111 protein-coding genes, 2 tRNA genes, 1 pseudogene and 1 riboswitch (2 of these 115 cut by a window edge) are annotated in these 109,936 nt (G+C 66.2%); of the genes and pseudogenes, 56 read left to right on the forward strand and 58 right to left on the reverse strand.

Features of this window, described 5'->3' with window-relative positions:
- The 3 genes in view from NWF24_RS16505 to NWF24_RS16515 are tightly spaced (at most 42 nt apart) and all read left to right on the forward strand, a layout consistent with a single transcriptional unit that may run on beyond the window.
- A protein-coding gene (locus NWF24_RS16505; protein ID WP_258355113.1) for a chorismate transformation enzyme, FkbO/Hyg5 family crosses the window boundary here: on the forward strand, positions 1–524 show its 3' portion. The gene continues 514 nt to the left of window position 1, outside the view; 524 of the gene's 1,038 nt are visible here — the last part of the coding sequence; its start codon lies off the left edge, out of view; the stop codon is at positions 522–524.
- Positions 525–566: 42 nt separating this feature from the next.
- Entirely contained in the window at positions 567–1,364 is a 798-nt protein-coding gene (locus NWF24_RS16510; RefSeq protein WP_258355114.1) for a lysophospholipid acyltransferase family protein, read from the forward strand.
- Complete coding sequence (locus NWF24_RS16515; protein ID WP_258355115.1) at positions 1,331–2,107, forward strand: glycosyltransferase family 2 protein; 777 nt, start codon at positions 1,331–1,333, stop codon at positions 2,105–2,107. The genes NWF24_RS16510 and NWF24_RS16515 overlap by 34 nt, the downstream gene beginning before the upstream one ends.
- Positions 2,108–2,281: 174 nt before the next feature.
- Here the strand turns inward: NWF24_RS16515 and NWF24_RS16520 are convergent, their stop codons facing one another.
- The 3 genes from NWF24_RS16520 to macA are packed head-to-tail and all read right to left on the reverse strand — an operon-like array spanning position 2,282 to position 6,814.
- A complete protein-coding gene (locus NWF24_RS16520; protein ID WP_258355116.1) occupies positions 2,282–3,667 on the reverse strand; it encodes an efflux transporter outer membrane subunit in 1,386 nt (461 codons plus the stop codon).
- On the reverse strand, positions 3,660–5,651 hold the full coding sequence (gene macB, locus NWF24_RS16525) for a macrolide ABC transporter ATP-binding protein/permease MacB (protein WP_258355117.1): 1,992 nt from the start codon (positions 5,649–5,651) through the stop codon (positions 3,660–3,662). Before macB ends, NWF24_RS16520 begins: the two co-directional genes overlap by 8 nt.
- Positions 5,648–6,814: a macrolide transporter subunit MacA gene (gene macA, locus NWF24_RS16530; RefSeq protein ID WP_258355118.1), complete on the reverse strand. Its 1,167-nt coding sequence runs from the start codon at positions 6,812–6,814 to the stop codon at positions 5,648–5,650. The genes macB and macA overlap by 4 nt, the downstream gene beginning before the upstream one ends.
- 254 nt (positions 6,815–7,068) lie before the next feature.
- Between macA and NWF24_RS16535 the strand changes: the two genes are divergently transcribed.
- Positions 7,069–7,395, forward strand: a complete 327-nt coding sequence (locus NWF24_RS16535; protein WP_258355119.1) for a hypothetical protein — start codon at positions 7,069–7,071, stop codon at positions 7,393–7,395.
- A 60-nt stretch (positions 7,396–7,455) separates the two neighbouring features.
- Here NWF24_RS16535 and NWF24_RS16540 read toward each other — a convergent pair whose 3' ends face one another.
- From NWF24_RS16540 to NWF24_RS16575, 8 genes are all read right to left on the reverse strand, one after another.
- A complete protein-coding gene (locus tag NWF24_RS16540; RefSeq protein ID WP_258355120.1) occupies positions 7,456–7,959 on the reverse strand; it encodes a disulfide bond formation protein B in 504 nt (167 codons plus the stop codon).
- A complete protein-coding gene (locus NWF24_RS16545) occupies positions 7,956–9,053 on the reverse strand; it encodes a sulfate/molybdate ABC transporter ATP-binding protein (RefSeq protein WP_093173932.1) in 1,098 nt (365 codons plus the stop codon). Before NWF24_RS16545 ends, NWF24_RS16540 begins: the two co-directional genes overlap by 4 nt.
- Positions 9,054–9,071: 18 nt before the next feature.
- Complete coding sequence (gene cysW / locus NWF24_RS16550; RefSeq protein ID WP_093054633.1) at positions 9,072–9,974, reverse strand: sulfate ABC transporter permease subunit CysW; 903 nt, start codon at positions 9,972–9,974, stop codon at positions 9,072–9,074.
- Position 9,975: 1 nt separating this feature from the next.
- Complete coding sequence (gene cysT / locus NWF24_RS16555; RefSeq protein WP_258355121.1) at positions 9,976–10,863, reverse strand: sulfate ABC transporter permease subunit CysT; 888 nt, start codon at positions 10,861–10,863, stop codon at positions 9,976–9,978.
- Positions 10,864–11,880, reverse strand: a complete 1,017-nt coding sequence (locus NWF24_RS16560; RefSeq protein ID WP_093054629.1) for a sulfate ABC transporter substrate-binding protein — start codon at positions 11,878–11,880, stop codon at positions 10,864–10,866.
- A complete protein-coding gene (locus NWF24_RS16565; protein ID WP_258355122.1) occupies positions 11,877–12,452 on the reverse strand; it encodes an RBBP9/YdeN family alpha/beta hydrolase in 576 nt (191 codons plus the stop codon). Before NWF24_RS16565 ends, NWF24_RS16560 begins: the two co-directional genes overlap by 4 nt.
- 20 nt (positions 12,453–12,472) lie before the next feature.
- On the reverse strand, positions 12,473–13,114 hold the full coding sequence (locus NWF24_RS16570) for a peroxiredoxin (RefSeq protein WP_093173934.1): 642 nt from the start codon (positions 13,112–13,114) through the stop codon (positions 12,473–12,475).
- Between the two features lie 102 nt (positions 13,115–13,216).
- Entirely contained in the window at positions 13,217–14,131 is a 915-nt protein-coding gene (locus NWF24_RS16575; protein ID WP_258355123.1) for a LysR family transcriptional regulator, read from the reverse strand.
- Between the two features lie 136 nt (positions 14,132–14,267).
- Here NWF24_RS16575 and NWF24_RS16580 point away from each other — a divergent pair, with 136 nt between their 5' ends.
- Positions 14,268–14,915 carry an FMN-dependent NADH-azoreductase gene (locus NWF24_RS16580; RefSeq protein WP_258355124.1) on the forward strand — a complete coding sequence of 216 codons (648 nt, stop codon included), beginning with the start codon at positions 14,268–14,270 and terminating at the stop codon, positions 14,913–14,915.
- A 71-nt stretch (positions 14,916–14,986) separates the two neighbouring features.
- On the opposite strand, the gene NWF24_RS16585 is transcribed toward NWF24_RS16580, so the two are convergent.
- A complete protein-coding gene (locus tag NWF24_RS16585) occupies positions 14,987–15,541 on the reverse strand; it encodes an NADPH-dependent FMN reductase (RefSeq protein WP_258355125.1) in 555 nt (184 codons plus the stop codon).
- 150 nt (positions 15,542–15,691) lie between these two features.
- Here NWF24_RS16585 and solA point away from each other — a divergent pair, with 150 nt between their 5' ends.
- The 3 genes from solA to NWF24_RS16600 all read left to right on the forward strand — a co-directional run bounded on the left by solA (position 15,692) and on the right by NWF24_RS16600 (position 18,613).
- Positions 15,692–16,939: an N-methyl-L-tryptophan oxidase gene (solA, locus tag NWF24_RS16590; protein WP_258355126.1), complete on the forward strand. Its 1,248-nt coding sequence runs from the start codon at positions 15,692–15,694 to the stop codon at positions 16,937–16,939.
- A 73-nt stretch (positions 16,940–17,012) separates the two neighbouring features.
- Positions 17,013–17,945, forward strand: a complete 933-nt coding sequence (panE, locus tag NWF24_RS16595) for a 2-dehydropantoate 2-reductase (RefSeq protein WP_258355127.1) — start codon at positions 17,013–17,015, stop codon at positions 17,943–17,945.
- A 5-nt stretch (positions 17,946–17,950) separates the two neighbouring features.
- Positions 17,951–18,613: an Asp/Glu/hydantoin racemase gene (locus NWF24_RS16600; protein ID WP_258355128.1), complete on the forward strand. Its 663-nt coding sequence runs from the start codon at positions 17,951–17,953 to the stop codon at positions 18,611–18,613.
- On the opposite strand, the gene NWF24_RS16605 is transcribed toward NWF24_RS16600, so the two are convergent.
- A complete protein-coding gene (locus tag NWF24_RS16605; RefSeq protein ID WP_258355129.1) occupies positions 18,600–19,949 on the reverse strand; it encodes an NAD(P)/FAD-dependent oxidoreductase in 1,350 nt (449 codons plus the stop codon). The two genes, NWF24_RS16600 and NWF24_RS16605, sit on opposite strands and share 14 nt — an antisense overlap.
- 111 nt (positions 19,950–20,060) lie before the next feature.
- On the opposite strand from NWF24_RS16605, the gene NWF24_RS16610 reads away from it, so the two are divergent.
- Positions 20,061–21,056 (forward strand): alpha/beta hydrolase family protein, encoded by a 996-nt coding sequence (locus NWF24_RS16610; RefSeq protein WP_258355130.1) that lies wholly within the window; start codon positions 20,061–20,063, stop codon positions 21,054–21,056.
- On the opposite strand, the gene NWF24_RS16615 is transcribed toward NWF24_RS16610, so the two are convergent.
- The 25 genes from NWF24_RS16615 to NWF24_RS16735 form a co-directional block, all read right to left on the reverse strand.
- Positions 21,053–22,972, reverse strand: a complete 1,920-nt coding sequence (locus NWF24_RS16615; protein WP_258355303.1) for a family 2A encapsulin nanocompartment cargo protein cysteine desulfurase — start codon at positions 22,970–22,972, stop codon at positions 21,053–21,055. The two genes, NWF24_RS16610 and NWF24_RS16615, sit on opposite strands and share 4 nt — an antisense overlap.
- A 66-nt stretch (positions 22,973–23,038) precedes the next feature.
- Entirely contained in the window at positions 23,039–23,971 is a 933-nt protein-coding gene (locus tag NWF24_RS16620) for a family 2A encapsulin nanocompartment shell protein (RefSeq protein ID WP_258355131.1), read from the reverse strand.
- 63 nt (positions 23,972–24,034) lie between these two features.
- Complete coding sequence (locus tag NWF24_RS16625) at positions 24,035–24,304, reverse strand: helix-turn-helix domain-containing protein (protein ID WP_081269389.1); 270 nt, start codon at positions 24,302–24,304, stop codon at positions 24,035–24,037.
- A complete protein-coding gene (gene epsC, locus NWF24_RS16630) occupies positions 24,301–25,218 on the reverse strand; it encodes a serine O-acetyltransferase EpsC (protein WP_258355132.1) in 918 nt (305 codons plus the stop codon). The genes NWF24_RS16625 and epsC overlap by 4 nt, the downstream gene beginning before the upstream one ends.
- 37 nt (positions 25,219–25,255) lie before the next feature.
- On the reverse strand, positions 25,256–25,738 hold the full coding sequence (locus NWF24_RS16635; protein ID WP_093054605.1) for a rhodanese-like domain-containing protein: 483 nt from the start codon (positions 25,736–25,738) through the stop codon (positions 25,256–25,258).
- 128 nt (positions 25,739–25,866) lie between these two features.
- A complete protein-coding gene (locus NWF24_RS16640; protein ID WP_258355133.1) occupies positions 25,867–26,814 on the reverse strand; it encodes a TauD/TfdA dioxygenase family protein in 948 nt (315 codons plus the stop codon).
- A gap of 45 nt (positions 26,815–26,859) precedes the next feature.
- Positions 26,860–27,681, reverse strand: coding sequence for an ABC transporter ATP-binding protein (locus NWF24_RS16645; RefSeq protein WP_258355134.1), 822 nt, complete (start codon positions 27,679–27,681; stop codon positions 26,860–26,862).
- Between the two features lie 20 nt (positions 27,682–27,701).
- A complete protein-coding gene (locus NWF24_RS16650) occupies positions 27,702–28,493 on the reverse strand; it encodes an ABC transporter permease (protein ID WP_258355135.1) in 792 nt (263 codons plus the stop codon).
- Positions 28,493–29,332 (reverse strand): ABC transporter permease, encoded by an 840-nt coding sequence (locus NWF24_RS16655; protein ID WP_258355136.1) that lies wholly within the window; start codon positions 29,330–29,332, stop codon positions 28,493–28,495. The genes NWF24_RS16650 and NWF24_RS16655 overlap by 1 nt, the downstream gene beginning before the upstream one ends.
- A complete protein-coding gene (locus NWF24_RS16660) occupies positions 29,329–30,693 on the reverse strand; it encodes an LLM class flavin-dependent oxidoreductase (protein WP_093173953.1) in 1,365 nt (454 codons plus the stop codon). Before NWF24_RS16660 ends, NWF24_RS16655 begins: the two co-directional genes overlap by 4 nt.
- Complete coding sequence (locus NWF24_RS16665; RefSeq protein ID WP_093174173.1) at positions 30,690–31,784, reverse strand: ABC transporter substrate-binding protein; 1,095 nt, start codon at positions 31,782–31,784, stop codon at positions 30,690–30,692. The genes NWF24_RS16660 and NWF24_RS16665 overlap by 4 nt, the downstream gene beginning before the upstream one ends.
- 178 nt (positions 31,785–31,962) lie before the next feature.
- A complete protein-coding gene (locus tag NWF24_RS16670; protein WP_258355137.1) occupies positions 31,963–32,523 on the reverse strand; it encodes a hypothetical protein in 561 nt (186 codons plus the stop codon).
- The gene (locus NWF24_RS16675; protein ID WP_258355138.1) at positions 32,523–33,080 is read right to left on the reverse strand and encodes a hypothetical protein; all 558 of its coding nucleotides are present in this window, start codon (positions 33,078–33,080) and stop codon (positions 32,523–32,525) included. Before NWF24_RS16675 ends, NWF24_RS16670 begins: the two co-directional genes overlap by 1 nt.
- Entirely contained in the window at positions 33,077–33,742 is a 666-nt protein-coding gene (locus NWF24_RS16680) for a peptidoglycan recognition protein family protein (protein ID WP_258355139.1), read from the reverse strand. The genes NWF24_RS16675 and NWF24_RS16680 overlap by 4 nt, the downstream gene beginning before the upstream one ends.
- A gap of 269 nt (positions 33,743–34,011) precedes the next feature.
- Complete coding sequence (locus tag NWF24_RS16685; protein WP_007829250.1) at positions 34,012–34,227, reverse strand: TOBE domain-containing protein; 216 nt, start codon at positions 34,225–34,227, stop codon at positions 34,012–34,014.
- 54 nt (positions 34,228–34,281) lie between these two features.
- Positions 34,282–34,878, reverse strand: coding sequence for a malonic semialdehyde reductase (locus tag NWF24_RS16690; RefSeq protein WP_258355140.1), 597 nt, complete (start codon positions 34,876–34,878; stop codon positions 34,282–34,284).
- A gap of 16 nt (positions 34,879–34,894) precedes the next feature.
- On the reverse strand, positions 34,895–36,184 hold the full coding sequence (locus tag NWF24_RS16695) for an O-acetylhomoserine aminocarboxypropyltransferase/cysteine synthase family protein (protein WP_093054584.1): 1,290 nt from the start codon (positions 36,182–36,184) through the stop codon (positions 34,895–34,897).
- Positions 36,185–36,222: 38 nt separating this feature from the next.
- The gene (locus NWF24_RS16700) at positions 36,223–37,053 is read right to left on the reverse strand and encodes an ATP-binding cassette domain-containing protein (RefSeq protein ID WP_093074723.1); all 831 of its coding nucleotides are present in this window, start codon (positions 37,051–37,053) and stop codon (positions 36,223–36,225) included.
- 5 nt (positions 37,054–37,058) lie between these two features.
- Entirely contained in the window at positions 37,059–38,027 is a 969-nt protein-coding gene (locus NWF24_RS16705) for an aliphatic sulfonate ABC transporter substrate-binding protein (protein WP_258355141.1), read from the reverse strand.
- A 10-nt stretch (positions 38,028–38,037) separates the two neighbouring features.
- Positions 38,038–38,886 (reverse strand): aliphatic sulfonate ABC transporter permease SsuC, encoded by an 849-nt coding sequence (gene ssuC / locus NWF24_RS16710; RefSeq protein WP_258355142.1) that lies wholly within the window; start codon positions 38,884–38,886, stop codon positions 38,038–38,040.
- A gap of 9 nt (positions 38,887–38,895) precedes the next feature.
- Positions 38,896–40,065, reverse strand: coding sequence for an FMNH2-dependent alkanesulfonate monooxygenase (ssuD, locus tag NWF24_RS16715; RefSeq protein WP_258355143.1), 1,170 nt, complete (start codon positions 40,063–40,065; stop codon positions 38,896–38,898).
- Positions 40,065–41,021: a sulfonate ABC transporter substrate-binding protein gene (locus NWF24_RS16720; protein ID WP_258355144.1), complete on the reverse strand. Its 957-nt coding sequence runs from the start codon at positions 41,019–41,021 to the stop codon at positions 40,065–40,067. Before NWF24_RS16720 ends, ssuD begins: the two co-directional genes overlap by 1 nt.
- A 30-nt stretch (positions 41,022–41,051) precedes the next feature.
- Positions 41,052–41,189 (reverse strand): hypothetical protein, encoded by a 138-nt coding sequence (locus NWF24_RS16725; RefSeq protein WP_177142297.1) that lies wholly within the window; start codon positions 41,187–41,189, stop codon positions 41,052–41,054.
- 125 nt (positions 41,190–41,314) lie between these two features.
- A complete protein-coding gene (gene ssuE, locus NWF24_RS16730) occupies positions 41,315–41,899 on the reverse strand; it encodes an NADPH-dependent FMN reductase (RefSeq protein WP_093054572.1) in 585 nt (194 codons plus the stop codon).
- A 97-nt stretch (positions 41,900–41,996) separates the two neighbouring features.
- Positions 41,997–43,037 (reverse strand): sulfate ABC transporter substrate-binding protein, encoded by a 1,041-nt coding sequence (locus NWF24_RS16735; RefSeq protein WP_093173969.1) that lies wholly within the window; start codon positions 43,035–43,037, stop codon positions 41,997–41,999.
- Between the two features lie 147 nt (positions 43,038–43,184).
- On the opposite strand from NWF24_RS16735, the gene NWF24_RS16740 reads away from it, so the two are divergent.
- Complete coding sequence (locus NWF24_RS16740) at positions 43,185–43,457, forward strand: oxidative damage protection protein (RefSeq protein ID WP_012748083.1); 273 nt, start codon at positions 43,185–43,187, stop codon at positions 43,455–43,457.
- Between the two features lie 7 nt (positions 43,458–43,464).
- Positions 43,465–45,306 (forward strand): FAD-dependent 5-carboxymethylaminomethyl-2-thiouridine(34) oxidoreductase MnmC, encoded by a 1,842-nt coding sequence (gene mnmC, locus NWF24_RS16745; RefSeq protein WP_258355145.1) that lies wholly within the window; start codon positions 43,465–43,467, stop codon positions 45,304–45,306.
- A gap of 10 nt (positions 45,307–45,316) precedes the next feature.
- Here mnmC and NWF24_RS16750 read toward each other — a convergent pair whose 3' ends face one another.
- Complete coding sequence (locus NWF24_RS16750) at positions 45,317–46,120, reverse strand: sulfite exporter TauE/SafE family protein (protein WP_258355146.1); 804 nt, start codon at positions 46,118–46,120, stop codon at positions 45,317–45,319.
- 154 nt (positions 46,121–46,274) lie between these two features.
- Between NWF24_RS16750 and NWF24_RS16755 the strand changes: the two genes are divergently transcribed.
- On the forward strand, positions 46,275–47,198 hold the full coding sequence (locus NWF24_RS16755) for a transglutaminase family protein (RefSeq protein WP_258355147.1): 924 nt from the start codon (positions 46,275–46,277) through the stop codon (positions 47,196–47,198).
- A gap of 22 nt (positions 47,199–47,220) precedes the next feature.
- On the opposite strand, the gene NWF24_RS16760 is transcribed toward NWF24_RS16755, so the two are convergent.
- The 4 genes from NWF24_RS16760 to NWF24_RS16775 form a co-directional block, all read right to left on the reverse strand.
- Complete coding sequence (locus tag NWF24_RS16760; protein WP_375338462.1) at positions 47,221–48,453, reverse strand: glycerophosphodiester phosphodiesterase; 1,233 nt, start codon at positions 48,451–48,453, stop codon at positions 47,221–47,223.
- A 166-nt stretch (positions 48,454–48,619) separates the two neighbouring features.
- Positions 48,620–49,543, reverse strand: a complete 924-nt coding sequence (locus tag NWF24_RS16765) for a crotonase/enoyl-CoA hydratase family protein (RefSeq protein WP_258355149.1) — start codon at positions 49,541–49,543, stop codon at positions 48,620–48,622.
- Between the two features lie 77 nt (positions 49,544–49,620).
- Positions 49,621–51,108: a sensor histidine kinase gene (locus NWF24_RS16770; RefSeq protein ID WP_258355150.1), complete on the reverse strand. Its 1,488-nt coding sequence runs from the start codon at positions 51,106–51,108 to the stop codon at positions 49,621–49,623.
- Positions 51,108–51,833, reverse strand: coding sequence for a response regulator transcription factor (locus NWF24_RS16775; protein ID WP_258355151.1), 726 nt, complete (start codon positions 51,831–51,833; stop codon positions 51,108–51,110). Before NWF24_RS16775 ends, NWF24_RS16770 begins: the two co-directional genes overlap by 1 nt.
- Before the next feature lie 98 nt (positions 51,834–51,931).
- On the opposite strand from NWF24_RS16775, the gene NWF24_RS16780 reads away from it, so the two are divergent.
- From NWF24_RS16780 to msrA, 4 genes are all read left to right on the forward strand, one after another.
- Positions 51,932–52,573 carry a cytochrome b/b6 domain-containing protein gene (locus NWF24_RS16780; protein ID WP_258355152.1) on the forward strand — a complete coding sequence of 214 codons (642 nt, stop codon included), beginning with the start codon at positions 51,932–51,934 and terminating at the stop codon, positions 52,571–52,573.
- Positions 52,573–53,364, forward strand: a complete 792-nt coding sequence (locus tag NWF24_RS16785; protein WP_258355153.1) for a molybdopterin-dependent oxidoreductase — start codon at positions 52,573–52,575, stop codon at positions 53,362–53,364. The genes NWF24_RS16780 and NWF24_RS16785 overlap by 1 nt, the downstream gene beginning before the upstream one ends.
- Before the next feature lie 105 nt (positions 53,365–53,469).
- Positions 53,470–53,721: a pentapeptide MXKDX repeat protein gene (locus tag NWF24_RS16790; protein ID WP_097199389.1), complete on the forward strand. Its 252-nt coding sequence runs from the start codon at positions 53,470–53,472 to the stop codon at positions 53,719–53,721.
- A 102-nt stretch (positions 53,722–53,823) separates the two neighbouring features.
- Positions 53,824–54,525, forward strand: coding sequence for a peptide-methionine (S)-S-oxide reductase MsrA (gene msrA / locus NWF24_RS16795; RefSeq protein ID WP_258355154.1), 702 nt, complete (start codon positions 53,824–53,826; stop codon positions 54,523–54,525).
- A 16-nt stretch (positions 54,526–54,541) separates the two neighbouring features.
- On the opposite strand, the gene NWF24_RS16800 is transcribed toward msrA, so the two are convergent.
- A complete protein-coding gene (locus NWF24_RS16800; protein ID WP_258355155.1) occupies positions 54,542–55,840 on the reverse strand; it encodes an acetyl-CoA hydrolase/transferase family protein in 1,299 nt (432 codons plus the stop codon).
- An 8-nt stretch (positions 55,841–55,848) separates the two neighbouring features.
- A complete protein-coding gene (locus NWF24_RS16805) occupies positions 55,849–56,859 on the reverse strand; it encodes a class I fructose-bisphosphate aldolase (protein WP_258355156.1) in 1,011 nt (336 codons plus the stop codon).
- A 173-nt stretch (positions 56,860–57,032) separates the two neighbouring features.
- Here NWF24_RS16805 and NWF24_RS16810 point away from each other — a divergent pair, with 173 nt between their 5' ends.
- The gene (locus NWF24_RS16810) at positions 57,033–57,596 is read left to right on the forward strand and encodes a DUF2844 domain-containing protein (protein WP_258355157.1); all 564 of its coding nucleotides are present in this window, start codon (positions 57,033–57,035) and stop codon (positions 57,594–57,596) included.
- A 35-nt stretch (positions 57,597–57,631) separates the two neighbouring features.
- Positions 57,632–58,981, forward strand: a complete 1,350-nt coding sequence (locus NWF24_RS16815) for a DUF3443 domain-containing protein (RefSeq protein ID WP_258355158.1) — start codon at positions 57,632–57,634, stop codon at positions 58,979–58,981.
- Positions 58,982–58,993: 12 nt separating this feature from the next.
- Here the strand turns inward: NWF24_RS16815 and NWF24_RS16820 are convergent, their stop codons facing one another.
- On the reverse strand, positions 58,994–60,166 hold the full coding sequence (locus NWF24_RS16820; RefSeq protein WP_258355159.1) for an NAD(P)/FAD-dependent oxidoreductase: 1,173 nt from the start codon (positions 60,164–60,166) through the stop codon (positions 58,994–58,996).
- Between the two features lie 48 nt (positions 60,167–60,214).
- Here NWF24_RS16820 and NWF24_RS16825 point away from each other — a divergent pair.
- Positions 60,215–61,107: pseudogene (locus NWF24_RS16825) on the forward strand (LysR substrate-binding domain-containing protein).
- On the opposite strand, the gene NWF24_RS16830 reads toward NWF24_RS16825, so the two are convergent.
- Positions 61,104–62,132: an aldo/keto reductase gene (locus tag NWF24_RS16830; RefSeq protein WP_258355160.1), complete on the reverse strand. Its 1,029-nt coding sequence runs from the start codon at positions 62,130–62,132 to the stop codon at positions 61,104–61,106. The pseudogene NWF24_RS16825 and the gene NWF24_RS16830 sit on opposite strands and share 4 nt — an antisense overlap.
- Before the next feature lie 273 nt (positions 62,133–62,405).
- Between NWF24_RS16830 and NWF24_RS16835 the strand changes: the two genes are divergently transcribed.
- The 3 genes from NWF24_RS16835 to NWF24_RS16845 are packed head-to-tail and all read left to right on the forward strand — an operon-like array spanning position 62,406 to position 64,194.
- Positions 62,406–63,071, forward strand: a complete 666-nt coding sequence (locus NWF24_RS16835; RefSeq protein ID WP_258355161.1) for a peptidoglycan recognition protein family protein — start codon at positions 62,406–62,408, stop codon at positions 63,069–63,071.
- On the forward strand, positions 63,068–63,619 hold the full coding sequence (locus tag NWF24_RS16840; protein WP_258355162.1) for a hypothetical protein: 552 nt from the start codon (positions 63,068–63,070) through the stop codon (positions 63,617–63,619). Before NWF24_RS16835 ends, NWF24_RS16840 begins: the two co-directional genes overlap by 4 nt.
- Before the next feature lie 26 nt (positions 63,620–63,645).
- The gene (locus tag NWF24_RS16845) at positions 63,646–64,194 is read left to right on the forward strand and encodes a hypothetical protein (RefSeq protein WP_258355163.1); all 549 of its coding nucleotides are present in this window, start codon (positions 63,646–63,648) and stop codon (positions 64,192–64,194) included.
- A gap of 87 nt (positions 64,195–64,281) precedes the next feature.
- Here the strand turns inward: NWF24_RS16845 and NWF24_RS16850 are convergent, their stop codons facing one another.
- Entirely contained in the window at positions 64,282–65,154 is an 873-nt protein-coding gene (locus tag NWF24_RS16850) for an alpha/beta hydrolase (protein WP_258355164.1), read from the reverse strand.
- A gap of 112 nt (positions 65,155–65,266) precedes the next feature.
- Here NWF24_RS16850 and NWF24_RS16855 point away from each other — a divergent pair, with 112 nt between their 5' ends.
- Positions 65,267–65,719 carry a GNAT family N-acetyltransferase gene (locus NWF24_RS16855; protein WP_258355165.1) on the forward strand — a complete coding sequence of 151 codons (453 nt, stop codon included), beginning with the start codon at positions 65,267–65,269 and terminating at the stop codon, positions 65,717–65,719.
- Between the two features lie 168 nt (positions 65,720–65,887).
- Positions 65,888–66,211, forward strand: a complete 324-nt coding sequence (locus tag NWF24_RS16860; RefSeq protein ID WP_309148878.1) for a collagen-like protein — start codon at positions 65,888–65,890, stop codon at positions 66,209–66,211.
- Between the two features lie 27 nt (positions 66,212–66,238).
- On the opposite strand, the gene NWF24_RS16865 is transcribed toward NWF24_RS16860, so the two are convergent.
- A complete protein-coding gene (locus NWF24_RS16865) occupies positions 66,239–66,946 on the reverse strand; it encodes a Crp/Fnr family transcriptional regulator (RefSeq protein ID WP_258355166.1) in 708 nt (235 codons plus the stop codon).
- 125 nt (positions 66,947–67,071) lie between these two features.
- Complete coding sequence (locus tag NWF24_RS16870; RefSeq protein WP_375338463.1) at positions 67,072–67,803, reverse strand: Crp/Fnr family transcriptional regulator; 732 nt, start codon at positions 67,801–67,803, stop codon at positions 67,072–67,074.
- A gap of 216 nt (positions 67,804–68,019) precedes the next feature.
- On the opposite strand from NWF24_RS16870, the gene NWF24_RS16875 reads away from it, so the two are divergent.
- From NWF24_RS16875 to NWF24_RS16950, 16 genes are all read left to right on the forward strand, one after another.
- Entirely contained in the window at positions 68,020–69,144 is a 1,125-nt protein-coding gene (locus NWF24_RS16875) for a sensor histidine kinase (protein WP_258355167.1), read from the forward strand.
- 249 nt (positions 69,145–69,393) lie between these two features.
- A complete protein-coding gene (locus NWF24_RS16880) occupies positions 69,394–70,377 on the forward strand; it encodes a MurR/RpiR family transcriptional regulator (RefSeq protein WP_258355168.1) in 984 nt (327 codons plus the stop codon).
- Complete coding sequence (locus tag NWF24_RS16885) at positions 70,374–71,342, forward strand: isoaspartyl peptidase/L-asparaginase family protein (protein ID WP_258355169.1); 969 nt, start codon at positions 70,374–70,376, stop codon at positions 71,340–71,342. Before NWF24_RS16880 ends, NWF24_RS16885 begins: the two co-directional genes overlap by 4 nt.
- Positions 71,343–71,382: 40 nt before the next feature.
- A complete protein-coding gene (locus NWF24_RS16890; RefSeq protein ID WP_258355170.1) occupies positions 71,383–73,260 on the forward strand; it encodes a dipeptide ABC transporter ATP-binding protein in 1,878 nt (625 codons plus the stop codon).
- 75 nt (positions 73,261–73,335) lie between these two features.
- On the forward strand, positions 73,336–74,889 hold the full coding sequence (gene gsiB / locus NWF24_RS16895; RefSeq protein WP_258355171.1) for a glutathione ABC transporter substrate-binding protein GsiB: 1,554 nt from the start codon (positions 73,336–73,338) through the stop codon (positions 74,887–74,889).
- 47 nt (positions 74,890–74,936) lie between these two features.
- Entirely contained in the window at positions 74,937–75,857 is a 921-nt protein-coding gene (gene gsiC / locus NWF24_RS16900; RefSeq protein WP_258355172.1) for a glutathione ABC transporter permease GsiC, read from the forward strand.
- A gap of 10 nt (positions 75,858–75,867) precedes the next feature.
- A complete protein-coding gene (gene gsiD, locus NWF24_RS16905) occupies positions 75,868–76,794 on the forward strand; it encodes a glutathione ABC transporter permease GsiD (RefSeq protein ID WP_093054511.1) in 927 nt (308 codons plus the stop codon).
- Positions 76,795–76,812: 18 nt separating this feature from the next.
- On the forward strand, positions 76,813–77,895 hold the full coding sequence (locus NWF24_RS16910) for a P1 family peptidase (protein WP_258355173.1): 1,083 nt from the start codon (positions 76,813–76,815) through the stop codon (positions 77,893–77,895).
- 14 nt (positions 77,896–77,909) lie between these two features.
- Entirely contained in the window at positions 77,910–78,728 is an 819-nt protein-coding gene (locus NWF24_RS16915) for a M55 family metallopeptidase (protein WP_258355174.1), read from the forward strand.
- A gap of 303 nt (positions 78,729–79,031) precedes the next feature.
- Entirely contained in the window at positions 79,032–80,810 is a 1,779-nt protein-coding gene (locus tag NWF24_RS16920) for a nitrite/sulfite reductase (RefSeq protein ID WP_258355175.1), read from the forward strand.
- The gene (locus NWF24_RS16925) at positions 80,807–81,202 is read left to right on the forward strand and encodes a DUF934 domain-containing protein (protein ID WP_258355176.1); all 396 of its coding nucleotides are present in this window, start codon (positions 80,807–80,809) and stop codon (positions 81,200–81,202) included. Before NWF24_RS16920 ends, NWF24_RS16925 begins: the two co-directional genes overlap by 4 nt.
- A gap of 21 nt (positions 81,203–81,223) precedes the next feature.
- Complete coding sequence (locus NWF24_RS16930; protein ID WP_258355177.1) at positions 81,224–81,856, forward strand: phosphoadenosine phosphosulfate reductase domain-containing protein; 633 nt, start codon at positions 81,224–81,226, stop codon at positions 81,854–81,856.
- A gap of 55 nt (positions 81,857–81,911) precedes the next feature.
- The gene (gene cysD / locus NWF24_RS16935) at positions 81,912–82,853 is read left to right on the forward strand and encodes a sulfate adenylyltransferase subunit CysD (protein WP_093054501.1); all 942 of its coding nucleotides are present in this window, start codon (positions 81,912–81,914) and stop codon (positions 82,851–82,853) included.
- Complete coding sequence (locus NWF24_RS16940) at positions 82,853–84,202, forward strand: sulfate adenylyltransferase subunit 1 (RefSeq protein ID WP_258355178.1); 1,350 nt, start codon at positions 82,853–82,855, stop codon at positions 84,200–84,202. The genes cysD and NWF24_RS16940 overlap by 1 nt, the downstream gene beginning before the upstream one ends.
- Positions 84,203–84,245: 43 nt before the next feature.
- Positions 84,246–84,575 carry a ferredoxin FdxA gene (gene fdxA, locus NWF24_RS16945; protein ID WP_056599092.1) on the forward strand — a complete coding sequence of 110 codons (330 nt, stop codon included), beginning with the start codon at positions 84,246–84,248 and terminating at the stop codon, positions 84,573–84,575.
- Complete coding sequence (locus tag NWF24_RS16950; RefSeq protein WP_258355179.1) at positions 84,533–85,603, forward strand: NAD(P)/FAD-dependent oxidoreductase; 1,071 nt, start codon at positions 84,533–84,535, stop codon at positions 85,601–85,603. Before fdxA ends, NWF24_RS16950 begins: the two co-directional genes overlap by 43 nt.
- Here NWF24_RS16950 and NWF24_RS16955 read toward each other — a convergent pair.
- Entirely contained in the window at positions 85,600–86,904 is a 1,305-nt protein-coding gene (locus NWF24_RS16955) for an aspartate aminotransferase family protein (protein ID WP_258355180.1), read from the reverse strand. The genes NWF24_RS16950 and NWF24_RS16955 overlap by 4 nt on opposite strands.
- Positions 86,905–87,018: 114 nt before the next feature.
- Here NWF24_RS16955 and NWF24_RS16960 point away from each other — a divergent pair, with 114 nt between their 5' ends.
- Positions 87,019–87,753, forward strand: a complete 735-nt coding sequence (locus tag NWF24_RS16960) for a TetR/AcrR family transcriptional regulator (RefSeq protein WP_258355181.1) — start codon at positions 87,019–87,021, stop codon at positions 87,751–87,753.
- Here the strand turns inward: NWF24_RS16960 and NWF24_RS16965 are convergent.
- Positions 87,740–89,632, reverse strand: a complete 1,893-nt coding sequence (locus NWF24_RS16965) for an adenylate/guanylate cyclase domain-containing protein (protein ID WP_258355182.1) — start codon at positions 89,630–89,632, stop codon at positions 87,740–87,742. The genes NWF24_RS16960 and NWF24_RS16965 overlap by 14 nt on opposite strands.
- A gap of 201 nt (positions 89,633–89,833) precedes the next feature.
- Positions 89,834–89,934, forward strand: a riboswitch (TPP riboswitch).
- Between the two features lie 76 nt (positions 89,935–90,010).
- Between NWF24_RS16965 and NWF24_RS16970 the strand changes: the two genes are divergently transcribed.
- Positions 90,011–91,351 (forward strand): purine-cytosine permease family protein, encoded by a 1,341-nt coding sequence (locus NWF24_RS16970; RefSeq protein WP_258355183.1) that lies wholly within the window; start codon positions 90,011–90,013, stop codon positions 91,349–91,351.
- On the opposite strand, the gene thiD is transcribed toward NWF24_RS16970, so the two are convergent.
- Positions 91,290–92,144: a bifunctional hydroxymethylpyrimidine kinase/phosphomethylpyrimidine kinase gene (thiD, locus tag NWF24_RS16975; RefSeq protein WP_258355184.1), complete on the reverse strand. Its 855-nt coding sequence runs from the start codon at positions 92,142–92,144 to the stop codon at positions 91,290–91,292. The genes NWF24_RS16970 and thiD overlap by 62 nt on opposite strands.
- Before the next feature lie 44 nt (positions 92,145–92,188).
- Between thiD and NWF24_RS16980 the strand changes: the two genes are divergently transcribed.
- From NWF24_RS16980 to NWF24_RS17010, 7 genes are all read left to right on the forward strand, one after another.
- Positions 92,189–93,280: an FAD-dependent oxidoreductase gene (locus NWF24_RS16980; protein ID WP_258355185.1), complete on the forward strand. Its 1,092-nt coding sequence runs from the start codon at positions 92,189–92,191 to the stop codon at positions 93,278–93,280.
- Positions 93,277–93,474, forward strand: a complete 198-nt coding sequence (gene thiS, locus NWF24_RS16985; RefSeq protein ID WP_258355186.1) for a sulfur carrier protein ThiS — start codon at positions 93,277–93,279, stop codon at positions 93,472–93,474. Before NWF24_RS16980 ends, thiS begins: the two co-directional genes overlap by 4 nt.
- Before the next feature lie 18 nt (positions 93,475–93,492).
- The gene (locus NWF24_RS16990) at positions 93,493–94,305 is read left to right on the forward strand and encodes a thiazole synthase (protein ID WP_258355187.1); all 813 of its coding nucleotides are present in this window, start codon (positions 93,493–93,495) and stop codon (positions 94,303–94,305) included.
- A complete protein-coding gene (locus NWF24_RS16995) occupies positions 94,302–95,240 on the forward strand; it encodes a thiamine phosphate synthase (protein ID WP_258355188.1) in 939 nt (312 codons plus the stop codon). The genes NWF24_RS16990 and NWF24_RS16995 overlap by 4 nt, the downstream gene beginning before the upstream one ends.
- A 5-nt stretch (positions 95,241–95,245) precedes the next feature.
- Positions 95,246–97,372 carry a TonB-dependent siderophore receptor gene (locus tag NWF24_RS17000; RefSeq protein WP_258355189.1) on the forward strand — a complete coding sequence of 709 codons (2,127 nt, stop codon included), beginning with the start codon at positions 95,246–95,248 and terminating at the stop codon, positions 97,370–97,372.
- Positions 97,373–97,421: 49 nt separating this feature from the next.
- A tRNA-Asn gene (locus NWF24_RS17005) sits at positions 97,422–97,497 on the forward strand.
- Positions 97,498–97,660: 163 nt separating this feature from the next.
- Positions 97,661–97,736 (forward strand) — tRNA-Asn (locus tag NWF24_RS17010).
- Positions 97,737–97,819: 83 nt separating this feature from the next.
- Here the strand turns inward: NWF24_RS17010 and NWF24_RS17015 are convergent.
- Positions 97,820–100,720, reverse strand: a complete 2,901-nt coding sequence (locus tag NWF24_RS17015; RefSeq protein WP_258355190.1) for an autotransporter family protein — start codon at positions 100,718–100,720, stop codon at positions 97,820–97,822.
- A gap of 191 nt (positions 100,721–100,911) precedes the next feature.
- Here NWF24_RS17015 and NWF24_RS17020 point away from each other — a divergent pair, with 191 nt between their 5' ends.
- From NWF24_RS17020 to NWF24_RS17030, 3 genes are all read left to right on the forward strand, one after another.
- A complete protein-coding gene (locus NWF24_RS17020) occupies positions 100,912–101,775 on the forward strand; it encodes an AraC family transcriptional regulator (protein ID WP_258355191.1) in 864 nt (287 codons plus the stop codon).
- Positions 101,772–102,761 (forward strand): alpha/beta hydrolase family protein, encoded by a 990-nt coding sequence (locus NWF24_RS17025; protein ID WP_258355192.1) that lies wholly within the window; start codon positions 101,772–101,774, stop codon positions 102,759–102,761. Before NWF24_RS17020 ends, NWF24_RS17025 begins: the two co-directional genes overlap by 4 nt.
- A 300-nt stretch (positions 102,762–103,061) precedes the next feature.
- Positions 103,062–103,463, forward strand: coding sequence for a GreA/GreB family elongation factor (locus NWF24_RS17030; RefSeq protein ID WP_258355193.1), 402 nt, complete (start codon positions 103,062–103,064; stop codon positions 103,461–103,463).
- Between the two features lie 28 nt (positions 103,464–103,491).
- Here the strand turns inward: NWF24_RS17030 and NWF24_RS17035 are convergent, their stop codons facing one another.
- A complete protein-coding gene (locus NWF24_RS17035) occupies positions 103,492–103,710 on the reverse strand; it encodes a hypothetical protein (RefSeq protein ID WP_258355194.1) in 219 nt (72 codons plus the stop codon).
- A 227-nt stretch (positions 103,711–103,937) separates the two neighbouring features.
- On the opposite strand from NWF24_RS17035, the gene NWF24_RS17040 reads away from it, so the two are divergent.
- Positions 103,938–104,843, forward strand: coding sequence for a CsgG/HfaB family protein (locus NWF24_RS17040; protein WP_258355195.1), 906 nt, complete (start codon positions 103,938–103,940; stop codon positions 104,841–104,843).
- 27 nt (positions 104,844–104,870) lie between these two features.
- On the opposite strand, the gene NWF24_RS17045 is transcribed toward NWF24_RS17040, so the two are convergent.
- Positions 104,871–105,275 (reverse strand): GFA family protein, encoded by a 405-nt coding sequence (locus NWF24_RS17045; RefSeq protein WP_093054473.1) that lies wholly within the window; start codon positions 105,273–105,275, stop codon positions 104,871–104,873.
- 87 nt (positions 105,276–105,362) lie between these two features.
- On the opposite strand from NWF24_RS17045, the gene NWF24_RS17050 reads away from it, so the two are divergent.
- The 3 genes from NWF24_RS17050 (at position 105,363) to NWF24_RS17060 (ending at position 109,046) form a co-directional block, all read left to right on the forward strand.
- The gene (locus NWF24_RS17050; RefSeq protein WP_258355196.1) at positions 105,363–106,349 is read left to right on the forward strand and encodes a helix-turn-helix transcriptional regulator; all 987 of its coding nucleotides are present in this window, start codon (positions 105,363–105,365) and stop codon (positions 106,347–106,349) included.
- A 125-nt stretch (positions 106,350–106,474) separates the two neighbouring features.
- Positions 106,475–107,179 carry a response regulator transcription factor gene (locus tag NWF24_RS17055; protein ID WP_093074856.1) on the forward strand — a complete coding sequence of 235 codons (705 nt, stop codon included), beginning with the start codon at positions 106,475–106,477 and terminating at the stop codon, positions 107,177–107,179.
- A gap of 1 nt (position 107,180) precedes the next feature.
- Positions 107,181–109,046, forward strand: coding sequence for a sensor histidine kinase (locus NWF24_RS17060; RefSeq protein ID WP_258355197.1), 1,866 nt, complete (start codon positions 107,181–107,183; stop codon positions 109,044–109,046).
- A gap of 13 nt (positions 109,047–109,059) precedes the next feature.
- Here NWF24_RS17060 and NWF24_RS17065 read toward each other — a convergent pair whose 3' ends face one another.
- Entirely contained in the window at positions 109,060–109,401 is a 342-nt protein-coding gene (locus tag NWF24_RS17065) for a hypothetical protein (RefSeq protein ID WP_258355198.1), read from the reverse strand.
- A 19-nt stretch (positions 109,402–109,420) separates the two neighbouring features.
- On the reverse strand, positions 109,421–109,936 hold the final stretch of the coding sequence (locus NWF24_RS17070) for a DegQ family serine endoprotease (protein ID WP_258355199.1). Its footprint extends 972 nt past the window's final position; 516 of the gene's 1,488 nt are visible here — the last part of the coding sequence; its start codon lies beyond the right edge, outside the window — the gene reads right to left on this strand; its stop codon occupies positions 109,421–109,423.

The following is a 109,936-nucleotide window of genomic DNA, read 5'->3' on the forward strand; positions in this document are numbered from 1 at the left end:
CGGCCTGCGCCCTAGGCATCCACCAAGGCGCTTTGTCGATCCGCTTCCTGGCCGGCCAGCAGGCGCCGCTGCCGGTCGAAAACCCGCGGCAGGTTTCGGCCTACCGCTATCCCGAAACCTACGGCCCGCGCTCGCCGACCTTCTCGCGCGCCGCGCTGGCGGACATCGGCGACGGCAACATCGCCCTCTTCATCTCCGGCACGGCGAGCATCGTCGGCCACGAAACCGTGCACCACGGCGACGTGCTCGAGCAAACTCGTGAAACGCTGCGCAACCTGCAGGCGGTGATCGACGCAGCCAACGAACGCGGCACCGCGAAGTTCTCGCTGGCCGAACTCGATTGCGTGGTCTACGCGCGTCACCCGTCGGACACCGAAGCGGTGCGCAGCATCATCGAAGGCACGCTCGGCGCCAACGCTCCGATGGCGCGCCACGCGGTGTATCTCGAAGCCGACATCTGCCGCAGCGACCTGCTGGTCGAGATCGAGGCCCACACGGTCGCGGCCGGCCAGCTACGGGCATGACCGGTCGTTGTCCGACCGAGCCTTGCCCGATTGACTGATTCAATGACTCGCGTGCTGCGAATTCTCATGTCGATTCCGCTCGCGTTGATGCTCTACGCGCTGCTGCTGTTCCTGGGCCTGATCTCGCTGGTCTGGAACGTCGTCGCCATGCTGATCCACCCGGTGATGCCGGCGGCACCCGCGCGCGTGCTGGGCCGCACGACCATCGCCTTCGCCTACCGCATGTTCTGGTGGCTGGCGTCGGTGACCGGCATGATGCGCATCGACGCCACCTGCCTCGACCCGATGCGCAAGGAGCCCGGCGTGATCTTCGTGGCCAACCACCCGACCATGCTCGACGCGCTGCTGCTGGTGGCGCGGCTGCCGCGCAGCGCCTGCATCATGAAGGCCGACCTGATGGGCAACATCTTCCTGGGCGCGGGCGCCCGGCTGGCGCGCTACATCAGCAACAAGTCTGCCCGCACGATGGTGCGCCTTGCCGTGAACGATCTACGCAACGGCGGCCAGCTGGTGATCTTTCCCGAGGGTACGCGCACGGTGACGCCGCCGCTCAACCCGTTTCGCCCCGGTACGACGCTGATCGCCAAGCTGGCGCAGGCGCCCATACAAACGGTGTTCATCGACACCGACTCGCCCTACCTCGCCAAGGGCTGGCCGCTGTGGCGCGTGCCGCCGCTGCCCATCGTCTTCACCCTGCGGATCGGCAAGCGCTTCTCGCCCACGCAGGACAGCGACGTGCTGCAGGCCGAGCTCGAACAATACTTCCGACAAAACCTGGAGCAGCGCGCCACCGACGCGTCCCCCGAATGCCAGACGCCTCGCGCACCCACCTTGTCCTGATCCCCAGCTACAACACTGGCGAGCGCCTGTTCTCGACCGTCGCCGCTGCGCGCGCGCAGTGGAACCCGGTGTGGGTGGTTGTCGACGGCAGCGACGACGGCACGGGCGAGCGGCTGCAGCAGATGGCGGCCGGCGACCCGGGCCTGCGCGTGTGGGTGCTGCAGCAGAACCAGGGCAAGGGTTCGGCCGTGCTGCACGGCCTGCGCGCCGCCAGGGAAGCTGGTTTCACCCATGCGCTGACGATGGATTCCGACGGGCAGCATCCGGCGGACCTGATCCCCGAGTTCATGAAAGCTTCGCTGGCCCGCCCTGAGACGATGGTGCTCGGACGGCCGGTGTTCGATGCCAGCGCACCGCTGCTGCGCGTGCGCGGTCGGCGTGTATCTAACGGATGGACGCAGCTCGAAACGCTGTTCGCCGGCGTGGGCGATTCGCTCTACGGCTTTCGCGTGTATCCGGTGACGGACCTGATCGCCGTCATGGAGCGGCAGCCCTGGATGCGGCGCTTCGACTTCGACACCGAGGCTGTCGTGCGGCTGGCCTGGCGCGGCGTCAAGCCGGTGAACATCGATGCGCCAGTGAAGTACCTGACGGCCGAGGAAGGCGGGGTTTCGCACTTCCGCTATGGGCGCGACAACGTGCTGCTTACGTGGATGCACGCGCGGCTGATGGTGGAGTTCGTGTTGCGGCTGCCTGGGCTGGTGTTTCGCAAGCTGGCGAAGAAGGCGCCGTTTCAGGATTGATCTGGGCAACGATGAGATGAGCCGGTGGCATTGATGCCGCTGCCCTCACCCCAGCCCTCTCCCGCTTACGGGAGAGGGAGTAGTACCCACAGCCGCGCCCCGTCTTGTCCCCTCTCCCGCTTGCGGGAGCGGGCTAGGGTGAGGGCGCTGTGCCGCCGATGAAGCGCGGAGGCCCTACAGCGCGACAGCAGCCCCGCCCAACGCCTTGTACAGCGTCATCGTCGCATTGAGCTGATTCAACTGGTTCTGGGCCAGCGAAACCTCGGCCGTGCGGCGCCGATCCTTCGCATCCAGCACCGGCTGCAGCGCGGTCGCTCCGGCGCGGTAGCGCACCTCCGATAACCGCTCCGCGCGCCGCGCCTCCTGCAGCGCCAGCACGAGCTTCTCGCTCTCGTTACGCAGTTGCGTGCGCGACGACAACGCGTTCTCGACCTCTGACAACGCCGTGTAGAGCGACTGCCGAAAACCCAGCACCGCCTCTTCATACTGCGTCTGCGACACGGCCACGGTAAGCCGGGCGGTGTTCCATTGCAGGAACGGCAGCGCCAGCCCGGCACCGAGCGTAGCCACAGGGTTCTTCAACAGCTCTCCCAACGCGGTACTCGACGTGCCCAGCGACCCCGTCAGGCTCAGCGCCGGATAGAACCCTGTGCGCGTGGCGTCGACGTTCGCCAGTGCACCGCGCAACCGCTGCTCGGCGGCGCGCAGGTCGGGGCGTCGGCCCAGCAGACTCGCGGGCACGCCAGCATCGATGACTGGCAAGGCGATGTCGGGCAACTGCGCGGGCTCGACGGCCATCGACTCCGGCGGCTGGTCAAACAGAATCGCCAGCGCGTTGCGCGCCTCCACTCGCTGCTGAAGCAACTGCGTATGCGCCGCCTTCTGTGTCGCGAGACTCTGGCCCGCCTGCGCCACATCCAGCCCCGACACAGCGCCTGCCGCGTACTTCACGCGCACCAGCGCAAGGATGCGCCGGCCGTCTTCCATGCCCGCTTCGCTGAGTGCGATGCGCTGGTTCAGGTAGCCGGTCTGCCAGTAGAGCCCTGCCGTGGTGCCGACAAGCGTCAGCGCCGTGGCCTGGCGGTCGGATTCGGTGGCCTTCAGTTCCCAATCGGCGGCGCTGCGCTGCGCCGAGAGCCGGCCCCACAGGTCGAGCTCATAGCTCAGCGTCACCAGAGAGCTCGACGCGGAACCTGCCACGCCGCCGCGCTTCAGGTCGTAGCTGCGGCTGGTGCTGGCCTGCCCCACCACGCTGGGCGTGAGGTTGGTATTCGCCAAACCAGCCTGCAATTGCGCGCGCTGCACGCGAATGCCCGCTGCGGCCAGGTCGTTGTTGGTGCGCAGCGCGTTGTCGATCAGCCGGTCGAGCTGCGGATCGTTGAACGCCGTCCACCAGTTCGCGGACAGCATCGCAGCCGCGCTCCCCGCGCCGGACGACTGCTGCCAGCCCTGCGGCACTTCCAATGGCCGCTGCACCCGTTGCTCAGGCTGGAACAAGGTGCACCCGCCAAGCACCAGCACTGCGACAGCCACCGCGGAAAGAACACGCGCCCTACTCACGAGCCAGCGCCTCGATCGGGTCCAGCCGCGCCGCGTTGCGCGCTGGCAGATAGCCGAACAGCACGCCGATCAGCGACGCGCACAAGAACGCCGTCACCACGGCGCCCAGCGAAAAGATCATTTGCCATTGCTTGACGAAAAGCGAAAACAGAAAGCTGATGCCGTACGACAGCGTCACGCCGATCAACCCGCCCACCAGGCACACCAGCACAGCCTCGGTCAGGAACTGCTGCAGCACGTCGCTCTGGCGCGCGCCCACCGCCATGCGAATGCCGATCTCGCGGGTGCGCTCGGTCACCGACACCAGCATGATGTTCATCACGCCGATGCCGCCCACCACCAGCGAGATCACGGCAATGAGCGACAGCAGCAGCGTGAGCGACTGGCTGGTGCGCTCGGCTGTCTTCACGATGCTGTCCATGTTGAATGTGAAGAAATCCTTGCTGCCGTGGCGCAGCGTGAGCAGCTTGACCACGCTGTCTTCGGCGGCCTTGGTCGGCTGGTCGTCGCGGATCCGCACCGTGATGTTGTCGAAGTGCTGCTGCCCGAAGAGCCGGCTCGCGCCCGTGCTGTAGGGCAGCCAGATGTTGAGCGACTTGTTCTCGCCGAACATGCTCTTTTTTTCCTGCGACACGCCGATCACCGTGCACGGCAGGTTGCCCACCAGGATGATCTTGCCCACCGCCTCGGCGCCGTCTGGAAACAGCTTGCGCCGCGTGTTCTGGTCGATCACCACCACCTGCGACTGGTGGCGCACGTCGCTGGCCGTAAAGGCTGCGCCGCTGGCCATCTGGATGTCGCGCACGCGAAAGAAACTGTCGCTCACGCCGTTCACCGTGCCGTTGATGTCGACGCTGCGGTAGCGCAGGCGCAGGCTGCGCGAGGTCGAGGGCGTCACGCTGTGCACATAGGGCTGCGCCGCGAGCGCGTCGAGGTCGGACGGTATCAGCGTGCGGATGCTCGAGGCCTTGTCGTCGCCGAAGTCGCGGCCCGGGTACACGTCGAGCGTGTTGGTGCCGATGGCCCGGATGTCCGACAGCACGAAGCGCTTGGCGCCCTCCCCGATGGCCACGATCGACACCACAGAGGTGATGCCGATGACGATTCCCAGCATGGTGAGCGCCGTGCGCATGCGGTGCGCCATCATCGAGCGCCAGGCCATGCGGAAGGCTTCGGCAAAGCGGGCCCAGCCGGTGCTGAAGCGTGCGATGCCGAGCCGGGGCTTCGTCATCGCATCGGGAATTGGCGCGTCGGGCTGCACGGCTTGCGCCGGCGCCGCCACCGTGGGCACGTTGGGCCGGTCGCCCACGATCACGCCGTCGGCGATCTCGATGATGCGTTCGGTGCAGCTCGCCACCTGCATGTCGTGCGTCACGATGATGATCGTGTGCCCTTGCGCATGCAGCTCTCGCAGGATGCCGATCACCTCCTGGCCGCTGCGGCTGTCGAGCGCACCGGTCGGTTCGTCGGCCAGGATCACCTGTCCGCCGTTCATCAACGCACGCGCGATGCTCACACGCTGCTGCTGGCCGCCCGAGAGCTGGCTCGGCCGATGCTCGGTGCGGTCGCCAAGACCCAGACGCACCAGCAGCTGGCGCGCACGCGTGTCGCGCGCCTCGCCGTCGGTGCCGGCGTACACAGCGGGCACCTCGACGTTGCCGGTCGCCGTCAGGTGCGGCATCAGGTGGTAGCGCTGGAAGATGAAGCCGAAGTGCTCGCGCCGCAGTTGGGCAAGTGCGTCGCTGTCGAGCGTGCCCACGTCCTGGCCCGAGACAACGTAGGTGCCGGTACTCGGCCGGTCGAGGCAACCGAGGATGTTCATCAGCGTCGACTTGCCCGAGCCCGAGGCGCCGACGATGGCCAGCATTTCGCCGTTGCCGATGTCGAGGTTGACTTCTTTCAGCACCTGCACTTCCTGCTCGCCCGAGGGAAAGCTGCGGCCGATGCCGCGAAGAGTCAGCAGCGGCTGCTTTTCATCTGTCATGGGCGCTTGCCCCGTCCGCCGCCGCCGTCTCCGCTTTCGCCCCGCTCCAGAACAGCCGAGGCATCGCCCGTGATGACGTTGTCGCCCTCTTTCAAACCTTCGAGCACCTGTGCCTGGAAGTTGTTGGAGATGCCCACGCGCACCTGCCGTTTTTCCACGGTCTGGTCGGCCTTGAGCACGCGCACTTCCTGGCGGCCGTCCTTGTCGCGCGGACCCAGCGCGGTCAGCGGCACGGTCAGCGCCTGCTTGGCCTCGCCCAGCAGGATGGCCACCTGCGCCGTCATGTCTACGCGCAAGGTGCGATCAGGGTTGGGCACGTCGAACAGGGCGTTGAAGAACACGGCGTTGTTGATCTTCTCTGGCGAAGGCTGCACCGCGCGCAGCGTGCCGTGGTAGCGCTTGTCGGGGTCGCCGAGGATGGTGAAGTACACCGGCTGCCCCGGCTTCACGCGCACCACGTCGGCCTCGGACACCTGTGCCTTCACGGTCATGGTCGACAGGTCGGCCAGTTTCATCAGCGTGGGCACCTGGAAGGCTGCGACCACGGTCTGGCCTTCGAGCGTGCTGATGGAAACCACGTCGCCGTCGATGGGCGCAACGATGCGCGTGTACGAGAGATTCGTCTGCGCCGAGGCCACGGCCAGTTTCTGCTGGCGGATCTGCGCTTCGAGCGACACCAGGTCGGCACGCAGCGCGCGCAGTTCGGCGTCGGCGCTTTCCATGTCCTGCTTGGCGGCCGCGTCCTGCGCGAGCATTTCCTGCTGCCGGGTCCATGTGAGCTGGGCCTGCCTGACGCGCACTTCCTTCGCGAGCTTCTGCGCCTGCAGGTTGTCGAGCTTGGCCTGCTCCTGCGCGAAGGTGTTCTGCGAGATGACTGGGTCGATCTCGGCGAGCCAGTCGCCCTTCTTCACGGTCTGGCCCAGCACCACCTTCAGCGACTTGAGCTGGCCGCTGACCTGCGCGCCCACCTCGACCTGCTTGAGCGCCTGCAGCACGCCTGTGGCGAGCACCGCGTTTTCGAGATCGGTGCACTGCACCGTGGCGGTGAGGTATTCGGCCTTCTTGCCCGGGCTGAGCCAGAAAGAGGCGACGACCGCCAGCACGACGAGAACGGCAATGCCGATGACTAGTTTGCGTGATCGCCTGGGTTGTGTAGTGGGCATGCGGGGGAAATCAGGAAGGCGCTGCGCGGCGAGTCGGCTGCGCGGAAGGGGCACGGAACCGCGAGGTCCGGCGTCATCCTAGCCGCGTTTACTGAAGATTCTTTAAAGGCCCACGGGCGATCGACAAACCGATTCGCAGCGTTACGAGCGCGTGACTTTCGGCACTGGTCCGACACCTTCAGGCGCCCTACATTTTTTCGGGTGCGTGGCGTGTTGCCGCGCATAAACCGATAGTTCTAGGAAGGGAAACGACCATGAAATTCAAACAGTCGAACACTTTGCGCCACGTGGCGCTGGCCGGAGCGATCACTGCAGCGATGGCCTTCAGCGGCGCGGCCGGTGCCACCAACACGAAGGCGGAGACACCCGAGGCGCAGTCGCCGCTGACGTTCACCACGCCGGTGCGCAGCCCCGAAGCCAACGCCCCGCTGGGCCTTGCGAGCATCAGCAGCGACATCAAGCCGACGGCGGCTCAGCCGGTGAACATGGCGATGGTCAGCAGCTGCGCCGAGCGCTGGTACTGGCGCAGCCTGCTCGAAGAAATGGGATGCGGTTTTTCGGGCCAGGGCTGGTTCAACTGACGCGAACCCGCCCTCTTCGGCACGCCGCCCGCCGTGGGGCGGCGTTGCCTCTTCCGCCTCTCAGCGTGCGCGACGCGAGCGCACGAGCAGCGTGATGAGCATCAGCGAAAGAACCACGAACGCGATGAACGACCAGTTCGCCAGCGTCAGGCCGAACAGCGACCAGTCGATCTTCGAGCAGTCGCCGCCGCCGCGGAAGATCATCGGCAGCGCACGCTTCAGGGGAAAGGTCTCGATCATCCCGTAGAGGTCGCGTCCGCAGGACACGACTTCGGGCGGATACCACTGCAGCCAGCTTTGCGAGGCCGCCGTGTAGGCACCGCCCACCGCGGCCACCAGCGCCAGCAATCCGCCCACGACCCGAAGGCCTACGTTGCGGAACGCCCCGGCCAGCCCGGTGAAGATTGCCACCAGCACCAGCGCATACCGCTGCACGATGCACATGGGACAGGGTTCGAGCCCGACCACGTGCTGCAGGTAGAGCCCGAAGGCCAGCATGAGAACGCAGGCCAGGCAGATCAGCCCAAACGCGCGGCGCGGCGCGCCGAAGTACCAATCGATCAAGGAGATACCCAATCTTCTTCTACGAACACCCTGGCCTTGCGCGGGTTGGCAACGACGGTGTCGCCTTCCTTCAAGCCCAGGTCACGGAACTGTTGCGCAGGGAGTTGCGCCTCGATGATGGTTCCGGAGCCCGGATTATCTGGATTCGATTCGGTGGGCTCAAGTTCCAGCCGTGCGATGGGTCCGACCACGATTGCGCGCGACAGCGTGGCGACGATGCCCGAGGCGCCGGCCACGTAGCGTGTCACATCGATGTCATGCGGGCGCACATAGGCGCGTGCCTTGGCGTCGCGCGCGCCGCTGTGCTCGGGTGAATCAAGGCGCATGCCGTCGAGCTGCACCGCGCCGTTGTCGGCCCGGCCGTGGAACAGATTCACGTCGCCCAGGAAGCCGTAGACGAACGGGCTGGCCGGCTGGTCCCACACTTCCTGCGGCGAGCCGACCTGCTCGATCTGTCCCTTGTTGATGACCACCACGCGGTCGGCCACTTCGAGCGCTTCTTCCTGGTCGTGCGTGACGAAGATCGAGGTCACGTGCAGTTCGTCGTGCAGCCGGCGCAGCCAGCGGCGCAGTTCCTTGCGCACCTTGGCGTCGAGCGCGCCGAAAGGCTCGTCGAGCAGCAGCACCTTGGGCTCCACCGCCAGCGCACGGGCCAGCGCAATGCGCTGCCGCTGGCCACCCGAAAGCTGCGACGGATATCGGTCGGCCAGCCAGTCGAGCTGCACCAGCTTGAGCAGGTCGGTCACCTTCTGCCTGATCTGCGCGTCGCTCGGGCGCTCCTTGCGCGGCTTCACGCGCAGGCCGAAGGCCACGTTCTCGAACACGGTCATGTGACGGAACAATGCGTAGTGCTGGAACACGAAGCCCACCTGCCGCTCGCGCACGTGCACGTCGGTGGTGTCTTCGCCCGAGAAAAGAATACTGCCGGCGTCGGCCGTCTCCAGCCCCGCGATGATGCGCAGCAGCGTGGTCTTGCCGCAGCCCGAGGGCCCGAGCAGCGCGACCAGTTCGCCCGACTCCACGTCGAGGTTCACGTCGCGCAGCGCGCGGAAGTCGCCGAACTGCTTGCTGATGTTGCGGATTTCGATGCTCATGATCTTGTTCTTTCTCTCTCAGGCCGCCGCGGCTTCGGGGGGACGCTCGGGGGGCAGTTCGGCAATGGCCTTCATCTCGCGCTCGTGGCGCCATTCGATCACCGACTTGATCACCAGCGTGACCAGCGCCAGGATGGCCAGTAGCGAGGCCACGGCAAACGCGGCCACAGACTGGTATTCGTTGTAGAGCACTTCCACGTGCAGCGGCATGGTGTTGGTCTGGCCGCGGATGTGCCCCGACACCACCGACACCGCGCCGAATTCGCCCATGGCGCGCGCGTTGCACAGGATCACGCCGTACAGCAGGCCCCACTTGATGTTGGGCAGTGTCACGCGCCAGAAGGTCTGCCAGCCGGTCGCGCCGAGCACGATGGCGGCCTGCTCCTCGTCGGTGCCCTGCGCCTGCATCAGCGGCACGAGTTCGCGCGCGATGAACGGGAAAGTCACGAACACGGTTGCCAGCACGATGCCCGGCACGGCAAAGATGATCTTGATGTCGTGCTCCGCCAGCCACGGACCGAGCCAGCCCTGCGCGCCGAACACCAGCACGTAGATCAGGCCCGCCACCACCGGCGACACCGCGAACGGCAGGTCGACCAGCGTGGTGAGAAATGCCTTGCCACGGAACTCGAACTTGGCAATGGCCCAGGCCGCGGCCACGCCGAATACGAGGTTCATCGGCACCGCGATGGCGGCAGTGATCAGCGTGAGGCGAATCGCACTCCAGGCGTCGGGCTCTTTCAGCGCGTCGAGATACGCGCCCACGCCCTTGCGCAGCGCCTCGGTCGCAACAGCGGCCAGCGGCAGCACGAGAAACAGGAACATGAACGCGAGCGCAATGCCAATCAGAGTCCAGCGCACCCAGGCAGATTCAGTAGTGCCGGCCTGCGCGCGGCGAATGACTTTGGAAGGTGCACTCATGTCAGGCTCCTGCGCGGCGACGCTGCCATGCCTGCAGGCCATTGATGACCAGCAGCAGCAGGAACGAAATGACCAGCATCACCAGCGCGACCGCCGTGGCGCCCGCGTAGTCGTACTGCTCCAGCTTGCCGATGATGATCAGCGGCGTGATCTCCGAGATCATCGGCATGTTGCCGGCGATGAAGATCACCGAGCCGTACTCGCCGATGGCGCGCGCAAAGGCCATGGCAAAGCCGGTAAGCAACGCAGGCGCAATCGACGGAAAGATCACCTTGGTGAAGGTCTGAAGCCGCGTCGCGCCGAGCGAAGTGGCGGCTTCTTCCAGCTCTTTCTCGGCGTCTTCGAGCACCGGCTGCACCGTGCGCACCACGAAGGGCAGCCCGATGAAGATCAGCGCAATCACGATGCCCGCCGGCGTGAATGCCAGCTTGATGCCGTGCGGCTCCAGTAGTTGCCCGACCCAGCCGTTGCCCGCGAGCAGCGCGGTCAGCGAGATACCCGCCACCGCCGTCGGCAGCGCGAACGGCAGGTCGACCAGCGCATCGACGATGCGCTTGCCCGGAAACTTGTAGCGCACCAGCACCCAGGCCACCAGCAGGCCGAACACCGCGTTCACCACGGCCGCGATCAGCGACGCGCCGAAGGTCAGCCGGTACGAAGCCATCACGCGCGGGGCAGTCACGGCCACCCAGAACTGATCCCAGGTCAGCGTGAAGGTCCTGAAGACCAGCGCCGACAGCGGGATCAGCACGATCAGGCTGAGGTAAAGAATCGAGAAGCCCAGCGTGATGTGGAACCCCGGCAGCACGCGCTTGGCGCCCCCTGCCCGGTTGGCACGCGAAAAAGGCGCTCCCGCGGACGGGAGCGCCGAAGAAACAGCGCCGCTCATTTACTTGCCGCCGGGCGTGTAGAGCTTGTCGAACTGACCGCCGTCGTTGAAGTGCACCTTTTGCGCTTCGCCGAGGCTGCCGAACAGCTCCTGCACCGTGAACAGTTGCAGTGGCTTGAAGGTCGAGGCGTACTTCTTGAGCACGGCCGGCGAGCGCGGACGCAGCGCGTGCTTGGCCGCGATTTCCTGCGCTTCTTCGGAGTACAGCCAGTCAAGGTAGGCCTTGGCCAGTTCGCCGGTGCCCTTCTTGGCGACGGTGCGCTCGACCACGGCCACCGGGTTCTCGGCCACGATGCTGATCGACGGGTACACCGAGTCGACCTTGCCGGTGCCGAATTCGCGGTCGATCGACACCACTTCCGATTCGAAGGTGATCAGTGCATCACCGATGTTGCGCTGCAGGAAGGCGGTGGTCGCGTCGCGGCCGCCGCGTGCCAGCACCGGCACGTTCTTGAAGAGCTTGCCGACGAACTCGGCGGCCTGGGCGTCGGTGCCGCCCTTCTTCTTGATGTAGCCCCAGGCGGCCAGATAGGCATAGCGCCCGTTGCCGCCGGTCTTGGGGTTGACGATCACGACCTGCACGCCCGGCTTGACCAGGTCATCCCAGTCCTTGATGCCCTTGGGGTTGCCGTTGCGAACCAAGAACAACATGGTCGACGTGGTCGGCGATGCGTTCTCGGGGAATTTCTTGTTCCAGTCTTTGGCGACCACGCCGGCGTTGGCGAGGAAGTCGATGTCGGTCGAGGTGTTCATCGTCACCACGTCGGCATCGAGGCCATCGGCCACCGCGCGAGCCTGCGCGCTGGAGCCGCCGTGCGACTGGTCGATCTTGACGTCCTTGCCGGTGGCCTTCTTGTAGTGCGCCACGAAGGCCGCGTTGTAGTCCTTGTAGAACTCGCGCGCCACGTCGTACGAAGCGTTCAGCAGCCCCGTGCCTTGGGCGAAGGCGCTGCTGCCGGCGAGTGCGGAGGACGCCAGCGCGAGCACGGCGACGAAGGTCTTTATTCTGGAAGTCATGTGGTTGCCAAGGTTTCTGAAAATTCACGGCCCGCCGGCCAAGCGGCGGGCTCGTCGGTCAAGGACTGGAGCAGGGCAAGGCCCAGCGGCCAATCCCCATGCCCCGAGTCGACGTTGATGTGGCCCGCATTCTGCATGCGCACGAACTCGCTGCCCCAGGCGCGCGAATATGCACCAGCCAGGCGGATCGGGCAAAAGGGGTCGTTGCTGCTGGCCACCACGATGCTGCGATACGGCAGCGCGGCGTAGGGCACGGGCGCGAAGTCGGACAGCACGGCGCGACGCTCTGGGTCCGCAGGCGCCACCAGCAGCGCGCCCTGGATGCGGGCCGCGGCATCGGCGGGCAGGTGCGCCGTGGCGATGCAGCCCAGGCTGTGCGCGGCGATCACCACCGGCCCATCGCTCTCCAGCACCAGCTTCGCCAGCGTAGACACCCACGCCTCGCGCTTGGGCGAGGCCCAGTCGTCCTGCACCACCCGCGCCGCGCCCGGAATGCGCTCTTCCCACAGGCTCTGCCAGTGGCCGGGCCCGGAGTCGCGCCACCCCGGCACGATGATCACGCGAGTCTGCATGACGACGCTGCCCTGCCTGCTTACTTGTTAGGCTGCGGCGTGATGCGCAGGTAGGGGCGCACGGCCTTGAAGCCCTTGGGGAAGCGCTCCGCCAGTTCGGCCGGGTCCTGGATGGCCGGGATGATGACCACGTCGTCGCCGTCCTTCCAGTTCACGGGCGTGGCCACCTTGTGGCTGTCGGTGAGCTGCAGCGAGTCGATCACGCGCAGGATCTCGTCGAAGTTGCGGCCGGTGGACGCCGGGTAGGTGATGGTGGTGCGGATGACCTTTTTCGGGTCAATGATGAACACGCTGCGAACGGTGGCCGTGGCCGAGGCGTTCGGGTGGATCAGGTCGTACAGATCAGCCACCTTGCGATCGGCATCCGCAATGATGGGGAAGTTGACCGTGGTGTTCTGCGTGTCGTTGATGTCGCTGATCCATTCCTTGTGCTTGGTGGCCGGATCGACACTCAACGCGATGGGCTTCACGCCGCGCTTGGCGAATTCGCCCGACAGCGCCGCGGTCTTGCCCAGTTCGGTGGTGCACACGGGCGTGAAGTCGGCGGGATGCGAGAAGAACACGACCCACGAATCGCCGGCCCACTGATGGAAGTCGATGGGGCCTTCGCTGGAATCCTGGGTGAAATTGGGGGCTGTGTCGCCGAGTCGCAGAGTAGCCATGGACGCTCCTGGATGGATGGGAGCCTCGGATTGTGCGAACCCTTGCTTCAATGCCAAACGAATATCTGCTTGTTTGGATATGACGTTTTTCGCATAACGAGCCTAGAACATCCGCATATCTTCGCTCTGGAGATGCTCCATCAGGAAGTCGATGAGCTTCCGCACAGCCGGCACCAACGCCCGCCGTGCCGGAAACACCATGTGCGCAATCACCGGTGGCGGCCCCCAACCGGGTAGCAACCGCACCAGCCGGCCGGCATCGATGTCGGCGCGACACATGTAGTCAGGCAGCATGGTCGCGCCTATGCCGCCCAGCGTGCCGAACTGCAGCGTCGCGAGGTCGTCCGCCACGTAATGCGGGGTGTGGGAGTGCACGTAGCTCTCGCCCTTGGGGCCCTCCAGCCGCCAGTCGGCGCGCCCTTCTCCGTTGACCGACATGGCCGCCGTCGGCAGCTTGCCGAGGTCGGCCAGCGTTTCCACCGGCCCGTAGCGCTCCAGCAGCGCCGGGCTCGCCACCAGCACGCCCCGGCTGTGGCCGAAGGTCTTGGCCACCAGCACCGTGCTGTCCTCGATGACCGGCCGCACGCGCAGCGCGATGTCGATGCCCTCCTCGATCAGGTCGACCGGCCGGTTGATCACCCGCATGTCGATGCGTACCGCCGGGTAGCGCGCCATGAACACCGGCATCAGCTGCGCCAGGCCGCTGTGCGCGATGGTGACGGGGCAACTCAGTCGCACCAGCCCGCTGGGCTCGGTCTGCACCTGCGCCACCGCCTCGGCCGCCGCCTGCGCCGCGTCGCGCATGGCGGATGAGTGCCGCAGGTAGATCTCGCCCGCCGGTGTGAGCGACAGGCGCCGGGTGCTGCGCTGCATCAGCTGCACGCCGAGCCGCTCTTCCAGATCGGCCACGCGGCGCGACAGGCGCGATTTGGGGATGCCGAGCGCCCGGCTGGCGGCTGCGAAGCCGCCGCGCTCGGCCACTTCGGCGAAGAAAACCATGTCGTTGAGGTCTTGCATGGCGGTGATTGTCCTGCAGATAGAACGATCTAGGCAATTTTTGGATACTTATCGATCACTCGATCCAAAAATAGAATTCTTTCATCCGCCGGCCACTTTGAGCGCCGACAGCCAACACAGAAAGTGATTGATTGAAATGAAGCTGCTCCATATTGACTCCAGCATCCTCGGCGCCCACTCGACCTCGCGCCTCCTCTCGGCCGAAGTCGTGACCGCATGGCGCGCCGCCCACCCCGACACCGTCGTCGAATACCTCGACCTGGCCGTCGACACCCCTTCGCACTTCAGCGCCGACGCGCTGGGCATCAAGACCGGTGTGCAAGCCGAGCCCACCGAAGCCCAGCAGCGTGAAAACGCCGTGTCCGAAAAGCTCGTGAGCCAGTTCCTGGCCTCGGACGTGGTCGTCATCGGCACGCCTTTCTACAACTTCTCGATCCCGACGCAACTCAAGGCCTGGATCGACCGCCTGGGACAAGTCGGCCGCACCTTCAAGTACACCGAGAAGGGCCCCGTGGGCCTGGCCGGCGGCAAGACCATCATCGTGGCCTCCAGCCGCGGCGGCGTCTATTCGACCAGCGAAGGTGGCCAGGCCATGGAACACCAGGAGAGCTACCTCAAGGCGGTCTTCGGCTTCTTCGGCATCACCGACGTGCGCGTCGTGCGCGCCGAAGGTGTGGCGATGGGCGACGAAGCCCGGAACAATGCCCTGGCAACGGCCCGCGCCGACATCCTGGTGGCAACGGCCGAAGCCGCGAACCAGCGCGACGCTGCTATCGCTGCCTGAGTTCGCTCCGGCACCAGCAAAAAAGCCGCCCGGTGGGCGGCTTTTTTTCGTCCGGAGACGAAGCGGATCGATCAGGCCGAGTGGCTCTTCACCCAAGCTACGTACTTGTCCATCCAGCTCTGCAGGAATTTCTTCGAGCCTTCGTTGCCGATGTGACCCTTGTCGTCGAACAGGTCGTCCTTGGCCTGCAGGAACACTTCCGGCGTCCCCATCGTGGGCACGTCGAGATACGCCAGGATGTTGCGCAGATGCTGCTGCGCCAACGCGGTGCCGATGGCCCCCACCGAGACACCGACCACGCCAGCCGGCTTGCCTGCCCAGGCGCTCTGGCCATAGGGGCGCGAGGCCTGGTCGATGGCGTTCTTCAGCACGCCGGGAATCGAGCGGTTGTATTCGGGCGTAACGAACAGCAGGCCGTCAGCCGCCGCGATCTCGGTCTTCAGGCGCTTCACCGGCGCAGACTGGTTGCCGTCGTCGTCCTGGTTGTACAGCGGCAGGTCGTCGATTCGCAGGGTTTCGAAGGTGAAGTCCGAGGGCGCGAGGTGCGCCAACGCGAGGGCCAGCTTGTGGTTGAACGAATCCTTGCGCAGGCTGCCGACAATGACAGCGATCCGGGTCTGGGCCATGGGTGAAACTCCTTGAGTGAGGGGGTCGGAATGACGAACGCGATTATGCGAAGCGCTCAAGACCTTTTCTGGAAAAGTTCATGCAGAGCCGGACGAACGGCGGCAAGATAAACCGCATCCCCCAACCTCATCGAAGCGCAGGACGCTCCCGTGACCCAGTCTCAGTCTTCTTCCTCTCCCTCATCCTCTTCCTCTTCCCACTACGACGTCATCGTCGTCGGCCTTGGCGCTCTCGGCGCCGCGACGCTCTACCAACTCTCGCAGCGCGGCGCACGCGTGCTGGGCATCGACCAGTTCGCGCCGCCGCACGACCTGGGCTCCTCGCATGGCGATTCGCGCATCACGCGGCTGGCCGTCGGCGAAGGCGACGAGTACGTGCCCTTCGTGCAGCGCTCGCACGCCATCTGGCGCGAGCTCGAGGCGCGCACCGGCAAGCCGCTGATGACCACCACGGGCGGCCTGATCCTCGCGCCGCACGACCGCGTGGCGGAGCACCACGGCAAATCCGACTTCGTGCGCCGCACCATCGCCTGCGCCGAGCGCTTCGGCATCGCGCACGAAGTGCTCGACGCAGCCGGCATCCGCGCGCGCTTTCCGCAGTTCCACCTGCAGGGCGACGAAATCGGCTATTACGAGCACGACGCCGGCTTCGTCCGACCCGAGGATGCCATCGGCGCCCAGCTGGACGTGGCCCGCGCCTCGGGCGCTCAAATGCTCACCGGCGAACGCGCGCAGGCCGTTGAGCCCATGGGCAATGGTGACACCGTGCGTGTGCGCACAGCCACCGCAAGCTTCACGGCCGACCGCGTCGTGGTCGCAGCCGGTGCATGGCTGCCCGAATTCCTGGGCGCGCAGGCGCGAGCCGACTGGCAAGCCGACTTCTCCGTGCACCGCCAGGTGATGCACTGGTTCGACACCGGCAGCGCCACCGCCGACTTCGCGCCCGGCCGCTTTCCCATCTTCATCTGGATGTTCGGCGACGGGCCGGAAGACTACATGTACGGCTTTCCGTCTTCCGACCCGTCGCAGCCCGCACTCAAGGTCGCGACCGAGCAGTACGTGGCCGCCACCACGCCCGACACCATCGACCGCACCGTGAGCGCGGAAGAAAGCGCCGCCATGTACCGCGACCGCGTGGCCGGCCGCTTTCCGCAGATCGGCGGCCGCGCCCTCAAGGCGCGCGCCTGCATGTACACCGTGACGCCCGACCGCCGCTTCGTGATCGACGCGCTCGACAGCCTGCCCCGCGTGCTCATCGCCTCGGCCTGTTCGGGCCACGGCTTCAAGCATTCGGCCGGGCTGGGCGAAGCCATCGCCGACCACGTGCTGGACCGCCCTAGCAAGCTCGACCTGCGGCCCTTTGCCCGCCAGCGACTGCTGGAGAAAGCGCCGGCCTGAAGCAGGCCCGGGCGATCCCGGGCATCATCGTCTTCGATCTTTTTTGGTCTGTCTGACTCAGGAGCGAAGCGCGATGAGATTTCTGGTGGTGGGTGCCGGCGCACTCGGTGGTTACTTTGGCGGACGTCTGCTGGAGGCGGGACGCGACGTTACCTTCCTGCTGCGCCCACGCCGCGCGGCACAACTCGCGAAGACCGGGCTGGTGGTGCAGAGCCCCTTCGGCAACCTGCAGCTGCCTGCGCCGAAGCACGTGCTGGCCGAAGGCATCGACGGCCCGTATGACGTGGTCGTGGTCGGCAGCAAGGCCTACGACCTCGATTCGACGATGGACTCGTTCGCGCCCGCCGTCGGCCCTGACACCGTCATCCTCCCGCTGCTCAACGGCATGAAGCACATCGACCGGCTGGCCGAACGCTTCGGCGGGGAGCGCGTGCTGGGCGGCCTGTGCATGATCTCCGCCACGCTCGACGACGAAGGCCGCGTGCTGCATCTGAACGACATGCACGGCCTGAGCTATGGCGAACGCTCCGGCGGCCACTCGGCGCGCGTCGATGCCATCGCAGCGCAGTTCGCGGGCGCGAAGTTCGACGCCACGGCCAGCGAAAACATCATGCAGGACATGTGGGAAAAGTGGGTCTTCATCGCCTCGGCGGCGGGCCTCACGAGCCTGATGCGCGCGTCCATCGGCGACATCGTGGCCGCCGGCGGGCAGGACGTGGCGCTGTCGATCTTCGACGAATGCTGCGCCATCGCCACGCACAACGGCTTCACCCCGCGCCCCGCCGCCGTGCAGCGCGGCCGCGCCATCATGACGACTGCCGGCTCGCCGATGACAGCGTCGATGTACAAGGACATGGTGCGCGGCGCGGCGGTCGAGGCCGATCACATCGTCGGCGATCTGCTGGGCCGCGCGGCTCCCGGCAACCTGCCGGTGCCGTCGGTGCTGCGCACGGCGTACGTCCACCTGAAAGCCTACGAAGCGCAGCGCGCCCGTACGGCAACCTGAGCGCCATGCGCGACGCGCTGGCGTTCCTGCACACGGCACAGGTGCATGTGCCGACCTTCGAGCGGCTGGTGGACGAGATGGCGCCCGGCCTGCGTGTGCGACACCTCGTACAAGCAGACCTGCTGGCCGATGCGCGTGTCGTGGGCACCGACGACACAGGCCTGATCGCCCGCGTTCACCACGCCATGCGCGAAGCCGCCTCCAGCGGGGCGAAAGTCGTGGTGTGCACCTGCTCGACCATCGGTGCCATCGCAGAGCAAACACCCACGGGCGACGCGTTCAAGGCCCTGCGCATCGACCGCGCCATGGCAGACCGCGCAGTGCGCACCGGGCCGCGCGTGCTGGTCGTGGCAGCGGTCGAAAGCACGCTCGCTCCGACGAAGGCCCTGATTCTTTCTGCCGCGGAAAACGCCGGCATCGCGGTGCAGCCGAGCGCATTACTGGTCGAAGAAGCGTGGCCCCATTTCGAAGCCGGCGACAACGCGCGCTACGTCGAAACCCTGGCCCATTCGATCCGCGCCGTGGCAGGCGGGGCCGACGTCGTAGTGCTGGCCCAGGCCTCGATGGCCCCCGCGGCCGCCCTGCTCGCGGACCTCGGCATCGACGCGCTCAGCAGCCCTGCGCTGGGTGCCCGGCACGCCGTGGCGCTGGCTGCTAGTCTGACTTGAGAATCGTCTCCCCCTTCAACACCCCCATGTCCCGGACGTTGAAGCGGTGCCGCTTCCACCCCTCCCAGGTACGCCGCATGTGCGTGACCGAGATGAAGTAGTACAGAAACTTGAACATGCCGAGCGGCCCCCGCGTCGGCGTGCCCCGGTAGATGTCGCCGGCCAGCAGCGACATCAGCCCCTCCTTCACACGGAACGGATTGCCCGGGTGCATGAACATGTCGCGGATGGTCGGGTTGGTCACGCGGTAGATGAACCACGAGTACTCGCGCGGGCCCTTGCGCATCATGGCCTCGAAGTCCTCGCGTGCAGCCGCCAGTTCGGCCGGCCGGTCGAGCGCCTTCGCCACCAGTTCGGCGCCGTCGAAGGCGCTGTGCATTGCGAGGTACACACCCGAGGAAAACATCGGGTCGATGAAGGTGAAGGCGTCGCCCAGCAGCAGGTAGCGGTCGCCCGTGGCGTGCGTGCTCGAGTACGAGAAGTTGCCGGTGGCGTGCACCGCGTCGTCGACCAGCGTGGCGTTCTTCAGGCGCTCCACCAGCACGGGGCAGGTCGCGATCGTGTCGTAGAAGAACTCTTTCAGCGGCTTGTCGCGCGTCTTCAGGTAGTACGGCCAGCAGACTGCGCCCACGCTGGTGGTGCCGTCAGCCAGCGGAATGAACCAGAACCAGCCGTGCGGAAACCAGCAGATGCTGATGTTTCCTTCTTTCTTGCCTTCGAGGCGCTCGGCGTTCGTGAAGTGGCCGAACAGCGCGGTGCTGTTGTGGTCAGGATTCTTTTCCTTGCAGCGGAATTTGTTGGCCAGCAGCGTGTCGCGGCCGGTGGCGTCGACCACGAAGCGGGTGCGCCAGCTGCGGCGCGCGCCGTCGTCCATCTCGGCCTGCACCGTGGCGCCGTCGGCATCGAAGGCCACGTCGCGCACCTTGCAGCCTTCGATGGTCTGCGCGCCGCGCGTGGCCGCATTGCGGAACAGCAGCTCGTCGAGCTCGGAGCGGCGCACCTGCCAGGCGGAATCGAGCGACTTGTCCATGCCCTCGGCAAATTCCACATAGCTGCGGTGCTCGTGCTCGGGCGAGACGAACTCGATGCCGAACTTGGGCATGCCGATCTTGTCGACCTGGTCGCGCACGCCGAGCTTCTCGAACAGCTCGACATTCCCGGGCAACAGCGATTCGCCGATGTGAAAGCGCGGGTGGTGCGCCTTTTCGAGCAGCACCACCTTGCGGCCCTGTTGGGCTAGCAAGGCGGCGATGGTCGAGCCGGCGGGGCCACCGCCTACAACCATCACGTCGCAGGATTCGTCGGCGGTTCCGAGAGAAGCTTCTGGCAAGGACATGCGTGGACAGGCGACATTGTTAACAAAGGTCAAGCATAGCGCGCCGGCCGCCCGAAGAAAGATAGCAAAGTCGGCTAAGCGGCGCCCGCCGGGCAGCAGCACACTGCAGGCATGTCCCTCTTTCGCACCCTCTTCCTCGCCGTCTTCTGCCTTTCGGCAACGCTTGCCCAGGCCGCGGGCTTCAGCACCATCGAGATACCTGCCGACCAGAAAGGCCCGGCGCTGCACGGCGCCGTGTGGACGCCCTGCGCCGCGCCAGCTGGCGAAATCAGGCTCGGCCGCTCCACCATCTCTGGCGTACGCGACTGCCCCATCGACGGCAGCCGGCTGCCGTTGATCGTGGTGTCGCATGGGTATGGAGGCTCATTCCTCGGCCACTACGACACGGCACAGGCGCTGGCCGACGCCGGCTTCGTGGTCGCCGCCATCAGCCATTCGGACGACAACTCCCAGATCCGGGGTGGCCCGAACGACAAGATTTCGGCACTCGCAACACGCACGACCGACATCGCGCGGCTGATCGACCACATGCTTCAGCAGTGGCCCGCGCATGACAGGCTCGCCGCCGAGCAGATCGGCTTCTATGGTTTTTCAAGGGGCGGCTACACGGGCCTTGTGCTCAGCGGTGCGCGCCCGAATTTCGAGCGGCTCCCGCCCCTGCCTTCGTCCCCTTGCGCATCGGCGCCGGAAGGCCCGTTGTGTGCGCTGATGCGGCAGAGATTCCAGGAACTGCTCGCCTCGCCGCTGACCCATGACACCCGCATCAAGGCCGCCGTGATCGCCGATCCGCTCAGCATGGTCTTCGATGCCGATAGCCTGAAGAATGTGACGATCCCGATCCAGCTCTGGGCTTCCGAGTACGGCGGCGATGGCGTCTCGCCCGAGAACGTGGCCGCGGTTCGCCGCAATCTGCCTGCGGCGCCCGAATGGCATGTGGCAACCGGCGCCGCGCACTTCGCTTTCCTCGCGCCGTGCTCACCGGCCATGGCCAGCGCCCTGCCCGAGATCTGCCGCGATGGGCCGGGCTTCGACCGCGTGGCGTTCCACGCCGGGTTCAACGCCGAGGTGGCTGCCTTCTTCAAGCAGCACCTGGCGCCAAAGCCCTAGCCTGCGCGCCGCTGCGACGACAGCCGCCGCACCACAGCCACCAGCCGGTCGACCTCGTCAAAGGTGTTGTAGAACGCCAGCGAGGGCCGCACCGTCGTCTCGACACCAAAGCGCCGCAGGATCGGCTGCGCGCAATGGTGACCAGTGCGCACCGCAATGCCCTCGTCGTTCAAGGCATGCCCCACCTCTTCAGTGGTGTAGCCATCGAGCACGAAGGACATCACGCTGGCCTTGTCGGCCGCCGTGCCGATCAGCCGCACACCCGGAATCGCACCGAGCTGCTGCATTCCGTACACCAGCAGGTCGTGCTCGTAGCGCGCGATGTTCTCGATACCGACCTTGTTGACGTAGTCGATGGCGGCACCCAGCCCCACGGCGTCGGCGATGTTGCCGGTGCCGGCCTCGAACTTGTTCGGTATCGGCTGGAACACGGTCTTCTCAAAGGTCACGTCGGCAATCATGTTGCCGCCGCCCTGCCACGGGGGCATGTCTTCGAGCACTTCGCGCTTGCCCCACACCACGCCGATGCCGGTCGGGCCGAACACCTTGTGGCCGGAGAAAACGAAGAAGTCTGCACCGATGTCCTGCACGTCCACCCGCATGTGCGAGACCGACTGCGCACCGTCGACCAGCGCCTTCGCGCCCGCACGATGCGCCAGCTCGACGATCTCCTTCACCGGCACCACGGTGCCCAGCGCGTTCGAGACCTGCGTGACGGCGACGATCTTCGTGCGGTCATTGAGCAGCTTGCGGTATTCATCGAGCAGCACCTGGCCCGAATCGTCCACCGGAATCACGCGCAGCTTCGCGCCCTTGGCGGCGGCGAGCTGCTGCCACGGCACGATGTTGGCGTGGTGCTCGAGGTTCGACACGATGATCTCGTCGCCCTCGCCCACGTGCTGCCCGCCCCAGCTCTTGGCCACGAGATTGATGGCCTCGGTGGTGCCGCGCACGAAGATCACCTCTTCGACTTCCGGCGCGTTGATGAACTTGCGCACGCGTTCACGCGCGCCTTCATAGGCGTCGGTCGCGCGCGCAGCCAGCTCGTGGGCTGCACGGTGGATGTTCGAGTTCTCGTGCTCGTAGAAGTACGCGATGCGGTCGATGACCGACTGCGGCTTGTGCGTGGTGGCCGCGTTGTCGAACCACACCAGCTGCTTGCCGTTCACCCGCTCCTGCAGGATCGGGAAGTCGCGCCGCACGGCGTTGACGTCGAACGGCGGATGCTGGCCGCTGCCGGCCAATGGCACGGCATCGGGCCCGCGCGGATCGGGCTTGGCCGGCGTGACGAAGCCGTTGGGCAGACGCACCGCATCGACGAAGTAGAACTGAGGGTTGCTCCCTCGCCCCTCTGGGGAGAGGGTTGGGGTGAGGGGTGACCCCGCGCCCTGGCTCGCCCGCAGACCCTCACCCCGGCCCTCTCCCGCAAGCGGGAGAGGGGGCAAGACCTGTGGCGGCGCAGACACGGCAGAGACCGCACCGGCCAACGGATGCCCGAAGCTGTTGCTCAGGAAGTAGAACGGTGACGCGTCCGCCTGCGGTGCCGAAGGCGCATTCACCTGCTGTGGCACGCCTTGTACCGTGCCACCCGAGCGCGGCTCGAAAGCCGGCGCCACCGAGAGCACAGTGTCCGGCACGCCATTGCCCGCCACCGCATGCGGCAGCAAGGCTGGCGCGCGGTTCGCGAGCGAAGGCAGTTGCGTGGGCGATGCCGGCAGCACGTTGGCGCCGGGAATCTGCCCCTGCGGAATCGGCGTGCCCGGCACGCTCGGCCCGAAGCCGGCAGGGCTCGCCAGCGGCGAACCCGGCGGCGCGATGTTGGCGGGAAACTGCGCGCCCGGCACCAGCCCGCTCGCCACACCGGGCAGCGACGTTGGCGGCGTGCCCGGCAGTGCAGCGAACATGGCGCTCGCCATGCGCGCGAGGATGGCCGGGTCGAACGGCGCCTCACCCGGAATCGATGGTGTGCTGCTCACCGCGGCTTACTTGTAGGTGTCGGCGTAGTCGTGGTACTTGCCGATCTCGACGTCATCGAGCACGGCCAGCGCGTCGGTGGTCAACACCGCCAGCGAGCAGTACAGCGAGATCAGGTACGACGCGATCGCATGGTTGTTGATGCCCATGAAGCGCACCGACAGCCCCGGCCCCTGCTCGCCCGACAGGCCGGGCTGGAAGAGCCCCACCACGCCCTGGCGCTTGTCGCCCACGCGCAGCAGCAGGATCTTGCTCTTGCCGTCGGCCACCGGCACCTTGTTCGACGGAATCAGCGGAATGCCGCGCCAGGTGATGAACTGCGAGCCGAACAGGCTCACGGTGGGCGGCGGCGTGCCGCGGCGCGTAGCTTCGCGGCCGAAGGCGGCAATGGCCAGCGGGTGCGTGAGGAAGAACGCAGGCTCCTTCCACACCTTGGTCAGCAGCTCGTCGAGGTCGTCGGGCGTGGGCGCGCCGGTCAGCGGGAAGATGCGCTGCTCTTCCGTCACCTGGGCCAGCAGGCCGTAGTCGGGGTTGTTGATGAGCTCGCTCTCCTGGTTCTCCTTGATCGTCTCGATCGTCAGGCGCAGCTGCTCCTTGATCTGGTCGTGCGGGCTGCTGTAGAGGTCGGAGATGCGGGTGTGCACGTCGAGCACGGTGCTCACGGCATTGAGGTAGTGCTCGCGCGGGTTTTCTTCGTAGTCGACGAAGGTGCGCGGGAGCTGGTTTTCTTCTTCGCGCGAGGTGCAGGTGACCTTGATCGACTCGGGGTTCTTGACTTTGTTGACGCGGTAGATGCCCGCCTCCACCGGCACCCACTGCAGCAGGTGCGTCAGCCAGCGCGGGCTGATGGTCTCGAGCTGGGGGACTGTCTTGGTGGCATTGGCTAGCTGTCTTGCGGCGTTGTCGCCAAGGGCGGTCGTACCACCAACTGTTGCGCTCATGGATCAGGGCTCCGGTGTTAAGGAAAAAGTGGCCGCCAGTGTCCGGCGGCCACGGGTTTTCCCTCAACAGGCTATAGCCGCCAAGTTGATCCTTCTTGCGAGGCGCGATTGCTCCAGTTGCTCGCAGCGCATGAGCAGGCCGACCATGTTGATGCCCAGCGCAGTCGCAAGTTTTTGCGCGGTGACGATCGACGGAATGACGCGGCCGCGTTCGATCTCGCCCACGTACGAGCGGTTCAGATCGGAACGCTCGGCCAGCTCTTCCTGCGACCAGCCCTTGCCCTCGCGCAGCTGGCGGATGGTCACGCCGAAGTCTTCGACAAATGCTTTCATGCTGCCCCACCCGCTTTCGGTGCGTTCTGCAGGCTGGCCTGCGTGACGCTCGCGCCAGGGGGCACGTCGTCGGTAATCCACACATTGCCGCCGATGACGGCGCCCTTGCCGAGCGTCACGCGCCCGAGAATCGTCGCGCCCGCGTAGATGACCACGTCGTCTTCCACCACCGGATGCCGCGGCAGGCCCTTCTGCAGGTTGCCTTCGGTGTCGGTCGGAAAGCGCTTGGCGCCGAGCGTGACCGCCTGGTACAGCCGCACGCGCTTGCCGATGACGGCCGTCTCGCCGATCACGACGCCCGTGCCGTGGTCGATGAAGAAACCCGCATCTATCTGCGCGCCCGGATGAATGTCGATGCCCGTCTGCGCATGCGAGAGCTCGGCCACGATGCGCGCCAGAAGCGGCAGGCCGAGCTTGTAGAGCTCATGTGCAAGGCGGTGATGGATCATCGCGAGCACGCCGGGGTAGCACAGCAGCACCTCGTCGACGCTGCGCGCGGCCGGGTCGCCCTGGTAGGCCGCGAGCACGTCGCTGTCCAGCAGGCGGCGCAGGCCGGGCAGCGCGTTCGCGAACCGGCGAACGGCTTCGGTGGCCGCATCGTCGATCTCGCTCGCGGGGCGCGGCTGGAGGCGAGCGTTGAAGTTCAGCTCCAGCCGGGCCTGCAAGAGCAGCGCCTGCAAGGCGGCATCGAGCGTGTGGCCGACATAGAAGTCTTCGCTCTCGTGGCGCAGGTCCGGCGGGCCGAGCCGCATGGGAAAGAGCGCACCTTTCAGCGACTCGACGATCTGCGTGAGCGCATCACGCGACGGAAACTCGCGCGCACCGGGCTCGCGCGAGCGGCGCTGCGAATCGCGCCACTCGTCGCGCACGCCATGCAGCGCGCGCACGATGTCGCTTACCTCGAAATGGGCCATGTGTTTTTCTCCCGGGGAACGTCTTGTGTTGAGGGTCTCAGTCCTGCACCCACGGCAGCTTGTGGAAACGCCAGCCGTCTGCACCGCCACGGTGCTGGTGTGCGTCGATCTCGCCCTCGAAACCTTCGAGCACGTTGAAGACATTCGTGAAGCCGGCCTTGGCAGCTGCCTCGGCGGCCAGTGCGGAACGCTTGCCGCTGCGGCACAGCAGCAGCACCACGGCGTCCTTGCCACCGTCTTTCGCCAGCTTGGCCTCCAGTTCGCGCACGAAGCGCGGGTTGCGCGTGAGCGCCGTGCCCGTGGCCCAGGCCACATGCAGGCTGTCGGGCACGTGGCCGACGAACTTGCGCTCCTCGCCCGAGCGCACATCGACCAGAACGGCATGGCCGTTCTGCACCAGTTCCCAGGCCACCGGTGGCGTCACGCCGCCGGCGTAGGGCCAATTGCTTTCGGCGGCCTTGGCGCGCGCCTGTTCCAGTGCTTCGGGCAAGACGAGTTCTTCTTCAACTTCCACTGACATGCTGTGCGGCTCCTGTTGTGCGTTGGATACGCCTTGATGGCGATAACCACCACTGTAGGAGCCGCACGCCGAAGCTCAAACAACTGAAAAGTCGATTCCTAACAACCATCCGATCTATAGAAACAGGCTCAGGCAGCCGCTTCCGCAGCTTCGGCAGCGCGCACGGCCGGGGCCGTTCGGTCCACGCTCGTCGCGCCATCCACGCCATACGGCACGTCGCCCGCGATCGTCACCCGCCGCACCACGCGGTGCTGGTCGCCATAGTCGTTGATCGCGTAGTGCTGCGTGGCGCGGTTGTCCCAGATTGCCACGTCGCCCTGCGTCCAGCGCCAGCGCACCGTGTTCTCCAGGCGGTGCACATGGCTCTGCAGCACGCTCAACAGATGACCCGAGTCGTGCGTCGAATGACCGGCCAGCCTCTTCACGAAATGGCCCAGCACCAGGCTGCGCTCGCCGGTTTCGGGGTGCACGCGCACCACCGGGTGCTCGGCTTCGAGCAGGCGGCGCGTGAACACTTCCTTGTAGCGACGGGCGCCCTCGTCGTCCAGGTCAACCGGCAGGCGCGCGGCGGCGTAGTCGTAGTCGTTGCCGTGGATGGCGCGCAGCCGGTCTGCCAGCCCCTTGAGGTCGTCGGGCAGGCTCTCGTAGGCGGCCACCGTGTTGGCCCAGACGGTGTCGCCGCCATAGGCCGGAATCACCACCGCGCGCAGGATCGACACCTGCGGATAGGCAACCTCGAAGGTCACATCGGTATGCCACGAATTGGCGCGACCACCGTGGCGCGAGTCGAGCTCCAGCAGCCGCGTGCCGTCTTTCGAGGGCACGGTCGGGTGCGGCACCAGTTCGCCCCACAGGCGGCCGAAGGCCTCCTGCTGCGCGTCGTCCAGATGTTGCTGGCCGCGGAAGAACAGCACCTTGTGCTTGAGCAGCGCGGCCTTGATCGACTGGAAAATCTCCGGCTGCAATGCGCCGGAGAGCCGCACGCCACGCACCTCCGCGCCAATGTGGCCGGCCTGCCGGACGATGTCGAGTTCGTTGTCCTGCGCAACGACCGGGGAAGAAAGAATGGCGCTCATCGAAGGTCCTCTTTGGTTGATGGAAGAAAGGAAAGAAACAAGGGCTCAGTAGGCAAAGCGCAGGCCGGCAGGCAAGCCACCCACCGGATACAGCGGCGTTTCGGCCGGTGGCGGCGTGCCCGCGAACTCGCGCAGCACCTCTTCCTTGACGTGGGTAAAGGCAAGGTCCACGCGGTTGCGCGGATGTGCAAGCTCCACCGGCACGATGCGGCGGATGCGCCCGGGACGCGGCTCCATCACCACCACCTTGTCGCCGAGGTACACGGCCTCCTCCACGTCGTGCGTGACGAGGATCATGGTGATGCCCTCGGCCTGCCAGATGCGGTGCAGCTCCTGCTGCAGATGCGCGCGCGTCATCGCGTCGAGCGCGCCGAAAGGCTCGTCGAGCAGCAATATCTCGGGCCGGTTCACCAGCGCCCGCGCAATCGCCACGCGCTGCGACATGCCGCCCGAGAGCTGATGCGGATAGGCACTCTCGAAGCCCTTGAGCCCGACCAGCTCGATGTGCGCCTGCACCTCCTTGCGCTTCTGCTGCGCGCTGAGACCGGCATTGAGCAGGCCCAGCGCAATGTTGTCCCGCACAGTGAGCCACGGAAACAGCCGGTGCTCCTGGAACACGATGCCGCGGTCGAGGCTGGTGCCGACGATGCGATTCCCGTCGATCAGCACCTCGCCGCGGTAGTCGGCTTCGAGGCCGACGATCAGCCGCAGCAGCGTCGACTTGCCACATCCGCTGGAGCCCACGATGCTGACGAACTCGCCCGGCGTGATGGTCAGGCTGATGTCGTCGAGCACCTTCAGCGGTGCGCCCTCGACCTCGTATTGCTTGCTGAGCTGGCGTATTTCCAGAGTGGCGGCGTGTGCCATTGCGTTGTTCTTTCTCTTGTTCAGAAGCCGGCCACGGAACGTCCGCGCCAGGCCAGCAGGCGGTTCTCGATGCGCGTGGCAATCCAGTTGAGCGTGAAGCCCACGAGCCCGACCACGATCACGCCGAAGATCACCAGGTCCATACGGAAGTGGTCGCGCCCGTCGATCATGGTGTTGCCGATGCCCTTGCCCGAGACCAGCAGGTACTCCGCCCCGAGCGTGGCAAGCCATGCGTAGATCAGCGCCAGGTGAATGCCCGCGAAGATCGACGGCGACGCGCTCGGCAGCACCACGCGCGTGAACAGCTGCCAGCGGTTGAAGCGCAGCACCCGCGCCACCTCGACCAAGTCGCCCGGCACGCTGCGGATGCCTTCGAAGGTGTTGAGCACCACCGGGAAGAAGGCCGCGAGCGACAGAAAGGCCACCTTGGCCGCGTCGCCCAGTCCGAACCACACCGACAGCAGCGGAATCCACGCGAACAGCGAAATCTGCTTGAGCGTGTGGAAGCCCGGCCCCACCAGGTTCTCGAACAACCGCGACAAGCCCAGCGCCGCGCCGAACAGCAGCCCGGCGCTCGCGCCGATGGCAAAGCCAGCCAGGTCGCGCCACAGGCTGGCGGAGAGCCCTACCCACAGCTCCCCACTCGTGGCCTGCTCCACCGCCTGCTGCCAGACGCTGTCGATCGACACCAGCAGCGGCGAGCTCGACCAGCCGAAGCGGAAGGCTGCCCACCAGAGCGCCACCAGCAATGCAGGCAGCACCCAGCCGCGCAATGGTTTCGGCACGCGGCGAAAGAGGTTCCCGGCACTCATCAGAACCCCGCCCGCCGCCAGCGCAGCAGCCGCGTTTCGATCAGCGCCAAGAGCTTGTCGAGCACAAAGCCAACCAGCCCCACCATTACCACCGCCGCCAGCACCACGTCGAGCTGGAACAGCTGCCGCCCGAACACGATCATGTAGCCCAGCCCTTCGCTCGACGCCAGCAGCTCAACCACCACCAGCGCGAGCCATGCATGCGTGAAGCCGTAGCGCACGCCGTTCCAGATGGGTGCCGCCGCAGCCGGGAACACCACCCGCGACAGCAGTTGCCACCGGCTGAAGCGGAACACGCGCGCCACCTCGATGTAGCGCGTCGGCACGTTCTGGATGCCCTTGTAGGTGTTGAGCGCAATGGGCACCAGCGAAGCCTTGGCGATCAGGATGATCTTGAGCGTCTCGTCGATGCCCACCAGCAGCATCAGCAACGGCAGCCATCCCAGCACCGGCACCTGCGCGAAGGCCTTGAACAGCGGATAGACGTAGTCCTTGAAGGTCGGCGACAGCCCCATCGCCGTGCCGATGAGCAAGCCGCCCACCAGCCCGACGCCAAAGCCCGCGAACACGCGCCAGAGGCTGATGCGCAGGTTGTCGAGCAATTCCCCGCTGCGCAGCGCCTCGGCGAAGGTGGCCGCCACCGCCTCGGGCGAAGGCAGCACCTGCGGCGCGATCCATTCGTTGCGCGCCGCGATGTGCCACAGCAGCAGCACGGCCAGTGGCACCGGCCAGGCCAGCAGCAGGCGCGCCGTGCCAGGCAGCCATCGGCGCCATGCCGCAAGAGGCGAAGCTCGCCCGACGACCGGAAGCGACAGCTCCGGAGGCAGCACCGCACTCATGCGGCCGCCTTGAGATCACGCGCCAGCAGATGCCGGTTCGCGGGCCGCGCCAGTCCCAGGTTCTCGCGCAGCGTGCGGCCTTCGTATTCATGGCGGAACAGGCCGCGGCGGCGCAGTTCGGGCACCACCTGCGTCACGAAGTCGTCCAGCCCGCCGGGCAAGGTCGGCGGCATGACGTTGAAGCCGTCGGCCGCCTCTTCCTCGAACCACTGCTGCAACTGGTCGGCGATCTGCGAGGCCGTGCCGTGGATCGACCAGTGCCCGCGCGCCGTGCCCACGCGCTGGTAGAGCTGGCGGATGCTCAGGCCCTCGGTGCGCGCCAGTTCGGTCACGAGCCGGAAGCGGCTCTTGGGCCCGTTCGGCTCGGGCAGGTTGCCGGGCAGCGGACCGTCGACCGGGTAGCCCGTCAGGTCGATGCCACCGATCACCGTCGACAGCAGCGCCACGCCCACGTCGGGCGGAATCAGCGATTGCAGCTCTTCGAGCTTTTCCTTCGCATGCTGTTCGCTCTGCCCCACCACCGGAAACACGCCCGGCAAAATCTTGAGCCCCTCGGGGTCGCGGCCATGGTGCGCCAGCTGCGCCTTGAGGCCGCGATAGAAAGCCTGCGCGCCCGCCAGCGACTGCTGCGCGGTGAAGATCACCTCCGCCGTCGCAGCGGCCAGCGCCTGCCCCGCTTCCGAAGCGCCGGCCTGCACCACCACCGGGTGCCCCTGCGGCGGCCGCGCGACGTTGAGCGGGCCGCGCACGCGAAAGTGCTTTCCCTGGTGCGCCAGCACATGCAGCCGACTGGGGTCGAAGTATTCGCCGGCCGCCTTGTCGTGCGTGAAGGCATCGTCGTCCCACGAATCCCACAGCCCTGTCACCACATCGACGAACTCCCGCGCGCGCTCGTAGCGCAGCGCGTGCTCGGGATGCCGGTCGAGATTGAAGTTCAGCGCCTCGGCCTCGTTGGACGAGGTAACGACGTTCCAGCCCGAACGTCCGCCGCTCAGGTGATCGAGCGAGGCGAACTTGCGCGCCACGTGATACGGCTCGTTGTAGGTGGTCGACACCGTGGCGATCAGGCCCAGCCGCTCGGTCACGGCCGCGAGCGCCGACAGCAACGTCAACGGCTCGAAGCCAGAGACCCGTGCGCTGCGATGCAGGGTGCGCGACGCCGACGCGTCGCGGATGCCCACGCTGTCGGCCAGGAACACCGCATCGAACTTCGCGCGCTCCGCCGTCTGCGCCAGCGCCTTGTAGTGCGCGAAACCGAGCCCGGCCTGCAGCGGCACATCGGGGTGGCGCCACGCCGCCACATGATGGCCGGTCGCCATCAGGAAGGCGTTGAGCTTGATCTGCCGCTTGCTGCTGCTCATCGCGCCACCGCCACTTGCTTGCCGCTGACTTCGCCATTGGCCTCATACACCGGCCAGTAGTTCTCCAGCTTCAGCTCGCGCAGCGCTGCATCGAGAAAGCTGCGATCGAACCAGTTGTCGATCTCGGCCTTGCCGCGCACCAGCTTGAGCGCCAGTGCCTGTTCGGCCGAATCCTTGTAGCGCTGCACCAGGAACGGATCGAGCAGCGGCGACAGGCGCACGCGCAGCGGCTGGCCGATGAAGTCCTCGCGCCAGTATTTCTCGGCCACCTCGGCCTTGCCCCATTGCCTGAACACTTCGTCGCGCTGCGATTCGTCGGAGTAGCGCCGCGCCACCGTCACCAGCGACTTGACGATGCGCTGCGTGGCCTTGGGATAGCTCCGCGCGAAATCGTCCGAGGCCAGCAGCACGGTTTGCCGCGTGTACTTGAACGAATCCTCGGAAGCCGAATAGATCACCTTCGCCGCGCCCTTGTCGCGCAGCACGAACAGCTCGACATAGCCGAACGCGCCATCGATGTCCCTGGTGGCCAGCGCGGCCTGTGCGCCCGGCAGGTCGAGGTTGATGAGGCGGACGTCGCTTTCCTTCAGCCCGTGCGCGGCCAACGCGCGCACGGCCGCGAGATGCAGGTTCGTGCCCTTGTAGAGCGCGATGCGCTTGCCGCGCAGATCCTCGATGCGCTTGACCGGCGAATCCGGCGGCACCGCGAGGTAGAGGCCGTTGCGCACCCCCGAGCCCGCGATGATCCGAGTCTTGACTCCGCCCGCGCGGTGCACGATGGAAGGCAGGTCGCCCTGCCAGGCCAGGTCGAGCTGCTTGTTGACCAGTGCCTCGTTCACCGCCGGGCCCGCGCCCTTGAAGAACACCCATTCGATCTTCGTGCCGTCAGCCTTGAACTCTTCCTCGAGCCCGCCGAAGGCATGCAGCAGCGCCGCAGACGACCCGCCGAAGCGCACCGGGTTGCCCACGCCGCCGGTGGCCACGCCGATGCGGATGGTGGCCGGCGTTTCGGTGTTGGCCGCCAGCAGGCGTGGTGCGGCGGCGATCAAAGGCCACGCAGCAGCGTGACGAAGAAACGAACGTTTGAGCATGAGCGGCAACCTTGGCTTCGATGAATCCAGAAGATTCTGCGAGGCGGGTGCGCGAGGCGGAAGGAAGCTGTTCGCGCTTTCTAATGCGCCCCGCGACTAAGGGTGATTGCCGTTTGGAGACAGCCAAAAGAAAACCCGCCGTAGCGGGTAATCAGGGGAGAGCGCCTTGGTTGGTATGTCAGGGCTTGTCGCGTTCAGCTCGCCCCCACTTCAACCGAAACTCCGCTTCGCTGGCAGAGAGCTGCCCTTCCACCACCAGCCTCTTGAGCCTTCGCTCATCCGCGCGGTTCAGTGCATCTTTCAGGAGAGCCATCTTGCGCTTCCGGCAAGGGCTGCATTCGTAGAAACTCGTCGGACTCCCCGTGGGCTTCATCTTTGCGTCGTACTCAAGTGCAAGAGTTCGCCCATTGGGTTCAATACCCATGGCGAGGATTTTTCCGTTCTTGAACGTGACGAGGGCACTCCCTTCGCACCCTGTGGTATCGGTTCTTTCCGGGTCGTAGGCTTTCCACGAAACCCTGCGCATATGCCGCAAGGCGTAGCGGACGTCCTCTTCTGCCAGCACGACATCGTCGCAGTTCAGAAAATCCTTGTTCTCCCAGGCACCTCGGTGCGAAGGGTGTGTGACTTCCACTTTCTGCACATACGCGATGGGGTACCGCTTGTCAGCGGCCTGCGCTGAAGATGTTCCCGCTGCCACGATCAGTATCGTGGCCACGAGATTGTTGATCTTGCGCATCAAGGCCCTTTGCGCGCTGAACGCGCTTTCTGCAGCAGAAGTTCCGCTTCAGTGGAAGAAATCCGTCCTTGCGCCACCAGCTTCTTGAGCCTGCGCTCATCGGCTCGATCGAAAGCGTCCTGAAGAAGGATCATCTTGCGCTTCCTGCACGGATCGCACCCATAGTAGCTTTCAGGAACACCGGTAGGTTCGAGTTTGGCGTTCGCTTCGAAGATGTTGATCCTCCCCGTGGGCTCGACTCCGATGACGATGATCTTTCCATTTCTGAAAATGACGGAAGCACCACCCGAACACCCTGTCCTCTCCGTCTCCTCGCTGAAAAACGCTTTCTTTGTGACCCTGCGTATATGCTGCAGCGCATATCGCACGTCTTCTTCGGTCAGGACGACATCGGAGCAATCTAGGAGATTTTTGTCTTCCCACACAGACCCGCTGGAGGGCTCGACGACTTCGATCTTCCTTACGGAATCAAGCGGGTATCGCTTGTCGGCCGCATGAGTCGGGACAGCTGTTGCAGTTGCAACCAACGCCATCAAGAGGATGCTGACTTTGCTCATGGTGTGGGTATGGGGAGTGTCCAGTTCGCGCCTTGCGCCTCGGTAATGTTCTTTCTACTGACCTCAGTGTGGCGGAAGACCTCGCTCGTTGCGATTTGCATCGAGTTTTGAAGCACGTGAACGAGCCACGAGAGCGCTTGGTTCTGGGCGGCCGTTGGAGCAGGAAAAATACCAGCCTCTCCTCGCAAATCGTCCGGGGTCATTTCTCTTTGTTTGATAGTCGGCTTGAATCCTTCCGGTAGCCTTGCCCTTCCAACCATCTCGATCCCAATGGCCTCCATGTTGCTGGGATACCGATCACTAGGTGCCTTGCGCATCTCGATGCGATGCATCGCGGTCGCTCCCACCTTCTCGGGAAAGTCACGCAGAGCGCACTTCTTGATGACAAGGCATCGCGCCTTCAACGGCCCCACATGATTCGTCCGCTGATAAATCGCCGCCGTCTGATAGATGGTCCCATCCTTGTCGATAAGAAAGTGCGCGCCGTTCGCCTTCGGCTGCTTGTAGCTGTTCAATGAAGACGCCGAAGTATCGGCGTCGGTCTGGTGCACGACGATGCCGGTAATTGCTCCGACCCGTTTCCCTCGTTCAATCTGTGGGCTGCGAGCATGCCTGACTCGCGCGTGACTGATCATTCCGTGTTCGTCAATTTCAACGAGCATGGGGTTCCGCCCTGATGTGTTTGATTGAATGCCGACTCTTCGCGAGGTGTGTCCGCGCATCGATGAACAACACGGATCACGACCTCGCGGCGCATGCTATGGCGAGGTATTCAAAAGGGAGGAAGAGCTTTAAAAGATTCGATCGATTCCCAAAATTCAGCACAGTCAACGAATGGATGGCCTGTAAACCACTGCAAACGCATCACCCCAGAAACGAAAAAACCCGGCGCCATGACAGCGCCGGGTTGTCGCAGATGCCCGAGGGTCCGTCAGAGCTTCGCGATCGAAACCTCGGTCGACTTCACGAGCGCGACCACGTCGGAGCCCACCTTCAGTTGCAGCTCGTCGACCGAGCGCGTGGTGATGACCGAGGTGACGATGCCCCAGGCGGTTTCGACATCGACTTCGGAGACGACGTCGCCGCGGATGATCTCGCGGACCTTGCCCTTGAACTGGTTGCGCACGTTGATGGCTTGGATGGACATGATGGTTTCTCTTTCAGGTTGAAGCGGGAATGAATGGATGAATGGGCCGTGTCGTCAGACGATCTCGGCCACGTCGTCGAACGCCAGCCGCGGCCCGCGCTCGAAAGTGCCGGCGTGGTCTGCCACGCCGAGGTTGACGAGGAAGTTGGCGCGGTAGCGCCCGTCGGGGAAGAAGGCCTTGTCGACCAGGTCGGCGTTGAAGCCCGACTGGGGCCCCGCGTCGAGCCCCAGCGAGCGCGCCGCCAGGATCAGGTAGGCACCCTGCAGGCTGCTGTTGCGGAAGGCCGTGGCCTGTGCGGCTTCGGCGCTCTTCTCGAAGAAGGGCTTGGCGTCGTAGGCCGGGAACTGCGTGGGCAGGTGCTCGAAGAAGCGCGTGTCGTGCGCCACGATCACCGTGACGCCGGCCGCCAGTGTCTGCGCGGTGTTGCCTGCAGACACGGCCGGCTTCAGCTTCGCCTTTGCTTCTTCGCTGCGCACGAACACGTAGCGAGCCGGCTGGGCGTTGTAGGCGGTCGGGCCCCACTTCAGCAGGTCGTAGAGCTTGTGGATCAGCTCGTCGGTCACGGGCACGGGCCTGAACGCGTGCACGGTGCGGGCCTTGCGGAACAGCTGGTCCAGCGCGGCTTCGGGGATGGCTTGCAGTGTGGTCATTTCTTCAGAAGGCCTTTCAGTTCGATGCGGCGGCGAGCGCCTGGTCGAGGTCGGCGATCAGGTCGTCGATGTGCTCGATGCCGACGGACAGGCGCACGGTGTCTTCGGTCACGCCGGCCTTCGCCAGCTCTTCGGGCGACAGCTGCCGGTGCGTGGTCGAGGCCGGGTGCGTGGCCAGCGAGCGCACGTCGCCGATGTTCACGAGGCGCGTGAAGAGCTTCAGCGCATCGAGGAACTTCGCCCCACCCTCGCGACCTGCGCCGATGCCGAAGGTCAGCACGCCGCTGGAGCGGCCGCCGAAGTATTTCTTCGCCAGCGGGTAGTCGGGGTGGTCTTCGAGCGCCGCGTAGTTCACCCAGTTCACGGCCTTGCTCTGCTTCAGGTGCTGCGCCACCGCGAGTGCGTTGCTGCTGATGCGGTCCATGCGCAGTGCCAGCGTCTCGATGCCCTGCAGGATCAGGAAGGCGTTGAACGGCGAGATGGCCGCACCGGTATTGCGCAGCGGCACCACGCGCGCACGACCGATGTAGGCGGCCGGGCCCAGCGCCTCGGTGTAGACCACGCCGTGGTAGCTCACGTCAGGCTCGTTCAGGCGCCTGAAGCGCTGCTTGTGCTCGGCCCACGGGAACTTGCCCGAATCGACGATGGCACCGCCGATGCTGGTGCCGTGGCCGCCCAGGTATTTGGTGAGCGAGTGCACCACGATGTCGGCGCCGTGTTCGATCGGCCGGCTCAGGTACGGCGAAGGCACTGTGTTGTCGACGATCAGCGGCACGCCGTGGCGATGCGCGATCTCGGCAATGGCCGCAATGTCGGTCACGTTGCCCGCCGGGTTGCCCAGCGATTCGACGAACACCGCCTTGGTCTTCTCGTCGAACAGCTTCTCGAAGCTCGTCGGATCGCGGTGGTCCGCGAAGCGCGTGGTGATGCCGAACTGCGGCAGCGTGTGGGCGAACAGGTTGTAGGTGCCGCCATACAGCGCGGTGCTGCTGATGATGTTGTCGCCGGCCTCGGCGATGGTCTGGATCGCGTAGGTCACGGCCGCCTGGCCCGAGGCCAGGGCCAGCGCCGCAATGCCGCCTTCAAGCGCGGCCACGCGCTGCTCCAGCACGTCCTGCGTGGGGTTGTTGATGCGGGTGTAGATGTTGCCCGGCACCTTCAGGTCGAACAGGTCCGCGCCGTGCTGCGCGCTGTCGAAGGCATAGGCCACCGTCTGGTAGATCGGCGGCGCCACTGCGCGGGTGGTCGGTTCGGGCGAGTAGCCGGCGTGCACCGACAGGGTTTCAAATTTCCAGTTCTGCGACATGCGACTGCCTTTCAAGGGGGTGGATGGATGAAAGAAGCTCAGATCGCCCAGCGCAATGCATGCGCGGGGGTGCTGAGCCAGCTTGCGTCGGTGCTCTCTGGCGCGGTGTCTTCCGGCTTCTGCAGCACCCTGTCGAGGATTCGTTTTTCAATGGCCGCGAAGGCCGGGTCGCCCTGCGAGCGCGGGCGGGCCAGCGCGATGTTCTCGTCGAGCGCGATGCGGCCGTCTTCGATGAGGATCACGCGGTCGGCCAGCGCCACGGCCTCCTGCACGTCATGCGTCACCAGCAAAGCGGTGAAGCGGTGGCGCTGCCACAGGTTCTCGATGAGGCGGTGCATCTCGATGCGCGTCAGCGCATCCAGCGCCCCCAGCGGCTCGTCGAGCAGCAGCAGGCGCGGGTGATGCACCAGCGCGCGGGCCAGTGCCACGCGCTGCCGCTGGCCGCCCGACAGGCGCGCCGGCCATTCGTTCTCGCGGTCGGCCAGGCCGACTTGCGCCAGCACTTCCTTGCCGCGCGCCTTGGCATCGTTGGGCAGGCCCAGCGTCACGTTGTCGAGCACGCGCCGCCACGGCAGCAGGCGCGCCTCCTGGAACATGATGCGGGTGTCGTCGTGCAGGCCATGCACGGCCTTGCCGTCGGTGTAGAGGCCACCGGCGCTCGGCTCCTCCAGCCCCGCGATGAGCCGCAGCAGCGTGCTCTTGCCGCAGCCGCTGCGCCCGACGATGGCGATGAACTGGCCCGGCTCGATGGTCAGGCGCGTGTTGCGCAGCACTTCGCGCGCACCGTAGCGCTTGTGCAGGCCGCGCGCTTCGAGGCGCACGCCGCCGGCGATGGCCTGGGGTTGGATGTCTTTCAGGACGGCACTCATGGGCTTCAGGCTCCGGGTTTGAACAGCGCCACGTTCAGCGCATCGATTTTTCGGGGGAGCAGCTTTTCCGTGAAGAAGGCATCGGCGATGCGCTGCTGCTCGGTCAGGGCCTCGGCCACCACCGGACGCACGGCATAGCTGCGGCGGCTGTTGGCCTGCTCGATGGTTGCGGCGTCCAGGCCCCACACGGGCGACAGCAGCGCGGCCGCGTCCTTCGGGTTCTGCTTGACCCACTTGCCGGTCTTCTCGAGCTCGGCGTAGACCGCGCGCAGCACGTCGGGCCGCGCCTTCGCGAACTTGGTGCTCGCAAGGTAGTAGCGCTGGTACGAGGCGATGCCCGCACCATCCGCCAGCACGCGCACCTTCGACTGCCGCTGCGCGGCAGCAAGGAACGGGTCCCACACCACCCATGCGTCGATGGCGCCCTTCTCGAAGGCGGCGCGGCCATCGGCCGGCGTGAGGTAGGCGGGCTCGATGTCCTTGAACGACAGGCCGGCCTTGTCGAGTGCGGCGATCAGCAGGTAGTGCGCGCCGGCGGCCTTGGCGAAGCCGACCTTCTTGCCTTTCAGATCGGCCACGGTCTTGATCGGCGAGTCTTCCCGCACCACGATGGCCTGTGCAGCGGGCGACGGTGCTTCCTGAGCGATGAAGGTCAGGTCTGCTCCGGCGGCTTGCGCAAACACGGGTACGGTGTCGGCCACGTCGGCGCTGATGTCGAGGTTGTCGAGGTTCAGCGCTTCAAGCAGCGGCAGGCCGCTGGTGAACTCATGCCAGCTCAGCGTGACGTTGAGCGGCGCGAGTTGCTTTTCGAGCGCGCCCTGCGCCTTGAGTACGGCGATCAGCGTCGACGACTTCTGGTAGCCGAGCCGTACGGTCGCGGGCCGGGCGGCCACGCCCTGTGCGAGCACCGCGCTGGCGCCAAGCGCGCCCAGCGTGGCGATGACGGTGCGACGGGAAACATGGAATTGCGTCATGCCCCTGCCCTCACTTCGCCTTCTTCTGGTAGCCCGGGTGCCACCGCAGCCACCATTGCTCCAGCCCGCGCGCGAACAGGTCGGCCAGCTTGCCGAGCAGCGCGTACAGCAGGATGCCCACCAGCACGATGTCGGTCTGCAGGAACTCGCGGGCGTTCATCGTGAGGTAGCCGATGCCGGCCTGCGCCGAGATGGTCTCCGCCACGATCAGGATCACCCACATCAGGCCCAGCGAGAAGCGCAGGCCCACGAGGATCGACGACAGCGCACCCGGCAGGATCACCTCGCGGTACAACTGCCAGCGCGACAGACCGTAGGTGCGCCCCATCTCGATCAGTTGCGGATCGACGTTGCGGATGCCATGGAAGGTGTTCAGGTAGATCGGAAAGAACACCGACACCGAAATCAAGAACAGCTTGGCCGATTCGTCGATGCCAAACCACAGGATCACCAGCGGAATCAGCGCCAGCGCCGGAATGTTGCGCACCATCTGGATGGTGGAGTCGAGCAGCGTCTCGGCGAACTTCACCGAACCCGTGAGCAAGCCGAGCGCAAGCCCCGCCCCACCTCCGATGGCCAGCCCCGCGAGCGCGCGGCCCGCGCTGACCTTCACGTGCGTCCACAGCTCGCCCGACACTGTGAGGCTCCACGCAGCCTTGACCACGTCGACCGGCGCCGGCAGCACGCGCGTGCTGAGCCAGCCTAGCGACGACGCGATCTGCCAGAAGACGATGAGCCCGACCGGCACGAGCCACGGCACCAGCCGCCCGGCGACGTTGGCAGCAAAGCTCCTGAACGCGTTGCCCGCGTTGTTCTCGGTGGGTGCCACGGCCGGCAGCTCCTGAACTTGTTCGGTCATGGCGGTCCTTCAGCTTTGGGAGACGAGGCGCGACGGCGCATCGAGATTGGCAACGACTTCGCCGAACGGGCCGCTGAGCGAGCCGCCTGCCAGGCGCGTCTGCGCCTTGCGCGAGAGCAACGGGAACACCAGCTCTGCGAAGCGGTAAGCCTCTTCGAGATGCGGGTAGCCCGAGAGAATGAATTTGTCGAGGCCGAGCGCGGCGTACTCCTCGATGCGCGCGGCAACGGTCTTCGGATCACCCACCAACGCCGTGCCGGCACCGCCGCGCACGAGGCCCACACCAGCCCAGAGGTTCGGCGCGATTTCAAGCTCGGCGCGCGAGCGCTTCGCGCCGCCCGCATGCAGCGCGGCCATGCGGCGCTGGCCTTCGGAATCCATGCGCGCGAAGGCGGCCTGCGCACGGATGACGGTCTCGTCGTCCACGCGGCTGATCAGTTCTTCGGCGGCCTTCCACGCGGCGTCTTCCGTCTCGCGCACGATCACGTGCAGGCGAATGCCGAACTCGACCTTGCGGCCCTGCCGCTCGGCGCGCGCCCGCACGTCGGCGATCTTCTTCGCGACTTCCGCGGGCGGCTCTCCCCAGGTGAGGTACGCATCGACCTGCTCCGCGGCGAGGTCGTGCGCGGCGGCGGAAGAGCCGCCGAACCACACGGGCGGATACGGCTTCTGCACCGGCGGGTAAAGCAGCTTGGCGCCCTTCACGCTCAGGTGCTTGCCTTCGAAGTCGAAAGCCTGCCCGTCATGGCTTCGCGCAATGATCTCGCGCCAGATGCGGATGAACTCCGCCGACTGCTCGTAGCGCGACGCATGGTCGAGGTACACGCCGTCGCCTTCGAGCTCAGCCTGGTCGCCACCCGTCACGAGGTTCACAAGCAAGCGCCCGCCAGAGAGCCGGTCGAAGGTCGCGGCCATGCGCGCGGCCAGACTGGGTTGGTGCAGGCCCGGGCGCACCGCCACCAGAAACTTGAGCTTCTTCGTCGCGCCGATCAGGCTCGAAGCAATGACCCACGGGTCTTCGCACGAGCGGCCCGTTGGAATGAGCACGCCTTCGTAGCCGAGGTTGTCGGCCGCGCCGGCAATCTGCTGCAGGTAGGCCAGGTCGATGGGGCGCGCGCCCTCGCTTGTGCCGAGGTAGCGGCTGTCGCCGTGCGTGGGGAGGAACCAGAAGATCTGCATCACGCAATCCCCGCGCCGGCGGCTTCGAGCACGTTGATCTTTTTCGGGATCAGCTTCAGCGCGAAGAAGGTATCGGCAATCTGTTGCTGCTCGGCCAGGATTGCCTTGGTGATGGCTGCAGTGCCGTAGCCCACACGGCCCACGGACAAATCGGCCACCGGCTTCGGCAGGCCCCAGAGGGTGGCCAGCTCGGCCGCGTAGTCCCCCTTGTTGGCTTCGCCCCAGACGTCGATCTTGTTGATCTCCTCGACCGCGACGGCCAGCACGTCGGCGTTCTTTGCCACGTAGTCGAGCGACGAGAAGTAGTAGCCGCGGTTGCCGACCACGCCGGTGGCGTCGGCCAGCACGCGCGCTTCGAGCGACTTCTCGGCTGCGGCGAGGAACGGGTCCCAGATGACCCAGGCGTCGACCGAGCCCTTCTCGAAGGCGGCGCGCGCATCGGCCGGCGGCAGGTAGACCAGGTTCAGGTCGGTGTACGGCAACCCGTGCTTTTCGGCCAGCTTGACGATGAAGTAGTGGACGTTCGAGCCCTTGTTGAGCGCGATCTTCTTGCCCTTCAGGTCGGCCACGGTCCTGATGGCCGAGCCCTTGGGCACGATCACCGCTTCCGCCCGAGGGCGCGGCACGGTCGCGGCCACATAGGCCAGCGGCGCGCCGGCTGCCTGCGCGAAGATGGGCGGCGCCTCGCCCACGTCGCCGAAGTCGATGGAGCCGACGTTCAGCGCCTCGAGCTGCACGGGGCCGGCGGTGAACTCGGTCCACTTCACGGTCACGCCTAGAGGCGCCAGGCGCTTTTCGAGCGTGCCGCGACCCTTGAGAACGCTCAGTGGCCCCTTCTGGTTGCCGATGCGAAGCTGGCGTGCGGGCGCCTGTGCCAGCGCTGCGAACGACGGCAGTGCAACGGCGGCGGCAACGCCCTGGATCAGGCGACGTCGGGGTGCGGAAATCAATGTCATGGCAATGCTTGTGTATGGATGTGCGCGCGGTCAGGCGGCGGCAATGAAACTCACGATCAGCGCAATGGCGCTGACGACGATGACGCTCACGGCAAGATCGCCCAGCGCGTGCCAGAGGGAGCGCGGCGAGGTGTCGAGCACGGAGTCTTCGGTGGCAACGGGGGTCATGCGTGGATTCCTTGGTCTGCAAAAACTTCAGGCAAAAGCTGTCCCGCACCGCGCGCTGGCGGCTTTCAAAAACGGGAATGAGGGATGAGGTCTGGGCAAGCCGGGCTCGCAACGAGCCCGTGCTTTCAGACGCTACATCGCACGCGCGAGAACGGAACCGGCTCGAAACCGTGCGTTGCCGGCAGCTTCAGGCCTTCGGTGGCCAGCACCTCGACGGCCTCGTTGAGTCGCTCGGCCAGGTCGTTGTGCACCTGGTAGGCGTTCTCGGGCGTCAGCGCAATCTGCGATTCGCTGGCGTACACGCCCGGCAGGATGTGGCGCGCAGACAGCGACTGCAGCACGGGCCGCAATGCGTAGTCAAGCGCGAGCATGTGGTGAGGGCTGCCGCCGGTGGCCAGTGGCAGCACCGTCTTGCCCTTCAGCGCGTTCTGCGAGAGCAGGTCCAGAAAGACCTTGAGCAGGCCGCTGTAGGCCGCCTTGTAGACCGGCGTGGCCACCACGATCACACGGGCCGCCGCCACCTGGGCGATGGCGCGCTCGATGGCCGGGTTGTTCCACTCGGCCAGCAGCAGCGCCTGCGCCGGCAGCTCGCGGATGGCAAGCCGCTCGATCCGCGCGTGGCGCTGGGCCAGCCGCTCGCCCACCGAGTCGAGCAAGGCGGTGGAACGGGACGGGGCCGTGGGGCTGCCGGCAATCAGGAGAACGGACACGGGAGGCTTTCTGTTTTCTTCGGAGATGTCGAGGCGAACCGTGTCACGGCGCTCGCGGAACGGGCGCCATGCAGGACCGGCTTGGTCGCGGGTCGAGTTACTTCTGCTTTGTCGTGTAGATCTGGTCGAAGGAGCCGCCGTCGGCGAAATGCTCCTTGTCGGCCTTCGCCCAGCCGCCAAAGGCCTGGTCGATGGTCACCAGCGTCAGCTTGGGGAACTGCTTGTCGTACTTGGCCTTTGCCTTGTCAGACGTCGGACGGTAGAAGTTGCGGCCCGCGATGTCCTGGCCTTCGTCCGAGTACAGGTACTTCAGGTATTCCTCGGCCACGGCGCGCGTGCCCTTCTTGTCGACGACCTTGTCGACCACCGCCACGCTGGGCTCGGCCAGGATGGAAATGGAGGGCACCACGATCTCGAACTTCTCGGGGCCGAATTCCTTCAGCGCCAGGAAGGCTTCGTTCTCCCAGGCCAGCAGCACGTCGCCCACGCCGCGTTGCACGAAGGTGATGGTCGAGCCGCGCGCGCCGGTGTCGAGCACGGGCACGTTCTTGAACAGGTTGCCGATGTATTCCTTGGCCTTGGCATCGCCGCCGTACTTGCGCTTGGCGAACTCCCAAGCGGCCAGGTAGTTCCAGCGGGCGCCGCCCGAGGTCTTGGGGTTGGGGGTGATCACCTGCACGCCGGGCTTGATCAGGTCGTCCCAGTCTTTCAGGCCCTTGGGGTTGCCCTTCTTCACCAGGAACACGATGGTCGAGGTATAGGGGGCAGAGTTGTGCGGCAGGCGCTTCTGCCAGTCGGCCTTGACGAGGCCGCCGTGCGTGACGAGCGCATCGACGTCGCCGCCCAGCGCCAGCGTGGCTACGTCGGCGTCGATGCCGTCGATGATCGAGCGGGCCTGCTTGCCCGAGCCGCCATGCGACTGCTTGACCGTCACGTCCTGGCCGGTCTTGGCCTTCCAGTACTTGGCGAAGGCCTGGTTGTAGTCAACATACAGCTCGCGCGTCGGGTCATAGGACACGTTCAGCAGCGTCACGGGAGCCGCGCCGCCTTGTGCGAACGTCGGCAACGCCGACAGGGCCATGGCACCGGCCACGCCGGCACCCAGGGAAAGCTTGATAAAGTCGCGGCGGAGGCTCATGGTGTCTTGCTCTGAAAAGGCATATCAATGAAGCTGCGTATTCTCAATACGACATATAGAAACTGGAACGACCAAGTTTTCAGTTCTAAATAGCCAAATCAACTAAGCAACCGCTTTCCCCACTTTTCCCGTTCAAAGGCAATCGAAATGGCACGCATGGTTCAGTGCATCAAGCTCGGCAAAGAGGCCGAAGGGCTCGACTTCCCGCCCTACCCAGGCGAGCTGGGCAAGCGCCTGTGGGAAAACGTCAGCAAGGAAGCCTGGGCCGCCTGGCTCAAGCAGCAGACCATGCTGGTCAATGAAAACCGGCTGAACCTGGCCGATCTGCGCGCCCGCCAGTACCTGGCGCGGCAGATGGAAAAGCACTTCTTCGGCGAAGGCGCCGACGTGGCGCAAGGCTACGTACCCCCGTCGAACTGAGCCCGTCTTGGCCGCCGAGCCCGTCGCCTGGCGCGCCGACGGCGTTCCCCGCAGCGAGCGCTTCGACGACATCTATCACACCGAAACCGGAGCACTGGCGCAGTCGCGCCATGTGTTTCTGGGCGGTTGCGGGCTGCCGGAAGCCTGGATCGGACAGCCGCAATGGCTGGTTCTCGAAACCGGCTTCGGCCTTGGCCTCAATTTCCTGACAACCTGGCAGGCTTGGCGTGCAGACGCCGAGCGGCCACGGATGCTGCACTTCGTTTCGGTCGAGGCGCATCCGGTTTCGGCTGACGACGTTCTACGCGCGGCCGGGGCGTATCCCGAACTGGCCTCCCTCGCCCGCGAACTGGCCGCGCAGTGGCACGGGCTGCTGCCGGGCTTCCACCGGCTGGCTTTCGACGAAGGCCGCGTGCTGCTCACCCTCTGCATCGGCGACGTGCAGCCGATGCTGCGCGCCCAGCGCTTCGAGGCCGACAGCATCTTTCTCGACGGCTTCAGCCCGCAGCAGAACCCTGCCATGTGGTCGGAAGACACGCTCAAGGCCGTGTCGCGCTTTGCGCGGCAAGGCACGCGCATCGCCACATGGACGATTGCGCGGGCGGTGCGCGACGCGCTCAAGCAGTTCGGGTTCTCGGTCGAAAAAGACCAAGGCCTTCCTCCCAAGCGCGATTGCCTGCGCGGCGTGTTCGCGCCCGCCTGGACGGTGCGCCGCCGTGGCCCCGCGCCCGAGCGCATCGACACGCCGGGCCGCTGCGCCGTCATCGGCGCCGGGCTTGCAGGCGCGGCCGTGGCGGCGAGCCTTGCGCGGCGCGGATGGCAGGTTACCGTGCTGGACGCTGCCGACTGGCCCGCCTCTGGTGCCTCGGGGCTGCCGGTGGGCATGCTGGCGCCGCATGTGTCGCCCGACGACGCGCTGCTGTCGCGGCTCACACGCGCAGGCATCCGCGCCACGTGGGCCGAACTGACACGATTGCTGGAAGAAGGCAGCGACTGGCACGCCACCGGCGTGCTGGAGCGCCGGCCCGACGGCGATACGCGCGTGCCGGCTGGCTGGAGCGACAGCGGCCCCAACGAATCGTGGCCTGCGAGCGCCGAGCAATTGGCGGCTGTCGGACTGCCGGGCGATGCGCCCGCCCTCTGGCACGCACGCGCTGCCTGGGTGCGGCCGCATCGGCTGATCGCCGCGTGGCTGCGGCAGCCGGGTGTCGAGTTTCGAGGTGGGTGCCGCGTGGCGCGTGTGATGCACAGCGACGGCGCCTGGCAGTTGTACGACCGCGCCGGAGACGTGCTGGCCGAAGCCGACCGCGTGGTGATCGCCGCAGGCTTCGAATCGGGCCGATTCGCCCCCAAGCTCCCTCTTCAGCCGGTACGCGGCCAAGTCGCCTGGGGCCCGATGCCCGACGGTGCCGCCCTCCCCGCCACGCCCCTCAACGGCGACGGCCATCTGGTCGCTCACGTGCCCGATGCCAAAGGCGCCCCGATCTGGCTGGCCGGCGCGACCTTCGACCGCGACAGCACGAACCTCGCCCCCACCGAAGCGGACAGCGAGGCCAACCGCGAGCGCCTTGCGCGGCTGCATCCGGCCGCGGCCTCCGCGCTGGCCCCTTCGTTCGCGCACGGCCAGGTCAACGCCTGGGTCGGCATCCGCTGCGCCTCGGGCGACCGGCGACCGCTGGTCGGCCCGCTCGACGCCGATGCAGGCGGCCTCTGGGCCTGCACCGCGCTGGGCTCGCGCGGCCTGAGCTTTGCCGCGCTGTGCGCAGAACTGCTGGCCGCGCAGTGGCATGCCGAGCCGCTGCCCTTGCCCGCCACGCTGGCCAAGGCACTCGGCACGCAGCGACTCTGAACGGATCCGGTCAGCCCGCGCCCGATGCCCGCCAGGCCATCAGCAGCGCCATGCAGATCACCAGCACGAAGAAGTACCTGCGCAGCGCCCGCTCGTCCAGCCGGGTCGCCAGCCGCGCCCCGGCCGCCGTGCCGATCCACAACCCCAGCACGACAAAGCCCAGCAACACCCAGGGCAGCCCGTTGGCGACGCTGGCATAGACAAGCACCGCCGGCAACGCCAGCGGTAGCGCATTGATCGCCAGGCTCACCGCCTGCGCCCGGTGCTGCGAGTAATGCAGCGCCACCGTCAGCAGCGCCGTGATGGCCAGCCCGCCGCCGATGCCGAGCAAGCCCGACGACGCACCCGCGACCATGCCCACGACCACCAGCGCAACGACCGCCCCGCGCGGCTCATCGGCCTGCGTCGCATCTACGCCCGCAGCCTTCGCAGGCGACTTCAGCACGACCAGCGTCGCCAGCACCAGCAGATACCCCACGAACATCCACCGCAGCGCCGCATCGGCGACATGACTCGCTCCACGCGCGCCCGCATAAGCCCCAGCCAGAAACCCGAGCGAGATCCAGATCACCGTGCGCCACGAGGCCCCATGTCCCGACACCCGGTAGCGCAGAAACCCCGCCAGGCTGGTCGGCACCAACTGCGCTGCGAGCGAAATGGCCTGCGCATCGTGCTGCCCCAGGCCGGGCATCAACGCCAGCGCGGGCACCAGCGCCCCGCCAGGGCTCACACCGAGCAGCCCGGCCATCGCACCCGAAAAGATGCCGATCGCCAGCCCGCCCAGCACTTGAACGAGACCGAACGCTTCAGGCATGGCTGCTACGCGGGGCCTTGACCAGCGAAGCTGAAGGTGGCGGAGTACATGGCGGGCCGGAATCTCCTGGGTGAATAAACCCGAATCGACCCGGGCAAAGCCCGGACGGGCGCCGATTCTGCGGCATGTGCCCACGCCAATCCACCGTTTTGCCATGGGAACACTGAGAATGCACCGCATGGCCATCCAGTACGACATCAAGCACACCACCGTCTATCGCTACAACAAGCCGGTCACCTTCGGCTTGCACCGCGTGATGTTCCGTCCACGCGACAGCCACGACCTGCGCGTGCTGGCCACCGACCTGCAGGTGAGCCCGCAGGCCTTCACACGGCTCATTCAAGACCCGCATTCCAATTCCGTCGCGCTGGTGCAGCCCATGGGCGAAGCGACCGAGCTGCGCATCGTGTGCTCGTTCACCATCGAGCACGTGCCGGCGCAGCAGGACCAGCTGGCGCTCGACCCGGCCGCCGAATTTTTGCCCTTCGCCTATTCGGTGCAGGAGCGCCTCGACCTCGAGCACTACCTGCGCCCGCACCACGACGACGACAACCAGGGCACGCTGATCCGCTGGGCCCACCAGTTCCTGCACACCGACAAGCCCAACAGCACGCGCGAGGTGCTCACGCGCATGAACGCGCACATCGGCCAGAGCCTCGAATACAAGGCGCGCGATGAAGAAGGCACGCAGACGCCGCTCGTCACGCTGGCGCTGGGCAGCGGCAGCTGCCGCGACTACGCCCTGCTGATGATGGAAGCCGCGCGACGCCTTGGCATTGCCACGCGCTTCGTCTCCGGCTACCTCTACGACGCCGCGCTCGACAACGCCGCCCAGACCAAGGGCGAATCGATGACCGGCGCCGGCACCACGCACGCCTGGCTGCAAGCCTATCTGCCGGGCATCGGCTGGTTGGCCTTCGACCCGACAAACAACCTGATGGGCAGCGGCCAGCTGATCCGCGTCGGCGTCACGCGCGACCCGGCGCAGGCAGCGCCCATTTCGGGCAGCTGGTATGGCGACGCCGAGGCCTACGAAGGCCTCGAAGCGACGGTGGTCGTCACGCGTCGCAAGAACTGAGCGCCGCCCCTCTTGTGGGCTGCTACCTCGACCGCGCCGCCCGATACGCCTTGACCACCGGCACCGCCGTCGCGGGGCTGTCGGCGAAAAGGCCATCGATGCCCACATCGAGAAAAGCCTTGATCTCCCCGGCCGTGTCGCCGTACACAGTCGGGTCGGTCTTGGGCTCTTTCTTGAAGCTGTCGAGCAGGAAGTTGTTCTCGGGCCGGATGGTCCAGATGTGGACTTGCAGCTTCTTCTCGTGTGCGTCCTTCACAAGCGTGGTCGGCGTGCCCAGCTTGCCGCCGACCACCGGGATCACGCTCGCCTTGTCCGCGCCGATGCCCTGCGCATAGGTCGCGATCTCGGCCAGGCCCTCGGGCTTTTTGAGATCGGCATAGGTTCGCTTGTCGCCCAGTACCTCGAGGTCGTAGGGCGCGCCCGCCGAGTAGACGAGCTGGACAATCTTCACCGTGCTCTTCAGGCGGATGTCCTTCAGGTTGCCCGTCTCGAAGGACTGCACGAACACCGGGGCATCGGCCTTGTTCAGGTCGTGCTTCTGCAGGGTGTCGAGCAGCTTCTTCTCGAGCGGCAGGCCGATCGAGCGGAAGTAGGTCGGGTGCTTGGTCTCTGGGTAGATGCCGATCACGCGGCCCTTGGCCACCGACTGGGCCTTGGCGAGCTGGATCACTTCGTCGAGCGTGGGCACCTGGAACTGGTCGTTGTACGACACGTTGGCCGGGCGCAGTTTCGGAATGCGCTCGCGGGCCCTCAGCTCCTTGAGTTCGGCCAGCGTGAAGTCCTCGGTGAACCAGCCTGTGATCGAGATGCCGTCGATGACCTTGGTGGCCTTGCGGTCAGCGAACTTCGGCACGTCGGCCACGTTGGTGGTGGCCTCGATCACGGTGCCGGCTGCGTCGACGATGGCAATGGCGTTCTCGTGGCGGGCGACCAGTTCGCCGTCCTTGGTGGGCACCAGGTCGGGTTCGATGAAATCGGCTCCGTCGTCGATGGCCTGCTGGTACGAAGCCAGCGTGTGTTCAGGCCGCTGCGCTGAAGCGCCGCGATGACCGATGACGAGCACGGGTGCCGCCTCCACTGGCGCTGGAGCCGGAGCTGGAGCTGGAGCCGGCGCAGGAGGCGCCGCCGGCGGTGACGCCGGCGCATCGGGCAGCGCGGGCATGCCACCGCCGCCGCCACTGCCACCACCGCATGCCGCCATGAACGCACAGGCACAAGCCGCCAGGGTGGTCCTGGAAAAAGTTAACAACTGCATTGAAATTCCCCCTATTTGTTTCTATCGATGCAAATACGCCCGCCTTTGGCTGCCGAGCAGGTTGGCGGCGGGCGCGCCGGATCATCGAAGGGGGAGGTGTCGGTCGCGTGACATGCACCACGCGACAAAGGGCCATCGGCGCGCACCGGCGCCTGCCCGTGCCGGATCAGCCGCGCGCTGCCAGCTTCGCTTCGAGCTCGGCAATGCGTGCGCGGGCTTCGTCGCCTTCGGGAATCGGCCGGCCGCTGTCGCGCCACTGCACCGCGCTCTTGAAGCCTTCGGCCTCGGCCTGGCGCCTGAACCACATGCCTTCGGGGTTGTGCCGCGTGATGCCATCGAACACGGTGGCGAACATCTGGCTCTGCTCCAGCCCCATCGAATGCCAGACCTGATTGACGACCAGCTTGTGCATCATCAGGTGCGAACGCGGCACGCCCGCGATGCGCAGTGCGAGCTTCAGCGTGGCGTCGTCGAGCTGATCGGCGGGCACCGAGAAATTGGCGAGACCCCAATCGGCCGCCTGCGTGCCGGCAATGGTGTCGCCCGTGAACATGAGCTGCTTGGCGCGCATGGCACCGAGGCGGTAGGTCCACATCGCGGTGGTCGGGCAGCCCCACACGCGCGTGGGCATGTAGCCGATGCGCGCATCGTCGGCCATGGTCAGCAGGTCGCAGCACAGCGCGATGTCGCTGCCGCCCGCAACTGCATAGCCGTGCACCTTGGCGATGGTGGGCTTGCGGCTGCGCCACAGGGCCATGAAGTCGTCGGTGTTGCGCTTCATGGCGGCGTAGTCGAGCATCGGGTCCCATGGCGTTTTCTCTTGCCGGCAGGGGTGGTCGCCCTGCCCTTCACGCCCGTGGCCTTCGGCGTAGTCGCCAAGGTCATAGCCGGCGCAGAAGGCGCGGCCTGCGCCTTCGACCACGATCACGTGCACCTCGTCGTCGGCTTCGGCCCATTCGACCGCGCGTCGAATCTCCGAGGGCGTGGTCTCGCCGATGGCGTTGAGCTTCTCGGGTCGGTTGAGCAAGAGGCGCGCGATGCGCGGGTGCTGCGGATCCTTGTCGATCAGGACGGTTTCGAAGGCGGGCATCTGGCTTGTCTCCTTGCGTGAGGGTTGTGCTGCTCTTGCAGCATCGTCACCCACGCGCAGGCAAACCTGCAAGCCCTTCAGGCGCTTGCCGCACCACCCAGCTGAAAGCGAAACACCGCGCCCTTGTCCGGCTGCTGCACAAGCCGGATGTCGCTGCCATGCAGCTGAAGAATGCGCTTCACGATCACCAGGCCCAGCCCGCCGCTGCTCGCGCTGTCGGTGCGCGATCCGCTCATGAACACGGGGCGCATGAACAGGGCCGGCTGCAGCTCGCCCGGAATGCCGGGGCCCGTGTCGCTCACCTGCACCGTCACGCCCGCGTTCTCGGCGCGCAGCTGCACCACGATCTCGCCGCCCTCGGGCGTGTGGCGGATCGCGTTGTCGAGCAGGTTGGTCAGCACGCGCTCGATCATGCCGAGGTCGGCCGACACTACCGGCAGGCCCGGTGCGATGTCGGGCCTGAGGCGTTGGTGCCGCGCCTCGGCCGCCAGCTCGAACTTCTGGAACACGTCCTGCACCAGATCGGCCAGCGCGAAGTTTTCCTTCTCGGGCTTGACCACGCCGTATTCGAGGCGCGCCAGTTCGAACACTTCCTGCGCGAGGCGGCCGACCTTGCGGCTCTGGCCGAGGGCAATTTCCAGATAGCGCCGACGCTCTTCCTCGCTGAGCGTGCCGGCCTTGAGCAGCAGCGTTTCGAGATAGCCATGCAGCGAGGTGAGCGGCGTGCGCAAGTCATGCGAGATGTTGGCGAACAGCTCGCGGCGCTGCTGGTCTTGCAGCGTCAGCTCGCGCCATTGCTCGGCGATGCGGCGCGTCATCTGCGTGAAGGCCTGTCCCAGTTGCGCGATTTCGTCGCTGCCATGCGAGAGGCGCTCCAGCGTGGGAGCTTCGCTTTCGAGCGAGGCGATGCCTTCGGTCTCGAAGCGCTTGACCGCTGAAGTCAGCTCACGCAGCGGCCGCGTGATGAGGCGAAAGGCCGCGAGGCCCGCGAGCAGACCGAGCAGCGCCACCAGCCCCATCGACCACAGCGTGGTGCGCAGCACGTTGTCGGTTGCCGCATTGGCGACCAGCGCGTCGTGGTCTTCGCCCTGCAGCACCACGTAGACGTATCCCACGTCGCGCCCGTCCATGCGCAGCGGCGCGGCGCTGAACACCTTGGACGCGTCAAGGCTGCGCGGATCGTCCCCCCCGATGGGCAGCGGCGCACCCGACAGCAGCTTGCGGATCGGCCCCAGTTCGACCTTGTCGCGCTTCAGGTGCCCGAGCGGCGCGGCCTGCGCCTTGATGCGACCGTCCAGCCCCAGCAGGTAGACCTCCACGCTCGGATTGACAGCCATCAGCTTGTCGAACAGGTCCTTCACCGCCTCCTGGTTGAGTCCGCCGGGCTTCATCAGCTCGGAGTTCTCGGCGATGTGCGCCGCGAGCCCGAGCGACAGGCGCTGGATGACCTCCTGTTCGTGGATGCCGTTGGAGCGCATCTGCAGCCACGCCGAGGCCCCGCAGCACACCAGCAGCAGCACCGCGAACACGGCCGACAGCCGCCGCGACAGCGTGGCCCACGCCATCACGCAGAGTCCTCCCCGTCCGCAGTGGCCGACAGCTTGTAGCCCCGCCCCCATACCGTGAGGATGCGCCGTGGCTCCGCCGGATCGGCCTCGACCTTGGTGCGCAGCCGATTGATGTGCGTGTTGACGGTGTGCTCGTAGCCGTCGTGCTGGTAGCCCCAGACCTGGTTGAGCAGGTCGAGCCGTGAGAACACCTTGCCGGGGTTCCGAGCAAAGAAGTAAAGCAAGTCGAACTCGCGCGGCGTGAGTTCGATGAGCTTGCCGTTCACCCGCACCTCGCGCGCCAGCGGCTCGATGTCAAGGTTGCCGAGCGTGAGACTGCCCGACTCCATGCGCGCATTGCGCGCCAATGCGTCGGTGCGCCGCAGCAGCGCCTTCACGCGCGCCACCAGTTCTAACACCGAGAAAGGCTTGGCTAGATAGTCGTCGGCGCCCAGCTCCAGGCCAAGGATGCGATGCACCTCGCTCGAGCGGGCACTGATGATGATGATCGGCGTGTAGCGCGTCATGGCTCGGGCGCGGCGGCAGATCTCGAGGCCGTCGATGCCGGGCAGCATCAGGTCGAGCACCAGCGCGTCCCAGTTGCCGCGCTCCAGCTCGCGCAGGCCGGCGTGGCCGTCGGCGGCGTGCTCGACCGCATAGCCTTCGTCGCGCAAGTGCATGCGCAGAAGCTCGGCAATGTGGGCGTCGTCTTCGACGATCAGCACGCGCTTGGAGGTGTCCATAGGGCGCCATTGTCCTGCGATACGGCTTGCGGAGTTATCACGATTAATTGAACTTTGCGTGATGAATCGGCCATGGGGTGCGCCCAACAATCCGCCCCATGAACAGCACAGCCATCGCCCCTCTCGCCCCGCAGGCCGATGCCCGCCACCCGATTCATCCGCTGTGGATGCGCATCACGCACTGGCTCAACGCGCTGGCCGTGGTGATCCTGGTGACGAGCGGCTGGCGCATCTATGACGCGGCGCCGTTCTTCCCGTTCACCATCCCGACCGTGATCACGCTCGGCGGCTGGCTGGGCGGCGCACTGCAGTGGCACTTTGCGGCCATGTGGCTGCTGGTGTTCAACGGCCTCGTGTATCTGACCCTGAACATCGCCAGCGGCCGACTCTTCGCCAAGTTCTTCCCGGTGACGCCGCGCGGCATCTTGAACGATGCACTGGCTGCCCTGAAAGGCAAGCTCTCGCATGCCGACCCGCGCCACTACAACAGCGTGCAGAAGCTGGCCTACCTGTTCGTGATGCTCGACCTGATCGTGATCGTGCTGTCGGGCCTGGTGCTTTGGAAGTCGGTGCAGTTCGCCGTGCTGCGCGACCTGCTGGGCGGCTACGAGTTTGCGCGCCGCATCCACTTCTTTGCGATGGCCGCCATCGTCGCCTTCGTCGTCGTGCACCTCGTGATGGTGGCCCTGGTGCCCCGCACCCTCCTCACCATGATCCGCGGCCGTGTGCCAAAAGCCTGATGAAAATCTTCAAAGCCCCCACCCTGAGCGGCATCGACGGCGACGCCGTGCTGCTCGAAGCCCGCACGCTGATTGCGAAGAAGCTCGACCAGCCTTCGCGCCGCGCCTTCCTGCAACGCTCGCTCACGCTCGGCGGCCTCTCGCTGCTCACGGGCTGCAGCATCAGCGACAACGCGCAGGTGGAAGCCGCGCTCACGAAGATCTCGCGCTTCAACGACAAGGTGCAGGGCCTGATCTTCAGCCCCACGCAGCTTGCCCCGACCTACACCGAAGCCGAGATCACGCGCCCCTTTCCGTTCAACGCCTACTACGGCGAGGACGAGGTGCGCGAAGTAGACGAAGCCAGCTACAAGCTCGAAGTGACCGGCATGGTCGCCGACAAGCACGCATGGACACTGGCCGAGTTGCGCGCCATGCCGCAGCACGACCAGATCACGCGCCACATCTGCGTGGAAGGCTGGAGCGCCATCGGCAAATGGGGCGGCGTGCGCTTTGCCGACTTCCTGCGCCATATCGGCGCCGACCTGACTGCCAAGTACATCGGCTTCAAGTGCGCGGACGACTACTACACCAGCATCGACATGCCCACCGCGCTGCATCCGCAGACGCTGCTGACGCTGACCTACGACGGCCAGCCGCTGCCGCCCAAGTACGGCTTTCCGATGAAGCTGCGCATGCCGACCAAGCTTGGCTACAAGAACCCGAAGCACATCAAGGCGATGTTCGTCACCAACACCTACACAGGTGGCTACTGGGAAGACCAGGGCTACAACTGGTTCGGAGGGAGCTGAGGGGCCGCCACAGCCGCTCGACTGCCGAAGAAAGCGCGAGGCCCAGTTCACTGTAACCAGGCCGATCTTTGAAACGAAATCCAAACTCAACCCAGGAAGACTCCAATGAACAAGCTCACTGCAACCCTGCTCGCAACCTGCATGGCCTTCGCCGGCGCCTCGGCCTTCGCCGCGGACGAAATGGCGAAAGACGGCATGGCCAAGGACTCGATGTCCAAGGACGGCATGAAGAAAGACTCGATGGCGAAGGACTCCATGTCGAAGGACGCCATGAAGAAGGATTCGATGGCCAAAGACTCGATGTCCAAGGACGCCATGAAGAAGGACAGCATGAGCAAGGACGAGATGAAGAAGTAAGCAGAGCACCCCGCAAGCGCCATTGACGCCCGACAGATTCGGCGTCAATGTCGCGCCAACCGGTTATCCAGCCACTGAAATCCTGCCCCTCAAGGAACCCCCATGAAATCCCTCGCACTCACCGCCGGCACGCTGGCTGCCGCCGCACTGGTCTGGCACGCGGTGCCTTCGTTCGCAGAAACCGCCCGCCGTGTGCCCGCGCCCATGGCCGACCTCGTGGCACCGCCGGCCGCAAAGACCGAAACCGCCGTATTCGCCGGCGGCTGTTTCTGGGGCGTGCAGGGTGTGTTCCAGCGGGTCAAGGGCGTGAGCAATGCCGTCTCGGGCTACGCCGGCGGCGACGCCAAGACGGCACGCTACGACGAAGTCGGCTCGGGCCGCACGGGCCATGCCGAATCGGTGCGCATCACCTACGACCCGCAGCAGGTCAGCTACGGCAAGCTGCTGCAGATCTACTTCTCGGTGGCGCACGACCCGACCGAACTCAACCGCCAGGGCCCGGACACCGGCACGCAGTACCGCTCCACAGTGTTCGCCGAAAACGCCGAACAGGCGCGCATCGCCACCGCCTACATCGCGCAGCTGAACCAGGCCAAGACCTTCGGCAAGCAGTTGGCCACCACGGTCGAGATGTCCAAACCCTTCTATGCGGCCGAGGACTATCACCAGGACTACCTGACGCTGCACCCGAGCCAGCCCTACATCGCGATCAACGACATGCCGAAGATCGACGACCTGAAGAAGCTGTTCCCGGAGATCTACAAGGCAACGCCTTCGCTGGTGAAGGCGTCCAAGGCCGGCTGATCGCCAACCTGCAGGCCTACAGCAGCTTCAGCCGCTTGGCCTGCTCGGTCAGCTTCGCCCGGAAGGCCGGATGCGCGATGCCGATGAGCTCGCGGGCCCGCTGCTTCGCCGACTTGCCTCGCAACTGGGCCACACCGTATTCGGTGACCACATAGTTGATGTCGTTCTTGCTCGTGCTCACATGCGTGCCCGGCGACAGCGAAGGCACGATGCGCGAGATGGTGTCGCCCTTGGCCGTCGAAGGCAGCACGATGAAGGCCTTGCCGCCACGCGAACGGTTAGCGGCGCGCACGAAGTCAGACTGCCCGCCCGTCCCCGAGTACGGCGCATGGCCCAGGCTCTCGGAGCCGCACTGCCCCAGCAGATCGATCTGCATCGTCGCGTTGATTGCGATGAGGTTGTCGTTGAGCCCCGCCAGCGCCGGGTCGTTGGTGAAGTTCACCGGGTGCATCTCCAGCGCCGGGTTGCGGTCCATGAAGCGGTATAGCTTGCTCGAACCCAGCGCGAAGGTGGCGATCGACTTGCCCGGCAGGTAGTTCTTGCGCCGATTGGTCACGGCCCCGCTCTCCACCAGCGTGAGAATGCCGTCGCCGATCATCTCGGTGTGAATGCCCAGGTCGTGCTTGTGCGTGAGCTGCATCACCACTGCGTCGGGAATGCCTCCGTAGCCGATCTGCAGCGTCGAACCGTCGTCGATCAGGTCGGCCACATACTTGCCGATGGCTTCCTGCACCACCCCGATCTTCGGCAGGCCGACCTCCATCACCGGCGCCTCGTTTTCCACCAGCGCAGCCACCTGCGAAATGTGCACATGGCAGGCACCATAGGCAAAAGGCACGTTCGGGTTCACCTCAAGCACCACGGCGCGCGCCTTGGCAACGGCGGCCATCGTGTAGTCGGCGCCCAGGCTCAGGGCGAAGTAGCCATGCGCGTCCATCGGCGAGGCCATGCTGAAGACCACGTCGGCCGGCATCTGCCCGCGCTCGATCTGCGCCGGAATCTCCGAGAAGTAGTTCGGCAGAAAGTCGATCCAGCCCTCCTGCCCGCCCGCGCGGGTGGCGCCGCCGAAGAACAGCGCGACGTGGCGCACATGCTCGACTGTCTCGGGGTCGATGTAGGCGTACTTGCGCATCGCAAGAATCTGCGCGACCTTCACGTCGCGGAAATCGCGGCGATGCTCCGACAGTGCCGTGAGCAGCGTGGGCGGCTCGCCGACTCCCGTCGGCACGACGATCATGTCGCCGTTGCGCACCTGGCGCACGGCGTCGGCTGCGGATGCCAGCTTCTGGTGGTACAGGTCCTGAGGGGTCGTCATGCGTGGCTCTATGCCTCTTTGTAGTCACCGCGACGCGCGGCCTGGTTGGCCCGGGTGCGGAGCACCAGCGCTTTTTGGGCAACAGACACGTTGGCGGCATCGCCCTTCCACGCATCGAGCGCGGGCTGCTGCACCGCGCGGGAGAACGAGAAGGCCAGCGCCCACGGCATGCGCGACTTGAACCGGATGTTCATTTCGTTCAGCCGGGCAGAAGCCAGCTGCGCCGACTGGCCGCCCGAGAGAAACGCCACACCGGGAACGGCGGCGGGCACGGTGCGCAGCAGGCAGTTGACCGTGGCCTCCGCAACCGCCTCTACAGAATCCTGCACAACGGCCTTCTGCCCGGGCAGCACCATGTTCGGCTTCAGCAGCATGCCTTCGAGCAATACGCCCTGCGCGCGCAGTTCGGCGAAGGTCTTGTGCAGCACTTCTTCGGTCACTTCGGCGCAGCGCGCGAGCGAATGGCCGCCGTCCATCAACACCTCGGGCTCGACGATGGGCACCAGGCCGGCTTCCTGGCACAGCGCGGCGTAACGAGCGAGCGCGTGGGCGTTGACGCGAATGCAGGCGCGCGTCGGCAGGCCGTCGCCGATGGCGATCACGCCCCGCCACTTGGCAAAGCGCGCGCCCATGCCGGCATATTCAGCCAGACGTTCGCGCAGACCATCCAGCCCTTCGGTCACGGTCTCGCCGGGATGTCCGGCCAGCGGCTTCGCGCCCGTGTCGACCTTGATGCCGGGGATGATGCCCACGCTCTCCAGCGCCTTGGCAAACGGCTGACCCGCGTTCGTCTTCTGACGGATGGTCTCGTCGAACAGGATCGCGCCGCTGATGCTGTCGCCCAGCCCCGGCGCGGTGACGATCAGTTCACGCCAGTCACGCCGCGCCGCCTCGGTCTGCGGGATGCCCAGCGCCACAAAGCGCTTGTTGCAGGTGGCATTGCTCTCGTCCATCGCGAGCAAGCCCTTGTCGCCGGCGACGAGCGCGCGGGCGGTGTCGATCAGTGTCTGTGCGGTCATGGGTAGGTGCACCTCTCTGGCGGCCATCCTACGCCCTCCCCGACGACTCGTTAACACCGCCAACCTGATCGCTGGCCGACTTGGTGTTTCAGCCAATGCAGCGCCCCGGGTCTTTGCCAAGCTGACGCCAGCGAGCAGTAATCTTCGCGCGTCGGGACAGAAAGGAAGTCTGAATGGAACATGGTTCACGAAAGTGTCACGCGCGCCACGCCAAAGGGCCCGCGGTGCTGGCCGGGCTCGGGCTCGGGCTCGGGCTCGCCGCAGCCGTGTTCGGAACACCTTCCGCGTTCGCGGAGCTGGGTGGCGCTCCCACACTGGGTCCGGGCCAGCGCGTCGCCACAGAGTCACGCAAGGCGAGTGACCAAGCAACCGGCAGCGCAACGGCGGGAACCGCCACCAGCTGGAGCATGCGGGAAGTCACGCTGCCCGACGGGTTGATCCAGCGCGAATACCTGACGAGCGACGGCACCGTGTTCGCGGTGGCGTGGCGCGGCTCGCACCGGCCGGAACTGTCGGTGCTGCTGGGCACGCGCTACGCCACACAGATGTCGCGCAACGCACGCGAGCTGCGCCAGCAAGGCAGGGGCTCTCACGCCACGACCTCGCAGATGGACGAGACATTCGCGGTGCGGGCCTCCGCGCACCAGCGCTCCTCGACGGGCGTTGCCTGGCTGCCCCGGATGCTGCCTCCAGGCCTCGACCCGAACACGCTGTCCATCCCGGAACAAGGCTCCTGATCCTTTCAACCCGCTTGCAACCACACACCGTGCCCATGGAACAACGACAAGCAGGCAACCGGCGCGTTGCCGGCGCCAGGACCTTGATTCTTCGAGCGGCTGTCGCGGCGGCATGCGCCGCGAGCCTGCTGGGACTCGTCGCCTGTGGTGGCGGCGGGGGCGGCGCAAGCAGCGGCGCCCTGCCGATCGGGCTGCTGCCCACCAGCAGTCCCGCATCGACTTCGGCACCGGCTTCCACACCGGCCCCTGCGACAACCTCGCAGAACTCGATGTCCCTCACCGTGTCGCACGGAACCGATTCGAGCGGGGTCAACCTTCCGCAGGTCAGCGTGCAACTCTGCGCGCCGGGAACCGGCACATGCCAGACGATCGACAACGTGCTGGTCGACACCGGCTCCACGGGCGTGCGCATCGCTGCCGCGGCGCTCAGCTCGTCGATGCTTGCAGCTCTGCCACAGGAGACGGTGAACAGCACACCCCTGAATGCGTGCGAGCAGTTCCTGGACGGCTACACGTGGGGAACGATGCGGGTTGCCGACATCACGCTGGGGCCGAAGTCCGCGACGTCGCAACCGCTGCAGATCGTGGGAGACCCGGCGTCTGGCACCGTGCCCAACGCGTGCTCGGACAACGGAACGCTGCAGGCCGAGAACACCCCCGCGGACCTGGGAACGAACGGCATCATCGGCGTGGCCGCCTTCCTGCAGGACTGCGGCTCGGCATGTGCGCAGAAGGCCATTGCGGCCACCTACTACGCCTGCCCGTCGGGAGGTCAGTGCCAGAACACGGCGGTGCCGGTCGCGATGCAATCGCAGAACGTCGTTGCCAACTTCGCGCAGGACAACAACGGGGTCGTGCTCGGCCTGCCGGCGATTTCCTCTGCGGGCCAGGGAGTCACCGTCGGCACGCTCTACTTCGGAGTAGCCACGCAATCCAACAACGCCATGAGCGGGGCGACGGTGCTGCAGACCAATCCGCGCACGCTCAGCGTCTCGGCCACCTACAAGAACACGAGTTTTCCCGACAGCTTTCTCGACAGCGGGTCGAACTTCTTCTTCCTCAACGATTCCACGATCACCCAGTGTCCGCAAAGCGGCAACTTCGCCGGTTTCTACTGCCCTGCCAGCACGCTGGACCTGAGCGCCAGTTTCACCGCCGCGGCAGGAGCGCCGTTGAGCCAGAGTTTCGCGGTTGCGAGCGCACAGTCGCTTTTCACAAGCAACCCGGGTGTGGTGGCGGTCAACAACATCGCCGCCACGAACTCGGGCAGCGGTACCATCGACTTTGGCCTTCCGTTCTTCTATGGCAGGCTGGTCGCCGTGCTCAACGAGGGGCAGTCAGCGCTGGGGCAGCCGGGGCCGTTCACGGCGCTGGCAACGCCCTGAAAAGGGCCATCGCTAGATCACATTCTTCTCGAGCAACGGCCTGTTCTCGAGGATTCGCGCGAACGACACCGGCGACAAGTCAAGGCTGCGGTACTCACCGAAGCGGATCAGCTCCACCACACCGCGCCCCGCTGCCGGGCATTGCTGCAAGCCGTGGCCCGAGAAGCCGTTGGCGAAGTAGAGGTTGTCGCAATCCGGGTGCAGGCCGAGGATGGCGTTGTGGTCGAACACGTTCATCTCGTAGTAGCCCGCCCATGCGCCTGTCATGCGGATGGCTTCGAAGGCTGGCACGCGTTCGGCCAGTGACGGCCAGATGAAGCTGTCGAAGGCTTCGTACTCGACGTCGAGCGGCACGTCGTCGTGGTCCTGGTCTTCGGGCGGCGCGAAACCGCAGATGAACTGACGGCCCTCGGGGCGCAGCCAGATGCCGGAGGTGTCGATCACCAGCGGGCATCCGGGCAGCGTGTCGGGGCACGAGAAGCTGAACACGCTGCGGCGGCGGCCACGCACGGGCAGGTCGATGCCGGCCCACTGCGCCACCTTCGCGGCCCATGCACCTGCGGCGTTGACGACCACATCGGCCTCCAACGTCTGGCCGTTGTCGAGCTGCACGCCGGTCACCGTTCGCCCATTGCGGCGCAAGCCCGTCGCATGCGCCTGTACATAGCGCACACCCTGCGAGGCGGCCTTCTTGCGAAAGGCCTGCAGCAGGCTGTAGCCGTCGTACCAGCCCTCGCCCGAGAGGCCCAGCGATGCAAGCGCCACACCCTCTGTCGATATCCACGGAAAGCGCGCCTTCAGCTCGTCGGGCGTCATCAGCGCAACATCCACCGCGTGCGCTTTCTGCATCGCATGGTTCTCGCGCAGCACGCCGACGCCGGCCGGCGAGGCGAGGTACAGGTAGCCGGGCTCGACCAGACCGATGTCGGGCACGTCGTCGCCCACGCGCAGGGTCTCGCCGAGATTGCGGAAAAAGTCGATGCCGTACAGCGACATCTCGATGTTGATGGCGGTGGAAAACTGCTGGCGGATCGAGCTGGCCGACAGCGCCGACGAGGCCTGCTTGTACGAGAAATCGCGCTCGACCACTGTGACCTCGAAGGGCTCCTCTTCGGGGCTTCGGGTCAGGAAGTAGGCGATGGCGGAGCCGATGGCCCCGCCGCCGATGATCACCACACGACGCATGAAATGCCTTTCTTCGTTGCTCGCCCACACACACGCAGAATAGCGCCGATGAGAAAAGACATTCCCAACCTCGGCGCGCTGCAGGCCTTCGAGGCCTCGGCGCGGCTGGGCAGCTTCACCCGCGCGGCAACCGAGCTGGCGCTGACGCAAAGCGCCGTCGGCCGGCAGGTGGCCATGCTCGAACAGCGGCTCGGCGTGCCGTTGTTCTCGCGCGTGCGGCGCCGGCTCACGCTGACCGACGTGGGCCGCGAATACGCGGCACGCATCCGCCGCCACCTCGACCAGATCCGCCGCGACACGCTGGAGATCAGCGCCGGCCACGAGATGGGCTTTGTGCTGGAGCTGGCGGTGGTACCACCTTTGCCACGCAGTGGCTGATACCGCGGCTGCCGGAGTTCAGCCTGCTGCATCCGAACATCACGGTGAACCTGTCGGCGCGCTCGCAGCCCTTCTCTTTTCAGGAAAACGCGTACGACGCGGCCATCTACTTCGGCGACCAGTTCTGGCCAAACACCCGCGGCGGGCTGATCTTTGCCGAGGGCGAGATGGTGCCGATCTGCAGCCCCGCGTTCCGCGATGCGCACGGGCCGTGGGACGAAGCCGGCTTCGAGCAATGCCGCCACGTGCACCTGAGCACACGCGCCCATGCGTGGCGCGACTGGTATGCGCAGCAGGGCTGGGAATACACGGTGCACGCATCGCGCGGGCCGCGCTATGAACTGTTCACCATGGTCGTCGCAGCCACGGCGGCCGGCATGGGCGTGGGCCTGGCGCCGCGCATCCTGATCGAACACGAGTTGCGCGCCGGCGAACTCGTGATTCCGGTGGACCGGCACCTCGACGTACGCCAGGGCTACTACTTCGCGTACCCCGAAGGCCGGCCGGCCTCCGGGGCGCTCGAGCACTTCAAGCGGTGGGTGCTCGGGCTGACGCCGGCTTAAACGGGATTGGGGTTGCGTTCGAGAAAACCCTGCTGATGCCAGTAGGGATAGGCCCGCGTCGTCGCGCTGGCCGCATCGAGCTCGGCAACCTGCGCGGGCGTGAGGTTCCAGCCCACCGCGCCGAGGTTCTGCCGCAGTTGCGCCTCGTCGCGCGCACCGACCACCACGCTCGACACTGTCGGGCGCTGCAGCAGCCAGTTCAGCGCGACCTGCGGCACCGTCTTGCCGACTTCGGCGCCGACCTTTTCCAGCGCGTCGACCACGCGGTACAGCAGTTCGTCGGGCACCGGCGGGCCCATGTCGGCGGTAGCGTGCAGGCGGCTGTTGGCGGGCAGCGGCTGGCCGCGGCGGATCTTGCCCGTGAGCCGGCCCCAGCCCAGCGGACTCCACACTACCGCGCCCACGCCCTGGTCTTGTGCCAGCGGCATCAGCTCCCACTCGTAGTCGCGGCCGACCAGCGAGTAATACGTCTGATTGGCGACGTAGCGTGCCAAGCCGTAGCGCTCCGAAACGGCCAGCGACTTCATCAGGTGCCAGCCCGAGAAATTCGACACGCCGATGTAACGCAGCTTGCCCGCGCGCACGAGATCGTCGAGCGTGCCGAGCGTTTCTTCCACCGGCGTGCTCGCATCGAAGCCGTGCAGCTGGAACAGGTCGATGTAGTCGGTGCCCAGGCGCTTGAGCGCCCCATCAACAGCCTGCACGAGGTGATGGCGCGACGAGCCGACGTCGTTCGGCCCCTCGCCGCTGCGGAAGGTGGCCTTGGTGGAAATGAGCAGCCCGTCGCGCGGCCGGCCCTTGATCGCCTCGCCGAGCACCGACTCGGCTGCACCAGCCGAATAGATGTCAGCGCTGTCGAACATGTTGACGCCTGCCTCGAGGCAGATGTCGATGAGCTTGCGCGCCTCGGCCACATCGGTGCTGCCCCACGCGCTGAAGAACTCGCCCTTGCCGCCGAAAGTGCCGGTGCCAAAACTCAACACGGGAACCTTGAGGCCTGATTTGCCTAGATGACGGTATTCCAAAGTGGTACTCCTTGGTGTTTGCGGATTCGGGAAAAAAGAAAACCGGCAAGCCGAACAGCCCTGCCGCGCGGCCATTGTTGGACGGAGCGTTGAACCATGCGGGCGGGCGGGCTTTGTTGAAGCCGGCCACAAGTGGTTGACAAAGCCGCCACGAAACTCTCTTTTTCGGTCAGTAGCATGCGCCGCGAGGTTGTGACCCGTGTCGTGCATAGATGCGCGGACACGCCTCGCGAAGTGTCAGCAACCAATCAAAAATCTTCAGGGAGAAACCACATGCTTGTCGAAGTCGACAAACACGGAATGATCAATCACGCAAGGGTCAGGCATGCTCGCAGCCCTCAGATCGAACGAGGAAAAAGGGCCGGAGCGATCACCGGCATCGTCGTGCATCAGACCGATGCCGATACCCTGGCATCCTCATTGAACAGCTACAAGAACTCTAAGGCGAACGGAGCGCACTTTCTAATCGACAAGGATGGGACGATCTACCAGACGGCGGCGATCTATCAGCGGACGAATCATGTGGGGCCATTGAAGGCAAGATGCCTGGTGATGAAAATGTGCAAGCCGCAAGACTTTCCAAGGAAGGCGGGTGCGATGGCGATGCATCGGATCGAGATGCAAAAGACTCCCGGTGATCGCTATCCGGGCAACATGGAGTCCATAGGGATCGAGATGGTTGGCAGGGCGAGACTGCCGGCAGGATTCAAGCCGATCCGCGAAGAACAAAACTGGTCCCACGACAGATTGCGAGGCGAGTACGGCATATTCGATACGCCGACTGCTGCGCAGAATCAAGCACTCTCGTGGCTTGTCAGCGTGCTTGAAGATTCGATTCAGGTGCCTCGAGGCGAGGTATTCCGCCATCCCGTGGTCAGCAGCAAGAACAAAACCGAAGCCCAAGGCGCGAACTGGAATCTGCCTTTGCCGAAGCCATGAACAAATTCAACGCTCTCGTGGCCACGACCCTGATCGCGGCGGCAGGCACATCCTCAACGCAGGCGGCAGACCGGCGATACCCCATCGCTTATGTGCAAAAAGTGGAGATCACGGAACCTTCACGCCGAACGGCCTGGGAAGACAAGGATTTTCTGGATTGCGACGACGTCGTGCTGACAGAGGAAGACGTTCGTTATGCCTTGCAGCACATGCGCAGGGTTTCATGGAACGCCTACGCTCCGGAAAACACGGACACCACCGGATGCAAGGGCAGCGCGCTGGTTACGTTCAAGAATGGACGGATCCTCGCCATGGGCATCGAGCCAACCGGGCGGATCAGCACCGGAGAACTCGACTCGAAGATGAACTCCACGGCGAGCCCTCCAGGCTTCTACGAATGCGACCCTTGCAGGGAACGCAAGATGAAACTCCTGAAGGACGCTCTGTACCGTGCAGATGATCGACGGCTCAAGAAGCTGGAGGCAGAAGGAAAGATTCCCCCTGGCGAGGCGGAGCGTCGCTTGAAGACATTGCGGGCCGGCCGTTGAACTCGACACACATCCCCTCGCGCACCATGAGTCGAGTCAAGATCCTCCTGATGGCGTTGCTCACTACCGCAGCAACTGTCCAGATTCACGCGGCCGATAAGCGATACCCGCTCGACTCCGCGCGGAAGATCGAGATCATCACCCCCTCAAGCGCGACCGCATGGGAAAACAAGAACTTTCTTGACTGCAACGACGTTGTCCTGACCGAGGAAGATGTTCGCTATGCACTCCGGCACATGCGCAAAGTCCCGGAGAAATCCTATTTCGACGAGTACGCCGAACGAACAGGATGCCTTGGCGGTGCGCGCGTCACCTTCAAGAACGGCAAGACTATTGCTATCGGCATCGAGCCGACGGGGCGCATCAATACCTTCGAACTCAACGCCAAACTCAAGCCCACCTCCGGCCCGGAAACCTACTATGAATGCCAGCCTTGCAAGGCCCGCAAGATGGAGCTTCTGAAGGACGCACTGGATCGAGCAGATGAACGACGGCTCAAGAAGGCGGAGGCAGAAGGAAAGATCCCTTCTGGCGAGGCCGAACGCCGGCTGAAAGCTCTGCGAACCAGCCGCTGACCGCCTTTACCCAACCCGCTTCGGCGGGTTTTCTTCTGGCATCAAAGATCGCATCGCCCCCAGAGGCATCGGGCGAAATGATCGCCCCTATTTGAAGATCCGGACGATCGCGTCTTCGAAGGCAAGAACATCCGTTCCCACATGGTTGGAGGCGAACGATGTCTCCAGCAGCTGAAGCCCCGCATAGTTTCGGGCGGCCATCCGCTGGTACATCTCCCTCACGCTGTCTTGATTGCACCCGCTGTCGCAGTGAGCCAGGATCAAGGTGACGGGAAGCGGCCTGCCCGCCAGCGCGTCGAACATCTTCTGCTCGAGCGCAAAGTTCTGATCCTTCTGTTGCCAGAACGCGGCCTCGATGGAGATGAAGTAAGAGAAAGCGAGGTTGTCCGGCACCTCCAGGAACAACGCCGTCGCAGCCAGGTTGCCACTGGTCGACAGGCCTGTGAGCATGCGCTTCTTCGGATCCGTGCGGTACTTCGATTCGATGAAGGGAATCAGGTCTTTCGTGAGGAAGGCGTGGTACGCATTGGCACCCGGAAAGTTGTAGTCCTCCTGCCTGCGCGCAGTGTTTCCGATGCCGATGAGGAGGCTCTTCGTACCGCGCTTGAGCAGGATGTTCTTGAGGTTCGTGAATCGTGTATCGGGCAGCCCATTGGTGGCGTCGCCGTCGAGTGCGTAGATGGAAGGAAACGCATCGGTGCCCGTGTCATAGGAAGCCGGAATGAAAACATCGACCGGGTAGCGCACCCCGTTGCTGCTCGACGTGACGACCTCCGACACCACGCGACCGTTGGCCGAAGGCACTGGCTGCGTGGGAGCGCCACCAGTTGTCGGGAGTGCCACGATCGGCAGACCTCCGCTACCTCCCCCGCCGCCGCCTCCTCCGCATGCAGACACGCCCGCGAGAGCCACGCAAACACCCAACGCCGCGAGCGCGCGGCGAAGCCGATCAAGCCTCATGTTGTTTCCTCGTTCCTCCGGTGCAAGGCGCACCGGAACGGATACTCATCGCAGGCAGCAGAGGTGTCAACTTCGCGATGCCTCGCGAAAATCGGCCCGGTAATATCGATCGATGCAGATTTCTCTTGAGAGCCCCGATCAACCCGACGTCATCCAGCTCATCGACGACCTCGATGCTTACCAGAAGCCGCTGTATCCGCCCGAGAGCCACTATGGCATTGACATCGCTGCGCTGTCCGCGGCGAACGTGCTATTTGCTGTCGCACGTGATGACGAGGGCAAGGCCATTGGTTGCGGTGCCATCGTGATGGAACCCGAATTCGGCGAACTCAAGCGCATGTACGTGCGTCCCGAGAGCCGGGGTCAAGGCATCGCGGCGAAAGTTCTGAGCTTCCTCGAAAGCGAAGCAACGGCACGTGGCTGCGCGTTGTTCAGACTGGAGACGGGCGTGAGCCAGCCCGCGGCGTTGTCGTTCTATGCAAGCGCGGGCTACACGCGGCGTGGCCCGTTTGGGAGCTATCCCAACGATCCGCTGAGCGTGTTCATGCAGAAGGATGCGGGCTAGGCATCTCCTCGTCCATCGCGGCTCCTTCGTGCACCGGGATCTTGACAGCTGGGCCACCGTGCGACCGCACCTATGCGCGGTGCCGAACAGACGCAATACCCGCTGGCGGTCATTGTGGCCTGCGTAGCCTCTATTGAGCTGCACACCCCGACACCACAAGGAACTGCCATGAAGAAATATCTACTCCCGTCCATCCTGTTGCTCGCCCTGCTTGGTGCATCTGCCTGCACCGGCCCGATGGGTCCTCAAGGCAACACGGGCAACACCGGAAGCACCGGCTACACAGGCGCCACGGGCGCGAGGGGAAATACCGGCAACACCGGGAACACGGGCGCCACGGGCGACACCGGTAGTACCGGCAATACCGGCGCCACAGGCGACACCGGCAATCAGGGAAACACAGGCAATACCGGTGCAACGGGCGCCAGAGGCAACACCGGCAGCACTGGCACCGGCAGTGGAACCGTTGTCGTGGTTCCGGGCGCACGCTGATGCACTGACCACCGCACCAGCCGGCAGCTATGCGATCAGATGGGCATAGCTGCGCCGGTTGGCCCGGTAGCAGTCGCACGCCGCGTTCTCCAGACCTTCGCGATCGGTGATCGTGATGACACCCCGTCGATAGTCGATCAGCCGCCGCGTGTGCAGCGCCGTCGCGGCGTTGGTGATGCCGACCCGGCGCACTCCCAGCATGCGGCCCAGCACTTCATGCGTGAGCGCAAGGTGCGTGGAATGCGCGCAGTCCTGCGTGGTCAAGAGCCAGCGCGCCAGGCGCTCCTCGATCAGGTGGAAGCGGTTGCACAGGCCCGAACGGCCGAACTCCATCAAGAGCACGCAGACGTAGCGATTGAGGATGCGCTTGAGCGTCGAGTTCTGCTCCAGTTCCTGCGCGAACGATTGCGCGGTCAGTCGCCACGCCATACCGGCCCCTTGCACGAGTGCCCGCAGCGGCGCGCTCTGCACGTCCAGCGACAGCTCATAGCCCAGGGCGCCCTCGTTGCCCACCATGCCCGTCTGCAGGCCGTCATGGCCGTCCGCAGTCGACACCAGCGAGACGAACGCACTCGTCGGGAAGTGAATGTGGTGAATGACATCGCCGGGCTCGTAGAGGATCTGCGCTGTTGCCAGCTGCACGCTGTCGCAGCGCTCGAGCAGGTGCGCACGGTCTGCGAGCGGCAGCGCCTCGAGCAGGCGATTGAGAACGGGGCGGGTCGGGGCTGATGTCACGGAACCGCCTGTTGGGAAGAGTCATTCAGCGCGGAAATGCGCAACCGGGCGCATTGTTGCCGAGGGCCCCTCTCGCGTCTGTGCGGAGGCGCACCAAATGCAGCCCGGCCGCCGTCGCCGCCGGCTCAGGTCGCGGGCTGGCGAGGCAACAGGCGATCCGTTTCACGCTTGACGACCTCATAGCACTCGCACACCTGCTTCTCCAGACCCGGGCGGTTCAGCACCGTGATGTGCCCGCGCGAATACTTGATGAGATTCAGGCGCTGCAGCTTGCCGGCGGCCTCGGTCACGCCTTCGCGCCGCACGCCGAGCATGTTGGCGATCAGCTCCTGTGTCATCACCAGTTCGTTGCCGGGGAGCCTGTCGAGGCTCAGCAGCAGCCAGCGGCACAGTTGCTGTTCCAGCGAGTGGTGCCGGTTGCAGACGGCCGTCTGCGACATCTGCGTGATGAGCGACTGGGTGTAGCGCAGCAGCAGATGCAGCAGCGGCCCGCCGTTGTCGGTCAACTGCTTGATGTGCCCGGCAAATGCATTCCCCGCGCTCTGCACCACTGCGCGGTTGGGCGTGCTGCCCCCGCCCATCAGCAGCGACACGCCCACCATTCCCTCGAATCCCACGACGGCAATCTCGGCCGACTGCCCGTTTTCCAGCACGTACAGCAGCGAGACGATGCAATCGGTCGGGAAATACACGTACTGCTGGACCACGCCCGATTCATAGAGCACCTGGCCCAGCTTGAGCGGCACCAGCTCAAGGAGCGGCATCAGGCCCGTCAGCACCTCCGGCGGCATCACCTCCAGGAGGCTGTTGCGCGCCACGGCTGCGAGCGAAGAAGACGGGGGTGGGGACGGTGCCATGGGGGAAGGAGGTTCCAAAGTGCCCATCATTTTGCGACCAATGCCTCGGCGTCTGTGCGCTTGCGCACACAGGGCGCGCAAGTCGGCATTCCGTGTATGTGCGGCGCCGTACAGACAATTCTTCCCTGGGCAGCTAACGATGGCGGTACGCCTTGCACGTAGAGGCGGACGGCATTCATTGAATGAACCCGGCGAAAGCCATCGAGGTCCCGCAACATGCGCAACTTTCTCACCAACAACCGGGAAGAGCTGGTTTCACGGTGCAAGTCGAAGGTTGCACTGAGGCCCCGGCGGGCCGCCACTGAACATCAGCTGGCGAACGGCATCCCGTTGTTCCTCGAGCAACTGATAAGAACCCTTGCGGCCGAAGAAGACGACAAACCTGCCGAGAGCGTCAGGATCTCGGGACCATCGGGCGGAGACTCGCTGGCGCTGTCGGAAATGGGGGTGACCGCCACCGCCCATGGCAAGGAGCTGCTGAAGCTGGGGTACACAGTCGATCAGGTCGTTCACGACTACGGCGACCTTTGCCAGGCGATCACGGACCTGGCCTTCGAGCGCGACGCACCGTTCGCCATCGGAGAATTCCGGACGCTGAACCGGTGCCTGGACAACGCCATTGCCGATGCGGTCACCGAATTCAGCTTTCAGCGGGATACGCAAATCGCCCACCAGCAGAGCCTCGACGCGACGGAGCGTTTCGGGTTCCTGGTTCACGAGTTGCGCAATTCCCTGGGCACGGCAACCCTTGCGATTCACGCCCTCGAACTCGGCAACATGACGGTGGGCGGCGCCACCGGAGCCGTGCTGAAGCGCAGCCTGTCTGCAATGGGCGAGCTGATCAGCCGGGCGCTCGCCGAGGTGCGCAGCGGCGCGCCGGAGCAGCGACAGACATTTTCCGTGGCCTTGTTCATCAAGGAAGCTGAAACCGCAGCCCAGCTCGTTGCAAGCGCCGCGGGTTGCGCCTTCGAGGTGTCACCCGTCGACTCCCTGCTGGCCATCCGGGGAAACCGGGAGCTGCTGCTTGCTGCATTGGCGAACCTGTTGCAGAACGCATTCAAGTTCACGCACCCGCACACCGACATCGCCTTGAAGGCCTATGAGCTTGGCGAGCATGTCCTGATCGAAGTCGAAGATCACTGCGGAGGGCTGCCGCCGGGAATCGCCGCCAAGATGTTCGCCCCCTTCAATCAGCACAGTCATGACCGGTCGGGCCTGGGCCTGGGGCTTTCCATCGCCCGCCAGAGCGTCGAGGCGGACTTCGGCACATTGACCGTGCGGGACGTGCCCGGCACCGGTTGCGTCTTCACGATCTCATTGCCGCGCCACTCGCTCCAGTGACCCTCGGTGCCGCCGGAGGTACGGCGCGCATCCGCGACATCAGGGGAAATCCCTAGAAGCCCGTCCACAACCCGCTCGGGCAGCCCCTCCACGAGCGAAACGCGTCGCGCATCGCCTCTTCAATGCCCCTCCGCCCCTGGCCCGTTACTTGCGAACTCGATCAAAAATGACAGAAAATTTTCTTATCTGACTTATATTTGTAAACTGGTTTTCAAAAAACGCACACTTTTGGGCACGTTTGCACCCTTCATGAGCACAACCGTCGACACCCCAGGCACCACCGTGGCCCAGCGCATTGCGCAGGCATTGCCGCGGCTGTCGCGCTCGCACCGGCAGGTGGCCGACTACGTGCTGGAGCACCCGCTGCAAGTCGCCACGCTGCCGATCGACGAGCTCGCCGCCGCGGTCGGCGTGTCGGTCGCCACAGCCAATCGTTTTGCGCGCGCGCTGGACTTCGACGGCTACGCCACCTTCCGCGCCGAGCTCGTGCGCGGTTTCGAACCGCTGGTGGCGCCGGTCGAGCGCTTGCGCGGCAACCTGGAGCACCCGACCACGGTGGCCGAGGTGTTCGCCACGGCGCTCGACGAGAGCCGCCGCAACATCGAAGCCACGCGCCAGACGCTGGACTACGCCGCCTGCGAAGCCGCGGTGGAGCGCATCGGCAAGGCGCGCTCGATCTACATCGGTGGCTTCGGCGCCAGCGCATGGCTCGCGGGCCTGCTCCAGCACGGGCTGGACGGCAGCTGCAACGACGTGCGCCTGCTCTCGGGCGTGAGCGGCGTCACGCATGCCGCGCGCACGCTGATGCACGCGGGGCCGAAGGACGTGTTCATCGGACTGACCTTTCCGCGCTACCTGACGGACACCATCGCACTTGCGCAGATCGCGCGCAGCCAGGGCTGCGCCGTGATCGCGCTGACCGACCGCCCCAGCTCCCCGCTGGCGCCACTGGCCGACGTGGCGCTCTATTGCCAGACCGAAACCAGCTACCGCCCGAACTGCGAGACCAGCGTGCTCGCGCTGATCGAGGCGCTGACCAGCGCGGTGAGTCTGCGCGCGCCCGATCCGGTGCAGTCGGCCGGCCGCATCCTGCAGGCGGTGCGGCCGTGGCTGCACGGCGCCAATGGGCTGCCGCGCATCAATGGACTGGACACCAGCGCGCGCCTCCAGAACACACCCGATGCCGCCGCCCTGAACGGCGCCGGCAAGAAAAAGAAGAAAGCTTCCCGATGACTCAGACCCATGTGCCCGTGATCGCCATCCACGGCGGCGCCGGCACCATCAGTGCCGCCACGACCAGCGCCGAACAGGCGCAGGCCTATCACGACGCGCTGAAAAGCATCGTGGCCGCCGCTCAGGCAATGCTGCTCAAGGGCGCTTCCGCACTCGACGCCGCCTGCCTCGCGGTCGAGATGCTCGAAGACTGCCCGCTCTTCAACGCGGGCCACGGCGCGGTGTTCACGCACGACGAAACCCATGAGCTCGACGCCGCTGTGATGGACGGCGCCACGCTCGCCGCCGGCGCCATTGCCGGCGTGTGCCACGTCCGCCGCCCGGTGCGCGCAGCGCGCGCCGTGCTCGAAGACGGCGCGCACGTGCTGCTGGCCGGCGCGGGCGCCGAGGCCTTTGCACGCGAACGCGGGCTGGAGATGGTCGAACCTTCGTTCTTCTCCACCGAGGCGCGCCGCCAGCAGCTCTACCGCGTGCGCGACACCGGCCGCGTGGTGGTCGACCACGAAGGCGCGTCGATGGCGGCAGCAACGCCGCCGCTCGACGAAGACAAGAAGTTCGGCACCGTCGGCGCGGTTGCGCTCGACGTGCACGGCCACCTGGCCGCCGCCACCTCCACCGGCGGCATGACCAACAAGCGCGTCGGCCGCATTGGCGATTCGCCGCTGATCGGCGCCGGCACCTATGCCGACGACCGCACGGCCGCCGTGTCATGCACCGGTAGCGGCGAAATGTTCATCCGCGTGGCGGCTGCGTACGACGTATGCGCCCGCATGGCCTACGGCGGCGCCACGCTCGAAGCCGCCACGCACGCGGTGGTGCAGCAGTCGCTGCCCGCCATCGGCGGCACCGGCGGGCTGATTGCCATCGACCGCCACGGCAACCTGAGCCTCGCCTTCAACACCGAAGGCATGTACCGCGGCCACGCGCGCGGCGACGAAGCGCCCCAGACAGCCATCTTCGCCTGACAACGCACCGACGTACGCCCCCATTTTTCTTCGCACTCCCATGTCCACCCCTGCCCTCGCCCTGCCGGACGGCCGCGTTCTCGCCGTCGACGATCTCACCGTGCGTTTCTCGACTTCCGAGCGCACGGTCGATGCCGTGAAGAAGCTGTCCTTCCACGTCGACCATGGCGAAACGCTTGCAGTGGTGGGCGAATCGGGTTCGGGCAAGTCGGTGACTTCGCTCGCGCTGATGCGGCTCGTGGAGCACGGTGGCGGACGCATCCTCGGCGGGAGCATGGCCTTCCGCCGCCGCAACGGCGAAGTGCTTGACCTGGCACAGGCACGCGACAGCGCAATGCGCAACATCCGCGGCGCGGACATCGCGATGATCTTCCAGGAGCCGATGACTTCGCTGAACCCGGTGTTCACCGCCGGCGAGCAGATCTCCGAGGCCATCCGCATCCACCAGGGCAAGAGCGATGCAGCCGCTCGCGCCGAGGCGCTGCGCATGCTGGAGCTGGTGCGCATTCCTGAAGCACGCAACGTGCTCGACCGCTTTCCGCATCAGCTCTCGGGCGGCATGCGCCAGCGCGTGATGATCGCGATGGCGCTGTCGTGCAAGCCGCAGCTGCTGATTGCCGACGAACCGACCACCGCGCTCGACGTGACCATCCAGGCGCAGATCCTCCAGCTCATCCGCGAGCTGCAGAAGGAGATGCGCATGGGCGTGCTCTTCATCACGCACGACATGGGCGTGGTCGCCGAGATCGCCGACCGCGTGCTCGTGATGTACCGCGGCGACAAGGTGGAAGCAGGCAGCTCCGACACCGTGTTCGCGGCGCCGCAGCATCCCTACACCAAGGCGCTGCTGTCGGCCGTGCCCAAGCTCGGCGCGATGCACGGCACCGACCTGCCGGCCAAGTTCGAATTGCTGCGCACCGAGGCCAGCGCCGACACCCAACCCGTCGAAGTGCCTGCGCAGCAAGACACCGTGCGCCAGGACACCGGCCCCATTCTTCGCGTGCGCGACCTCGTCACGCGCTTCGACGTGCGCAGCGGCCTCTTCGGCCGCGTGAAGCGCCGCGTACATGCGGTGGAGAAGATCAGCTTCGACCTGTACCCCGGCGAAACGCTGGCGCTGGTCGGTGAATCGGGCTGCGGCAAGTCGACCACCGGCCGCTCGCTGCTGCGCCTCGTCGAGAGCCAGAGCGGCGCCATCGAGTTCGGCGGCAAGAACATCCGCGAGTTGCCCACGCGCGAGCTGCAGGCGCTGCGCCGGAACATCCAGTTCATCTTCCAGGACCCGTTCGCCTCTCTCGATCCGCGCGTGACGGTGGGCTTCTCGATCATGGAGCCGCTGCTCATCCACAACATCGCCAAGGGCGCCGAGGCGCAGCAGCGCGTCGACTGGCTGCTGCAGAAGGTCGGCCTGCCGCCCGAGGTGGCGCAGCGCTATCCGCACGAGTTCTCGGGCGGCCAGCGGCAGCGCATTGCCATTGCGCGCGCACTGGCACTCAACCCGAAGGTGGTGGTGGCCGATGAATCGGTTTCGGCACTGGACGTGTCCATTCAGGCGCAGATCGTCAACCTGATGCTCGACCTGCAGCGCGAGCTGGGCGTGGCCTTCTTGTTCATCTCGCACGACATGGCAGTGGTCGAACGCATCAGCCACCGCGTGGCCGTGATGTACCTGGGCCAGATCGTCGAGATCGGCCCTCGCCGCGCGGTGTTCGAAGCGCCGCAGCACGCCTACACCCGCAAGCTGATGGCCGCGGTGCCGGTGGCCGACCCGTCGCGCCGCCACAAGCCGCGCGCGCTGCTCGAAGGCGAGATTCCCAGCCCCATCCGCGCGGTGGGCGACGAGCCCGACGTGCCGCCGCTGGTGCAGGTCGCGCCTGGCCACTTCGTTGCGCGGCACGCCATCGGCGGCGCCTTCTGATTCCGGATCACTGATTTTTTCAACCCGCAGGTTTCTCTCTCCTGCTTTTTTCCACGAACCGACTGGAGTTCTTCCATGACGCAATCTTCTTCCTCCCTGCGATGGGCTTCCGCACTGCTGGGCCTGGCCGCGCTGGCCGCTTCGGGCACGGCACTGGCCGCGAAAGACGTGGTGCTCTCGATCGGCTACCAGCCGGAAACGCTGGACCCGTACAACACCAACACCACCATCACCACGGCAGTGACCAAGACCTTCTATGAAGGCCTGTTCCAGTTCGACAAGGACCTGAAGGTGCAGAACGTGCTCGCCGAGAGCTACGACGTGTCGAAGGACGGCCTGGTCTACACCATCAAGCTGCGCACCGGCGTGAAGTTCCACGACGGCACCGACTTCAACGCCGAGGCCGTGAAGTTCACGCTCGACCGCGTGCTGAACCAGGACAACAAGCTGCTGCGCTACAACCAGTTCAACCGCGTGGGCAAGGTCGAGGCGCTGAACCCGACGACCGTGCGCATCACGCTGAAGGAGCCCTTCGGCCCGTTCATCAACTCGCTGGCCCACGCCTCGGCCGCAATGATTTCGCCCACCGCGCTGAAGAAGTGGGGCAACAAGGACATCGCCTTCCACCCCGTGGGCACGGGCCCCTTCGAATTCGTCGAGTGGAAGCAGACCGAAGCCGTCAAGGCCAAGAAGTTCGACGGCTACTGGAAGAAGGGCTACCCGAAGATCGACACGGTCTCGTGGAAGCCGGTGCTCGAGAACAACACGCGCGCCGCGATGCTGCAGACCGGCGAAGCCGACTTCGCGTATCCCATTCCCTATGAGCAGGCCGATCTGCTGAAGAAGAGCGACAAGCTCGAAGTGGTGGCCACGCCGTCGATCATCACGCGCTTCCTGGCATTCAACATGCTGCAGAAGCCCTACGACAACCCGAAGGTGCGCGAAGCCATCGGCTACGCCATCAACAAGGAAGCGCTGGCCAAGGTCGCGTTCGGCGGCTATGCCTTCCCCGCGCAGGGCATCGTGCCGCAGGGCGTGAAGTACGCCGAGAAGATGGCTCCCATTCCCTACGACCTGAAGAAGGCCAAGGAGCTGATGAAGGAAGCCGGCTACCCCGACGGCTTCGAGTCGGTGCTGTGGAGCGCCTACAACAACACGACCAGCCAGAAGACGATCCAGTTCGTGCAGCAGCAGCTCGCGCAGATCGGCATCAAGCTGCAGGTGCAGGCGCTCGAAGTGGGCCAGCGCACCGAGCAGGTCGATGCATGGCCCGATCCGAAGACGGCCAAGGTCCGCATGTACTACACGGGCTGGTCGTCGTCGACCGGTGAAGCCGACTGGGGCCTGCGCCCGCTGTTCGCCTCGGAAGCGTGGGCGCCCAAGCTGAACAACATGTCGTTCTACAAGAGCGAGGTGGTCGACAACGCGCTGGCCAAGGCGCTGGTGACGGTCGACGAAAAGGAACGTACCGCCCTCTACAAGACCGCGCAGGACGAGATCCGCAAGGACCTGCCGCGCGTGCCGATGGTCACGGAGCAAAACCTGTCGGCGCATGCCAAGCGCCTCTCGGGCGTGTTCGTGATGCCCGACGGCAACATCAACATCGACGCAATCTCCGTAGCGAACTAAGCCTCGCCCCTCACCCGTCAGAGTGAGGGGTTGACCGCCTGCACCCCATGCTGAATTACTTTCTCAAACGACTGTTGGGCCTGATCCCCACGCTGCTCATCGTGGCGGTGCTGGTGTTCCTGTTCGTCCACATGCTGCCCGGCGACCCGGCGCGCCTTGCCGCCGGCCAGGAGGCCGACGAGCAGACAGTGGCCATGGTCCGCGCGGAGCTCGGGCTCGACAAGCCGCTGCCGCAGCAGTTCGTGAGCTTCTTCACCCACATGCTGCAAGGCGACTTCGGCACCTCGATCCGCACGCGGCGGCCGGTGTCGGTGGAAATCGGCGAGCGCTTCTTCCCGACGGTGATGCTGACCATCACCAGCATGGTGTGGGCGGTGATCTTCGGCATGGGCATCGGCATCGTCTCGGCGGTGTACCGCAACAAATGGCCGGACCGGCTGGGCATGACGCTCGCCGTGTCGGGCATCTCCTTCCCCGCATTTGCGCTCGGCATGCTGCTGATGCAGATCTTCTCGGTCCAGCTCGGCTGGCTGCCCACGGTGGGCGCCAGCACCTGGAAACACTACATCCTGCCCTCGATCACGCTGGGCGCGGCCGTGGCCGCCGTGATGGCGCGCTTCACGCGGGCCTCGTTCGTCGAGGTGATCCAGGAAGACTTCGTGCGCACCGCGCGCGCCAAGGGCGTGCGCGAATCCAGCGTGGTGTTCAAGCACACGCTGCGCAATGCGCTGATTCCGGTGGTCACCATGATGGGCCTGCAGTTCGGCTTCCTGCTGGGCGGCTCCATCCTCGTGGAGGCGGTGTTCAACTGGCCCGGCCTCGGCCGCCTGCTGGTCGATGCCGTGCAGATGCGCGACTACCCCGTCATCCAGACGCTGGTGCTGCTGTTCTCGCTCGAATTCATCCTGATCAACCTGGTGGTGGATGTGCTCTATGGCTACATCAACCCGACCATCCGCTACAAGTGAGCAAGCAGCCATGACGCAAGCTTCCGGCGTGCCTGCCGAAACCCTCATTCCCACGACACCTGTCGCGGCCGTCCAGATCGCGGGCAAGGTCCGCACGCCCTGGGGCGAATGCTGGCGCCGCTTCAAGAAGCAGCCGGTGGGCATCGTCGCCGCGCTCTTCGTGCTGCTGCTGGTGTTCGTCGCGGTGTTCGCGCCGTGGATCGTGCCCTTCGACGCGGAGAACTTCTTCGACTACGACATGCTGAACACGGGGCCTTCGGCCACGCACTGGTTCGGCGTCGATCCGCTGGGCCGCGACATCTTCAGCCGCATCCTGATGGGTGCACGCATCTCGCTGATGGCGGGCTTTCTTTCGGTGCTGGTGGGCGGCTTCGTCGGCACGGCCTTCGGCCTGCTGGCGGGCTACTACGAAGGCTGGTGGGACCGCATCGTGATGCGCGTCTCTGACGTGCTGTTCGCCTTTCCCGGCATCCTGCTGGCGCTGGGCGTGGTCGCTATCCTGGGCAGCAGCATGACCAACGTGGTGGTGGCCGTGTCGGTGTTCAGCGTGCCGGCCTTCGCGCGGCTCGTGCGCGGCAACACGCTGGTGCTGAAGCAGCAGACCTACATCGAGGCCGAGCGCAGCATCGGCGCATCTGACTGGACCATCATCGTGCGGCACATCCTGCCGGGCACCATCTCGTCGATCGTGGTGTATTTCTCGATGCGCGTGGGCACCTCGATCATCACGGCCGCCAGCCTGTCGTTCCTGGGCATGGGCGCGCAGCCGCCAACGCCCGAATGGGGCGCGATGCTCAGCGAAGCCCGCGCCGACATGGTGACCTCGCCGCACGTGGCGCTGTTCCCCAGCCTGGCCATCTTCTTCACCGTGCTCGCCTTCAACCTGCTGGGCGATGCACTGCGCGACGCGCTCGATCCGAAGATCGACCGCCAGTAATTTCCGTTCTTCTCCTTCATGTCTTCCAGCAAGCAGCAAGCCCCTCTCCCCTTCATCGGCAACCTGCTCCAGGGCGAACGCAACACCATCACCGATGTCGCGGGCGTCACCGTGGGCCACCAGACGCTCAGCGACGGCCCCGTGCAAACGGGCGTGACGGTGATCCGGCCCCATGCCGGCGACCCGTTCCGCGACAAGGTGCCGGCCGCTGCCGTAGTGCTCAACGGCTTCGGCAAGAGCGTGGGTCTGGTGCAGGTGGCCGAGCTCGGCGTGCTCGAAACGCCGATTGCGCTGACCAACACTTTCTCGGTCGGCACGGTGGCCACTGCACAGATCCGCCACTGCGTGGCCGACAACCCCGAGAGCGGACGCACGCTGCCCACGGTCAACCCGCTGGTGTTCGAGTGCAACGACGGCTTTCTGAACGACATCCAGCGCATGGCCGTGACCGAGGCCGACTACCTGCAGGCGCTGACTGATGCCGGCGTCGACTTCGAGCAGGGCTCGGTCGGCGCGGGGCGCGGCATGTCGAGCTTCCAGCTCAAAGGTGGCATCGGCAGCGCATCACGGCGGGTGTCCGCTCGCGAAGGCGGCTGCCACACCGTAGGCGCACTGGTGCTGGCGAACTACGGACGCCAGCCGCAACTGGTGCTGGCCGGGCATTCGGTGGGCGACCAGCTGGCGAAGCTACAGGCCGCGCGCAGCCTTCCGGCGGTGGACGAGGCCGAGAAGGGCTCGATCATCATCGTGGTGGCCACCGACGCGCCGCTCGACGCTCGCCAGTTGCGCCGCCTGGCGCTGCGCTCGGGCGCCGGACTGGCCCGCACGGGCTCGGTCTTCGGGCATGGCAGCGGCGACATCGTGCTGGCCTTTTCTACCGCCTACACGGTGCCCGACCGCGTCGAGCGACCGATGCCGGCCGTGGCGATGCTGCACGACGGGCTGCTCGACGGGCTGTTCCAGGCCGCGGCCGACAGCACCGAGCAAGCGATCATCCATGCCCTGTGGCGCGCAACGCCCGTGACCGGGCGCGACGGCAACCACCGCGCCGCGCTGGGCGACGTGCTGCCCGCCTCCGCCCTTCTTTCAACCCACGCCTGACTGCGAGCCGCTCCATGAAAGTCCTGATCTCCACCGACATCGAAGGCGTCGCCGGCGTCTATCACTCCGAGCAGGTGCGCCCGGGCAACCCCGAGTTCGAACGCGCGCGCCTGCTGATGACGCAGGAAGCCAACGCAGCGATTGCCGGCGCCTTCGACGCAGGCGCCACCGAGGTGCTGGTGAACGACTCGCACGGCGGCTTTCGCAACATGCCGCCCGACCTGCTCGATGCGCGTGCCCGCGTCGTGCAGGGCAAGCCGCGCTACCTGAGCATGGTGGCGGGCGTGGAAGAAGGCGTGGACGCTGTCTGCATGGTCGGCTACCACTCGCGCGCGCAGGGGCGCGGCATTCTGGCGCACACGATCAACAGCTTTGCCTTTGCAGGCATCTCGCTCGGCGGGCAGGAACTGGGCGAGGCCGGGCTCTATGGCGCACTGGCCGGTGAATACGGCGCACCGGTGGTGATGGGCAGCGGCGACGACGTGTTCATCGCCGAGAACCGGCCGCTCTTTCCGCACGCCACCTTCGTCGAGACCAAGAAGGCCACGGGCTGCACCAGCGGCATTTCGCTGTCGCCCGAGCAGTCGCGCCGGGCGATTCGTGCGGGGGTGGAAGAAGCGCTGGCCGCGCGTTCGAACGCGAAACCGCTCGTTTTCAAGGGCCCGCAGACCGTGACGCTGCGCACCCAGTCGCCCGCACTGGCCGACCTGTTCTGCCAGTGGCCGACCTTCGAGCGCATCGATGGCGTCACGCTGCGCTTCACGGCCGATACGGTGGAAGCGGCAGTGCGCATGCTGAACTGCTGCTCGGCGATGTCTTCAATGCTGCGCTGAGGCGCCAGCCCCTCTTCAGGCCTGCATGGCGAAGCGGATGGCCGCGCGGCCAGGAACCCGCTCGCCCATCCGGGCCTTGTCCGGTTCCTAGAATTCCCGGGTCCGGCAACTCTTTTCCGGCCATCTCGCCTTATCCGGAATAAGCATCAAACCGTCCCGCAACCCGCATGGATGCTGGTGAATAAGCTTATCCGCATAAAGCGCGAACCAAAAAATAGTTTGTTTCCATAAGGCGGGCTTTCAGAATCTCGGCTTCTTGCTGGGGCGCTGGACGCACCGCACTTCAAGACATACGCACGCACGATGTACCAATACACAGAATTCGATCGCCAGTTCGTCCACCAGCGGGCTGCCCAATTCCGCGACCAGCTGGAGCGCTGGCAAAAGGGCAAGCTCGCCGAAGACGAGTTCCGCCCCCTGCGGCTGCAAAACGGCTGGTACGTGCAGCGCTACGCGCCGATGCTGCGCGTGGCCGTGCCTTACGGCGAGCTCTCGAGCCGCCAGATCCGCGTGCTGGCCCGCATCGCCCGCGAATACGACGAGCCCGAAGCCGAGGTCTACAAGAAGGCCATCGAAACGCAGGGCCTGCTCGGCAGCCACAAGCTCCCAACCCACTACGCCCACTTCTCGACGCGCCAGAACGTCCAGTACAACTGGATTCCGCTGGCCAAATCGGCCGATGTGATGGACCTGCTGGCTTCGGTCGACATGCACGGCATTCAGACCAGCGGCAACTGCATCCGCAACATCACGAGCGATGAGCGTGCCGGCATTGCCGTCGACGAAATCGCCGATCCGCGCCCGTTCGCGGAAATCATGCGCCAGTGGAGCACGCTGCACCCCGAGTTCGCGTTCCTGCCGCGCAAGTTCAAGATCGCCATCACGGGCGCCACCGAAGACCGCGCCGCCACCGGCTGGCACGACGTGGGCCTGCACGTGGTGAAGAACGAAGCCGGCGAAATCGGCTTTCGCGTGCAGGTGGGTGGCGGCATGGGCCGCACGCCGATCATCGGCACCGTGCTGCGCGAGTTCCTGCCGTGGCAGCAGATCATGAATTACCTCGAAGCGGTGATCCGGGTCTACAACCGTTATGGCCGCCGCGACAACATCTACAAGGCGCGCATCAAGATTCTGGTGAAGGCCGAAGGCCAGCGCTACATCGACGACGTGGACGCCGAGTACAAGCAGATCCTCGAGCACGACGGCGCGCCGCACACCATCACGCAGGAAGAGTACGACCGCGTGGCCGCCTCCTTCGTGCCGCCGACGCTGGCCACCCGCGTGCTGCAAAGCGCCGAGAAGACCGACGCCGAGCTGCGCGCCCACGCCGCAGACGACGTGCAGTTTGCCCGCTGGCTCGCCCGCAACGTGGCGCCGCACAAGAACCCTGCGCTGCGCGCCGTCACGCTGTCGTTCAAGCGCCTGAAGCAGGCGCCCGGCGATGCATCGGCCGACCAGCTCGACACGCTCGCCCAACTGGCCGACCGCTTTTCGGCCGGCGAAGCCCGCGTGACGCACGACCAGAACGTGGTGCTGCCCTGGGTGCATGCCGAAGACCTGCACGCGCTGTGGCTCGCCGCCCGCGCCGCCGGCCTCGCCAGCGCCAACGTGCACCTGCTGACGGACATGATCGCCTGCCCCGGCGGCGACTTCTGCGCGCTGGCCAATGCGCGCTCCATTCCCATCGCGGAAGCCATCACCGAGCGTTATCAAGACCTCGACGAGCTCGACGACCTTGGCGAGATCGATCTGCACATCAGCGGCTGCATCAACTCGTGCGGCCACCACCACAGCGGCCACATCGGCATTCTTGGCGTCGACAAGGACGGCAAGGAGTGGTACCAGGTCACCCTCGGCGGCTCCGACGGCTCCGCGCTCAGCGGCACGCCGCAGGCCGGCAAGGCTGTCGGCCCCTCGTTCTCGGCGGCCGAAGTGCCGGGCGTGATCGAGGCCGTGCTCACCACCTACCGCGACACCCGCGAAAGCGGCGAGAACTTCATCGACACGCTGCGCCGCGTGGGCCCGGACCCGTTCAAGGCCGCCGCCAACGGTGCGCGTTTCAAGGTGGAGGAAGCAGCATGAACAAGAAGCTCAACATCCTTTCCGCAGAGGAACACATCGACGACGGCGATCCGAAGGTGCTGCAACTCGCCAATGATGCCGACCCGCTCGCCATCGAGGTGTGCCTGGCCGATATCGAGCGCATTGACCTGAACTTTCCGAAGTTCACCGATGGCCGCGCCTACAGCCAGGCCTTCCTTCTGCGTCGCCGCCTCGGTTTCACGGGCGACATCCGCGCCACCGGCGATGTGCTGATCGACCAACTGGTGCAAATGGAACGCACCGGCTTCTCCAGCGCCGTGCTCAAGGAAGGCGTTGACGCCTCCGACGCGCAGCGCCAGTTCGACCGCTTTGCCGCCTTCTACCAGGGCGACGCAGTGCAGACCGCGCCGCACTTCGCGGCCGGCAGCTGAGAGCGAATGGGAACCTTCGACATGAGCATTGCCACGGACATCGACTTCGCACGCATCAACACCGAGCTCGGCCGCAACGCCGAGGGCCTGGTGGACTGGGCGATCGGCCTGGGCCAGCCCGCGATCATCACCACCAACTTCCGCCCTTTCGAGGCAGTGATCCTGCACATGGTCACGCGCGCAAAGCGGAATGTTCCCGTGGTCTGGATGGACAACGGCTACAACACCGAAGCCACCTACCGCTTTGCCGACGAGGTGACGAAGCAGCTGGGCCTGGACCTGCACATCTACCTGCCGCGCCGCTCGCGTGCACATCGCGAAGCAGTCGAGGGCCCGACCCCGGCGCTCGACGATCCGCGCCATGCCGCCTTCACTGAAGAAGTGAAGCTGGAGCCCTTTGCCCGCGCATTGCGCGAGACGGCACCGAAGGTCTGGTTCACCGCGCTGCGGGCCACTGACACGGCCGTGCGCGCGCAGATGGACCCGGTCAGCGTCAATCCCGATGGCCTGATCAAGGTCGCGCCGCTGCTGCACTGGTCTTCCAAGGAGTTGTACGAGTACTGCGAGGCGCACGGCCTGCCGAACAACTTCGACTACGTGGACCCGACCAAGGGCGAAGACAACCGCGAGTGCGGATTGCATCTCTCGCACTGAGAGCCAACGGCTCACACAACGCCTCACTGATCATCCGCACCCAGCACCTCATCCGATGAACGCCCGTACCGAAACCGAACTGCTGCTGTCGCCGGCGCACCTCTCCAACACGCACCTCGATGCGCTGGAAGAAGAAACCATCTTCATCCTGCGCGAAGTGGCGGCCGCCTTCGAGCGCCCCACCCTGCTGTTCTCGGGCGGCAAGGACTCGCTGGTGCTGCTGAAGTGCGCGGAAAAGGCCTTCGGCGTGGGCCGCATTCCCTACCCGCTGCTGATGATCGACACCGGCCACAACTTCCCCGAAGTAACGGCCTACCGCGACCAGCGCGCGAAGGAACTGGGCGCCGAGCTGATCGTGCGCAGCGTCGAAGATTCGATGAAGCGCGGCACCGTGCGCCTGGCCCACCCGGGCGAGTCGCGCAACGCGCACCAGTCGGTGACGCTGCTCGAGGCGATCGAAGAATTCCGCTTCGACGCGCTGATTGGCGGCGCCCGCCGCGACGAGGAAAAGGCGCGCGCCAAGGAACGCATCTTTTCGCACCGCGACAGCTTCGGTCAATGGCAGCCCAAGGACCAGCGCCCCGAGCTGTGGACGCTGTTCAACACCCGGCTCGCTCCGGGCGAACACTTCCGCGTGTTCCCGATCTCGAACTGGACCGAACTCGACGTGTGGCAATACATCGAGCGCGAGCATGTCGGCCTGCCGTCGATCTACTACACGCACAAGCGTGAAGTGGTGGAGCGCCGCGGCCTGCTGGTGCCGGTGACCGAACTCACGCCGCCGCGCGACGGCGAAACGGTGCAGGTGCGCGACGTGCGCTTTCGCACCGTGGGCGACATCACGACCACTTGCCCGGTCGAGAGCCTCGCGGCCGACGCGGGCGACGTGGTGCTGGAGACGCTGTCGGTCGATGTCAGCGAACGCGGCGCTACCCGGATGGACGACATGACCTCCGAAGCATCCATGGAAAAACGCAAGAAAGACGGTTACTTCTGATGAGCGCGACGACCACTGCTACCCCTGTGAACACCGCCACCGCTAATGTGCACGGCGACACCGGCACCGCCCTGCGCTTCATCACCTGCGGCTCTGTCGACGACGGAAAGAGCACGCTCATCGGCCGCCTGCTGGTCGACAGCAAGACCGTGCTGCAAGACCAGCTGGCCGGCGTGCAGCGCGGCGGCGAAACCGACCTTGCCCTGCTGACCGACGGCCTCTCGGCCGAGCGCGAGCAAGGCATCACGATCGACGTGGCGTATCGCTACTTCTCGACCGCCAAGCGCAAGTTCATCATCGGCGACGCGCCGGGCCACGAGCAGTACACGCGCAACATGGTCACGGCCGCCTCGGCCGCCGACGCCGCCGTGGTGCTGGTCGATGCGACCAAGCTGGCCTGGGCTGCCGAAGTGGAAGACGGCACCGTGGTCAAGCGCGAACTGCTGCCGCAGACGCGCCGCCACACGTTGCTGTGCCATCTGCTGCGCGTGCAGTCGATCGTGTTCGCAATCAACAAGCTCGACGCCATCGACGACGCCGGCCTCGCCTTCGAACGCATCTCGACCGCGCTGAACGCCTTTGCCGAAGCGGCTGGCGTGCAGGTGGCAGGCATCGTGCCGATCTCGGCGCTCAAGGGCTGGAATGTGGCCACGCGCCATGCCGACTGGGTCGGCTACGAAGGCCCGAGCCTGCTCGAGCTGCTCGAAGAGCTGCCCGTCACGGCGCAGGACGAGGACGTGCCTTTCGCCTTCCCGGTGCAGTGGGTCGAGAAGTTCTCTTCTTCCGCCGACACCTCGCAGGGCCGCCGCGTGTTCTGGGGCCGCGTCGCCTCGGGCCACGTGGAACCCGGCCAGCGCGTGACCGTGCTGCCGAGCAACCAGACCGCCACGGTCGCGCAGGTGCTCAGCCACACGCGCCAGCCGAAGGCGGTGCATGCGGGCCACAGCGCCGGCATCGTGCTCGACCGCGAGGTCGACGTGTCGCGCGGCGATTGGCTGCTGGCACCCGGCGCCTTCGAGCCGGTGCGCGAGATCACCGCCACCGTGGCCTGGCTCGACGACGAGCCGCTGGTCGCAGGCCGCGTGTACTGGGCGCTGCAGGGCCACCGCTGGGTCAAGGCCAAGGTGGCGCGCATCGTCGATCGCGTGAACATCACGACGCTCGAATCGGAGCCGGCAACGCAGCTGGAAGCCAATGCCATCGGCGACGTGGTACTGGCATTGCAGCAGCCGCTGGCCGTGCTGCCCTTCACGCAATCGCGTGCATTGGGCTCCCTGGTGCTGGTCGATACGGCCTCCCACAAGACCGCTGCTGCCGTGCTTGTGCAGCCCGCCGCCGCAAAGGCCTAAAATCTCGGGTTTCCCCCGATCTCACACTGACGTTAAAAGACAAATGACTCACGTCGTCTCCGAAGCCTGCATCCGTTGCAAATACACCGACTGCGTGGACGTTTGCCCCGTCGACTGCTTCCGCGAAGGTCCCAACATGCTGGTGATCGACCCGGATGAATGCATCGACTGCGCAGTCTGCATCCCCGAATGCCCGGTCAACGCGATCTACGCCGAGGAAGACCTGCCGGCCAACCAGATCGCCTTCATCAAGATCAACGCCGAGCTGGCCCTGGCCGACGGCTGGAAGAGCATCACCAAGCGCAAGCCTGCTCTGCCTGACGCCGAAGAGTGGAAAGACAAGACGGACAAGATCGGGGAGCTGGTGCGCTGAGCACCTTGGCTACCCCCATCGAAACCGACGCCCTGATCGTCGGTGCCGGCCCCGTGGGGCTGTTCCAGGCCTTCCAGCTGGGCCTGCTCGAAATCTCCTGCCATATCGTCGACGCACTGCCCGCCGCGGGCGGCCAGTGCGTGGCGCTGTATGGCGACAAGCCGATCTACGACATTCCCGGCACGCCCGTGACCAGCGGGCGCGACCTGGCGCAGTCGCTGTTGCAGCAGGTGGCGCCGTTCAGGCCGCAGTTTCATTTCGGCGAGCAGGTTGCCACGCTGGAGCGCCAGGCTGACGAGCGTTTGCTGCTGACGACTTCGGCCGGCAAGGCGTTCCTTGCGAAGACGGTGTTCATTGCCGCCGGTGTCGGGGCCTTCGTGCCCAAGCGCATCGCAGTCGAAGGCATTGCGCAGTTCGAAGGCAGCTCACTCTTCTATCACCCCGATTCGCTGGACCGCTTTGCCGGGCAGACGGTGGTGGTCAATGGCGGCGACGACATCGCGCTGGAAACGGCCATCGCGCTCACGGCGATCGCGAAGCAGGTCACGCTGGTGCACCGGCGCGACGGCTTCCAGGCTGACGAGGGCAACGTCTCAACAATGCGCGCCATCGCAGACTCGGGCGATCTGACCTTCAAGGTCGGCCAGCCCACCGCTTTCGATGGCAAGCGACTGCAGATCACCACGCCTGACGCAACGACTGTCGATCTGCCGCTCGACGCGCTGATCGCCTGTCTCGGCATCTCGCCGCGCCTCGGCCCCATCGCCGATTGGGGCCTGGAGTTGGAGCGCAAGCAGGTGCCGGTCGACACCGAGAAGTACGAAACCCGCGAACGCGGCGTGTTCGCGGTGGGTGACATCAACACCTACCCGGGCAAGAAGAAGCTCATCGTCTGTGGCTTCCACGAAGCCACGCTGGCCGCCTGGGGCGCCACGGCCATCGTGTTCGCGGGCAAGGCTGTGCCGCTGCAGTACACGACCACCAGCACGCGGCTGCACGAGCTGCTGGGCGTTTCCGGCTCCCGCTAACGCGCGCCGGGCAGCAGCGCCCGGTATTCGCCGATGAAGCTGCCGATGGCGGCAACGTAGCGGTCGATGTCCGCATCCGTCAACGGCAGCGACAGCACGACGAAGCCGCGCGGCGAGGTGTAGATGCCTTCGCTCAGCAGGTGGAAAAAAAGCAGCTGGCGCAGGCGCCCATCGACTGGAGCCAGATCGTCGATGCTGCGCACCTCGCCAGCCACGAAATGCGCGTTCATCAGCGAGCCCAGCCCGGTGAACTGCATCGCAACGCCCTCTTTCGCGCACAGCGCATTGAGCCTCGCCCGCATCGCCTCGCCCCGCTCTGCCAGCGCACCGGCGGCCTCGGGCGTGAACAGCTTGGTGAGGCCTGCGTAACCGGCGGCCATCGTCAGCACGTTGTTGTTGAAGGTACCCGAGTGGGCCAGCGACCCGGTGCGCGGGTCGAACAGCGCCATCACGTCGGCACGCCCTCCGAAAGCGCCGAAGGACATGCCGCCGCCGATGTACTTGCCCAGCGTGGTGAGGTCCGAGCGGATGCCCAGCTTGTTCGCCAGCCCGTGCGGCGCCAGACGCGAGGTCATCACCTCGTCGAAAACCAGCAGCGCGCCCACACGCGTGGCCGACTCGCGCAGCGTCTGCAGGAAGTCGAGGCTCCCCGGAATGCAGCCGCTCGCCCCCTGCATCGGCTCGAGCAGAACTGCGGCGATCTCGGCGCCGTGCTTCTCGATCTGCTCGCGCGCCGTCTGCGCATCGTTGTAGGGCAGCACGAGGAAGTCGAACGGCACCGTCGTCGGCAGCGGCTTGGCGCCAAAGCCCAGCACGCCGCCGTGGTAGCCGCCCGCAAACACCACGATCTTGCGGCGCCCTGTGAAGTGCAGCGCGGCAGTCAGCGCCATCAGGTTCGCCTCGGTGCCCGAGTTGGTGAAGCGCAACTGCTCGATCTGCGGAAAGCGCTCGCAGATGAGCCTTGCCAGCCGGCCTTCGAGCAGGTTGTGGCCCGTGAGGTTGATGCCGCTTTGCATCGCCTCGGCGACGGCGTCGCGGATCTCGGGCGCGGTGTGGCCGTAGACGCCGGCCGTGTACTCGGCGATGAAGTCGGCATAGCGGTGGCCATCGGCATCCCACAGCGCGGCCCCCTCCCCCTTAGCGATGGTCAGCGGAAACGGCGCGTAGAACAGCACCGAACGGCTGTTGGCTCCGGGCATGTAGCGCGCCTGTTCCTCGAACTGATGGCGGCTGGCGGGGTTGCTCTCGGTGAAGCGCTGGTATGCGCCGGCAAGAGCCTGGTCGATGGCGGCATGGGTCATGGCGGATGTCCTTCGGGTGGTGATGCGATCGTCGCTTGCGGCGCAGTTTATTGTTCAGTGCTCAATTAATATTGTTTATACAGTCAACCCGGCTGCCGCACAATGGCCGCAACCATGACGAAGAAATCGCCTCCCAAGCCCCGTACGGCCGGCCGCCCCGCCGGCGGTGGCGGTCTGACGAAACAACGCATCGCCGAAGTCGCACTGGCGCAGATCGACGAATTCGGCCTGGGCGCCTTCAGCATGCGCGAGGTCGCGGCGCGGCTCGACGTCTATCCGGCCACGGTGCACTGGCACGTGAGCACACGCGAGGCGCTGCTGGCCGAGGTAGCCGCCACCGTCATGGCCGAAGTCACGCCGCCGCCCGGCAAGCTCGACTGGCAGGCATGGATCGCCGAACTGTTCCGCCGCTGCCGCACCGCGGTGCGGCGCCACCCGAACGTGGCGCAACTGCTGGGCGCACAACTTGTGTCGAACGGCAGCCTGCCGATCGAGCTGGTCGAAGGCGTGCTGGCGGCGCTGACCGAGGCCGGCTTCGAGGGCGAGCCCCTGCTGGAGGCCTACAACTGCGTGGTCGCGGCGATGCTGGGCTTCCTGACGATGGAGTTCTCGCCCCTGCCCGTGGACAACACCCAGGCCTGGGCCGAGGAGCTGCGCGAGCGCGTGCACACGATTCGCCCGCTCGACCACCCGGTGCTCACGCGCAACCTGGCGCAGCTGGCCAACAAGGCCTTCATCCTGCGATGGGATAACGGCACCACCGTGCCGCTCGACAACAGCTTCGAGCGGCACATCCAGATCACCATCGACGGGCTGGAGGCGTTCGCGCGTAGGGTCAGGGCTGCCTAGGCCCCAGCAGCTCGTACAGCACCATGCGCGTCTGCCTGCCGCGCAGCTCGGCCATCTCCTCGATGCGGCGCGTGGCGAGCCGCCCGCCGAGCCCCTCGAACGTCGTCTCCGAGATCAGCGTGCGCGTGCCCAGTTCCTTGTTGGCGCCCTCGATGCGGCTTGCCGCGTTGATCGCGTCGCCGATGGCGGTGTAAGACAGGCGATTGCTCGACCCGAGCACGCCGGCGATCACGTGGCCGGTGTGGATGCCTACGCGCGTGCGGAATTCGTGCAGGCCTTCGCCCCGCCACTTGCCGTTGAGCACGTCCATTTCGGCATGCAGTTCGAGCGCCGCGATGCAGGCCCGGAATTCCGCATCTTCCAGGTCGGAGGGCGCGCCCCACAGCACCATGATGCCGTCGCCCATGAACTTGTCGATCACACCGCCATGCCGCGCAAAGATGCCGGCCGCCAGGTTGAAGTACTCGGTCAATTGCCTCACGAGCACATCGGCTTCCATCGATTCGGAGATGGTGGTGAAGCCCTCCACGTCAGTGAACATCGCGGTGATGCGGCGCGGCGAGCCGCTGGGCGCCAGCGCGTGGCCCTCGGCAACGAGCTGGCGGATGATGTCCACCGGCACGAACTTGCGAAAGGCCTGCAGGCTGCGCGCCGATTCGTCCAGCGCCTGGTTCAGATGCTGGATCTCCAGCACCCGGCTCGGCTCGAGCGGCAGGTTGTCGAGCTCCAGCCGCCCGATGCGGCGCGCGACGAGCGCGAGGTTTTCGATCGGCTGGGTCACGAGCTTCGACAGCCGCAGCGAGATGAACAGCGCGATGCCGAGAAAGCTCAGTGTCAGAAGCAATGACCACAGCACCGTGCGCTGCAGGCCGCCCAGTAGTAGCTCTTCGGGCTCCCAGCTGACGAGTTGCCACCTGGTGTGCGGTATGTGCGACGTCTGTACGAGATAGCGGCGCCCTTCGTGCTCGATGGAAAAAGCCATGTCGTCAGCGCCGCCCGCCGTGCTGGCGGCGAGCATGTGTGCATGTAGGGCGCCGAGCACGCCGCTGTCGGGCGATTCCAGCCGGCGCACGGGGTCGGGGTGGTCGCTGCGCGCAATCACGTGATGGTCGGAGCTCAGCAAGGCGCTCTCGCCGGTCCCCAGCGCGCCGAAGATGCGCACGAGCTTCGACAGATGCCCCAGCGACACGTTGCCGTCGATTACCAGCTGGCGTGTGTGACCCTCGTCGTCGACACGTGCGCTGGGCAATGAATGGCCGATTGCGAGCTCCCGTGAGTCGCTCATCAGGAAAGGCTGGGTCCACACGGGTCCGTGCGCCTTCATAGCCTCGCGATACCAAGTGCGCTTTTCGGGATCGAAGTCGCTGCGGTAGGCCGAGATGGCCGTCGTAGCGAAGCGCTGTTTCGCATCGCCGCCCTCGGCGTCGGGCGAGCGCTTGTACTGCCAGGTTTCAGTGCTGAAGTCGGGGCCGCGCAGAACCTGCCGGATGGCTGGGGTCGGGTAGCGCACGGCCATCAGCACATGCCCGTCGTCGGTGGCCACGTTGATGCTGTCGAGCTCGGGGGTCTGCTCGAGCATGGTCCAGAGCATTTCGGCGGTCTGTTCGCCATCTTCACCAGTCGCGTGCACGCTGGGAGAGTCGGCAATCGATCGGATGACTCCCTCGGTCTTGGCGAGGAAGGCGAGCACGTTGTCCTCGACCCGGTCGTGGTTGATCTTGTGCGAGGCCGTGCCCACCCTGGACACCAGCTTCTCGGCGGCCCAGTAGCCGAATGCCACCAGCAGCAGCGACTGCAACAGCGCGACGGCGCAGATGATGGTGCCTACATCGACCCTGAAGCGGCGCAGGCCGGAGCCAGCGAAATCCCTATCTGCCATGCAAGTCTTTCTTCATTTCTTGTTCCTGCTCGCTTATCGGCGCGCGCTCCCGTTTCTTTGATTGGCAGTTCTTCTTTGGGCGCCGATTCTCTCGTGGCCTGCGCACGTTCCACGGGTTTTCCCTGCCTCGCAAAGGCACGCATGCTGTTGCGGCTTCCCCGCAGGGGATAAACTCCGGCCCGCGCCGTGGGTTCCTCGCGGCGTACTTGCTAGGGGTGTTGGGCGGCTTGCCGTCCGGCTGAGAAAGTCCCTTTGAACCTGATTGAGGTAATCCTCGCGCAGGGAAGCTGGTCCGGTGGCCTCTCACGTTCTCTCGCGTGATGGCCGCGCCACTGGGGCCCCGCCCACCTGCCAAACCTTTTGCACTGGAGCAAATGGATGGCAAACGACAACAACAACGACGCGATCGTCTCGAACGAGGCGCTGACGCCGCTGCCCGCGTCCCAGCGCGTGTTCGGCTGGCACGACCATGCTTCGCTCTGGTTCAGCCTCGGCGTGGGCCTGCTGGTGATGCAGATCGGCGCCTACCTGGTGCCGGCTGTGGGCACGCGCGATGCGGTCATTGCCATCGTGCTGGGCTCCTGCGTCGGCGCCGGCCTGCTGGCCTGGACCGCGCGACTGGGCTGCGAGAGCGGCCTGGCCAGCGCCGGCCTGATGCACGCCACCTACGGCAGCGCCTTCGCGCGGCTGCCGGTGCTGCTCAACATCGTGCAACTGGTGGGCTGGACCACCTTCGAGCTGGTCATCATGCGAGAAGGCACGCAGGCCATCGGCCAGTCGGTGGTCGGCCCCTCGCTGGGCACCGCCTGGGGCGGCGTGCTGACCACGCTGCTGTGGGGCGCGGTGCTGCTGGCGCTGCTCGCGGGTTCAATGGTCAGGCTGGCGCGGCGCTTCGTGAGCCGTTTCGGCCTGCCGCTGGTGGTGCTGTCGCTGATCCGGCTCACATGGCAATTCGCGACGCGGCTTCAGGCCAAGGGCCTGGACACCTTCTGGGCGCGCCCGGGCGACGGCACGATGGGCATGTTCACCGCGCTCGACCTCGTGATTGCGATGCCGGTGTCTTGGCTGCCGCTGGTGGCCGACTACGCGCGACATGGCAAACGTAATGCCGGAGGGCTGGGTAGCGCGTTCAGCGGCACCTGGATCGGCTATGCGCTGGCGAACATCTGGTGCTACGCATTGGGCGTGATGGTGGTGAGCGTGGCCGAGCCCGGCGTGAGCCTCGTCACCGCGCTGCTGCTGGCGCAGGGCGGGCTGGTGGCGCTGGGCCTGATCCTGATCGATGAACTCGACAACGCGTATGGCGATGTCTATTCGGGCTCGGTCTCCACGCACAGCCTGCTGCCGCGCTGGAGCGTGAAGCGCTGGGGCCTGCTGCTGGCCGCGCTGTGCATCGCATTGGCGCTGGTACTGCCGATGCACACGCTGGAGCCCTTCCTGCTGCTGCTCAGCTCAGTGTTCGTGCCGCTGTACGGCGTGATCATCGGGCGGCTGGGCAGCGGCCAGTCGGTGTCGCCGGCCGGCACGCGCCAGATCGATTTCGGTGCGGCGCTGATCTGGATCGCGGGCATCGCGGCGTACCACGCGCTCGCCAAGTGGGCGCCGCAGTTCGGCTCTGCCCTGCCGACGCTGGCGGCGACCTTCGTTCTGGCCTGGCTCAGCCGGCCGAAGCTGACAACGGCAGGCGGTGCGTCGGAATTGGCGCAAAGCCGTGGTTGAGGGGGCCATGACCCGCGCCGATCTTCACATCCGCACCGGCAGCCATCGCGCCGAGGATGTAGGCACGCGCCCGTTCGACCGCCTCGGGCAGCGCCGCACCCAACGCAAGGTGCGCGGCAATGGCGGACGACAGCGTGCATCCCGTGCCGTGCAGGTTGCGGCTGGCAATGCGCCTGGAGGCCAGCCGCCTTCTTTCGCCGCCCGATTGCAAGAGCACGTCGACCACTTCGTCGCCCGGCAAATGACCGCCCTTGAGCAACACGGCCTTCGCGCCGAGTGCGAGCAACTCGTTTGCCGCGCCATCGAGCGCATCGACGCCATCGATGGCATGGCCGATCAGCAAGGCGGCTTCGTCGAGATTGGGCGTGACGACCACGGCGCGCGGGAACAGTTCACGCACCAGCACCTGCACCGTCTCGGCTGCGATCAGGCGGTCGCCGCTGGTGGCGACCATCACGGGGTCGAGCACCACGTTCTTCAGCTGGTAGCGGTCGATGGCCCAGGCCACCACCTCGACCACCTCGGGCGCATGCAGCATGCCGAGCTTGACGGCATCGACGCCGATGTCTTCCACCACGGCCTGGATCTGCGCCTTGAGGAAATCGGGCGGCACACCGTGAATGCCCGAAACGCCGAGTGTGTTCTGCGCGGTGAGCGCGGTGATGGCCGTCATGCCGTAGCAGCCGAGGGCTGCGAAGGTCTTGAGATCGGCCTGGATGCCGGCACCGCCGCCGCTGTCGGAGCCGGCGATGGAGAGCACGCGTGCGTAGCGCTGGGTAGGTCCTTGGGTCATTCCGAAAATTATCGGCGGTATCGGCAATGCGAAGGAGCACGGCTGTGAGCCTTCCTTTTCAATCGGCCGCCATCCTCGGCGCGGGCCTCATGGGCCGGCTGATGGCGGCAACGCTCGCGCAGGCTGGCTGCAAGGTCGATGTGTTCGAAGCCGGCAGTCCCGATGCCGAAGGTGCAGCCGCACGCGTGGCCGCGGCAATGCTCGCGCCGCTTGCCGAATCGGCCGTGGCGCCGGTGTCGGTCGTGCGCATGGGGCAGCACGCGCTCTCGCGCTGGCCCGAACTGCTGGCCTCGCTGGCGCAACCTGTGTTCTTCCAGCGCGAAGGCACGCTGGTGCTCTGGCATCGGCAGGACAGCGCCGAAGCAGCGCGGCTTGCACGCGTGCTCGCCAGCACCGGCACGCAGGTGCCCGGACTCGCGCCGATGCAGACGCTCGACGGCCCGGCCATCACAGCGCTGGAGCCTTCGCTGGGCCAGCGCTTTGCGCAGGGCCTGTTCCTGCCGGGCGAAGGCCAGCTCGACAACCGTGCGCTACTGGCCTCACTGCTCGCGACGCTGCAGGCCAGCCCTCGTGTCACGCTGCACTGGCAATCGCCACGCGCACCGTCTGATTTTTCACCCGGCACGACAGGCCAGCCCGACTGGGTGATCGACTGCCGCGGCCTCGGCGCCAAGCCCCAGTGGAGCGCACTGCGCGGGGTGCGCGGCGAGGTGATCCGCGTGCATGCGCCCGAAGTGAGCCTGCAGCGCCCCACCCGCCTCGTGCATCCGCGCTACCCGCTCTACATCGCGCCCAAGCCCGGCAACCTGTTCGTGATCGGCGCGACCGAGATCGAGTCCGACGACATGTCGCCCGCCAGCGTGCGCTCCACGCTCGAACTGCTGAGCGCCGCCTATGCCGTGCACAGCGGCTTCGCCGAAGCGCGCATCGTCGAGATCGCCACTCAGTGCCGACCCACGCTGCCCGACAACCTGCCCGCCATCCGCCGGCCGCAGCCGCGCGTACTGCAGATCAACGGCCTGTACCGCCACGGTTTCATGATCGCGCCCGCGCTGCTCGACGCCGCGATGGAGCTGCTCACGCACGGGCACGCAGCCCTCGCAAGGAGCTTCGGCATGGAGACCTCCGACACATGAACATCCTGATCAACGACAAGCCTTTCGTGCTGCCCGAGCACGCCACGCTCACCGATGCGTTGGCCGCGCTGAACGCCACGCCTCCCTTCGCGGTGGCCGTGAACCGCGAGTTCGTGCCGCGTTCGGCGTATGCCGCGCGCGCGCTGCAACCCGACGACCGCATCGAAGTGATCCGCCCCGTGACGGGCGGCTGATTGATGGAGACAAAGAACATGACGACCACGAATGACCAACTGGTGCTCTACGGCGAAACCTTCCAGAGCCGCCTTCTGCTCGGCACCGCGCGCTACCCCTCGCCCGACCTGCTCGAAGCAGCCGTGAAGCGCGCGAAGCCCGCGATGCTGACCGCCTCGCTGCGCCGCCAGACCGCCAGCCAGGGCTCGGGCAACAGCGACCTCGGCAACGGCTTCTGGGAGCTTCTGCGCAAGCTCGATGTACCGGTGCTGCCCAACACCGCCGGCTGCCACAGCGTGCAGGAAGTTATCGCCACCGCTCAGATGGCGCGCGAGCTGTTCGACACGCCGTGGATCAAGCTCGAGCTGATCGGCGACGACTACACGCTGCAGCCCGACACGCTGAACCTTGTCGATGCCGCGTCGCAGCTGATCCGCGACGGCTTCAAGGTGCTGCCCTATTGCACCGAAGACCTGGTGCTGTGCCAGCGGCTGGTCGATGTCGGCTGCCAGGCGGTGATGCCCTGGGCCGCGCCCATCGGCACCGGCCGCGGGCCGGTCAACCCCTATGCGCTGCAGGTGCTGCGCGACCGGCTGAAGGTGCCGATGCTGGTCGATGCGGGCCTGGGCCTGCCGTCGCACGCCTGCCAGGTGATGGAATGGGGCTACGACGGCGTGCTGCTCAACACGGCCGTCGCGCTCGCGCAAGACCCGGTCGCGATGGCCGGCGCCTTCGCCGACGCGGTGCAGGCCGGCCGCACGGCATACCGTGCCGGCGCCATGGCTGCTCAGGACGCAGCGCAGCCCAGCACGCCCGTGCTCGGCACGCCTTTCTGGCACCACGCGCCATGAACACAATGACCGACGCCCGCGCCATCGCGCACGCCATCGTCGCGGCCCACGGGCTGCGCTTTGGTGCCATCACATCCGCGCCCATCAGTGCACCGAACTTCTCTTCGGACGATCTGGTCTACCGTGGCGCCAAGCAGGCCTGCACGGCCCTCGGCTTCATCGAGATCGATGCCGAATGCCTGGCCCATGCCTGGCGCGCGCAGACACAACGCCTGGGCAACTTCGACGCCGCGCTGTGGCCCGATGCGCCCGAAGACTTCGGCATGCGGCCGTTTCCACCCACCGCGCGCGACGACGCATTTCCGACCTGCCCCGAACGGCTCGGCCTGTACGCCGTGTTGCCCGACGCGCAATGGGTCGGCCGCATAGCGCGTGCAGGAGTACCGACGGTGCAGCTGCGCTTCAAGTCCGACGATGCTGCTGCCATCGAGCGCGAAGTGCAGACGGCCGTCGAAGCGGTGCAAGGCACCGGCGCGCTGCTCTTCATCAACGACCACTGGCAGGTCGCCATCGTGGCCGGCGCCTACGGCATCCACCTCGGTCAGGAAGACCTGGACGCGCTATCGCCCGACGAACTGGCGCAATTGCGCGCTTCCGGCCTTCGCCTGGGCGTCAGCACGCACGGCTATGCCGAGATGGTGCGCGCCGACAAGGTAAGCCCGAGCTACATCGCGATGGGCGCGGTGTATCCGACCACGCTCAAGAAGATGGCGACCGCGCCGCAGGGCGTGGCCCGGCTTGGCGCCTATGCGCGCCTGCTGCGCGGCTATCCGCAGGTCGGTATCGGCGGCATCGATGCCGTGCGGCTGCCTGAAGTGCTGGCCACCGGCGTTGGCTCCATCGCCGTGGTGCGCGCGCTGGTCACCGCCGAAGACCCCGAGACCACGGCCGCGCAATGGATGACGGCCATGAGCGCCGCCACGGTCAGCAACTGAACAGAATGAAGCAACACACCCTCTCGCCTCTCTCGTGCGCCATTGCCGCCGCTTTTCTTGCCACCGCCTGGAGCGCCCACGCGCAACAGGCCGCGCTGCCTGAAGTCACCGTCAACGATGCAGCCGCCGCGCCGCAAGCCGACATCAGCGGCTTCGGCGACGTGCCGTTGCGCGAACTGCCGATTTCCGCCACGGTGATCGACAGCAAGCAGCTGCGCGACAGCGGCGCACGCCGGCTCGCCGACCTCACGCAGTTCGACGCCTCAGTCACCGACGCCTACAACTCTGCGGGCTACTGGGACTACCTCACAGTGCGCGGCTTCGTGCTCGACAACCGTTTCAACTACCGGCGCGAAGGCCTGCCGATCAGCGCCGAAACGTCGATTCCGCTCGACAACAAGGAGCGCGTCGAAATCTTGCGCGGCACCAGCGGCATCCAGGCTGGCACCAGCGCGCCGGGCGGGCTGGTCAACTATGTCGTGAAGCGGCCCACCGAACAGGACCTGCGCACGGTGCGCATCGAGACGACGAGCCGCGGCAGCGTGCTGGGCGCGCTCGACCTCGGCGGGCGCTTCGGCGAGGACCGACAGTTCGGCTACCGGCTGAACGTGGCGAGCGAAAACCTCAAGCCGCTGACGCACAACCTCGACGGCAACCGCAACCTGTTCTCGCTCGCGGCCGACTGGCGCATCACGCGCGACTCGGTGCTGGAGTTCGAGATCGAACAAAGCCGCAAGACGCAGCCGAGCCAGAACGGCTACAGCCTGCTGGGCAACGTGCTGCCGGCGCCGGTCGATCCGCGCATCAACCTCAACAACCAGCCGTGGTCGCAGCCCTCGGTGTTCAAGGCGCTCACGGGCACCGTGCGCTTCAGCCAGGCGCTGAACGCCGACTGGCGCTGGAGCGCGCAGATCGGCCAGCAGCGGCTGAAGAGCGACGACCGCCTGGCCTACGCCTTCGGCTGCAGCGCCGAAGGCAACTACGACCGCTACTGCTCGGACGGCACCTTCGACGTCTACGACTTCCGCAGCGACAACGAGCGCCGCACGCAGACCGCGGGCAGCCTCAACCTCAAGGGCAACGTGATGACGGGCGGCGTGCGGCACGAGCTCGGCTTCGGCCTGCTGCAAAGCCGCGTGCGCAACCGTTTCGACAACCAGGCCTACAACTACGCGGGCACCGGCAACATCTGGGGCACGGCTGTGGTGCCGGCGAACCCGGACGCCACCACGCCGCAGACCAACCGCGACGAGCGCTCGACCGAGCTGTCGGTGCAGGACGCAATCCGTTGGAACGATCGCTTCACCACCTGGCTCGGCGTGCGCCACACGCGGCTCGACCGCAGCAGCATCGGCAACGACGGCTCGAGCCCGACCGGGTACAAGCAGAACGTGACCACGCCGTGGATCGCGGCAAGCTACGCCATCCAGCCGGGGCTGCTGGCCTATGCGAGCTGGGGCAAGGGCGTCGAGTCGCAGGTCGTGCCGAACAGGGTCTCGCAGTACAGCAATGCGGGGCAGGCACTGCCCGCGCTCACCTCGCGCCAATGGGAACTGGGCCTGAAGGGCGGCAGCGAGGCATTCAACTGGCAGGTCGCGTGGTTCGACATCTCGCGGCCGATGACCAACATCGACCTGTGCGGCGCCTACTGCGAAGTGCGCAACGACGGGCGCGCGGTGCATCGCGGCCTGGAGGCCGGTGCTCAATGGGTGCAGGGGCCGTGGCGCATTGGCGGCAGCGTCGCGGTGATCGATGCCAAGCGGCGCGGCAGCACCGCGAATCCGGCGCTCAATGGGCAATCGCCGACCAACGTGCCCAAGGAAGTGTTGCGTGCGCAGGCCGCGTACCGCGTCGCATCGGTGCCGGGCCTTGAAGTGGCGGGGCAGCTCTCCTACGAAGGCCGGCGCAACGTGCTGCCCGACGGCTCGATCACGCTGCCTTCGTGGACACGCGTCGATGCAGTGCTGCGCTACGACACCAAGCTGCGCGGCGTGAACACAAGCTGGACGCTGGCCGTCGACAACCTGTTCGACCGCCGCTACTGGAAGGAATCGCCCTACCAGTTCAGCCACGTGTATCTGTTCCCGGGTGCGCCGCGCACGCTGCGTCTGGGCCTGAGCGTTGCACTTTGAACGCACTCTTGAGAAGCCGCAAAAAAGCACGCTATAATCTAAGGCTTGTTCCTCGATAGCTCAGTTGGTAGAGCGCCGGACTGTTAATCCGTAGGTCCCTGGTTCGAGCCCAGGTCGAGGAGCCACTAAAAAGCCGCAAGGCAACTGGATGCCCCGCTACTCAAAAGGTAGCGGGGCATTTTCAATTGCGCTGTAGCGAAGGTGTTGCAGGCAGTCATCGCACCGACGCAAAAAATGCAGCCAGCCAGCCGGGATCGACAAATCCATTGCATATAATTTAAGGCTTGTTCCTCGATAGCTCAGTCGGTAGAGCGCCGGACTGTTAATCCGTAGGTCCCTGGTTCGAGCCCAGGTCGAGGAGCCAATACAAGCCGCAAGGCCTCTGGAAAGCCCGCTGTTTTTGGACAGCGGGCTTTTTCTTTGGCTGGGGTGAATGCGCCTCCCGCGCTACCAACGCGCACGCACACCAGCAGACCCTTGCAGCGACGACTTTGCCCGCGTGTCGCCGCCCATCGCATAGAGGCGGCCGATCTCGCCGTAGACACTGGTGGCCTGAGAAAGCGACAGGGTGAAGCCGCCCGCGAGTTCGGCGCTGCGGTAGGCAGTGGCGCTTGCGATGCGCGTGACGGCCGCCGCGTTGATGAACTGCGCGACGTCGGTGCCCGCGCTGGCGCTGTAGAGGTTCAGGCGTGCATAAGGCTGCAGCAGGCCGGCGGCCGTTGCAACTTCACCGCGCACGCGTACGCCAAGGCGCCCCAGCCAGCCACCACCAGTCTGCTGCGACACATTGGCACCGGAGAGAACTGCGTCGTCGAGCTTCAGCTTCTGATAGACGACCTGGGCCTGCGGCTCGATGCGCCAGCCCGGAGCGAGCCCGAAGGCCTGTCCGACCTCCAGCGACGCCAGCAGGCTGCGGCCCTTGCCCCAGCTGGCCTGGTTGCCCGTCGCTTCAACGCCGTAGCGGTGGCTACCGCCCTGCAGGACGGCGTCGGCATAGCGATCGTTCTCATCGTCCTTCCACGTGGCGTAGGCCGCCAGGTAGCGCGAGCGCAGGTCGTTGTTGCCCACAGTGCCCTGTACGCCACGCGCAAAGCCTTGCACGCCGACACGGCCTTCGAGCTGGCCGACGTACACACCGGCGCGCCATGCCGAGCCCGTTGGCGCATACAGGTCCACACCGGTCTGGAAGCCGCGCAGGCGTCCGTCGCTTGAGGGCGCGACCGTGCCCTGCTGGCGCAGGTCGATGTCGGCGTACACCAGCCGGCCCCATGCGGCACGCTGGCCCTGCGGCGCACTTTCATTCGACGCGATGCCATCGCCGTCGCCCATGCGCCGGTGCAGGTTGCCCAGCATCGCCAGGTCGGCCTGGCGAAGCTGCGACGGCAGTGCTGCGAACAGGGGAACCTCGGCGCGATAGGTTGGCAAGGTCACAGTGGCCGGGGTTGTCGGACTCGCGGTCGCCGGCGCGGTCGAGCGCAAGTACCAGTTCTCGCCGGCCCCTGAGGCGTCCGCGCTGTAGAGGCGGTACTCGTAGGCGCCGGCGTCCACATGGCCACCGGCCAGGGAGAAGCCATTCTTCGTGGTCTGCGCAGTGGTCGTCGCTCCGTTGATGGCGCTCACGAGCATGATGCCGTCGCCCGTCGTCAATGCGCCGAGGCCGCCTGCATTGCTCACTTGCAGCGTGGTGGTGCCACTCACGGTGCCTGCGTTGATGACGATGCGATCAGTCAGTGAGCCGGAGTCCCCGAGGGCAGTGCGCATGCCCACGATGCCGCCCTGCCCCACCCAGTTGCCGTTGACGGTGAGCGTCTGCGGCACGAAGCCGGAGCCCGCAGAGCCCGGCTGCTGGAAGTCGATTCGCCCCGCGAGCGTCAGGCTACTCAGCGACGAGCTGCCCGTCATCGCCCAGCGGCTCGTGGCATCGACGGTGAGGTCCACCGGATCGATGCTGCCCGTCAGGCTGGAACCGCTCAACAGGCGCATGTCGACGGTGCTGGTGGCGTCCGTCACCACGTTACCGCTCAGCGTGCTGCGATCAGCGGTGAAGATGAAGCTGCTGCCGTTCATTGCCTGCAGCAGGTTGCCGGAGCTGCTGGCGGTGGCGCTCGTGTTCTTCAATGTGAGCACCGCGCCCGTGGCCGCATCGACGCGCACGAGGTCGCCCGATGCGCTTGTGATTGCAAAGCCATCGAAGCTTGCCGTCTGGCCCGAGCCCGAGAGAAAGCCCAGCGCACTGCCAGCGGCGGTGATGGAGCCGGTGCCGGTGGCGCTGATCGAAGGGCTGCTGGCGAGCATCGCGGCGCCGTAGCTGCTGGCGTCGGTAGTGGTGATCGCGAGCGAGCCCGTCGCGTTGATCGCGCCGCCGCCGGTGACCAGCAGGCCCGCGGCGTACGACTCCTGCGTGCCGCTTGGCGTGTTCGCCTGCGTGACGCCGGTGGCCTGGATCGTCACTGGGCCCGCCAGGTTCACCTGCGAGCCGGCATCGCGCACCGAGATGCCGATGCTGTTGATGCCGCTCGAATGGATCGTGGTACTCGACGATGCAGCGGCCGTTGCAATGCCGCCCGTGACGGCGCGGATGCCCGACCCGTTGAGGCCGGAGTTGTTCAGGCTTGCTGTGCCCGTGTAGGTGATGGTTCCGGCGCTGGTGATCTTGAGCGTCGAGGCCTGCTGGCCGCTCACGCTCAGGTTCAGGTTGCCGTTGAGTTGCGCAGTGCCGCCGAGATCGGTCGCGATCGCATCGGACCTCGAATCGCCTGCCGCGCTGATGACCATCGCACCGTTCGACACGAGGCTCGCCCCCGTAGTCATGCGAATGCCGGGAGAGTACGAAGCCCCGGCTCCCATGGTGATGCTGGTGTCGCCGTTCAGGATGACGCGGGTGTTCGCCAGCTCCGCGTAAATGCCGTAGTTGCTGGCCCCGTTGGACAGCGTGATCGACAACGGCCCGTTCACGGTGACGGTGCCCCCGCTCGCCGCGCGCAGGCCGCGAATGCCCGTGCTTGCGCCGGGGCGGTCCAGCGTCAGGCCACCGAGCAGGTTGATCTGCGAGCCGGTGCCCGTCGCGTACACGCCGTTGATGCCGCTCTGGGACATCGTCATGGTGATGAGGCCCGCGGCATTGACGATGCCGCCGCCCGATGCGCCCAGTGCTGATTGCCCCCCGGGCACGCCGCTGCTGCCGTAGCTGCCGGCCGCGCTGCACACGGAACCTGCCGTGGCCTGCAGTCTCACGCCCGAAGTGCTGGTGCAGGCCGCCGTCGCATTGCTGCCCAGCCACAGCAGCAATGCGCCGGAAAGGCATGTGCGGGGAAGGATGCCAGGGGCGAAGAAGTGCGAGTGCTTCAAAGACGGCTCCAGATGCACGCCATGACGATGGTGTGACAGATTGCAACTTTAAATTAGAACCAATGTTTTCAATTGTGAACAAATCCGCGTTTGGAGCCTTTCTTCGGGCAGATAGGCAAGCCCTGCCGTCTTTCTGGATATGCGCAAAGTCGGCTAAGTACCGGCCCGGCGAAGGATGCAAACTCCCGTGCATGGAAAGCCGTCGAACCGAGCAGGACTACCGGGCCCGCGTGGCGCGCGCGGTCGCGGCCATCGTCGCGGACCCGATGGCCGATCACCGGCTCGAAGACCTCGCGCGGCTCGCGCACTTCTCGCCCTTTCACTTTCACCGTGTCTACGCAAGCGTGGCCGGCGAAACGGTGGCCGCCACGGTCCGCCGCGTGCGGCTGGCGCTCGCCACCCGCCTGCTGGAAGCCGGCACCCAGAGCGTCACGCAGGTCGCGCTGGCCGTGGGCTACGAAAGCCCGCAAGCCTTCACGCGCGCCTTCGGCCAGTTCACCGGACAGTCGCCGCGCGCATTCCAGCAGCAGATGTCGCGGGCGATCCTCGACGTCGATGCGCTGCCGCGTTCCGGTGAGAACAACGAAGGCGCTGCGCCGGCCGTGCGGATCGTCGAGTGCCCGGCGCAGCGGCTGCACGCGCTGCGGCACCAGGGGTCGTTCGCGACCATTCCCCATACCCATCGGCGGCTGCGCCTGCAGGCCGGTGGGCGAGTCATCTCGGACCGGTGGGGCGCCTCGTTCAACGAACCCGAAGACTCGGCCAGCTTCAGGTACTACGCCGCCGTCGCCTCGCCCGACCCTTGGCCGGAAGACGCCGAGGTCCAGATGCTCGACATTCCCGGTGGCTGCTACGCCGTGCACCGCCTGGCCGGCCCCTACTCCCAGATAAACGCGGCCGTGCGCGCCCTCTATGTCCGGTGGCTGCCGGCCAGCGGCTACGAGCCGGACGACCGGCCCACGCTGGAGCACTACCTGAACTCGTCGCGCAAGGTCTCGCCGGCCGAACTGCGCACCGATCTGCTGATTCCCATCCGACGCGCGAGCACGTCATGAGCTCGTGGCGCCGCTGCCTCTTCCTCGTCGCCCTCTGCCTTTGCGCCGGCCTGGCGCACGCCGCGGGTTTCGGCCTCATCGAAGTGCCCGCCAGCAAAGACGGCCCGGCGCTGCTCGGTGCAGTGTGGACACCCTGCGATGCACCCGCAGGCAAGATCGCAGTCGATCCGCTGGTCATCGAGGGCACCAGGAACTGCCCGATCTCCGGCACGCAACTGCCGCTGGTCGTGGTCTCGCACAGCAAGGGTGGCTCATCCCTCCTTCACCACGACACAGCGGCCACGCTCGCCGACGCGGGCTTCGTCGTGGCTGCCATCAACCACCCGGGCCACAACTTTCAGGACATGAGCGGCGCGGCCCATCTGTCGGTCTACGCCACGCGGCCGGCTGACATGAAGCGGCTGGTCGACTACATGCTCGGCACCTGGCCCGGACGCGCCGCGCTCGATGCGAATCGGATCGGCTTCTTTGGCTTCTCGGCGGGCGGCTACACCGGCCTCGTCTCGGTAGGCGCCGTTCCGGACTTCCGGTTGCGCGAAGACCTGTGCCCGCCAGCTTCCACGGTCCCGCTGTGCGGAGAAATCCGCCGCAACGAACTGCCGCAAATGCCGCCGCGGGACGACCGCATCAAGGCCGCAGTCATCGTCGATCCCCTGACTGCCTTCGACGCCAGCGGCCTGAAGGGCGTAACGCTTCCGATACAGCTGTGGGCCTCGGCCTTCGGAGGCGATGGCGTTGCCCCGCGCTACGTTGAAGAGCTTCGCCGCGACCTGCCCGTCAAGCCGGAATGGCACATGGTGCCAGGCGCCACGCACTTCGCCTTCGTGGCCCCCTGCCCGCCGACCATGGCGCAGGCAATGGCGCAGATCTGCCGCGATCGCCCGGATTTCGACCGCGCCGCCTTCCATGCCGACTTCAATGCACAGGTGCTGGCCTTCTTCAGGCAGCACCTCGGACCACACCGCGCTTATCGGCAAGGCACGTGAGGCCATTGCTTGATGGTCTCGCAGCACGTCCCTACACTCGTCCGGATGGCCCCCTCGTCCGTGTTCCGCAAACACCCTGCACGCGCAGCCCTGCCCCAGGCAGCGGCAGGCCATCGCGCGGATGTTGCCGCTGCGGCGACCACGGCGGTCTTGCGACACACCTCCGCACTTTCCTGAGCCCGGCGGTCCGCTACCTTCCTTCTTGATGCGCGAACCATTGACCGCCGGGCACCCGCCGCGCGGCAACGACTTCGCCCGCTCTCCTGCACAGGGCGAGGTCGCATTCAACTGGAGTGCTTCATGCTTGCAACCATTCACGGGGAGCGCACGCTCACCGAACTCGACTTCGTCCGCCTCGGCAAACTGCCGGGCCCCCAGCTTCCGCACGCGCTCACCGAGCTTCTCGATGCGGCGGACGTGCTGCCCTCGCGCGAAGTCCCTCCGGACATCGTGACGATGAATTCCCAGGTGGAGGTCGAAGACCCGGCAACGCACCAGCGGCAGAAGATCACCCTCTGCTACCCCGGCGACGCGCAGCCGGGTGAGGGCTTCGTCTCGGTGCTGTCGCCCGTAGGCATCGGCCTGCTGGGCGTGAAGACCGGAGCGCTCGCACGCTGGCAGATGCCCAACGGCGCGGAAGGCGCGGCGCGCGTGGTCGCGGTGCTGTTCCAGCCGGAGGCCAACGGCGAATACACGCGCTGACGGTGCCCGTGCCCGCGGGGCGGTCGGGTCAGTGCTTCATGACGACGCCGGTGCGGTCCTTTGCGCTGTCGATGGTCGCGCTCACGGCGCTGGTGTTGACGGCCAGGGCCACCAGGATGGCGCCGACGAAGGCCGGGTCGGCGGGGCTGTTGAAGTTCGAGGCCCCTGCAATGGCCAGGGCCTGCTGCACCTGCTGGCGGGTCAGTTCCGCTGCCGCTTCTCCAACGACGTTCTTCTTGGTTGCCATCTGAAAGCTCCTCGGAGTGAAGGCCCGACTGTAGCTGTCGGGTGGGCCACGCCCGCATGCCCATGACTTTCGGCACTGGTGCACCGGACATGCGGAATGTATGTTCGCGCGGGCGCCGGCGGCGCGTCGAATCGGGAGGTCGTACAGGCCATGGCAATTCCATCTTCGGTCTTGATCAAGCGACGTCCGCACCGGGCATCTCATTCTTTTCACCTGACAGATCGGACATGGCTTTTTCCAAACTCTCTCTCGCAAGTGCACTCGCGGGCCTGCTGGCCCTTTCAGGCTGCCAGACCATGGACATGCAAATGGGCAGCCAGTCGGCCAAGACCGTGGCCACCGGCAGCGCCGCAGGCAGCGCAACCTCCGGCGAAAGCAGCCAGCTCGAGCGCTGCGATTCGCCACTCGGCACGGTCTCGCTGATCGAAAACGTGAATGCGGGCTGGTACACCATCCTCACCGGCGAATACAAGCTGCCTCCCACCGCCAACCTGCTGCGCCTGCTGGTGCAGCAATCGAACTGCTTCGTGGTGGTCGAGCGCGGCGCGGCCGGCATGAACGCCATGACGCGCGAGCGCGCGCTGATGCAGTCGGGCGAAATGCGCGGCGGCAGCAACTTCGGGCGCGGCCAGATGGTGGCTTCGGACTACGGCCTGTCGCCCGAGATCGTGTTCAGCAACAGCGACGCCGGCGGCCTGGGTGGCGCGCTCGGCGGCCTGGTGGGTGGCGGCCGTGGCCGCGCCATCGCCCAGCTCGGCGCGAGCATGCAGACCAAGGAAGCCAGCGCGCTGCTGACCCTCATCGACAACCGCTCCGGCGTGCAGGTTGCGGCCGCCGAAGGCAGCGCCTCCAAGACCGACTTCGCGGGCTTTGCCGGCCTGGGCGGTCTTTCCGCCGCGGGCGGCATTGGCGGCTACACGCGCACGCCGCAGGGCAAGGTGATTGCCGCGGCCTTCATGGACGCGTTCAACCAGATGGTCCGTTCGCTGCGCAACTACAAGGCGCAGACGGTGCGCGGCCAGGGCCTCGGCGGTGGCGGTCGCCTGGGCGTGGACGGCGGCGCGGCGCCCTCGCAGACCTCGGCGCCGGGAGCGGCAAAGCAGCCGCGCCGCAGCAGCAAGCAGGCGCAGTAGCGCACATCGCCGGCCGGCCCGCCTCGCTCAGAGGTAGCGCGTTTCGGCCGGCGGCTCGAACCAGTTGTTGTTGCGCCCGTCCATGTACCGGACGGGCGCCGCCGACAGCTCTTGCGGCGTGACGTCGTCCAGGCAGCTCACGTTCACGCTGACGTAAGCACCACCGATCTCGGGCACATTGCCGCGCCCGAACGACCGGATGCCGCAGTGCCTGCAGAACAGGTGCTCGGTGCTGTGCGTGTTGAACTGGTACAGCGACAAATCTTCTTCTCCCGACAGCAGCGTGAAGGCCTCCGGCTTCACGATCGCGCCCCATGCGCGGGCCTTGGTGCAGATCGAGCAATTGCATTTGCCCGTGCCCTCGGCGAGATCGATCAAGGCCTGGAAGCGAACCTTGCCGCAATGGCAGCTGCCGTTGTATGTCTTCTTCATGGGTCTGTGTCCTGGGGTTGAGATGAAAGCCAAGGCTACGACCCATTGCGGACAGATTCTGTCCTCGATCGCGGGCATCATGCGCACATGCTGTCTGCCTCCGCACGCCTGATCCGGCTTCTTTCGTTGTTCCAGGCACAACGCTCCTGGACGGGCGCCGAACTCGCCGCCCGGCTCGACATCACCGAGCGCACCTTGCGCCGCGACGTGGACCGCCTGCGCAGCCTCGGCTACACGGTCGACTCCACCTCCGGCGTGGCGGGCGGCTACCGGCTGGGCGCGGGCACCGCCCTGCCACCGCTGCTGCTGGAAGACGAAGAAGCCATCGCCGTCGCGCTCGGCCTGGGCAACCCGGTCGGCGCCGCGGGCGACATCGAGAACGCCTCGATGCGCGCGCTGGCCAAGCTCGAACAGTTGATGCCGCCGCGCCTGCGCCGCCGGCTCGACAGCGTGCGCGCGTCGGTGGTGCCGGTTATGCGCGGCAAGTCGTCCGTGCGGCTGAAGGCCGTGTCCTTGCTTGCCGAAGCCTGCACCGACCGGCTCGAGCTGCGCTTCGGCTACCGCGACCACCACGACGCCGTCACCGAACGCACGGTAGAGCCGCATCGCGTGGTGCAGACGGGGCAGCGCTGGTACCTGCTGGCCTGGGACACGACGCGGCAGGACTGGCGCACCTTCCGCCTCGACCGCATCGTCGAACCCGCGCCCACCGGTGCCCGATTCACGCCGCGCCGACTGCCCCACGGCGACGTCGCTGCCTACATGGAACACGCGCTGCAGGTGTCGCCTTACCTGCACCATGCGCAGGTCGTGGTGCATGCATCTGCCAAGGCGCTGGAGCCCTACCTCGGCTGGGTCAGCGGAACGCCTCAGGCCATCGACGAAGGCTCTACGCGCATCGCCACCGGTGCCAATTCGCTTGACGCGCTGGCTGTCTGGCTTGGCTGCCTGCCGCATGACTTCGAGGTCGAATCGCCGAAGGAACTGGTCGAGCACCTGGCGCTCGTGGCCGAGCGGCTCGGCAGGGCCACGCGCAAGCCACGGAAAGCGGTGGGCCGCCTCCCCCGTATATAGGATGGGCGGCACGCTGGCCGCACCCTACCCTTTGCGCCATCCAGCAACCCCAGAGACCTCTTCTCCATGCGCCTCGCCCCCACGTCCTGCATGAGCGCATACAGCCTCCCCGGCCTGGCGCGCGCATGACCGCAGAAACACAGGTTGCCCTCGTCGAAGACGACACCGGCATGCGCGAGCGCATCTCGCGCGTGGTCGACGCCGACCCGTCGCTGAGCCTGGCCTATAGCGCCTCCAACGCCGCCGACATCCTCGGCTGGCTGGTCGACAACCCCATCGACGTGCTGCTGGTCGACCTCGGCCTGCCCGACCGCCCCGGGCTGCAGGTGATCAGCCAGTGCCGCAACATGCAGCCGGCCTGCGCGGTGATGGTGCTGTCGATCTTCGGCGACGAGGCCAACATGGTCCAGGCCTTCGAGGCTGGCGCCAGCGGCTATCTGCTGAAGGACGGCACCGAGGCCGACCTCGCCACCCACATCCGCCACCTGCGCGCCGGCGGCTCGCCGATGTCGCCGGTGATCGCACGCAAGCTGCTGCGGCGCTGGCAGGCTCATTCGGGCGGAGCGCCACGGCAACAGCAGCCGGCAGCCGCCAAGCCGGCCAGCACCGCGCCGAGCGCTTCGGCGATCGCTCCCGAACGCCTGTCGCCACGCGAGTTCGAGGTGCTCGACCTGGTCTCTCGTGGTTTCACCTATGTCGAAGTCGGAACGCAGATGGGAGTCTCCGCATCGACGGTCCAAACCCATATCCGCAATATCTACGGCAAGCTGGATGTGCACAACAAATCGGAAGCGGTGTTCGAGGCACGCAACCTCGGTTGGCTTCCCTAGTGTGGCCAGCGGCGTTCATCGCCAGTTCCTTGCGGCGCTGCTGTGCCTGTGGCTTGCGCTGGCAGGCGTCCACGCCCACGCCGCCGGGACGCCCGGCTCCATCGACATAAGCTCGGCCGAGGCCACGCTCGAACCCGATGGCCTGCCGGCGCAGAGGCGCCAGGTGCAACTGCCCTTTCGCTGGGACCACGAGTTTCCCGGCCTCGGGGGCAAGGCGACCTACCGCATCGACCTGCCTGCCGCCGCAGTGCCGGCCGACGAACCCGCGGCCCTGCTGATGTCGGGTGCGGGCAACCAGGTGGCGATCTCGTTCAACGACGCGCTGGTGGCCAGTTTCGGCACGCTGGGCGTGCCGAAGCACGACGCGACCAAGAGCAACCTGCTGGTTCCGGTTCCGGCCGTGCTGCACCGTACGGGCCAGCCACAGTCGCTGGTCGTGCGCACGACCATCCAGCGCCAGCGTGGCGCGGGGCTGGCCAGCGTCCAGTACGGCACCGAGGCCTCGCTCGCGGTGCTCTATCGCGAGCGGCAAGGCTGGCGCAACACCTCGGCCATCGTGTATGCCGTCAGCCTGCTGCTGATGGGCGGCATTGCCGGTGGCCTGTGGCTGCGCCAGCGCGATGCGCTCTACGGCTGCTTCGCGCTGGCCGCGCTCTCGGGCGTGGCGCGCAACCTCGACCGCGTGTGGCCCGACGTGCCGATCCCCTGGCCGCTGTGGGGCGCGGTGGTGGCGGTCTGCTACGCCTGCCACATCGGGCTGATCGCTCGCTTCGTGCTGCTGGTGCTCGAGCGCAACCCGCCGTGGCTGGTGCGATCGATCCACGCCGCGCTCGCGCTGTCGGTCACGCTGGCCTGTGCTTCCTTCGCGTTTGCGCGGCCTTCGCTGTGGACTGCCGGCCTGGTCGTCCTGCAGCTGACCAGCATCGTCTGCCTGCCCTACGTGGTGTACGGCGCGCTGGTGGATCGGCGGCGCATTGCGGGCGTGCTGATGGCAGCGGGCACGCTGGCCATCCTGGCCGGCGCGCACGATCTGCTGCTGGTGCGCATGGGCCTTTTCGGCGGCGCCGACTTCACCCTGACGGCGCACGCGATGTTCTTCTTCGTGATGATCCTGGCCGGCCTCGTGGTCGAGCGCTACAGCCGCACAGTGGCCGACTACCGCGCGCTCAACACCAACCTCGCGGCCCGCGTGGCGGAGCGCGAAGATCAGCTGCGCAACGCTTTCGAGACCGTGCGCCAGCAGCATCAGGAGCAGGCCGTGCTGCTGGAGCGCCAGCGCATCATGCGGGAGATCCACGACGGCGTGGGCTCGCAGCTCGTGGGCCTGCTCAACGTGGTGACGCAGGCCAAGCCGGACCGCGCCGTGATCGAGGAGCACGTGAAGCTCGCGCTCGACGAAATGCGCATGGCCGTCGATTCGCTGCAACCCACGCACGACGACCTGCCGACCGTGCTGGCCACCCTGCGCTACCGCCTGCAGCCGCGGCTCGACGCAGCCGGCATCGAACTGGCGTGGGACGTGGAGGTCATTCCGCCGCTGGAGCCCTTCGCCGCACGGGCAGCCCTGCAGCTGCAGCGCATCCTGCTCGAAGCCTTCACCAACGTGCTCAAGCACGCGGCCGCCACGCGCATCGTGATGCATGCGAGCTGGCATGGCAACGAGAAGCCGTCGCTGGTGCGCATCGTGCTCACGGACAACGGACGCGGCCTGCCGACGGCGCCAGCCGGTGGTGGGCACAGGGGACACGGCATTGCGAACATGCATGCGCGAGCCCAGTCCATCGGCGCGCGGCTGCAGATCGAAACGGTGGACCCCGCAACCGGGGGAGCGCGCATGCAGCTCGACTGGCCCTGCGCACGGGCCTGAGGAGCGCCTTCTTTCAGCGCAGCGCGAACGCCAGCGTCACCGCCCCCAGCGCCAGCAGGCCGAGGCCGGCGATGAAGACCATCTCGCCCCAGGCTTCGAGCCGCGCACCCGACCTGCGGGCGCGCATCGAGATGAAAGACAGCAACGCGCTGGCCAGGAAGACCAGCGCGTCGACGGCCAGCAGACGATCGATCAGCAGCCGCATGTCGTCGCGCGGCCCGAGGTGCCCGATCGACATCACGGTCATGCACACGCCGATCATGGTGGCCGACGTGGGCAGGATGTGCGCCGAGAGGCCGCCGGCCGGCGAGCGTTCGTGGACCACTTCCAGCTGCAGCTTGCCTGGCGGCTTCATCGGGCCGTCGTCCCTTCGATCAGCCGATGCGAACCGGCACGAAGATCTTGTCTTCGCCGCGCTGGATCAAGAGCGCCACCGACTTGTTGCTGGCCTTGGCCACCACCTCGCGCACCTGCTCCACGCTCTGCGCGGGCGTGCCGTTGATGGCCAGCAGCACGTCACCCGCCTGCACCCCGGCCTGCGCCGAGGGACCGGCCGCGTCTTCGATCAGCAGCCCGTTCTCGACAGCGGCCTCGCGCTTTTCCTGCGGCTGCAGCGGACGCAGCGCCAGGCCCAGCTTGCCCTGGCCCACGTCGGCATCTGCCTTCGCGACCTTGGCGGGCTTCTCGCTCGCATCGCCCAGCTTGGCCTGCAGCTCCTGGCGTTCGCCCTGGCGCCACACTTCGAGCGTGACCTTCTTGCCCGGCGCCTGCTGGCCGATCACCGCGGGCAAGTCGCCCGAGGACACGATGGCCTGGCCATCGACCTTGCGGATCACGTCGCCCGCCTTCAGGCCCGCCTTGTCGCCGGGGCCGCCCTTCTCGATGTTCGA

Source organism: Variovorax paradoxus (assembly GCF_024734665.1).
Taxonomy (GTDB): Bacteria; Pseudomonadota; Gammaproteobacteria; order Burkholderiales; family Burkholderiaceae_C; genus Variovorax.

What these genes read in the sequence shown, in the direction of transcription:
- NWF24_RS17000 (WP_258355189.1), top strand. Translation starts at nt 95,246, where the DNA reads ATGAAGCAACACACCCTCTCGCCTCTCTCGTGCGCCATTGCCGCCGCT.
- NWF24_RS16600 (WP_258355128.1), top strand. Translation starts at nt 17,951, where the DNA reads ATGCGCGACGCGCTGGCGTTCCTGCACACGGCACAGGTGCATGTGCCG.
- thiD (WP_258355184.1), bottom strand. Translation starts at nt 92,144, where the DNA reads ATGACCCAAGGACCTACCCAGCGCTACGCACGCGTGCTCTCCATCGCC.
- NWF24_RS16585 (WP_258355125.1), bottom strand. Translation starts at nt 15,541, where the DNA reads ATGGCCCAGACCCGGATCGCTGTCATTGTCGGCAGCCTGCGCAAGGAT.
- NWF24_RS16560 (WP_093054629.1), bottom strand. Translation starts at nt 11,880, where the DNA reads ATGACTTCCAGAATAAAGACCTTCGTCGCCGTGCTCGCGCTGGCGTCC.
- NWF24_RS17040 (WP_258355195.1), top strand. Translation starts at nt 103,938, where the DNA reads ATGGCTTTTTCCAAACTCTCTCTCGCAAGTGCACTCGCGGGCCTGCTG.
- NWF24_RS16705 (WP_258355141.1), bottom strand. Translation starts at nt 38,027, where the DNA reads ATGACGCAATTCCATGTTTCCCGTCGCACCGTCATCGCCACGCTGGGC.
- NWF24_RS16810 (WP_258355157.1), top strand. Translation starts at nt 57,033, where the DNA reads ATGGAACATGGTTCACGAAAGTGTCACGCGCGCCACGCCAAAGGGCCC.
- NWF24_RS17020 (WP_258355191.1), top strand. Translation starts at nt 100,912, where the DNA reads ATGGAAAGCCGTCGAACCGAGCAGGACTACCGGGCCCGCGTGGCGCGC.
- NWF24_RS16685 (WP_007829250.1), bottom strand. Translation starts at nt 34,227, where the DNA reads ATGTCCATCCAAGCCATCAACGTGCGCAACCAGTTCAAGGGCAAGGTC.
- NWF24_RS16760 (WP_375338462.1), bottom strand. Translation starts at nt 48,453, where the DNA reads ATGCAGTTGTTAACTTTTTCCAGGACCACCCTGGCGGCTTGTGCCTGT.
- NWF24_RS16790 (WP_097199389.1), top strand. Translation starts at nt 53,470, where the DNA reads ATGAACAAGCTCACTGCAACCCTGCTCGCAACCTGCATGGCCTTCGCC.
- NWF24_RS17045 (WP_093054473.1), bottom strand. Translation starts at nt 105,275, where the DNA reads ATGAAGAAGACATACAACGGCAGCTGCCATTGCGGCAAGGTTCGCTTC.
- NWF24_RS16720 (WP_258355144.1), bottom strand. Translation starts at nt 41,021, where the DNA reads ATGACATTGATTTCCGCACCCCGACGTCGCCTGATCCAGGGCGTTGCC.
- NWF24_RS16780 (WP_258355152.1), top strand. Translation starts at nt 51,932, where the DNA reads ATGAACAGCACAGCCATCGCCCCTCTCGCCCCGCAGGCCGATGCCCGC.
- NWF24_RS16940 (WP_258355178.1), top strand. Translation starts at nt 82,853, where the DNA reads ATGAGCGCGACGACCACTGCTACCCCTGTGAACACCGCCACCGCTAAT.
- NWF24_RS16875 (WP_258355167.1), top strand. Translation starts at nt 68,020, where the DNA reads ATGCGCAACTTTCTCACCAACAACCGGGAAGAGCTGGTTTCACGGTGC.
- NWF24_RS16755 (WP_258355147.1), top strand. Translation starts at nt 46,275, where the DNA reads ATGGGAACACTGAGAATGCACCGCATGGCCATCCAGTACGACATCAAG.
- NWF24_RS16535 (WP_258355119.1), top strand. Translation starts at nt 7,069, where the DNA reads ATGAAATTCAAACAGTCGAACACTTTGCGCCACGTGGCGCTGGCCGGA.
- NWF24_RS16785 (WP_258355153.1), top strand. Translation starts at nt 52,573, where the DNA reads ATGAAAATCTTCAAAGCCCCCACCCTGAGCGGCATCGACGGCGACGCC.
- NWF24_RS16575 (WP_258355123.1), bottom strand. Translation starts at nt 14,131, where the DNA reads ATGCAAGACCTCAACGACATGGTTTTCTTCGCCGAAGTGGCCGAGCGC.
- NWF24_RS16880 (WP_258355168.1), top strand. Translation starts at nt 69,394, where the DNA reads ATGAGCACAACCGTCGACACCCCAGGCACCACCGTGGCCCAGCGCATT.
- NWF24_RS16970 (WP_258355183.1), top strand. Translation starts at nt 90,011, where the DNA reads ATGGCAAACGACAACAACAACGACGCGATCGTCTCGAACGAGGCGCTG.
- epsC (WP_258355132.1), bottom strand. Translation starts at nt 25,218, where the DNA reads ATGGCCCATTTCGAGGTAAGCGACATCGTGCGCGCGCTGCATGGCGTG.
- NWF24_RS17025 (WP_258355192.1), top strand. Translation starts at nt 101,772, where the DNA reads ATGAGCTCGTGGCGCCGCTGCCTCTTCCTCGTCGCCCTCTGCCTTTGC.
- NWF24_RS16625 (WP_081269389.1), bottom strand. Translation starts at nt 24,304, where the DNA reads ATGAAAGCATTTGTCGAAGACTTCGGCGTGACCATCCGCCAGCTGCGC.
- ssuD (WP_258355143.1), bottom strand. Translation starts at nt 40,065, where the DNA reads ATGCAGATCTTCTGGTTCCTCCCCACGCACGGCGACAGCCGCTACCTC.
- NWF24_RS16860 (WP_309148878.1), top strand. Translation starts at nt 65,888, where the DNA reads ATGAAGAAATATCTACTCCCGTCCATCCTGTTGCTCGCCCTGCTTGGT.
- NWF24_RS16580 (WP_258355124.1), top strand. Translation starts at nt 14,268, where the DNA reads ATGAAGCTGCTCCATATTGACTCCAGCATCCTCGGCGCCCACTCGACC.
- macA (WP_258355118.1), bottom strand. Translation starts at nt 6,814, where the DNA reads ATGCCCACTACACAACCCAGGCGATCACGCAAACTAGTCATCGGCATT.
- NWF24_RS16960 (WP_258355181.1), top strand. Translation starts at nt 87,019, where the DNA reads ATGACGAAGAAATCGCCTCCCAAGCCCCGTACGGCCGGCCGCCCCGCC.
- NWF24_RS16615 (WP_258355303.1), bottom strand. Translation starts at nt 22,972, where the DNA reads ATGGCGAGCGCCATGTTCGCTGCACTGCCGGGCACGCCGCCAACGTCG.
- gsiC (WP_258355172.1), top strand. Translation starts at nt 74,937, where the DNA reads ATGCTGAATTACTTTCTCAAACGACTGTTGGGCCTGATCCCCACGCTG.
- NWF24_RS16750 (WP_258355146.1), bottom strand. Translation starts at nt 46,120, where the DNA reads ATGCCTGAAGCGTTCGGTCTCGTTCAAGTGCTGGGCGGGCTGGCGATC.
- NWF24_RS16640 (WP_258355133.1), bottom strand. Translation starts at nt 26,814, where the DNA reads ATGAGCGCCATTCTTTCTTCCCCGGTCGTTGCGCAGGACAACGAACTC.
- NWF24_RS16735 (WP_093173969.1), bottom strand. Translation starts at nt 43,037, where the DNA reads ATGAGCCTCCGCCGCGACTTTATCAAGCTTTCCCTGGGTGCCGGCGTG.
- NWF24_RS17055 (WP_093074856.1), top strand. Translation starts at nt 106,475, where the DNA reads ATGACCGCAGAAACACAGGTTGCCCTCGTCGAAGACGACACCGGCATG.
- NWF24_RS16650 (WP_258355135.1), bottom strand. Translation starts at nt 28,493, where the DNA reads ATGAGTGCCGGGAACCTCTTTCGCCGCGTGCCGAAACCATTGCGCGGC.
- NWF24_RS16815 (WP_258355158.1), top strand. Translation starts at nt 57,632, where the DNA reads ATGGAACAACGACAAGCAGGCAACCGGCGCGTTGCCGGCGCCAGGACC.
- NWF24_RS17065 (WP_258355198.1), bottom strand. Translation starts at nt 109,401, where the DNA reads ATGAAGCCGCCAGGCAAGCTGCAGCTGGAAGTGGTCCACGAACGCTCG.
- NWF24_RS16605 (WP_258355129.1), bottom strand. Translation starts at nt 19,949, where the DNA reads ATGTCCTTGCCAGAAGCTTCTCTCGGAACCGCCGACGAATCCTGCGAC.
- thiS (WP_258355186.1), top strand. Translation starts at nt 93,277, where the DNA reads ATGAACATCCTGATCAACGACAAGCCTTTCGTGCTGCCCGAGCACGCC.
- NWF24_RS16805 (WP_258355156.1), bottom strand. Translation starts at nt 56,859, where the DNA reads ATGACCGCACAGACACTGATCGACACCGCCCGCGCGCTCGTCGCCGGC.
- NWF24_RS16515 (WP_258355115.1), top strand. Translation starts at nt 1,331, where the DNA reads ATGCCAGACGCCTCGCGCACCCACCTTGTCCTGATCCCCAGCTACAAC.
- NWF24_RS16840 (WP_258355162.1), top strand. Translation starts at nt 63,068, where the DNA reads ATGAACAAATTCAACGCTCTCGTGGCCACGACCCTGATCGCGGCGGCA.
- NWF24_RS16620 (WP_258355131.1), bottom strand. Translation starts at nt 23,971, where the DNA reads ATGAGCGCAACAGTTGGTGGTACGACCGCCCTTGGCGACAACGCCGCA.
- NWF24_RS16690 (WP_258355140.1), bottom strand. Translation starts at nt 34,878, where the DNA reads ATGACCACACTGCAAGCCATCCCCGAAGCCGCGCTGGACCAGCTGTTC.
- NWF24_RS16800 (WP_258355155.1), bottom strand. Translation starts at nt 55,840, where the DNA reads ATGACGACCCCTCAGGACCTGTACCACCAGAAGCTGGCATCCGCAGCC.
- NWF24_RS16855 (WP_258355165.1), top strand. Translation starts at nt 65,267, where the DNA reads ATGCAGATTTCTCTTGAGAGCCCCGATCAACCCGACGTCATCCAGCTC.
- NWF24_RS16925 (WP_258355176.1), top strand. Translation starts at nt 80,807, where the DNA reads ATGAACAAGAAGCTCAACATCCTTTCCGCAGAGGAACACATCGACGAC.
- NWF24_RS16670 (WP_258355137.1), bottom strand. Translation starts at nt 32,523, where the DNA reads ATGCGCAAGATCAACAATCTCGTGGCCACGATACTGATCGTGGCAGCG.
- NWF24_RS16545 (WP_093173932.1), bottom strand. Translation starts at nt 9,053, where the DNA reads ATGAGCATCGAAATCCGCAACATCAGCAAGCAGTTCGGCGACTTCCGC.
- gsiD (WP_093054511.1), top strand. Translation starts at nt 75,868, where the DNA reads ATGACGCAAGCTTCCGGCGTGCCTGCCGAAACCCTCATTCCCACGACA.
- macB (WP_258355117.1), bottom strand. Translation starts at nt 5,651, where the DNA reads ATGACAGATGAAAAGCAGCCGCTGCTGACTCTTCGCGGCATCGGCCGC.
- ssuC (WP_258355142.1), bottom strand. Translation starts at nt 38,886, where the DNA reads ATGACCGAACAAGTTCAGGAGCTGCCGGCCGTGGCACCCACCGAGAAC.
- NWF24_RS16845 (WP_258355163.1), top strand. Translation starts at nt 63,646, where the DNA reads ATGAGTCGAGTCAAGATCCTCCTGATGGCGTTGCTCACTACCGCAGCA.
- cysW (WP_093054633.1), bottom strand. Translation starts at nt 9,974, where the DNA reads ATGAGTGCACCTTCCAAAGTCATTCGCCGCGCGCAGGCCGGCACTACT.
- NWF24_RS16850 (WP_258355164.1), bottom strand. Translation starts at nt 65,154, where the DNA reads ATGAGGCTTGATCGGCTTCGCCGCGCGCTCGCGGCGTTGGGTGTTTGC.
- NWF24_RS16675 (WP_258355138.1), bottom strand. Translation starts at nt 33,080, where the DNA reads ATGAGCAAAGTCAGCATCCTCTTGATGGCGTTGGTTGCAACTGCAACA.
- NWF24_RS16835 (WP_258355161.1), top strand. Translation starts at nt 62,406, where the DNA reads ATGCTTGTCGAAGTCGACAAACACGGAATGATCAATCACGCAAGGGTC.
- NWF24_RS16665 (WP_093174173.1), bottom strand. Translation starts at nt 31,784, where the DNA reads ATGCTCAAACGTTCGTTTCTTCGTCACGCTGCTGCGTGGCCTTTGATC.
- NWF24_RS17050 (WP_258355196.1), top strand. Translation starts at nt 105,363, where the DNA reads ATGCTGTCTGCCTCCGCACGCCTGATCCGGCTTCTTTCGTTGTTCCAG.
- NWF24_RS17030 (WP_258355193.1), top strand. Translation starts at nt 103,062, where the DNA reads ATGCTTGCAACCATTCACGGGGAGCGCACGCTCACCGAACTCGACTTC.
- NWF24_RS16635 (WP_093054605.1), bottom strand. Translation starts at nt 25,738, where the DNA reads ATGTCAGTGGAAGTTGAAGAAGAACTCGTCTTGCCCGAAGCACTGGAA.
- NWF24_RS16680 (WP_258355139.1), bottom strand. Translation starts at nt 33,742, where the DNA reads ATGCTCGTTGAAATTGACGAACACGGAATGATCAGTCACGCGCGAGTC.
- NWF24_RS16820 (WP_258355159.1), bottom strand. Translation starts at nt 60,166, where the DNA reads ATGCGTCGTGTGGTGATCATCGGCGGCGGGGCCATCGGCTCCGCCATC.
- NWF24_RS16870 (WP_375338463.1), bottom strand. Translation starts at nt 67,803, where the DNA reads ATGGCACCGTCCCCACCCCCGTCTTCTTCGCTCGCAGCCGTGGCGCGC.
- NWF24_RS16995 (WP_258355188.1), top strand. Translation starts at nt 94,302, where the DNA reads ATGAACACAATGACCGACGCCCGCGCCATCGCGCACGCCATCGTCGCG.
- NWF24_RS16660 (WP_093173953.1), bottom strand. Translation starts at nt 30,693, where the DNA reads ATGAGCAGCAGCAAGCGGCAGATCAAGCTCAACGCCTTCCTGATGGCG.
- NWF24_RS16775 (WP_258355151.1), bottom strand. Translation starts at nt 51,833, where the DNA reads ATGGACACCTCCAAGCGCGTGCTGATCGTCGAAGACGACGCCCACATT.
- NWF24_RS16740 (WP_012748083.1), top strand. Translation starts at nt 43,185, where the DNA reads ATGGCACGCATGGTTCAGTGCATCAAGCTCGGCAAAGAGGCCGAAGGG.
- msrA (WP_258355154.1), top strand. Translation starts at nt 53,824, where the DNA reads ATGAAATCCCTCGCACTCACCGCCGGCACGCTGGCTGCCGCCGCACTG.
- NWF24_RS16965 (WP_258355182.1), bottom strand. Translation starts at nt 89,632, where the DNA reads ATGGCAGATAGGGATTTCGCTGGCTCCGGCCTGCGCCGCTTCAGGGTC.
- cysD (WP_093054501.1), top strand. Translation starts at nt 81,912, where the DNA reads ATGAACGCCCGTACCGAAACCGAACTGCTGCTGTCGCCGGCGCACCTC.
- NWF24_RS16770 (WP_258355150.1), bottom strand. Translation starts at nt 51,108, where the DNA reads ATGGCGTGGGCCACGCTGTCGCGGCGGCTGTCGGCCGTGTTCGCGGTG.
- NWF24_RS16725 (WP_177142297.1), bottom strand. Translation starts at nt 41,189, where the DNA reads ATGACCCCCGTTGCCACCGAAGACTCCGTGCTCGACACCTCGCCGCGC.
- NWF24_RS16570 (WP_093173934.1), bottom strand. Translation starts at nt 13,114, where the DNA reads ATGGCTACTCTGCGACTCGGCGACACAGCCCCCAATTTCACCCAGGAT.
- NWF24_RS16610 (WP_258355130.1), top strand. Translation starts at nt 20,061, where the DNA reads ATGTCCCTCTTTCGCACCCTCTTCCTCGCCGTCTTCTGCCTTTCGGCA.
- NWF24_RS16915 (WP_258355174.1), top strand. Translation starts at nt 77,910, where the DNA reads ATGAAAGTCCTGATCTCCACCGACATCGAAGGCGTCGCCGGCGTCTAT.
- NWF24_RS16910 (WP_258355173.1), top strand. Translation starts at nt 76,813, where the DNA reads ATGTCTTCCAGCAAGCAGCAAGCCCCTCTCCCCTTCATCGGCAACCTG.
- NWF24_RS16695 (WP_093054584.1), bottom strand. Translation starts at nt 36,184, where the DNA reads ATGTCGCAGAACTGGAAATTTGAAACCCTGTCGGTGCACGCCGGCTAC.
- NWF24_RS16920 (WP_258355175.1), top strand. Translation starts at nt 79,032, where the DNA reads ATGTACCAATACACAGAATTCGATCGCCAGTTCGTCCACCAGCGGGCT.
- NWF24_RS16990 (WP_258355187.1), top strand. Translation starts at nt 93,493, where the DNA reads ATGACGACCACGAATGACCAACTGGTGCTCTACGGCGAAACCTTCCAG.
- panE (WP_258355127.1), top strand. Translation starts at nt 17,013, where the DNA reads ATGAGATTTCTGGTGGTGGGTGCCGGCGCACTCGGTGGTTACTTTGGC.
- NWF24_RS16645 (WP_258355134.1), bottom strand. Translation starts at nt 27,681, where the DNA reads ATGGCACACGCCGCCACTCTGGAAATACGCCAGCTCAGCAAGCAATAC.
- NWF24_RS16930 (WP_258355177.1), top strand. Translation starts at nt 81,224, where the DNA reads ATGAGCATTGCCACGGACATCGACTTCGCACGCATCAACACCGAGCTC.
- NWF24_RS16510 (WP_258355114.1), top strand. Translation starts at nt 567, where the DNA reads ATGACTCGCGTGCTGCGAATTCTCATGTCGATTCCGCTCGCGTTGATG.
- NWF24_RS16890 (WP_258355170.1), top strand. Translation starts at nt 71,383, where the DNA reads ATGTCCACCCCTGCCCTCGCCCTGCCGGACGGCCGCGTTCTCGCCGTC.
- NWF24_RS16885 (WP_258355169.1), top strand. Translation starts at nt 70,374, where the DNA reads ATGACTCAGACCCATGTGCCCGTGATCGCCATCCACGGCGGCGCCGGC.
- NWF24_RS16655 (WP_258355136.1), bottom strand. Translation starts at nt 29,332, where the DNA reads ATGAGTGCGGTGCTGCCTCCGGAGCTGTCGCTTCCGGTCGTCGGGCGA.
- NWF24_RS16700 (WP_093074723.1), bottom strand. Translation starts at nt 37,053, where the DNA reads ATGAGTGCCGTCCTGAAAGACATCCAACCCCAGGCCATCGCCGGCGGC.
- NWF24_RS16955 (WP_258355180.1), bottom strand. Translation starts at nt 86,904, where the DNA reads ATGACCCATGCCGCCATCGACCAGGCTCTTGCCGGCGCATACCAGCGC.
- NWF24_RS16765 (WP_258355149.1), bottom strand. Translation starts at nt 49,543, where the DNA reads ATGCCCGCCTTCGAAACCGTCCTGATCGACAAGGATCCGCAGCACCCG.
- cysT (WP_258355121.1), bottom strand. Translation starts at nt 10,863, where the DNA reads ATGAGCGGCGCTGTTTCTTCGGCGCTCCCGTCCGCGGGAGCGCCTTTT.
- NWF24_RS16565 (WP_258355122.1), bottom strand. Translation starts at nt 12,452, where the DNA reads ATGCAGACTCGCGTGATCATCGTGCCGGGGTGGCGCGACTCCGGGCCC.
- NWF24_RS17035 (WP_258355194.1), bottom strand. Translation starts at nt 103,710, where the DNA reads ATGGCAACCAAGAAGAACGTCGTTGGAGAAGCGGCAGCGGAACTGACC.
- gsiB (WP_258355171.1), top strand. Translation starts at nt 73,336, where the DNA reads ATGACGCAATCTTCTTCCTCCCTGCGATGGGCTTCCGCACTGCTGGGC.
- fdxA (WP_056599092.1), top strand. Translation starts at nt 84,246, where the DNA reads ATGACTCACGTCGTCTCCGAAGCCTGCATCCGTTGCAAATACACCGAC.